The sequence below is a fragment of the Maricaulis sp. genome, from assembly GCF_048269565.1.
Lineage (GTDB): Bacteria > Pseudomonadota > Alphaproteobacteria > Caulobacterales > Maricaulaceae > Maricaulis.
On sequence record NZ_JBLXIK010000007.1, the window covers coordinates 1 to 112558 of the forward strand.

105 protein-coding genes, 1 tRNA gene, 1 other RNA gene and 1 pseudogene (1 of these 108 cut by a window edge) are annotated in these 112558 nt (G+C 63.8%); 60 read left to right on the forward strand and 48 right to left on the reverse strand.

The features are described 5' to 3' along the window. Positions 1-126: 126 nt before the first annotated feature. On the reverse strand, positions 127-1014 hold the full coding sequence (locus tag ACN0YL_RS12290; protein ID WP_417490914.1) for a LysR family transcriptional regulator: 888 nt from the start codon (positions 1012-1014) through the stop codon (positions 127-129). A 121-nt stretch (positions 1015-1135) separates the two neighbouring features. Here ACN0YL_RS12290 and ACN0YL_RS12295 point away from each other — a divergent pair, with 121 nt between their 5' ends. Beyond that, complete coding sequence (locus ACN0YL_RS12295; protein ID WP_417498182.1) at positions 1136-1783, forward strand: class I SAM-dependent methyltransferase; 648 nt, start codon at positions 1136-1138, stop codon at positions 1781-1783. Between the two features lie 75 nt (positions 1784-1858). On the opposite strand, the gene ACN0YL_RS12300 is transcribed toward ACN0YL_RS12295, so the two are convergent. Continuing rightward, the gene (locus tag ACN0YL_RS12300) at positions 1859-2494 is read right to left on the reverse strand and encodes a peroxiredoxin (RefSeq protein ID WP_417498183.1); all 636 of its coding nucleotides are present in this window, start codon (positions 2492-2494) and stop codon (positions 1859-1861) included. Between the two features lie 123 nt (positions 2495-2617). On the opposite strand from ACN0YL_RS12300, the gene ACN0YL_RS12305 reads away from it, so the two are divergent. Together ACN0YL_RS12305 and ACN0YL_RS12310 are read left to right on the forward strand one after the other, a co-directional pair. Then, positions 2618-2749, forward strand: coding sequence for a hypothetical protein (locus ACN0YL_RS12305; RefSeq protein WP_417498184.1), 132 nt, complete (start codon positions 2618-2620; stop codon positions 2747-2749). Between the two features lie 72 nt (positions 2750-2821). Further along, on the forward strand, positions 2822-4738 hold the full coding sequence (locus ACN0YL_RS12310) for an ABC transporter transmembrane domain-containing protein (protein ID WP_417498185.1): 1917 nt from the start codon (positions 2822-2824) through the stop codon (positions 4736-4738). Here ACN0YL_RS12310 and ACN0YL_RS12315 read toward each other — a convergent pair. The 6 genes from ACN0YL_RS12315 to ACN0YL_RS12340 are packed head-to-tail and all read right to left on the reverse strand — an operon-like array spanning position 4735 to position 12293. Beyond that, the gene (locus tag ACN0YL_RS12315) at positions 4735-6405 is read right to left on the reverse strand and encodes a formate--tetrahydrofolate ligase (RefSeq protein WP_417498186.1); all 1671 of its coding nucleotides are present in this window, start codon (positions 6403-6405) and stop codon (positions 4735-4737) included. The genes ACN0YL_RS12310 and ACN0YL_RS12315 overlap by 4 nt on opposite strands. A 22-nt stretch (positions 6406-6427) precedes the next feature. Next, the gene (locus tag ACN0YL_RS12320; RefSeq protein ID WP_417498187.1) at positions 6428-6643 is read right to left on the reverse strand and encodes a formate dehydrogenase subunit delta; all 216 of its coding nucleotides are present in this window, start codon (positions 6641-6643) and stop codon (positions 6428-6430) included. After that, positions 6640-7434, reverse strand: coding sequence for a formate dehydrogenase accessory sulfurtransferase FdhD (fdhD, locus tag ACN0YL_RS12325; protein ID WP_417498188.1), 795 nt, complete (start codon positions 7432-7434; stop codon positions 6640-6642). The genes ACN0YL_RS12320 and fdhD overlap by 4 nt, the downstream gene beginning before the upstream one ends. A 9-nt stretch (positions 7435-7443) precedes the next feature. Further along, positions 7444-10281, reverse strand: a complete 2838-nt coding sequence (fdhF, locus tag ACN0YL_RS12330; RefSeq protein WP_417498189.1) for a formate dehydrogenase subunit alpha — start codon at positions 10279-10281, stop codon at positions 7444-7446. A gap of 4 nt (positions 10282-10285) precedes the next feature. Continuing rightward, positions 10286-11851, reverse strand: a complete 1566-nt coding sequence (locus ACN0YL_RS12335; protein WP_417498190.1) for a formate dehydrogenase beta subunit — start codon at positions 11849-11851, stop codon at positions 10286-10288. Continuing rightward, positions 11844-12293, reverse strand: a complete 450-nt coding sequence (locus tag ACN0YL_RS12340) for an NAD(P)H-dependent oxidoreductase subunit E (protein WP_417498191.1) — start codon at positions 12291-12293, stop codon at positions 11844-11846. Before ACN0YL_RS12340 ends, ACN0YL_RS12335 begins: the two co-directional genes overlap by 8 nt. A gap of 575 nt (positions 12294-12868) precedes the next feature. On the opposite strand from ACN0YL_RS12340, the gene ACN0YL_RS12345 reads away from it, so the two are divergent. Next, a complete protein-coding gene (locus tag ACN0YL_RS12345; protein ID WP_417498192.1) occupies positions 12869-13513 on the forward strand; it encodes a helix-turn-helix domain-containing protein in 645 nt (214 codons plus the stop codon). Positions 13514-13591: 78 nt separating this feature from the next. Here the strand turns inward: ACN0YL_RS12345 and ACN0YL_RS12350 are convergent, their stop codons facing one another. Further along, positions 13592-15292 (reverse strand): M28 family metallopeptidase, encoded by a 1701-nt coding sequence (locus ACN0YL_RS12350; protein WP_417498193.1) that lies wholly within the window; start codon positions 15290-15292, stop codon positions 13592-13594. Positions 15293-15488: 196 nt separating this feature from the next. On the opposite strand from ACN0YL_RS12350, the gene ACN0YL_RS12355 reads away from it, so the two are divergent. Then, positions 15489-17207, forward strand: coding sequence for a spinster family MFS transporter (locus ACN0YL_RS12355; RefSeq protein WP_417498194.1), 1719 nt, complete (start codon positions 15489-15491; stop codon positions 17205-17207). Next, positions 17207-18076, forward strand: coding sequence for an alpha/beta fold hydrolase (locus tag ACN0YL_RS12360; RefSeq protein WP_417490927.1), 870 nt, complete (start codon positions 17207-17209; stop codon positions 18074-18076). The genes ACN0YL_RS12355 and ACN0YL_RS12360 overlap by 1 nt, the downstream gene beginning before the upstream one ends. On the opposite strand, the gene ACN0YL_RS12365 is transcribed toward ACN0YL_RS12360, so the two are convergent. Together ACN0YL_RS12365 and kdsB are read right to left on the reverse strand one after the other, a co-directional pair. Next, positions 18073-18699 (reverse strand): histidine phosphatase family protein, encoded by a 627-nt coding sequence (locus ACN0YL_RS12365; protein WP_417498195.1) that lies wholly within the window; start codon positions 18697-18699, stop codon positions 18073-18075. The two genes, ACN0YL_RS12360 and ACN0YL_RS12365, sit on opposite strands and share 4 nt — an antisense overlap. Continuing rightward, the gene (kdsB, locus tag ACN0YL_RS12370; protein ID WP_417498196.1) at positions 18696-19478 is read right to left on the reverse strand and encodes a 3-deoxy-manno-octulosonate cytidylyltransferase; all 783 of its coding nucleotides are present in this window, start codon (positions 19476-19478) and stop codon (positions 18696-18698) included. The genes ACN0YL_RS12365 and kdsB overlap by 4 nt, the downstream gene beginning before the upstream one ends. Before the next feature lie 170 nt (positions 19479-19648). On the opposite strand from kdsB, the gene ACN0YL_RS12375 reads away from it, so the two are divergent. The 5 genes from ACN0YL_RS12375 (at position 19649) to argC (ending at position 24321) form a co-directional block, all read left to right on the forward strand. Continuing rightward, positions 19649-20005 (forward strand): hypothetical protein, encoded by a 357-nt coding sequence (locus tag ACN0YL_RS12375; protein WP_417490930.1) that lies wholly within the window; start codon positions 19649-19651, stop codon positions 20003-20005. 154 nt (positions 20006-20159) lie between these two features. Continuing rightward, complete coding sequence (locus tag ACN0YL_RS12380; RefSeq protein ID WP_417490931.1) at positions 20160-20489, forward strand: hypothetical protein; 330 nt, start codon at positions 20160-20162, stop codon at positions 20487-20489. A 570-nt stretch (positions 20490-21059) separates the two neighbouring features. Continuing rightward, complete coding sequence (locus ACN0YL_RS12385) at positions 21060-22070, forward strand: N-acetylornithine carbamoyltransferase (protein ID WP_417490932.1); 1011 nt, start codon at positions 21060-21062, stop codon at positions 22068-22070. Further along, the gene (locus ACN0YL_RS12390) at positions 22067-23395 is read left to right on the forward strand and encodes an acetylglutamate kinase (RefSeq protein ID WP_417498197.1); all 1329 of its coding nucleotides are present in this window, start codon (positions 22067-22069) and stop codon (positions 23393-23395) included. The genes ACN0YL_RS12385 and ACN0YL_RS12390 overlap by 4 nt, the downstream gene beginning before the upstream one ends. Further along, positions 23392-24321 (forward strand): N-acetyl-gamma-glutamyl-phosphate reductase, encoded by a 930-nt coding sequence (gene argC / locus ACN0YL_RS12395; protein ID WP_417498198.1) that lies wholly within the window; start codon positions 23392-23394, stop codon positions 24319-24321. Before ACN0YL_RS12390 ends, argC begins: the two co-directional genes overlap by 4 nt. A gap of 15 nt (positions 24322-24336) precedes the next feature. On the opposite strand, the gene ACN0YL_RS12400 is transcribed toward argC, so the two are convergent. Further along, on the reverse strand, positions 24337-25887 hold the full coding sequence (locus ACN0YL_RS12400) for an ArnT family glycosyltransferase (protein WP_417498199.1): 1551 nt from the start codon (positions 25885-25887) through the stop codon (positions 24337-24339). 334 nt (positions 25888-26221) lie between these two features. On the opposite strand from ACN0YL_RS12400, the gene ACN0YL_RS12405 reads away from it, so the two are divergent. From ACN0YL_RS12405 to aguB, 3 genes are all read left to right on the forward strand, one after another. Beyond that, positions 26222-29416 carry a TonB-dependent receptor gene (locus ACN0YL_RS12405; protein ID WP_417498200.1) on the forward strand — a complete coding sequence of 1065 codons (3195 nt, stop codon included), beginning with the start codon at positions 26222-26224 and terminating at the stop codon, positions 29414-29416. Between the two features lie 140 nt (positions 29417-29556). After that, positions 29557-30573 carry an agmatine deiminase family protein gene (locus ACN0YL_RS12410; protein ID WP_417498201.1) on the forward strand — a complete coding sequence of 339 codons (1017 nt, stop codon included), beginning with the start codon at positions 29557-29559 and terminating at the stop codon, positions 30571-30573. Positions 30574-30577: 4 nt separating this feature from the next. Next, positions 30578-31441, forward strand: coding sequence for an N-carbamoylputrescine amidase (gene aguB, locus ACN0YL_RS12415; RefSeq protein WP_417490938.1), 864 nt, complete (start codon positions 30578-30580; stop codon positions 31439-31441). On the opposite strand, the gene ACN0YL_RS12420 is transcribed toward aguB, so the two are convergent. The 3 genes from ACN0YL_RS12420 to ACN0YL_RS12430 all read right to left on the reverse strand — a co-directional run bounded on the left by ACN0YL_RS12420 (position 31402) and on the right by ACN0YL_RS12430 (position 32970). Beyond that, a complete protein-coding gene (locus tag ACN0YL_RS12420; protein ID WP_417490939.1) occupies positions 31402-31626 on the reverse strand; it encodes a hypothetical protein in 225 nt (74 codons plus the stop codon). The two genes, aguB and ACN0YL_RS12420, sit on opposite strands and share 40 nt — an antisense overlap. A gap of 84 nt (positions 31627-31710) precedes the next feature. Then, the gene (locus tag ACN0YL_RS12425; protein WP_417468477.1) at positions 31711-32352 is read right to left on the reverse strand and encodes a MarC family protein; all 642 of its coding nucleotides are present in this window, start codon (positions 32350-32352) and stop codon (positions 31711-31713) included. A 165-nt stretch (positions 32353-32517) separates the two neighbouring features. Then, positions 32518-32970: a hypothetical protein gene (locus tag ACN0YL_RS12430; RefSeq protein ID WP_417498202.1), complete on the reverse strand. Its 453-nt coding sequence runs from the start codon at positions 32968-32970 to the stop codon at positions 32518-32520. Positions 32971-34260: 1290 nt separating this feature from the next. Between ACN0YL_RS12430 and ACN0YL_RS12435 the strand changes: the two genes are divergently transcribed. After that, positions 34261-35355, forward strand: a complete 1095-nt coding sequence (locus ACN0YL_RS12435) for an ImmA/IrrE family metallo-endopeptidase (RefSeq protein WP_417498203.1) — start codon at positions 34261-34263, stop codon at positions 35353-35355. On the opposite strand, the gene ACN0YL_RS12440 is transcribed toward ACN0YL_RS12435, so the two are convergent. From ACN0YL_RS12440 to ACN0YL_RS12455, 4 genes are all read right to left on the reverse strand, one after another. Then, entirely contained in the window at positions 35352-36278 is a 927-nt protein-coding gene (locus ACN0YL_RS12440; protein ID WP_417498204.1) for a hypothetical protein, read from the reverse strand. The genes ACN0YL_RS12435 and ACN0YL_RS12440 overlap by 4 nt on opposite strands. After that, the gene (locus ACN0YL_RS12445; RefSeq protein WP_417498205.1) at positions 36268-37299 is read right to left on the reverse strand and encodes a thymidylate synthase; all 1032 of its coding nucleotides are present in this window, start codon (positions 37297-37299) and stop codon (positions 36268-36270) included. The genes ACN0YL_RS12440 and ACN0YL_RS12445 overlap by 11 nt, the downstream gene beginning before the upstream one ends. Before the next feature lie 286 nt (positions 37300-37585). Continuing rightward, positions 37586-38632, reverse strand: coding sequence for a 1,9-bis(guanidino)-5-aza-nonane synthase (locus ACN0YL_RS12450; RefSeq protein ID WP_417498206.1), 1047 nt, complete (start codon positions 38630-38632; stop codon positions 37586-37588). Then, on the reverse strand, positions 38629-39867 hold the full coding sequence (locus ACN0YL_RS12455; RefSeq protein WP_417498207.1) for a type III PLP-dependent enzyme: 1239 nt from the start codon (positions 39865-39867) through the stop codon (positions 38629-38631). Before ACN0YL_RS12455 ends, ACN0YL_RS12450 begins: the two co-directional genes overlap by 4 nt. A 984-nt stretch (positions 39868-40851) precedes the next feature. On the opposite strand from ACN0YL_RS12455, the gene ACN0YL_RS12460 reads away from it, so the two are divergent. Continuing rightward, positions 40852-41589 (forward strand): FRG domain-containing protein, encoded by a 738-nt coding sequence (locus tag ACN0YL_RS12460; protein WP_417498208.1) that lies wholly within the window; start codon positions 40852-40854, stop codon positions 41587-41589. A 311-nt stretch (positions 41590-41900) separates the two neighbouring features. Here the strand turns inward: ACN0YL_RS12460 and ACN0YL_RS12465 are convergent, their stop codons facing one another. Continuing rightward, positions 41901-42851 carry a toll/interleukin-1 receptor domain-containing protein gene (locus tag ACN0YL_RS12465; protein WP_417498209.1) on the reverse strand — a complete coding sequence of 317 codons (951 nt, stop codon included), beginning with the start codon at positions 42849-42851 and terminating at the stop codon, positions 41901-41903. Positions 42852-43337: 486 nt separating this feature from the next. Then, positions 43338-43817 (reverse strand): prepilin peptidase, encoded by a 480-nt coding sequence (locus ACN0YL_RS12470; RefSeq protein WP_417498210.1) that lies wholly within the window; start codon positions 43815-43817, stop codon positions 43338-43340. Between the two features lie 72 nt (positions 43818-43889). Between ACN0YL_RS12470 and phnC the strand changes: the two genes are divergently transcribed. From phnC to ACN0YL_RS12495, 5 genes and pseudogenes are all read left to right on the forward strand, one after another. Continuing rightward, positions 43890-44687, forward strand: a complete 798-nt coding sequence (gene phnC, locus ACN0YL_RS12475) for a phosphonate ABC transporter ATP-binding protein (protein ID WP_417498211.1) — start codon at positions 43890-43892, stop codon at positions 44685-44687. 20 nt (positions 44688-44707) lie between these two features. Then, positions 44708-45568, forward strand: a pseudogene (phnD, locus tag ACN0YL_RS12480) (phosphate/phosphite/phosphonate ABC transporter substrate-binding protein); the annotation flags it as partial. A gap of 315 nt (positions 45569-45883) precedes the next feature. Further along, the gene (gene phnE / locus ACN0YL_RS12485) at positions 45884-46690 is read left to right on the forward strand and encodes a phosphonate ABC transporter, permease protein PhnE (RefSeq protein WP_417498263.1); all 807 of its coding nucleotides are present in this window, start codon (positions 45884-45886) and stop codon (positions 46688-46690) included. A gap of 253 nt (positions 46691-46943) precedes the next feature. Next, the gene (locus tag ACN0YL_RS12490) at positions 46944-48146 is read left to right on the forward strand and encodes an OprO/OprP family phosphate-selective porin (RefSeq protein ID WP_417498212.1); all 1203 of its coding nucleotides are present in this window, start codon (positions 46944-46946) and stop codon (positions 48144-48146) included. A gap of 61 nt (positions 48147-48207) precedes the next feature. Further along, the gene (locus tag ACN0YL_RS12495) at positions 48208-49263 is read left to right on the forward strand and encodes a substrate-binding domain-containing protein (protein WP_417498213.1); all 1056 of its coding nucleotides are present in this window, start codon (positions 48208-48210) and stop codon (positions 49261-49263) included. Between the two features lie 121 nt (positions 49264-49384). On the opposite strand, the gene ACN0YL_RS12500 is transcribed toward ACN0YL_RS12495, so the two are convergent. Then, positions 49385-50452, reverse strand: a complete 1068-nt coding sequence (locus tag ACN0YL_RS12500) for a glycosyltransferase family 4 protein (protein ID WP_417491109.1) — start codon at positions 50450-50452, stop codon at positions 49385-49387. Between the two features lie 548 nt (positions 50453-51000). Here ACN0YL_RS12500 and putA point away from each other — a divergent pair. The 5 genes from putA (at position 51001) to ACN0YL_RS12525 (ending at position 59392) form a co-directional block, all read left to right on the forward strand. After that, positions 51001-54138: a bifunctional proline dehydrogenase/L-glutamate gamma-semialdehyde dehydrogenase PutA gene (putA, locus tag ACN0YL_RS12505; RefSeq protein WP_417498264.1), complete on the forward strand. Its 3138-nt coding sequence runs from the start codon at positions 51001-51003 to the stop codon at positions 54136-54138. A 285-nt stretch (positions 54139-54423) separates the two neighbouring features. Further along, positions 54424-56319 carry a ribonucleoside-diphosphate reductase subunit alpha gene (locus tag ACN0YL_RS12510; RefSeq protein ID WP_417498265.1) on the forward strand — a complete coding sequence of 632 codons (1896 nt, stop codon included), beginning with the start codon at positions 54424-54426 and terminating at the stop codon, positions 56317-56319. Positions 56320-56547: 228 nt separating this feature from the next. Beyond that, positions 56548-57366, forward strand: coding sequence for a lipid A-modifier LpxR family protein (locus ACN0YL_RS12515; protein ID WP_417498214.1), 819 nt, complete (start codon positions 56548-56550; stop codon positions 57364-57366). 124 nt (positions 57367-57490) lie between these two features. Then, positions 57491-58522, forward strand: a complete 1032-nt coding sequence (locus ACN0YL_RS12520) for a ribonucleotide-diphosphate reductase subunit beta (protein WP_417498215.1) — start codon at positions 57491-57493, stop codon at positions 58520-58522. A gap of 531 nt (positions 58523-59053) precedes the next feature. Then, positions 59054-59392, forward strand: coding sequence for a GIY-YIG nuclease family protein (locus ACN0YL_RS12525; RefSeq protein WP_417498216.1), 339 nt, complete (start codon positions 59054-59056; stop codon positions 59390-59392). A gap of 222 nt (positions 59393-59614) precedes the next feature. Here the strand turns inward: ACN0YL_RS12525 and ACN0YL_RS12530 are convergent, their stop codons facing one another. Continuing rightward, positions 59615-62191, reverse strand: a complete 2577-nt coding sequence (locus ACN0YL_RS12530) for a bifunctional aspartate kinase/diaminopimelate decarboxylase (RefSeq protein ID WP_417498217.1) — start codon at positions 62189-62191, stop codon at positions 59615-59617. Positions 62192-62347: 156 nt separating this feature from the next. Between ACN0YL_RS12530 and ACN0YL_RS12535 the strand changes: the two genes are divergently transcribed. From ACN0YL_RS12535 to ACN0YL_RS12550, 4 genes are all read left to right on the forward strand, one after another. Next, the gene (locus ACN0YL_RS12535) at positions 62348-63811 is read left to right on the forward strand and encodes an AMP nucleosidase (protein ID WP_417498218.1); all 1464 of its coding nucleotides are present in this window, start codon (positions 62348-62350) and stop codon (positions 63809-63811) included. 68 nt (positions 63812-63879) lie between these two features. After that, positions 63880-64650: a tyrosine-protein phosphatase gene (locus tag ACN0YL_RS12540; RefSeq protein WP_417498219.1), complete on the forward strand. Its 771-nt coding sequence runs from the start codon at positions 63880-63882 to the stop codon at positions 64648-64650. After that, a complete protein-coding gene (locus ACN0YL_RS12545) occupies positions 64647-65957 on the forward strand; it encodes an anthranilate synthase component I family protein (RefSeq protein ID WP_417498220.1) in 1311 nt (436 codons plus the stop codon). The genes ACN0YL_RS12540 and ACN0YL_RS12545 overlap by 4 nt, the downstream gene beginning before the upstream one ends. Next, positions 65954-66751 carry an aminotransferase class IV gene (locus ACN0YL_RS12550; protein WP_417490959.1) on the forward strand — a complete coding sequence of 266 codons (798 nt, stop codon included), beginning with the start codon at positions 65954-65956 and terminating at the stop codon, positions 66749-66751. The genes ACN0YL_RS12545 and ACN0YL_RS12550 overlap by 4 nt, the downstream gene beginning before the upstream one ends. Here ACN0YL_RS12550 and ACN0YL_RS12555 read toward each other — a convergent pair. From ACN0YL_RS12555 to ACN0YL_RS12565, 3 genes are read right to left on the reverse strand one after another with little or no spacing between them, the layout of a single operon-like run. Beyond that, positions 66748-67287: a TadE/TadG family type IV pilus assembly protein gene (locus ACN0YL_RS12555; RefSeq protein ID WP_417468525.1), complete on the reverse strand. Its 540-nt coding sequence runs from the start codon at positions 67285-67287 to the stop codon at positions 66748-66750. The two genes, ACN0YL_RS12550 and ACN0YL_RS12555, sit on opposite strands and share 4 nt — an antisense overlap. Further along, the gene (locus tag ACN0YL_RS12560; protein WP_417490960.1) at positions 67280-67849 is read right to left on the reverse strand and encodes a TadE/TadG family type IV pilus assembly protein; all 570 of its coding nucleotides are present in this window, start codon (positions 67847-67849) and stop codon (positions 67280-67282) included. Before ACN0YL_RS12560 ends, ACN0YL_RS12555 begins: the two co-directional genes overlap by 8 nt. Positions 67850-67889: 40 nt before the next feature. Next, positions 67890-68318 carry a pilus assembly protein N-terminal domain-containing protein gene (locus ACN0YL_RS12565; RefSeq protein ID WP_417490961.1) on the reverse strand — a complete coding sequence of 143 codons (429 nt, stop codon included), beginning with the start codon at positions 68316-68318 and terminating at the stop codon, positions 67890-67892. 296 nt (positions 68319-68614) lie between these two features. On the opposite strand from ACN0YL_RS12565, the gene ACN0YL_RS12570 reads away from it, so the two are divergent. From ACN0YL_RS12570 to ACN0YL_RS12615, 10 genes are all read left to right on the forward strand, one after another. Next, positions 68615-68773 carry a Flp family type IVb pilin gene (locus tag ACN0YL_RS12570; protein WP_075188689.1) on the forward strand — a complete coding sequence of 53 codons (159 nt, stop codon included), beginning with the start codon at positions 68615-68617 and terminating at the stop codon, positions 68771-68773. A gap of 157 nt (positions 68774-68930) precedes the next feature. Then, a complete protein-coding gene (locus ACN0YL_RS12575) occupies positions 68931-69428 on the forward strand; it encodes an A24 family peptidase (protein WP_417498221.1) in 498 nt (165 codons plus the stop codon). Between the two features lie 116 nt (positions 69429-69544). After that, positions 69545-70378, forward strand: coding sequence for a Flp pilus assembly protein CpaB (gene cpaB / locus ACN0YL_RS12580; RefSeq protein WP_417498222.1), 834 nt, complete (start codon positions 69545-69547; stop codon positions 70376-70378). 11 nt (positions 70379-70389) lie between these two features. Continuing rightward, a complete protein-coding gene (locus ACN0YL_RS12585) occupies positions 70390-71964 on the forward strand; it encodes a type II and III secretion system protein family protein (RefSeq protein ID WP_417490964.1) in 1575 nt (524 codons plus the stop codon). Between the two features lie 14 nt (positions 71965-71978). Then, positions 71979-72647, forward strand: coding sequence for a CpaD family pilus assembly protein (locus tag ACN0YL_RS12590; RefSeq protein ID WP_417490965.1), 669 nt, complete (start codon positions 71979-71981; stop codon positions 72645-72647). 22 nt (positions 72648-72669) lie between these two features. Then, a complete protein-coding gene (locus tag ACN0YL_RS12595) occupies positions 72670-74223 on the forward strand; it encodes an AAA family ATPase (RefSeq protein ID WP_417498223.1) in 1554 nt (517 codons plus the stop codon). Between the two features lie 6 nt (positions 74224-74229). After that, complete coding sequence (locus ACN0YL_RS12600; RefSeq protein WP_417490967.1) at positions 74230-75708, forward strand: CpaF family protein; 1479 nt, start codon at positions 74230-74232, stop codon at positions 75706-75708. A gap of 2 nt (positions 75709-75710) precedes the next feature. Further along, complete coding sequence (locus ACN0YL_RS12605; protein ID WP_417490968.1) at positions 75711-76703, forward strand: type II secretion system F family protein; 993 nt, start codon at positions 75711-75713, stop codon at positions 76701-76703. Between the two features lie 10 nt (positions 76704-76713). After that, positions 76714-77712: a type II secretion system F family protein gene (locus ACN0YL_RS12610; protein WP_417490969.1), complete on the forward strand. Its 999-nt coding sequence runs from the start codon at positions 76714-76716 to the stop codon at positions 77710-77712. 62 nt (positions 77713-77774) lie between these two features. Then, complete coding sequence (locus tag ACN0YL_RS12615; RefSeq protein ID WP_417490970.1) at positions 77775-78269, forward strand: hypothetical protein; 495 nt, start codon at positions 77775-77777, stop codon at positions 78267-78269. 34 nt (positions 78270-78303) lie between these two features. On the opposite strand, the gene ACN0YL_RS12620 is transcribed toward ACN0YL_RS12615, so the two are convergent. After that, the gene (locus tag ACN0YL_RS12620) at positions 78304-79125 is read right to left on the reverse strand and encodes a tetratricopeptide repeat protein (RefSeq protein ID WP_417498224.1); all 822 of its coding nucleotides are present in this window, start codon (positions 79123-79125) and stop codon (positions 78304-78306) included. Positions 79126-79217: 92 nt separating this feature from the next. Here ACN0YL_RS12620 and ACN0YL_RS12625 point away from each other — a divergent pair, with 92 nt between their 5' ends. From ACN0YL_RS12625 to ACN0YL_RS12635, 3 genes are read left to right on the forward strand one after another with little or no spacing between them, the layout of a single operon-like run. After that, positions 79218-80576 (forward strand): leucyl aminopeptidase family protein, encoded by a 1359-nt coding sequence (locus ACN0YL_RS12625; RefSeq protein WP_417498225.1) that lies wholly within the window; start codon positions 79218-79220, stop codon positions 80574-80576. 49 nt (positions 80577-80625) lie between these two features. After that, the gene (locus tag ACN0YL_RS12630) at positions 80626-81012 is read left to right on the forward strand and encodes a MarR family transcriptional regulator (RefSeq protein ID WP_417498226.1); all 387 of its coding nucleotides are present in this window, start codon (positions 80626-80628) and stop codon (positions 81010-81012) included. After that, positions 80952-81803: a C40 family peptidase gene (locus ACN0YL_RS12635; RefSeq protein WP_417498227.1), complete on the forward strand. Its 852-nt coding sequence runs from the start codon at positions 80952-80954 to the stop codon at positions 81801-81803. Before ACN0YL_RS12630 ends, ACN0YL_RS12635 begins: the two co-directional genes overlap by 61 nt. A gap of 78 nt (positions 81804-81881) precedes the next feature. Here the strand turns inward: ACN0YL_RS12635 and ACN0YL_RS12640 are convergent, their stop codons facing one another. Then, positions 81882-82619, reverse strand: a complete 738-nt coding sequence (locus ACN0YL_RS12640; RefSeq protein WP_417490974.1) for a c-type cytochrome — start codon at positions 82617-82619, stop codon at positions 81882-81884. Between the two features lie 347 nt (positions 82620-82966). Here ACN0YL_RS12640 and ACN0YL_RS12645 point away from each other — a divergent pair, with 347 nt between their 5' ends. After that, positions 82967-83488, forward strand: a complete 522-nt coding sequence (locus ACN0YL_RS12645; protein WP_417490975.1) for a porin family protein — start codon at positions 82967-82969, stop codon at positions 83486-83488. An 86-nt stretch (positions 83489-83574) separates the two neighbouring features. On the opposite strand, the gene nudC is transcribed toward ACN0YL_RS12645, so the two are convergent. Continuing rightward, a complete protein-coding gene (nudC, locus tag ACN0YL_RS12650; RefSeq protein WP_417498228.1) occupies positions 83575-84498 on the reverse strand; it encodes an NAD(+) diphosphatase in 924 nt (307 codons plus the stop codon). Between the two features lie 78 nt (positions 84499-84576). After that, positions 84577-85932: an MBL fold metallo-hydrolase RNA specificity domain-containing protein gene (locus tag ACN0YL_RS12655; protein ID WP_417498266.1), complete on the reverse strand. Its 1356-nt coding sequence runs from the start codon at positions 85930-85932 to the stop codon at positions 84577-84579. Positions 85933-86086: 154 nt separating this feature from the next. On the opposite strand from ACN0YL_RS12655, the gene ACN0YL_RS12660 reads away from it, so the two are divergent. The 6 genes from ACN0YL_RS12660 (at position 86087) to ACN0YL_RS12685 (ending at position 90116) form a co-directional block, all read left to right on the forward strand. Beyond that, complete coding sequence (locus ACN0YL_RS12660) at positions 86087-86311, forward strand: hypothetical protein (protein WP_417498229.1); 225 nt, start codon at positions 86087-86089, stop codon at positions 86309-86311. A gap of 44 nt (positions 86312-86355) precedes the next feature. Continuing rightward, positions 86356-86453: signal recognition particle sRNA small type (ffs, locus tag ACN0YL_RS12665), an RNA gene on the forward strand. A gap of 117 nt (positions 86454-86570) precedes the next feature. After that, a complete protein-coding gene (locus ACN0YL_RS12670) occupies positions 86571-88343 on the forward strand; it encodes a DNA polymerase III subunit gamma/tau (protein ID WP_417490978.1) in 1773 nt (590 codons plus the stop codon). Next, entirely contained in the window at positions 88340-88663 is a 324-nt protein-coding gene (locus ACN0YL_RS12675) for a YbaB/EbfC family nucleoid-associated protein (protein ID WP_417468553.1), read from the forward strand. Before ACN0YL_RS12670 ends, ACN0YL_RS12675 begins: the two co-directional genes overlap by 4 nt. A gap of 19 nt (positions 88664-88682) precedes the next feature. After that, positions 88683-89288 (forward strand): recombination mediator RecR, encoded by a 606-nt coding sequence (gene recR, locus ACN0YL_RS12680; protein ID WP_417468554.1) that lies wholly within the window; start codon positions 88683-88685, stop codon positions 89286-89288. Between the two features lie 105 nt (positions 89289-89393). Beyond that, on the forward strand, positions 89394-90116 hold the full coding sequence (locus tag ACN0YL_RS12685; RefSeq protein WP_417498230.1) for a queuosine precursor transporter: 723 nt from the start codon (positions 89394-89396) through the stop codon (positions 90114-90116). Here ACN0YL_RS12685 and ACN0YL_RS12690 read toward each other — a convergent pair. Continuing rightward, positions 90113-91231: a GNAT family N-acetyltransferase gene (locus ACN0YL_RS12690; protein WP_417490980.1), complete on the reverse strand. Its 1119-nt coding sequence runs from the start codon at positions 91229-91231 to the stop codon at positions 90113-90115. The two genes, ACN0YL_RS12685 and ACN0YL_RS12690, sit on opposite strands and share 4 nt — an antisense overlap. A 136-nt stretch (positions 91232-91367) precedes the next feature. On the opposite strand from ACN0YL_RS12690, the gene ACN0YL_RS12695 reads away from it, so the two are divergent. Both ACN0YL_RS12695 and def read left to right on the forward strand, forming a co-directional pair. Beyond that, entirely contained in the window at positions 91368-92777 is a 1410-nt protein-coding gene (locus tag ACN0YL_RS12695; protein WP_417490981.1) for a DNA recombination protein RmuC, read from the forward strand. Between the two features lie 47 nt (positions 92778-92824). Further along, positions 92825-93352: a peptide deformylase gene (gene def, locus ACN0YL_RS12700; protein WP_417490982.1), complete on the forward strand. Its 528-nt coding sequence runs from the start codon at positions 92825-92827 to the stop codon at positions 93350-93352. A 41-nt stretch (positions 93353-93393) separates the two neighbouring features. On the opposite strand, the gene ACN0YL_RS12705 is transcribed toward def, so the two are convergent. The 3 genes from ACN0YL_RS12705 to ACN0YL_RS12715 form a co-directional block, all read right to left on the reverse strand. Next, the gene (locus tag ACN0YL_RS12705; RefSeq protein ID WP_417490983.1) at positions 93394-93873 is read right to left on the reverse strand and encodes a hypothetical protein; all 480 of its coding nucleotides are present in this window, start codon (positions 93871-93873) and stop codon (positions 93394-93396) included. A gap of 283 nt (positions 93874-94156) precedes the next feature. Further along, entirely contained in the window at positions 94157-94612 is a 456-nt protein-coding gene (locus ACN0YL_RS12710) for a DUF488 family protein (RefSeq protein WP_417498231.1), read from the reverse strand. 177 nt (positions 94613-94789) lie between these two features. Next, the gene (locus ACN0YL_RS12715; protein ID WP_417490985.1) at positions 94790-95638 is read right to left on the reverse strand and encodes a pirin family protein; all 849 of its coding nucleotides are present in this window, start codon (positions 95636-95638) and stop codon (positions 94790-94792) included. Between the two features lie 167 nt (positions 95639-95805). Between ACN0YL_RS12715 and ACN0YL_RS12720 the strand changes: the two genes are divergently transcribed. Beyond that, a complete protein-coding gene (locus ACN0YL_RS12720) occupies positions 95806-96387 on the forward strand; it encodes a hypothetical protein (protein ID WP_417491115.1) in 582 nt (193 codons plus the stop codon). A 46-nt stretch (positions 96388-96433) separates the two neighbouring features. Here ACN0YL_RS12720 and ACN0YL_RS12725 read toward each other — a convergent pair whose 3' ends face one another. Next, on the reverse strand, positions 96434-96799 hold the full coding sequence (locus ACN0YL_RS12725; protein WP_417498232.1) for a Kazal-type serine protease inhibitor domain-containing protein: 366 nt from the start codon (positions 96797-96799) through the stop codon (positions 96434-96436). A gap of 86 nt (positions 96800-96885) precedes the next feature. Here ACN0YL_RS12725 and fmt point away from each other — a divergent pair, with 86 nt between their 5' ends. Together fmt and truA are read left to right on the forward strand one after the other, a co-directional pair. Further along, entirely contained in the window at positions 96886-97818 is a 933-nt protein-coding gene (gene fmt, locus ACN0YL_RS12730; RefSeq protein ID WP_417498233.1) for a methionyl-tRNA formyltransferase, read from the forward strand. Beyond that, positions 97818-98561, forward strand: a complete 744-nt coding sequence (truA, locus tag ACN0YL_RS12735; protein WP_417498234.1) for a tRNA pseudouridine(38-40) synthase TruA — start codon at positions 97818-97820, stop codon at positions 98559-98561. The genes fmt and truA overlap by 1 nt, the downstream gene beginning before the upstream one ends. A 9-nt stretch (positions 98562-98570) precedes the next feature. Here truA and ACN0YL_RS12740 read toward each other — a convergent pair whose 3' ends face one another. Next, positions 98571-99155, reverse strand: coding sequence for a hypothetical protein (locus ACN0YL_RS12740; RefSeq protein ID WP_417498235.1), 585 nt, complete (start codon positions 99153-99155; stop codon positions 98571-98573). After that, entirely contained in the window at positions 99152-100318 is a 1167-nt protein-coding gene (gene dapE / locus ACN0YL_RS12745) for a succinyl-diaminopimelate desuccinylase (protein ID WP_417498236.1), read from the reverse strand. The genes ACN0YL_RS12740 and dapE overlap by 4 nt, the downstream gene beginning before the upstream one ends. 50 nt (positions 100319-100368) lie before the next feature. Between dapE and ACN0YL_RS12750 the strand changes: the two genes are divergently transcribed. Further along, positions 100369-100839, forward strand: a complete 471-nt coding sequence (locus ACN0YL_RS12750) for a cupin domain-containing protein (RefSeq protein WP_417498237.1) — start codon at positions 100369-100371, stop codon at positions 100837-100839. Between the two features lie 3 nt (positions 100840-100842). Here ACN0YL_RS12750 and ACN0YL_RS12755 read toward each other — a convergent pair whose 3' ends face one another. Then, a complete protein-coding gene (locus tag ACN0YL_RS12755) occupies positions 100843-101184 on the reverse strand; it encodes an aspartate decarboxylase (protein ID WP_417468565.1) in 342 nt (113 codons plus the stop codon). A 126-nt stretch (positions 101185-101310) separates the two neighbouring features. On the opposite strand from ACN0YL_RS12755, the gene ACN0YL_RS12760 reads away from it, so the two are divergent. Continuing rightward, the gene (locus ACN0YL_RS12760; RefSeq protein WP_417498238.1) at positions 101311-102555 is read left to right on the forward strand and encodes an NAD(P)/FAD-dependent oxidoreductase; all 1245 of its coding nucleotides are present in this window, start codon (positions 101311-101313) and stop codon (positions 102553-102555) included. Between the two features lie 168 nt (positions 102556-102723). On the opposite strand, the gene dapD is transcribed toward ACN0YL_RS12760, so the two are convergent. The 7 genes from dapD to rpmH all read right to left on the reverse strand — a co-directional run bounded on the left by dapD (position 102724) and on the right by rpmH (position 108219). Then, positions 102724-103548, reverse strand: a complete 825-nt coding sequence (gene dapD / locus ACN0YL_RS12765; RefSeq protein WP_417498239.1) for a 2,3,4,5-tetrahydropyridine-2,6-dicarboxylate N-succinyltransferase — start codon at positions 103546-103548, stop codon at positions 102724-102726. Beyond that, a complete protein-coding gene (locus ACN0YL_RS12770) occupies positions 103541-104254 on the reverse strand; it encodes a pyrimidine 5'-nucleotidase (protein ID WP_417498240.1) in 714 nt (237 codons plus the stop codon). The genes dapD and ACN0YL_RS12770 overlap by 8 nt, the downstream gene beginning before the upstream one ends. Continuing rightward, the gene (locus ACN0YL_RS12775; protein ID WP_417490996.1) at positions 104244-105239 is read right to left on the reverse strand and encodes a DUF1036 domain-containing protein; all 996 of its coding nucleotides are present in this window, start codon (positions 105237-105239) and stop codon (positions 104244-104246) included. The genes ACN0YL_RS12770 and ACN0YL_RS12775 overlap by 11 nt, the downstream gene beginning before the upstream one ends. Before the next feature lie 13 nt (positions 105240-105252). Next, the gene (gene yihA / locus ACN0YL_RS12780) at positions 105253-105831 is read right to left on the reverse strand and encodes a ribosome biogenesis GTP-binding protein YihA/YsxC (RefSeq protein ID WP_417468570.1); all 579 of its coding nucleotides are present in this window, start codon (positions 105829-105831) and stop codon (positions 105253-105255) included. Positions 105832-105896: 65 nt separating this feature from the next. Further along, positions 105897-107687, reverse strand: coding sequence for a membrane protein insertase YidC (yidC, locus tag ACN0YL_RS12785; protein WP_417498241.1), 1791 nt, complete (start codon positions 107685-107687; stop codon positions 105897-105899). Positions 107688-107701: 14 nt separating this feature from the next. After that, entirely contained in the window at positions 107702-108079 is a 378-nt protein-coding gene (gene rnpA / locus ACN0YL_RS12790; RefSeq protein WP_417498242.1) for a ribonuclease P protein component, read from the reverse strand. Between the two features lie 5 nt (positions 108080-108084). Continuing rightward, complete coding sequence (gene rpmH / locus ACN0YL_RS12795; protein ID WP_417468573.1) at positions 108085-108219, reverse strand: 50S ribosomal protein L34; 135 nt, start codon at positions 108217-108219, stop codon at positions 108085-108087. 131 nt (positions 108220-108350) lie between these two features. On the opposite strand from rpmH, the gene ACN0YL_RS12800 reads away from it, so the two are divergent. Both ACN0YL_RS12800 and ACN0YL_RS12805 read left to right on the forward strand, forming a co-directional pair. Continuing rightward, positions 108351-109106, forward strand: coding sequence for a TVP38/TMEM64 family protein (locus tag ACN0YL_RS12800; RefSeq protein ID WP_417498243.1), 756 nt, complete (start codon positions 108351-108353; stop codon positions 109104-109106). 19 nt (positions 109107-109125) lie between these two features. Next, positions 109126-110589, forward strand: coding sequence for an ATP-binding protein (locus ACN0YL_RS12805; protein ID WP_417498244.1), 1464 nt, complete (start codon positions 109126-109128; stop codon positions 110587-110589). Here ACN0YL_RS12805 and ACN0YL_RS12810 read toward each other — a convergent pair. From ACN0YL_RS12810 to ACN0YL_RS12820, 3 genes are all read right to left on the reverse strand, one after another. Beyond that, entirely contained in the window at positions 110586-111188 is a 603-nt protein-coding gene (locus ACN0YL_RS12810; protein ID WP_417498245.1) for a demethoxyubiquinone hydroxylase family protein, read from the reverse strand. The two genes, ACN0YL_RS12805 and ACN0YL_RS12810, sit on opposite strands and share 4 nt — an antisense overlap. After that, a complete protein-coding gene (locus tag ACN0YL_RS12815; protein WP_417498246.1) occupies positions 111185-111706 on the reverse strand; it encodes a disulfide bond formation protein B in 522 nt (173 codons plus the stop codon). Before ACN0YL_RS12815 ends, ACN0YL_RS12810 begins: the two co-directional genes overlap by 4 nt. A 67-nt stretch (positions 111707-111773) precedes the next feature. Next, complete coding sequence (locus ACN0YL_RS12820) at positions 111774-112391, reverse strand: exopolysaccharide biosynthesis protein (RefSeq protein WP_417498247.1); 618 nt, start codon at positions 112389-112391, stop codon at positions 111774-111776. A 125-nt stretch (positions 112392-112516) separates the two neighbouring features. Between ACN0YL_RS12820 and ACN0YL_RS12825 the strand changes: the two genes are divergently transcribed. Next, positions 112517-112558, forward strand: a tRNA-Leu gene (locus ACN0YL_RS12825) (it continues 43 nt past the right edge of the window).

The following is a 112558-nucleotide window of genomic DNA, read 5'->3' on the forward strand; positions in this document are numbered from 1 at the left end:
CGGGACGTTTCGAATGTCTCACTTATCTATTGCGCTAAACGGCATTCGCCGCGTCCCGCACACCTCCCAATCCGGGGAGGCAACACCATCCCTCCAGCGGCACGCCGCGTGGAGATTTTGGTATTGCTAGCGCCCCAATTCCTCGGCCAGGAGGTCGAAGACCAGGCGGATACGGCGGCTGGTGTGAAGCTCGCGGTGGGTGACGAGCCAGACGGGGACCTCGATCACCGGCAGGCCGGGCAGGACACGCTCGAGGCCCGGATTGAGGGCGGCGAATTCCTCGGTCAGGACGCCGATACCCAGTCCGTTGCGGATCAGTTCGGCCATCACCGGACCGCTGGCGGTGTGGAGCTTGAAATTCCGCTCCGTGAGGGGCAGGCCGATCGCCTGCAGGGCGGCGAGGAAGCGCTCATCGCGGTCAAAGCCGATAAACTCATGGCGGGCGAGGTCGGCGGCGGTTTTCGGGCGGCCATGGCGGTCGAGGAAGTCCTGGCTGGCATAGAGACAGGCGCGGGTCTGGCACAGCAGCTTGCCGATCAGCTCGCCCTGTTCCGGGCGGGCATGGCGGATCGAGATATCGGCCTCGCGCCGGGTCAGGTCGCGGACATCATTGGAGGCGATGATGTCGAGCTCGATCTCCGGCGCCAGCTGCCGCAGCTTGACCAGGACCGGTGGCAGGACATGCATCGCCATGGAATCGGTGGCGGTGAGGGTGACGCGGCCGGCGATCTGCGAGGACTGGCCGGAGGCCGCCAGCGACAGGCGCGTCGCGGCCTCGGCCATGGCGCGGACCGGTTCCAGCAGCGCCATGCCGGTTTCGGTCAGGACCATGCCGCGACGGCCGCGCTCGAACAGGGTGATGCCGAGTTCGGCCTCGAGCGCCGAGATCTGGCGGCTCAGGGTTGGCTGGGTCTGGCCGAGCGCGCGGGCGGCGGCCGAAAACGAACCCTCCTCGACGGTGGCGAGAAAGGCGCGGATATGGTTCCAGTCAAAGGCAATGGCCGGCCAGTTCATCGATTTGTGTATATCAGCTGTCGAATATTCGGCAATGTCCCATTGGTTTGCGCATGGGTAGACAGGGGCAACCGGAAATCATGCCGCCACTAACGGGCGGCCTGTCGAGGATGTGAAAACGATGAGTCAGGATACAGACCAGCAGCGCAAGGATCGCCTGTTCTGGGACCGCACGGCGGAGAAATACGCGAGCGACCCGATCGCCGACGAGGCCGCCTATCAGCGCAAGCTGGAGATCACGCGGCGCTATTTCACGCCCGAAAGCGAGGTGCTGGAATTCGGCTGCGGCACCGGATCGACCGCGATCCTGCATGCCCCCTTTGTGAGGCATATCCAGGCCACGGACCTGTCGGGCGAGATGTTGAGGATTGGCCGCGAACGCGCCGCCGAGGCCAAGGTGGAGAACATCACGTTCGAACAGGCCGGTTTCGACGATATCGAGGCCGCTCCGGAAAGCTATGACGCCGTGCTCGGCCTGAGCATTTTGCACCTGCTCGAGGACCGCGATGCGGCGATTGCGCGGGTGCATGAACTGGTCAGGCCGGGCGGGGTGTTTGTCTCCAGCACCGCCTGCCTGGGCGACAAGATGTGGTTCTTTTCACTGATCGCGCCGATCGGGCGCCTCTTCGGCCTGCTTCCCACGGTGCGTGTCTTCACCGCGAAGCAATTGGCGCGCAGCCTGCGCCAGGCCGGTTTCGAGATCGAGGAGGAATGGCGACCGGAAAAGAGCATTGCCGTCTTCATCGTCGCCCGCAAACCCGCGGCCTGACCGGTGTCTGTTGGCCAGGCCCGGGCCGGGCACCGGGGCGAAAGCGCATGGCCCTCGCCCCGGCAAGACCGGTTATCAGCCCTTGGGCACGTCGGTCAGGCGCAGATAGGAGCGCACTTCTTTCCAGCCCTGCGGGAAGAGGTCCTTGGCGGCCTCATTGGAGATCGAGGGCGGAATGATGACCTGATCGCCCGGGGTCCAGTCGGCCGGGGTGGCGATCTTGTACTTGTCGCCGGTCTGCAGCGCGTCGATGACCCGCAGGATCTCGTCGAAATTGCGTCCGACGCTCATTGGATAAGTCATCATCAGGCGGATTTTCTTGGCCGGGTCGATGATGAAGACCGAGCGCACGGCAGCCGTGGTGCTCTCGCCGGGATGGATCATGTCATAGGCCTGGGCGACCTTGTGATCGGCATCGGCGACGATCGGGAATTGCAGGTCGGTGTTCTGGGTGTCGTTGACGTCGTCAATCCATTTGACGTGTTCGGCGACGGTATCGGTCGACAGGCCGAGCGGCTTGGTGTTGCGCTTGGCGAACTCGGCGGACAGCTGCGAGGTGCGGCCCATTTCCGTGGTGCAGACCGGGGTGAAATCGGCCGGGTGGCTGAAGAAGAAGACCCAGCTGTCGCCGGCCCATTCGTGCAGGCTGATATCGCCCTTGGTGGTGGCAATGGTGAAGTCGGGGGCGGTATCGCCAATCCTGAGTGACATGTCAGTCTCCTGTCTGGCGCCAGAGGCCTGGCGGCGGGTGAATTTGATGTGGCCGCGGCGGGTGCCTCGACCGATACACCACAAATAGGCCTCGCAACCGGGCATTTCAAATTGATCCTCGCGATGAAACCCATCAACCCTTTCAATGACAGGCCGGCATCCCTTCTGGTGATGTCAGTCGAGACTGGCTTGCAGGACGGATTCTGCTGCATTTTGACGCGCGCCGGCCTGGCCGGTCTGCGCCTGCCGCCGTGATGCGCCGCATCGCCCGGTGCAACCGCGCCCCGAACGTCCTATATGGACACCCCAACCCTGCCGCATTCCCAAATGACCCGGAGGCCCGCCTTGGCCGAGACCACGCAAACCGCCGAACATCGCGCCGATACCGATCGCGGTTCCGCCTTCGCCTCCGAGCTCGAGCGCGACGCGGCGCACCGGGAAAAGGCCCGCAGTGCCAAGCCGCTGCGCCGGCTCCTGCCCTATGTGCTCGCCTATCCCGGCCTGCTCGCCGCCTTCACCCTGTTTCTCGTCCTCGCCTCCAGCCTGACCCTGATCCTGCCCGGCGCCTTTCGCATGGTGGTCGATTGCGGTTTTGGTGGTGCCTCGGATTCGGCCCTGTGCGGTGCCGTCTCGATCGGTGAGGGCCTGTCGGCCTATTTCCTCGCCGGCATCGCGGTTGCGGCCCTGCTGGGTCTGGCCAGTGCGATGCGTTTCTACTTCATCAGCCGGCTGGGTGAGCGCGTCGTTGCCGATCTGCGCCGAGATGTGTTCGACCACCTGCTGTCGCTCAGCCCGACCTTCTATGCCAGCACTCGCACCGGCGAGGTGCTCTCGCGCCTGACCACCGACACGACCCTGATCCAGACCGTGGTCGGCTCCTCGGTCTCCGTCGCGCTGCGCACCGTGGCGACTACGACCGGGGCGCTGATCCTGATGGTTGTCGTCAACTGGCAGCTGGCCCTGATGGTGCTCGCCCTCGGCCCGGTCATCCTCGGGCCGATCATGCTGTTCGGCCGCCGGGTGCAGCGCCTGTCGCGCTCCAGCCAGGACAATCTCGCCGACGCCTCGGCCCGCGCCAGCGAGAGCCTGCAGGCGATCGAGACCGTCCAGGCCTTCACCCGCGAGCCGGAGGAACGCTCCCGCTTTGCCGACGCCGTCGAGACCACCTTCAAGGTCTCGCTTGCCCGCATCGAGGTCCGTGCCTGGATGACGGCGATCATCTTCACGGTGATCCTGTCGGGGCTGATCGCGGTGTTGTGGTTCGGCGCCATCCAGGTCCAGGCGGGCAGCATCACGCCCGGCGCGATGACGCAATTCGTCATGTATGCCTTCGTCGCGGTGTCCGGGGTTGGCATGCTGACCGAGACCTATACCGAGGTGATGCGCGCCGCCGGGGCCACCGAGCGCCTGATGGAACTGCTCGCCGCCAAGCCCGATATCGATGTCCCGGACGCGCCGGAGCATTTCGCGCTGCCGGTGCGCGGCGAGATCGGTTTCGAGGACGTCTCCTTCGCCTATCCCACGCGTCCCGACGCGCTGGCGCTGGAGGGGATCAGCCTGAAGGTCGAGCCGGGCCAGACCGTGGCCCTGGTCGGCCCGTCCGGTGCCGGCAAGAGCACCATGTTCCAGCTTTTGCTGCGGCTCTATGATCCCGCCTCGGGCCGGCTGACCATTGATGGCGTCGATATCAGCCATCTTGATCCGACCGAGCTGCGCAATGCGATGTCGATCGTGCAGCAGAATGCGCCGCTGTTTGGCGGCACCGTCGCCGACAATATCCGCTTCGGTCGCTCCGATGCCTCGCTGGACGATGTGATCGAGGCCGCCAGGGCCGCCAATGCCGATGAATTCATCACCGCCCTGCCGGATGGCTATCAGACCCAGCTCGGCGAGAATGCCCGCACCCTGTCGGGCGGTCAGCGCCAGCGGCTGGCGATTGCCCGGGCAATCCTGCGCGATGCGCCAATCCTGCTGCTCGACGAAGCTACCAGCGCGCTCGACTCCGAGAGCGAGGCGGTGATCCAGACGGCGTTCGAGACCCTGTCGCGCAACCGCACCACGCTGGTTATCGCCCACAGGCTGGCGACGGTGCGCAAGGCCGATTTCATCGTCGTGCTCGAGGGCGGGCGCATTGTCGACCAGGGCACGCACACCGAATTGCTCGCCCGCGGCGGGCTGTATGCACGCTATATCGAGCTGCAGTTCACCGCCCCGGACGAGGATGAGGTCAGCGCTTCCGCCTAGAACAGACCGACGACATGGCCGCTATCGTCGAGCCCGATGCTCTCCGCTGAGGGCACACGCGGCAGCCCGGGCATGGTCATGATCTGACCGCAGATCGCGACAATGAAACCGGCGCCCGCCGCGAGGCGGACTTCGCGGAGTTCCAGCGTGTGGCCATCGGGCGCACCGCGTCGCGTCGGGTCGGTGGTGAAGCTGTACTGGGTCTTGGCCATGCAGACCGGCAAATGCCCGAACCCGGCCGCTTCCCAGGCGCTGAGCTGGTCGCGCACGGTCTTGTCGACCGTGACCCCGTCAGCGCGGTAGATGTCGCGGGCAATCGTCTCGATTTTATCGAGCAAGGGCAGCGCGTCGCGGTAGAGCGGTTTGAAGCTGGCGCTGCCATCGGCGATCAGCTTGACGACCTTGGCCGCGAGCTCTTCGGCACCGGCCCCGCCCTCGGCCCAGTGGCGGCAGACAATGGCCTTGCGGCCGAGCCGGGCGACATAGGCCTTGACCGCATCGGTTTCGGCTTCGGTGTCGGCGGTGAAGTGATTGATCGCAACCACCGTCGGCACGCCGAACTTGGCGAGGTTTTCCAGGTGCCGGCCCAGATTGGCGCAGCCCTCCTGGACCGCTGCGACATTCTCCGCGCCGAGATCCTCTTTTGCGACGCCGCCATTCATCTTCAGCGCCCGGATTGTCGCCACGAGCACGACAGCTTTCGGCATCAGACCGGCCTTGCGGCATTTGATGTCGAAGAATTTCTCGGCCCCGAGATCGGCCCCGAAACCGGCCTCGGTGACGACATAATCGGCCAGTTTCAGCGCCGACTTCGTTGCGATGACGGAGTTGCAGCCATGGGCGATATTGGCGAAAGGGCCGCCATGGATGAAGGCCGGATTGTTCTCCAGCGTCTGCACCAGATTGGGCTGCATCGCGGTCTTCAAGAGCACGGTCATGGCGCCATCGGCCTTGATGTCGCGGCAGGTGATGGCGCTCTTGTCGCGGCGATAGGCGACGATGATATCGCCAAGCCGGCGTTGCAGGTCGTCCAGGTCGGTCGCCAGGCACAGGATCGCCATCACTTCGGAGGCGACGGTGATGTCGAAACCGCTTTCGCCGGGAAAGCCGTTGCTGACACCGCCGAGCGAGGTGGTGATCTGGCGCAGGGCGCGATCATTCATGTCGACCACGCGGCGCCAGACGATGCGGCGCTGGTCGATCTCCAGCGCATTGCCCCAATAGATGTGATTGTCGATCATCGCCGAGAGCAGATTGTGCGCCGAGGTGATGGCGTGGAAATCGCCGGTGAAATGGAGATTGATATCCTCCATCGGCACCACTTGCGCATGACCGCCGCCCGCCGCGCCGCCCTTCATCCCGAAACAGGGGCCGAGCGAGGGTTCGCGGATGCAGATCGCGGCCTTCTTGCCAATCCGGTTGAGGGCATCGCCGAGCCCGACCGTGGTCGTGGTCTTGCCTTCACCGGCCGGGGTCGGATTGATCGCCGTCACCAGGATGAGATGACCATCGGGCCTGTCTTCTAGGCTTTTCAGGAAGGGCGCGGTCAGCTTGGCCTTGTCATCGCCGAACCGGGCAATGGCATTGGCGGGAATGTCGAGTTTCGCCGCGACATCGTCGATCGGCAAAAGCGTGGCGGCACGGGCAATCTCGATGTCGGTTTTCATGCAGGATCCGATCGGGTTGAAATCAGGACAGGGTCTTCAGCCGCTCGATGGCGGCAAGGATAACGGCGGGCAGCGGTGTATCGGGGGCCTCGGACAGCGCGATCAGCCGCTCCCGCATGCGCGGATCCCAGAACTTTCGCAGATGGGTGGCGATGCCTTCAATCCGTTCTGCCTCGGTATAGGGGGCATGGAAATCGGCGATCTGGCTGGCCATCCGGACCAGGGTTTGATCATTCATGGCCCAGGCTCCGGCGCGAAGGAAACAATGATGCCTTGCGGCCCCGCCGCGGCGATCGGAAGGCCCAGCTGACGCGCCAGATCAAGGGCGCGGCCGGTCGGGGCCGACTGGGTGGCGAGCAGGGCGGCGCGCATCCGGGCTGCCTTGAAGACAAGCTCGAAACTGCAGCGGCTGCTCATGACGACAAAGCCGGCATCATCGCGCTCGCCCCGTCGCAGCCGCGCTCCGGCCAGCTTGTCGAGGGCGTTGTGGCGGCCGACATCCTCGCGCACCAGCTCGATACGGCCGTCGCTGTCGCACCAGGCGGCGGCGTGGACGCTACGGGTTTCGCGATTGAGGGTCTGATGCTGCGGCAGGGCTTTGAGCGCGGCCCGGGCCGCGGCCGGCGTGATGGCGAGGCCGGGGGCGAGGTCGGCGGGCGCATTTTGCAGTTCGGCCAGGCTTTCGATGCCGCACAGACCACAGCCGGTGCGGCCGTCGAGCGAGCGCCGGCGCACCCGGTCGGAGCGCAGCAGCTCGGGCGCAAGACGGATATCGGCGGTGATGCCCTCGGGCCAGTGGCGGACATCGACCCTGTCGATATCGCCGCCACCGGCGATGGCGCCCTCGGTCAGGGCGAGGCCGATGGCGAGATCCTCGACATCGGCCGGCGTCGCCATCATCACCGTCCAGGCTGTGCCATTGAAACCGATCTCGACCGGCACTTCCTCGGCAATGCCCCAGTGCTGCGGGGCTTCGCCGGGCGGGTAGGCGGCTGTGCGCCGGCTGACGGGGACGGAGACCTTCACCACGCGGCGATCCTATTCCGCAGCCGGCTGGATACGCACCGCCCGGTCGGCCCGGCGGGCGCGTTCGGCCTGCCAGTCGGATGGCATGTTGGACGGCGAGACCTGCACCGCCGTCACCTTGTATTCCGGACAGCTGGTGGCCCAGTCCGAGAGCTCGGTGGTGACGACATTGGCACCGGTCTCGGGGTGATGGAAGGTCGTGTAGACGATGCCGGGCGGGACGCGATCGGTGATGGTGGCGCGCACTGTGATGGCGCCCTTGCGGCTCGACAGCGAAACCATGTCGCCATCGGAAACGCCGCGCATTTCCGCGTCGGCAGGGTGGATTTCCAGCAGGTCCTCGTCATGCCAGCGGGAATTGGCGGTGCGCCGTGTCTGGGCGCCGACATTGTACTGGGTGAGGATGCGGCCCGTCGTCAGCAGCAGCGGGAAATGCCGGTTGGAGCGTTCCTCGGTCGGTATGTATTGCGTCATCATGAAGCGGCCCTTGCCGCGTACGAAACCGCCGACATGCATCACCGGCGTGCCGTCCGGCGCCGCCTCATTGCAGGGCCATTGCAGCGAGGGGCCATTGTCGAGGCGCTCGAAACTGACACCGGCGAAGGTGGGTGTCAGGGCCGCGATCTCGTCCATGATTGCGGCGGCATTGTCGTAATGCATGTCAAAGCCCATCGCGGTGGAAAGCCGGCACACCGTCTCCCATTCCGACAGGCCCTGTTTTTCCGGCATGGCCGGGCGGACGCGATTGATGCGGCGCTCGGCATTGATGAAGGTGCCGTCCTTTTCGAGGAAGGAGGTGCCGGGCAGGAAGACATGGGCGAAGGCTGCCGTCTCGTTGACGAAGAGGTCCTGCACGATGACGCAATCCATCGCCCTGAGCGCGGCGAGCACATGATGGCTGTCCGGATCGGACTGGGCGATATCCTCGCCCTGGACATAGAGGCCGCGGAATGTGCCATCGAGGGCGGCGGAGAACATGTTGGGTATGCGCAGGCCTGGTTCGGCCAGCAATTCGCGGCCCCAGGCCTGTTCAAACGCGCCTCGGACGACATCGTCGGCGACATGGCGATAGCCGGGGAATTCATGCGGGAAGGAGCCCATATCGCATGAGCCCTGGACATTGTTCTGGCCGCGCAGCGGATTGATGCCGACACCGTTCTTGCCGAGATTGCCGGTCGCCATCGCCAGATTGGCCATGCCCATCACCATGGACGAGCCTTGCGAATGCTCGGTGACGCCAAGCCCGTAATAGATCGCGCTATTGCCGCCGGTGGCGTAGAGCCGGGCTGCTTCGCGCAGTGCCTGGGCCGGCACGCCGCTGACCGCCTCGACCGCTTCGGGTGAATTGCTCGCATCGCGGATGAAATCGGCCCAGCGCCTGAAGCTGTCATCCTCGCAGCGTTCGGCGACGAAAGCCTCATCGAGGAGGCCCTCGGTGACGATGACATGGGCGAGGGCGTTGATGACGGCGACATTGGTGCCGGGGCGCAGCTGGAGATGATGCGCGGCAGCGACATGCGGCGAGCGCACCAGGTCGATGCGGCGCGGATCGATCACGATCAGTTTCGCGCCGGCGCGCAGACGCTGCTTCATCCGCGCGGCAAACACCGGATGCGCATCGGTCGGATTGGCGCCGATCACCAGGATGACATCGGCCTGCTCGACCGACTTGAAATCCTGGGTGCCGGCCGAGGTCCCGAGCGTGACGCTGAGCCCGTAGCCGGTCGGAGAGTGACAGACCCGCGCACAGGTATCGACATTGTTGTTGCCGAAGGCGGCGCGGACCATTTTCTGGACGACATAGACTTCTTCATTGGTGCAGCGCGAGGAGGTGATGCCGCCAATGGCGCCGCTGCCATGGTCTTTCTGGATCTGCTTCAGGCGGGCGGCGGCGAACTCGATCGCCTCGTCCCAGCTGCATTCGCGCCAGGGGTCGGTGATCGCGTCGCGCACCATCGGCGAGAGCCGGCGTTCACTATGGGTGGCATAGCCCCAGGCGAAGCGGCCCTTGACGCAGGAATGGCCCTCATTGGCGCCGCCATCGCTGTCGGGTGTCATGCGCACGACCTCATCGCCTTGCAGCTCGGCGATGAAGGAACAGCCGACGCCGCAATAGGCGCAGGTGGTTTTCACTTCGCGCCGCGGCTGGCCGTGCTCAACGACGGTCTTCTCCATCAGTGTCGCGGTCGGGCAGGCCTGGACACAGGCACCGCATGAGACGCATTCGCTGTCGAAGAAGCGCTCGCCGAGACTGGCGGTGACCTTGGAGTTGAAGCCGCGGCCCTCGATCGTCAGGGCCAGCGTGCCCTGGACTTCATCGCACGCCCTGACACAGCGCGAACAGACAATGCATTTCGAACCGTCAAACTGGAAATAGGGATTGGAGGCGTCGACGCCTTCCTTGAGATGGTTCTCGCCATCGAAGCCGTAGCGCACTTCGCGCAGACCAACCTCGCCGGCCGTGTCCTGCAGCTCGCAATCGCCATTGGCCGAACAGGTCAGGCAATCGAGCGGATGGTCGGAGATATAGAGTTCCATCATGCCGCGGCGCAGGGCTTCCAGACGCGGCGACTGGGTGGTGACTTTCAGGCCCTCGGCGACCGGCGTGGTGCACGAAGCCGGTGTGCCCTTGCGGCCCTCGATCTCCACCAGACACATGCGGCAGGAGCCGAAGGGCTCAAGGCTGTCGGTGGCGCAAAGCTTGGGGATGCGCGCCTCGGTCAGCGCGGCGGCGCGCATGATCGAGGTGCCGGCGGGAACCTGCACACGCCGGCCGTCGATCTCGAGCCTGACGTCTGGCTCGCCGGTCCGGGCCGGGGTTCCGAAATCTGATGCTTTGCGGCTACCCATGGCGCTATCCTACCACCGTTTCATCGGCCTGTAGCGGTTCGCCCTCGAAGTCCTCGCGGAAATAGCGCAGGGCGCTCAGCACCGGCATCGGCGTCAGCCCGCCCATGGCGCACAGCGAGCCATCGGTCAGCAGGGTGCAGAGCTCCTCGACCAGGGCGAGATTGGCCTCGACATTCTCGCCGCGCCGCACCTTGGCCAGGGTTTCGGCGCCGCGAACCGAGCCGATGCGGCAGGGCGTGCACTTGCCGCAGCTTTCCTCGGCGCAGAACTCCATCGCGAACTCGGCCTGGCGTGCCATGTCGACCGTATCGTCAAACACGACAATGCCGCCATGACCGAGCATGGCGCCGGCGGCAGCGAAGGCTTCATAATCCAGTGGCAGATCGAGCATCGAGGCCGGCAGATAGGCCCCGAGCGGTCCGCCGACTTGCACTGCGCGCACGGGCCGATCCGACAGCGTGCCGCCGCCATGTGTCTCGATCAGTTCGCGCAGGGAGAGCCCGAACGGCGCCTCGAACAGGCCGCCATGTTTGATATTGCCGGCGAGCTGAAACGCCTGGGTGCCGCGCGAACGCTCGCGTCCCAGCGCCTGATAGGCCTTCGCGCCACGGGCGAGGATCTCGGGCACGCTGGCCAGGGTGAGGACATTGTTGACGATGGTCGGCTGGCCGAACAGGCCGGAGATCGCCGGGATGGGCGGTTTGACCCGCACCTGGCCGCGCTTGCCCTCCAGGCTTTCGAGCATCGCGCTCTCTTCGCCGCAGACATAGGAGCCGGCACCGCGGCGCAAGGTCAGGTGGAAGCTTCTGCCGGAGTCGAGAATATCATCGCCGAGCCAGCCGCGCGCCTGCCAGGCGGCGATGGCGGCACGCATTGTCGCGATGGCGTCGGGATATTCCGAGCGCAGATAGATGAAGCCCTGCGTCGCGCCGACCGCGAGGCCGGCGATGATCATGCCTTCGATCAACAGGCCGGGATCGCCTTCCATCAGCATGCGGTCAGCAAAGGTGCCGCTATCGCCCTCGTCGGCATTGCAGCAGATGTATTTCTGGTCCGCGACAGCCCCGGCGGCGGTCTTCCACTTGATGCCGGCCGGGAAGCCGGCGCCGCCACGGCCGCGCAGGCCTGAGGCGGTGACGGTTTCGATGATGCCGGCGGGGGTCTGGTCCAGCGCCGCGCGCAGACCGGCGAGGCCGCCCTCGCGCTCGAAGGCATCCAAATCGAGCGGGTCGATCACACCGCAGCGGCGATAGAGCAGCCGTGTCTGGGCCTGCATCCAGTCCAGCGCCTCGATCGCGCCGAGGGCCAGCGGGTGGGTGTCGGCGAAATCCTGCCCGAACAGGCGCTCGACATCGGCTGCATCGACGGGCCCAAAGCCATGGCGGACGCCATCGCGCTCGATCTCCAGCAGCGGTTCAAGCCACAGCATGCCGCGCGATCCGGTACGAACCAGTGTCAGGTCCCGGCCATGCTGGCGGGCCGCGGCCTGCAGGCGTTCGGCGACCTGATCGGCACCCACCGATCGGGCCGCAGCATCGCGGGGCAGGAAGAGGGTGAGCGGCTCAGTCATCGCGGTGGACCCCGGCGCAGACAGTAGCGATCCGCCCGGCTGTTGCGCGACCGATCAGTTGGTCGCCGGCCAGCGCGGCAGGACCAAGGGCGCAATTGCCGAGGCAATAGACGGCATCATGAGCGATGCCGGCCGCGTCCAGCTCGGCGGCGAGCCGGTCGGCGCCGAGTGACTGACAGGCCTCTGCCCGGCACAGACGGACCCGGTGCGGATCGCGCGGCGCGGTGGAGAAATCGGCATAGAAGCTGCGCACCCCCTGGATCTCGGCGCGGGAGAGATTGAGGCTTGTCGCGACAATCCGGGCGGCGGCGTCGCTGATGCAGTGCTGTGCAGTCTGGATGTCGTGCAGGATCTCGATCAAGGCATCGGCGCGGTGATCATGCGCGGCGCAGATCCGTTCCACTGTTTCGCGATCACTCGTTCCGCTATCGGTTTGCGACAAGCCAGTCTCCACAATTGGGCCCCGACCATGGCCGGAGCGGTCGGGTGGTTTTGCGAATACTCGGTCTCCCGGCCTGCACGGCCGGCGGGCGTCCGGTCAATCCGGGAACGGACCTTGCCGGGACCATACTGACTCGGCGGCGCCCGGTACAGACCGGCCGTGAGGTTGTGCCGGTGTGCTTCATCTGCTTTCTGTTGCAGAGGGACATTCGGTTCGTCCGGGCAACTGAATGATGCAGGGTAACTGTGCTGAAACGTTTGAGCAATTCCGCTTCCGCGGCCGCTCGGCCCGGGTTTGATGCCGGGGAATCGGGCTCGCATTCCGCCGATTTTGCGCCGGTCATCCGACGGGATTCTTTGACGACGCAAGAGAAACCGTTGAAAGTAGAGATGGTGCTATTGCGTTCGGTCGAGGGTGGCCCTTTCGGGGCGCAATATCATGATGGCAGCTGGCGGTGACAGCCGCGGTGGCCGGTGTCGATACGCGTGAGACCGTTTGATTTCGCCCGGGTTTTAAAACAGCGTGGAACCGGGCCGGTACAGACCACAGCAGGCAGGAAGCCCTAGGGGGGCCATTTGGTACAGGACATCAATTTCACCGCAGGTTCGAGCAAGGTGAACTGGCCCTCGATCATCCGGAACTTCCGGATGTCGAAGCGTCTGAAACAGGCCGCACTCGCTGCCGATCTCGGCGTGACGCAAGCCATGATTTCGCGCTGGGAGAATGGCGAGTCCGATCCGCCGGACCGCGTGAAGCGGCGCATGGCAGAGCTGGTGCAGGATGCTTTCGTGGTTGCACCCGCACCGACCTGGATCGACCTGGTTACGCTCAATCCCGGAATTGAATTTGTCACCGACTCATCGGGCGTGCTGAAGGCGATTTCCGCCGGTGCGCTGGATGCATTCGGTCTCGCCCGGGAAGCCGTGGAAGGCCGGCCGATCGAGCGCTTCCTCGGCGGTGATTTTGCCCGGACCATGGAGGCCTTGCGCAGCAAGGGGATGTTCCGGAGCGATCTGGTCTTTGCCCAGAGCCTCGGCAGCGTCGAGATCAAGAGCGATGCCACCCCCCGGATGGTGCTGTGTGACTTCATCCACTGGCCCCGGCTCTCCGAGGTGCGCGCCGTGTTCTGCGTCCATTCCGGCGCGGTGGTTGACCAGCAGAAATATGACAGCCGCCTCGAGGATCGTGGCCAGAAGATCGTCACCCGCAAGACCTTCTGATCTGACCGCCGCGACCGGACAGAAAAAAAGGGCGGCCCAGCGAGGCCGCCCTTTCTCGTTCATGCCGCGCAGCGAGCCCTATTCGGGACGCTGTGCATCGCGCAGGCCGCGGAACTCATTGCCCTCATACCAGTTTGGCCAGGCCTCCGAATTCGCCAGGCGGGCACCGACATTATAGAGCAGTGTCACGCTCTCGGTCATGCCGTCCATATTCCAGTCGGCGGAATACTCGTCTGACGGGGCGTGGTAGCGGTTCTCATTATAGTCCTGCCCCGCAGCCTCGCCAGCCTCGGTGCCGCCCTCGCGCAGGTCACTGCCGGCATCGGCATAGAGCATTGGCACGCCGTGCTTGGCGATCGAGATATGGTCGGAGCGGTAGAAATACCCGGCTTCCGGGTGAGGGTCGGGTGCGAGATAGCGATCCTGCAGCGCTGCTTCCTCGGCCAGAACATCTTCGAGTTCCGACGCACCGAAGCCGACCACAACAACGTCGCGCGAGCGCGGATTGGGCATGATGGCGTCGATATTGATGCCGCCGACCGTCTGGGCGAAGGGCGCGATCGGGTTCTCGCCATAATAGGCCGAGCCGAGCAGGCCGGATTCTTCGGCCGTCACGGCGATGATCATCACCGAGCGCTCTGGCGGGTTGGCGACAAAGGCCTCGCCGATTTCAAGAATGGCGGCCGTGCCGGAGGCATTGTCGACCGCGCCATTATAGATTCCGTCTTCGCCGTCCGGCACATCGCGGGTGCCCAGATGGTCCCAATGGCCGGTATAGAGCACGTATTCGTCAGGCCGCTCGCTGCCGCGCACCACGCCAACGACATTGCGGGAATCCATGGTGCTGGTTGAGGTGTGCAGCATGCCAGCCGAGCTCAGGCCGGTCATCGGCACGGCCACAAATCCGGGCTCGGCGGCACGGGCCGTCAGATCGTTGAAGTCGAGCTCCGCCAGTTCGAACAAATGCCGGGCGACGCCTTCGGTGACCCAGCTTTCGACATTGGCGAACGTGCCTTCGCCCGGCGCGCGGGCGAGATCGAGCTGCGAGCCGGACCAGGAGCCGGAGACCACGTTCCAGCCATAGGAGGCCGGCGCGGTTTGGTGGATCAGGATGACCGCGGCAGCACCCTGACGGGCAGCCTCCTCGTATTTGTAGGTCCAGCGGCCGTAATAGGTCATGGCAGCGCCATTGAAGAGGCCGCTGTCGGGATTGGCATAGCCGGGGTCGTTGACAAGCATGACGACTGTCTTGCCGGTGACATCGACGCCGGCATAGTCGTTCCAGCCATATTCCGGCGCGACGACGCCATAACCGACGAAGACCAGATCGCTGGCATCAACCGAGACTTCCGGCTGGCTGAGCTTGGTCCAGTAGACGATGTCGTCGCCCATGCCCAAGTCGAGCGGCTCGCCATTGAAGAAGACGTCGTAATCCGAACGCGAGGTATCCAGCGTGATTTCCAGCAACGAGACCGGCTGGAAATAGCTGCCCTCAAAGCCGGGCTCGAGCCCGATGCGCGCCATTTCATCGGCGATCCACTGGCTGGCAGCGATACCGCCGGGTGTGGCCGGGGCTCGGCCTTCAAAACTGTCATCGGCGAGGGTTGCGATGCGGTAGCGCAGATCGGCTTCGTTGATATCGCCTGTGGTGGCGGCCACCACAGGTTCGACAGCGGCCACAGTCGATTCCGTTGCAGCGCTCGTCGCTTCCCCGGCCGGCTGATCGCAGCCCGCGAGGGCCAGACCGCTCAATGTTGCGGCAAGAACCAGATTTCTCATCCCGATTTCCCCTTATTCGGTTGGGCTTCGATGCAAATGTGTGGCACATCCTGCACCGGAGCAAGCCCGACGCAAGCTGTAGCTTGCAGAGGTTTGAGGGAATTGGGGTTTGACCAAACATGAATGACGGTTCAGGTTTGGTCCAAGCAAGACTGCCGGCGTCAATGAATGACCGGCCCATGTCAGGGGAGAGACAATGACGGATCGTCCAACCGAGTCGAAGACGGCTCAATTGCCGAGCGCGAGCTACAGCAAATTGGTGATGCTGCTCTTGTTTCTCGTCTACGCCTTCAATTTTCTCGATCGACAGATCATCTCGATTCTCGCCATTCCCATCAAGGAAGAGCTCGGTCTGAGCGACGAACAGCTCGGCCTGCTGGGCGGCATCGCCTTCGCGCTGCTTTATTCCACCTTGGGCGTTCCGATCGCCTGGTTCGCCGACCGCTTCAACCGGACCTGGATCATGACCGGTTCGCTTCTGATCTGGAGCGGCTTTACGGCGCTGAGCGGGCTCGCAACCAATTTCATGCAGCTTTTCCTGGCCCGTGTCGGTGTCGGTATCGGTGAGGCCGGCGGTGTGGCCCCGGCCTATACGATCATTGCCGACTATCATCCGCCGGAGAAACGCGCGCGGGCTTTGGCGATTTACTCGCTCGGCATTCCGGTCGGCAGTGCCTTCGGTGTTATCGCCGGCTCGCAGATCGCGGGCGGTGGAATTTCCGATTCGCTCGACTGGCGTTCAGCCTTCATCATTGTCGGACTCGCCGGAGTGTTCCTGGCGCCTCTCTTCAAGCTCCTCGTGCGTGAACCGCGGCGCGGCCAGTTCGATGGCGTGCAGGCGACCCGCCCGACGGCGTTCGAGACCGAGGCTGCCTATCCGCCAGCCAAGGCCCGCATCCTGTCGATCGCCGGTGCTGTGCTGTTCGCGCTTCCAAGCTTGCTGGCGATCTTCAGCATCATGGTGTTCCACGCCGGCGCCTCACAATCGATCGGTCTGTTGCTGATTGCCGCGGCAGTCGGTGCGGTTTGCGGGTGGCTGGCCGGACAATGGGTGAGCCGCCGCGGCCACTGGACGGTGCTGGCGCTCGGCAGCTCGGTGCTGATGCTGATCCCCGGACTGGTCGCCTGGGGCGTGCCGGTGGCGCTGGATGGCGAAAGCTTCGGTATGGGTGCGACCGCCTGGCTGATCGGCCGCGCCGTCGCCGGTGCGCTGATCGGCGTCTTCTTCGTCTTCTTCCGCGAATTCATGAATCTGGCGCTGGAAAAGCCAAGCTTCTGGCTGATGATCATGGGCGCCTCGGCCTCCTCGATGATGGGCTATGGCGTCTTCTTCTGGCTGCCATCCTTCTTCGCCCGCAGCTTCCAGCTTTCGCTCACCGAAACCGGCTGGTTGTTCGGTGGCGTCCTGTTCTTCGCCGGCAGCCTGGGTATCTTCCTCGGCGGTGTGATGGGCGACTGGATGGGCAAGCGCAAACGCTCCGCCTTCGCGACCGTGCCGGCGATTGCCTTCCTGGTTTCGGCACCGCTGTATTGGGCGGGCATCATGTCACCCTCGGCCATGATCGCGGTCATCGTGCTCTTCGTGCCGACGGCCCTTGGTCTTGCCTGGCTCGGCCCGGTGCTGTCAGCCTTCCAGCACCTCTTCCCGCCACATCTTCGCACCAGCGGTTCCTCGGTCTTCCTGTTGATCAACAATCTGTTGGGCATTGGCGGCGGCGTCTATGTGCTCGGCCGTCTGTCGACCCTGCTAGAGCCGACCTATGGCGAGGGCTCGCTGCGGATTTCGATCCTGATCGGCTCCTGCCTCTATCTCGTCGCGGCCCTGTTCATGTTCTGGGCTGCGCGGCATCTGGCCCGCGACTGGGTCGAGCATGTTGCGCATGATGATTCGAATCGAGCAGCAGAGCCGGCCTGATGTCACAGGGATATAGCGATCATTTCTTCGCCACCGCCGACGGGCCGGAATTGCATTATCGCGATTATCCGGCGGTCGGCGAGGTCCGCGGCGTGCCGGTGCTGTGCCTGCACGGGCTGACCCGCAATGTGCGGGATTTCGAGGATCTGGCGCCACGCCTTGCGGCGCTGGGGCGGCGTGTGATCGTTGCCTCGCAGCGCGGGCGTGGCCGGTCCGACCTGGACCCTCAGCCCGAACGCTACCAGCCGCTGACCTATGCGCTCGACATGATCGGCCTGCTCGACGCCCTGGCCATCGAACGCGCCGTGTTTGTCGGCACCTCGATGGGCGGGCTGATGATGATGATCATGGCCGGACAGCAACCGCACCGGTTCGCAGCCGCCGTGTTCAATGATATCGGCCCGGAAATCGCCAGTGTCGGGCTGGACCGGATCAAGGCCAATGTCTCGAGCCGCGACCCTGTCACCGGCTGGGAGGCTGCTGCCGCACGGTCGCGCGAGGCCAACCTCGCCGCCTTTCCCGAGCGGGCCGATGACCAGGCCTTCTGGCTGGATTTTGCCCACAAGACCTGGGTCGAGACCGGGGACGGGCAGATCGCCCTCGCCTATGACGGGGCGATTGTCGACCAGATCGACAGCAGCGCCGTTCCGCCGGATCTGTGGCCCTTCTGGGCACCGTTCAAGACGATCCCGACCCTTCTGGTCCGAGGCGGTATCAGCGATCTGCTGGCGCCGGAAACGGTGGCGGAAATGAAGCGGCTGAAGCCTGACCTCGAATTCGTCGAAGTCCCCGATGTCGGCCACGCGCCCTTCATGACCGAGCCGGAAGCCTGGGCCGCGATCGAGCGCTTCGTGCAGCAGGCAGACTAGCCAAACACCGTCTTCAGCCTGTCCGCTTCCGGCGTTTCGTTCCAGAACAGGCGCTGGCCGGCTTCGAGATCAACTGCACAGATATTGCCGGTCTTGACCTTGGCGTCGTGATCGGCGCCGCCGAGCACGCCGTGCATATAGCGCAGCACGCCATTGGAGGTGATGACCAGCGCGAAGCGGCGGCTCTGTGCCGCGTCCTGCATCACGGCGAGCGCATTGGCGCGCAGCGTCGCTTCGTCAGGCGTCCAGTCGACGCCTTCGGGGCGGCGATGCTCTTCATTCCAGGTGCGGTGCGCGTCGGCGCCGAATTCGGCGATGATCTCGTCGCAGGACTTGCCGCCCCAGGAGCCGTAATCAATCTCGCGCAGGCGTTCATCGATCTCGATCTTGCCGTGAAAGCCCGACAGCACCGCCACCAGTTCCGCCGCGCGGCGGGTGCGCTGCAGCGGGCCGGTGATGATACGCTCCGGGGTCAGCTGCGCCTCGCGCAGGGCATTGCCGAGTGCGGCGGCCTGTTCCTCGCCCCTGGGGACGAGCGGCAGGTCTTCCTTCGCGCCGACCCAGACGACCTTATCGCCGGGGCCGAATGTATTGCCGTGACGGGCAAGCAGGACCCGGCTCATGGCACCAGCTCGCCTTCGCGGGCGATGATGCCCTCGACCACGGGCACATCCTCGGGCGCATCGACTGACCAGGCGGAACGGCCGCGATAATCGGTCGGCACGATGCGGATCGGGATACCGTTTTCCAGGGCGCGCAATTGTTCCAGGCTTTCGGCCTTTTCCAGCGGCGAAGGTTCGAGCGCGACGATGCGTTCCAGCGTGTCGCGGCGATAGCCATACAGGCCGATATGCTGCCAGGTCGGGGTGCCGGCCTCGGGGTGGCGCTGAAACGGGATGACGCCCTTGGAGAAGTACAGCGCATCCATCGCCCGGTTGAAGACGACCGTGGTGCCGCCGACAATCCCCTTGGCCTTCATCTCGCGCATGCGGGTGGCGGTGTCCTCCGGCATTTTCACAGCCGGGGTGGCCATGGCGAGGCCGGAATCGGCGCGCATGGCAGTGGCGACGTCACCGATCACCCAGGGCGGGATCAGGGCGGCATCGCCCTGGACATTGATGATGATTTCGTCGTCACTGCCAAGCCGTTTGACGGCGTCGAGGGCGCGCTCGGTGCCGTTGCGGCAGGCCGGATCGGTCATCACGGCCTCGCCGCCAAACCCGCGCACGGCAGCGACAATGCGCTCGTCATCGGTTGCGACCACGACGCGATCAACGCCCGGCGCCGCGCTGGCCGAGCGCCAGACGCGTTCGATCATCATGCGTCCGGCAATCTTTTCGAGCGGCTTGCCCGGAAAGCGGCCGGAGGCGTAGCGGGCAGGAATGATGGCGATGACGGACATGGGGCAACCCTTTCAGTTCGGATTGCTTGTTTCACAGGCCCCGTCTGATTTCCAGTCCTTCTGCCGGACCCGCGCGGATGGCGGCAATATTGTCTCTGGCGCCCGTCCGTGCGATCCTCAGATGATGGGCCGTCACACCTTTGCGGACAAAGCTGCCCGGAGCCTATGCCATGCTGGAGACAAGCCGACTTGCCGCCTTGGCTGCAGCCTTGCTGCTCAGCCCCGCCGCCGAGGGCCAGGCTGCGAGTGATCAAGTGCTGTCGCCCGCCGAGGCCGCTTCAGACCAGGCCGCCGAGCTCTTGTATCTGGAGACGCTGCGCCAGGCTGCCAATGCGCCGCGCCTTGATCCTGAGTCCGATAGCGAAGACACGATCATCGTCGAGGCGCAGGGCCCGGGGGCAGTGGTGTGTAGCTGGCGAGCCCGTAATGGCAGCAATTTTCGCGAACGCCGTTGCAAGTCACGCTTTCAGGCCGAGCGGGAACGGCAACAGGCTGTCTACACCCTGAGACGGATCCGCGGCTTCTAGGCCTGTCCTCAGCCAGCGCCCGGGATGCCGGTGTTGAAGGCCGGGCCTCGGATCCTGGATTGCATTTTTCGGCCCTGCACGACATAATCCAGACGCTCCCTAACCGCATCTTCTATGCATTGCGGCTGGATTGAGAGCGTCGAGGGAGAAAGGCATGAAACGATTTGTAGTCGCAGGCCTTGCCGCTGCCGGCCTGGCCTTTACCGCGGGCGCAGCGAGCGCCCAGGACCAGACCGACCCGGCGGCCGCCCCGGCCGACATCGCGATGAGCCAGAACGAGCCGGCCGTCGCCGAATCCGAGCCTGTCGAGACCCAGGTCGCCGAGGAAGCCGAAGAAGAAGTCGTCTGCCATTGGCGCCGCCAGACGGGCAGCAATTTCCGCGAACGGATTTGCATGACGCGGCGGCAGACAGAGCAGGCCGAGGAGGCTGCGGAGCGGTCGCTCCGACGGATGCGCCGGGGTCAGGCCTTTTCGCCGAACTAGACCGGACTTTGGCCGGTCGCTCCGGTCTTTGATCAAGAATTCAGGCACCGGAGGCAATTCCACCGATCGGCGCGGACGGGCTGTGCCATGGGTGCCAGGCGTTCCTGCACCTCCGGTGGCGCAGGCCAAACCTGCCCAAGTCCGGTCATGACTGAGGTGGGGCCTCGGGCCGCGGGAATCCCTTGTTAGACTGCCAGTGTTGGACGAGCGGCGCAGTGGCCATTCGTTTCAAATCGCGTCTCGGAGGGCCGTATGCTGAAACTGGTCACCACGCTCATGCTTGCTGTCTGCTTGCGCGACCACCGCCAAAACAACCGCGACTGACGGGCAGGAATCGGACGATTCAAGCCAGCGCATGGTGCGGCGTTGCGAGACCGTGAGCGATATGGGCTCGAACCGGCCACGCCGCGTTTGCGAGATGGTTCCTGCCGGCAGCTGAGATCTTCGGGGCGGAGCTACGCGAATTGGCGTGAATTCGCCAACCGTGTAGTGATATATGGACATCAAAGGCACCCGGTCTTATGGCCGGGTGTCTGTCTTTTTCCGCCAGTTTGAGATTTCGAGACTTCCATGCGCCATTTTCTATCGACCGCCGACTGGACCCGCCCCGAACTTCAGGGGCTGCTTGATCGCGCTGCCGCGTTCAAGTCCGGTACGGTCAGCCGTGCGCTTGAAGGCAAGTCGATCGCCCTGCTGTTCTTCAACCCGTCGCTGCGCACGCGGACATCCTTCGATATCGGCGCCACGAAAATGGGAGGCCACGCCATCGTGCTCGACGCCAAGGGCGCGACCTGGCCGCTGGAATTCGCCGATGGTGCTGTAATGGACGGCACCGCAGAGGAGCATGTGCGCGAGGCGGCGCGGGTGTTGTCGAGCTATGTCGACCTGATCGCGATTCGCTGTTTCCCCGAGTTCAAGGACTGGGCGGCCGAGCGCGAGGATCCGATGATCTCCGCCTTCGCGAAGCACTCCACCGTGCCTGTGATCAATATGGAAACCATCGTCCATCCCTGCCAGGAACTGGCGATGATGCTGGCACTGCAGGAGCGGATCGGCGCGGTGCAGGACAAGACCTTCCTTTTGACCTGGGTGCCGCACCCCAAACCGCTCAACACCGCCGTTGCCAATTCGGCCCTGCTGATGGCGGCCAAGTTCGGCATGAATGTACGCCTGTTGGTGCCCGATGAGCGCTATCGCCTTGATGAGCGCTATATGGGCGCGGCCGAACGCTTCACCGCCGAGGGCGGCGGCTCTGTCACCATGACGACCGATGTCGAGGTCGCCTATGCCGGCGCCGATGCCGTCTATGCCAAGAGCTGGGGCGCGCTGCCCTTTTATGGCCATTGGGACGACGAAGCGCCCTTCCGCGCCAAGGGCAAGGATTTCATGATCACGCCGGAAAAGATGGCGCTGACCAATAATGCCACCGTCAGCCACTGCCTGCCGATGCGCCGCAATGTGAAGATCGCCGATGCCGTCGTCGACAGCCCCGCCTTTCTCGGCATCGAGGAGGCGGCCAACCGCCTGCCGGTGCAGCAGGCCGTGATGGAAGCGCTCGCCAGCCAGGGAGCGGTCAAGTGACGTCGCAGCTCCCGGGCGTCCGCCCGACCATTGTCCGGCTGCTGTCGCATATGCGCGACGGCAAGGAGATCCGCGAATACCTGCAACGCTTTTCCGGTGTCGATCAGGAACGCTTTGCCGTCATCAAGGTTGGTGGCGCGGTGATCCAGGAGGACCTCGAGGGCCTGTCGACGGCATTGGCCTTCCTGCAATCGGTCGGCCTGTCACCGGTCGTGGTGCATGGCGGCGGTCCACAGCTGGATGCGGCGCTGTCTGAAGCGGGTATCGGGACCGAGCGTATCAATGGGCTGCGGGTCACCCGCGAGAACGCCATTCCGATCATTCGCGACACGCTGACCCAGGCCAATCTGCAGCTGGTCGACGCCATCCGCGAAGCGGGCGGGCGTGCCGCCGCGGTGCCGCGCGGTGTGTTCGAGGCCGAACTGATCGATGAGGACCAGCTCGGCCGCGTCGGCGAGCCGACAAAGATCCATCTCGAACTGGTCGCCGCTGCGGCCCGCGCCGGGCAGGCCGCCATCCTTGGCTGCCTCGGCGAGACGAGTGATGGCCGCCTGGTCAATATCAATGCCGACAGCGCCGTGCGGGCGCTGGTGCACGCGCTGCAGCCTTACAAGGTCGTCTTCCTGACCGGCACGGGCGGTCTGCTCGACGAATGGGGTGATGTCCTCTCCTCGATCAATCTGGCGACCGACTATGCCGACCTGATCCAGGCCGACTGGGTCAATGGCGGCATGCGGTTGAAGCTGGAAGAGATCAAGCGCCTGCTCGATGATCTGCCGCTGTCGAGCTCGGTCTCGATCACCAGCCCGGCGGAACTGGCGCGCGAGCTCTTCACCCACGCCGGCGCCGGCACACTGATCCGGCGCGGCGAGACCATTCTCGCCACCGGTTCCAAGGCCGATCTCGATCTCGAACGTCTCGATGCGCTGGTGACCAAGGCCTTTGGCCGCCGGCCGGTTGCCGGCTATTGGGACGCGCTTGAACTTGACCAGGCGTTCGTCACCGACAGCTATCGCGCCGCGGCGATCACAACCCGGCTGGATGACTGGGTCTATCTCGACAAATTTGCCGTGCTCGATGATGCGCGCGGTGAGGGCTTGGGCCGCACAGTCTGGAACCGGCTGGTCGAGTATGCGCCGCGGCTGATCTGGCGCTCGCGGACCTCCAATCCGGTCAATGGCTTCTATTTTGACGAATGCGACGGCGCGATCCGGCGCGAGGAATGGACCGTGTTCTGGCGCGGCGAGGATATCCGCCCGGCCGATATTGACGGCGTCGTCACCCGCATTTTTGGCCTGACGCCAACCCTGGAGCCGCTGTCATGACGCGGACGGTCGGTCTGGTCGGTGCGCGCGGCCATACCGGGCGCGAATTGCTGCGCCTGATCGCGGCGCGCAGCGATCTCGATCTCGCCTTTGCCAGCTCGCGTGAACTGGCGGGGCAGCCGGTCAATGAGCTGGCACCGGAAATCGCGCCGGGACTGATGTTCGAGGCGCTGCCAGCTGACGCTGTGGCCGCACGCCAGGTCGATGCCGTCATTCTCGCGCTGCCCAATGGCGCCTCGGCCCCGTTTGTCGCCGCCATCAATGCGGTCAGCCCGCAAACCGTGATCGTCGACCTGTCGGCAGACTATCGCTTCGACGAGAGCTGGACCTATGGCCTGCCAGAGATTTATGGCCGCGAGGCCCTGCGCCGCACGACGCGGATCGCCAATCCGGGATGTTATGCGACCGCGGGGCAGTTGGCGATCGCGCCCTTGCGTGACCGGCTGGCGTCCGATCCGCATGTCTTTGGTGTCTCCGGCTATTCCGGCGCCGGGACCACGCCCTCGCGCAAGAATGATCCCGATGCCCTGCACGACAATCTCATGCCCTATGCCCTGACCGGGCATTTGCACGAACAGGAAATGGCGCGTCATCTCGGCTGTGAGGTCCGCTTCACACCGCATGTCGCCGCCTTCTTCCGCGGTATTCTCGCCACGGTGCACATCGCCCTGGACGCGCCGGTGACGCATCAGGCGCTGATCGCGCTCTATGAGGATGCCTATCGCGGCGAGCCGCTGGTGCGGGTGACGACCGACATGCCGGAAATTCGCGACGGTGCCGGCGATCCCGGCGCAGTGATTGGCGGATTTGGCCTCAGCACTGACGGCTGCCATGTCGTCGTGGTGTGCGCCCTCGACAATCTGCTCAAGGGCGCAGCGGTGCAGGCGCTGCAGAATCTGTGTCTGGCCCTGGATCTGCCTGAGTAGACGCTAGCGGGATAACTAGCCGGTCTGTTCGTCTTCGCCGCTATCGAGCCAGCGCGCCTCATAGGCATCATCGCGTTCGACGCGATGATAGCCCTGCGCCCGCCACAGCGTGAATTCACGCGTCTTGTCGCCATCGAGCGCGATGGAGAGGCTGCCGGCGGGCTCGAACAGATCGAAGTCCTCGCGCATCTTCTCCACTTCAAGCGGCCGGTGCGAGACAATCAGGACCGGCGCGGCATAGCCGTCAGCGAGCGGCCATTCCTGTTCGGCATGATTGACCGGTCCGGCATAGCGCAACCACATCTGCAGCGGCCGGTCGCCAGTGCTGCCATAGCGCTGCATCTGGTGGAAGATATTGCGATCGTCAAACACGATGGCGCTGTAATCGCCGGCCAGGCCGGCCTCGCTGATCGCGGCGGTGGTCTGGTCCCAGGCGCGGATGCGCTTGGTGCTGTTTTCCAGCCCGAAGCTCTCCACCAGGGACGGGTTGACCACCACAATGGAGATGAACAGGCCCAGCGCGGTGTGAAAGGCGATGGAGCCGTACAGCACGCCGCGGCGCCAGGCCGGTCCGCGCAGCAGGAAGGCCGCCACCAGCAATGCCGAGGCGACATAGGCGACGGCGGCCCAGTTGGCATGGGCGCGACTGATGAAGGCCTCGACACAGACCGTCAGCAGGATCGGCAGGATGAAGGCGGCCAGCAGGCGTGAAACCGCCGGGGCCTGGCGGAAATGCCAGACGATCCCGCCCAGCACGACCACCAGAACCGGGAACAGGGCGGGGCCGAAAATGCCCAGCTGGCCAGCCAGGAATTCGAGCAATTCACCGGGATGACCCAGCTCGCCGCCCCAGTTGGCATTGGCGGCTGTATGGCTGACCGTCGCAAAGTCATGGGCCGCATTCCACAGGATATTGGGGGTCAGCAGCGCCAGGGCGATCAGCAGGGCGAGGGCGCCGCGAAGATTGAGCAGGGCGGTGCGTGTCGGCGCATCGACCACCAGCGCAATGCCGAGGCCGAGCCCGAAATAGATCATCGCGTACTTGGACAGGAAGCCGAGCCCGATCGCCAGGCCGAGCCCGGCCGCGCTGGCCCAGCCACCGCCGCTGCGCAGGCGGACCAGGGCGTAAAGCGCACCCGACCAGGCGCACATGACCGGCACGTCGGTCGAGATCACGGCGCCGGAGATCCACATCGACGGGATCGTCAGATAGATCAGCGCCGCCCAGAATCCGGTGCGCGCATCCCAGAGCTGCCGGCCGCTGAGGAAGAGGAAGCTGGCGGTGATGGTGTGCAAGAGCGGCGAGGCGAGCCGGACGCTGAAATCGCTGTCGCCGAACAGGGTCGTCATCAGGTGGATCAGCCAGGCGATCATCGGCGGCTTGGAGAAATAGCCCCAGTCGAGCTGTCGCGACCAGACCCAGTATTGGGATTCGTCGGCATAAAGCTCGATCGGGTTCAGGGCGAGCGCCACGATGCGCGCGAATCCGATGCCGAGAATCAGCGCTGCCGCCGCCGTCTCCCAGGACCACGCCGAATGCGTGCGGTCAGTTTTCTCTACAACCATGGCGGGTTTCTCGGCCTCAAAAAAGTGTAGCATTTTCGCCGCAGGCTATGCCCTTTCCACTTCGGCCCGTAAAGGGGGCTGTGGACAAGGATTGGGGGCGCGACGGCACTCCGCCCCCCGTATCTTGAGTAATTGCTGCACTGCACACACATATCTTGCGCTCTTTCGCGAATTCCCGACGCATCGGAGCCCGCCGGCCTCTCCGGCACTGTCGCAAAACCTTCGCGTAGCTGTCTTGGATTCTTCGAACGCCCGGCGTACGAGGCGCTTGCTTCGTTGGGGGACCCAGTCCCCTGTCCGGTCGATCCTAGGGGGACACCTCCAAATGACATTCATGAAAAAGCTTTCGCTTAGCGCGGCGACTATCGCCCTGCTGGCTGCCGCGCCTGCCGCGGTTTATGCGCAGGAAACTTCTTCCTCGCTGCGTGGTTCTGTGACCGATGGCGCCGGAAACGCGCTGTCCGGTGCCAACGTCACCATCCTGCACACGCCAAGCGGCTCGGTCTCGAGAACCTCGACTGGCGCCAATGGCGGCTTCTCGTCCGCAGGTCTGCGCGTCGGTGGTCCTTACAATGTGACCGTCACCGCCGACGGCTTCCAGCCACGCCGCGTTGAAGGCGTCTTCCTCGCCCTCGGCGAGAGCATGTCGCTCAACCTCGAAATGACTGCAGCTTCCGGCTCCAGCGACATCGTCGTTGTCACCGCCTCTGCCATCCAGACGATGAACACCGCCGTCGGTCCGAACTCGACCTTCAGCCTTGCTGATCTTCAGGAAACGCCTGCAATCAATCGCGCACTCGCCGATGTCGTCCGCCAAGACCCACGCGTCTATATCGATGAATCGTTCAACGACTCGATCCAGTGCGCCGGTGCCAACCCTCGCTACAACAGCCTGACGGTTGATGGCCTCGGCCTCAATGACGGTTTCGGTCTGAACTCGAACGGTTACCCGACCCAGCGCATGCCATTCTCCTACGACGCGATCGAACAGGTCTCCGTCGAGCTGGCTCCGTTTGACGTCGAATACGGTGGCTTCACCGCCTGTAACATCAATGCCGTCACCAAATCCGGCACCAATGAATTCCACGGCGGCGTCTTCTACGACTACACCGCCGATGGCCTTCAGGGTCACTCGCTGGAAGGTTCGAACTTCACCATTCCGGAATACGACCAGAAGCGTTACGGCGTCACCTTCGGTGGCCCGATCATCCAGGACCGTCTGTTCTTCTTCGCCGCTTATGAGCGCTTTGAAGGCATCGACATTTTCGACCGTGGTCCAGATGGCTCCGGCGCCCCGACCGAAGTCGCTGGCTTCACCCAGGCCGATTACGACGAAATCCTCGACATCGCCCAGAACGTCTATGGTTACAATCCAGGCGGCGTCCCGGGCAATGCTCCTGTCATCGACGAAAGCATCCTCGTTCGCGTCGACTGGAACATCAATGACGACCATCGTTTCGCCCTGACCTACAACCAGTCGGAAGGTGCCAACCGCACCGAGTCTGACGGCGACAACAATGAGTTCGAATACGAGAACCACCTCTATAACCGTGGTTCCGACCTGACCGCCTACACCGCCCAGCTGTTCTCCAACTGGACGGACAACTTCTCCACCGAGCTGCGTGCGTCCTACCAGGAAGTCGATTTCACCCAGGCGTCGATCAACGGCACCGACTTCGGTGAAGTCCAGATCCGCGTCGGCGGCAACACCGTCTATCTCGGTGCCGATGACTCGCGTCAGTCGAACGCCCTGAACTACTCGACCACGACCCTGAAGGGTGTTGGTCACTACCAGTGGAACGACCACTACTTCACCTTCGGCGCCGAGCGTCTGAACTACGACATCTTCAACCTCTTCGTTCAGCACACAGAGGGCGAGTGGCGTTTCAACAACATCACTGATTTCCGCAATGGCGATGTTGCCCGCATCTATTACGGCAATGCCCGTGGCACCAATAATCCTGCCGATGCCGGTGCAACCTTCACCTACGACATCAATACGGTCTACGCGCAGGACGAATGGTCCGGCCCGAACGGTCTGACCCTGATCGCCGGTCTGCGTTACGACTGGTACACCACCGATGATGTGCCGAACGAAAACGCCAACTTCATCGCCCGGAACGGCTATTCCAATGCCGACTCCCTCGATGGTCGCGGCCTCGTTCAGCCACGCTTCGCCTTCACCTGGGATGCCCGCAGCGACCTGACGGTTCGCGGTGGCTTCGGTCTCTACTCCGGTGGCAACCCGAACGTCTGGGTTTCCAACAACTTCTCGAATGACGGCCTGACCGCCATTCAGCTGACCGATTACGGTCCGCAAAACCTGCTCACCGGTACGGAAACCTATGTCGAAGACGAAGGCGGCCTTGGCCGCCCGATCTACGGCGTTCCGCAGAGCATGTATGACAGCGTCGCCAGCGGTGCTGCCAACTCCAGCGTCAATGCCATCGACCCGGATTTCGAAATTCCGGCCGAATGGAAAGCGGCCCTGGGCTTCACCTATGATGGCGCCCTGCCATTCCTCGGTGAAGGCTATACGGTCATGGGTGACCTGCTGTACTCGCAAAGCCGCGACGCAGCCGGCATCGTTGATGCGACGCTCGAGCAGGTTGATACGGCACCGGACGGTCGCCCGATCTATCGCTCGATCGACCGCAGCGACCCGGATTGTGTGGTTCCGACCGCAGCCGCTTGTTCCAACCGGATCTTCAACCAGGACTTCATCCTGACCAACTTCGATGGTGGCGAATCCCTCGTCCTGTCGCTGGCCGTCAGCCGTGAATATGATGACCTGGGCCTGAGCTGGACGGCAGCCTATGCCTACACCCAGTCGGAAGATGCCAACCCGATGACCTCTTCGGTGGCCTTCTCCAACTATGCCGGCGTTGCTGTCTCGGATCCGAACAATCCAACCGCCGCGACGTCCAACTACGAGATCCCGCACCGCTTTACCGGTCGTGTCTCTTGGGAGCATGACTTCTTCGACGATCTGACCACCCGGGCGACCCTGTTCGGCCAGGTCAGCCAGTCGCGTGGTTACTCCTTCGCGTTCGACAATGATGATGGCGACATGTTCGGTGACATCATTGACCGTCGTCACCTGCTCTACGTGCCGACTGATGCCAGCGATCCGCGGGTCCGGTTTGCGCCTGGCTTCGATACGGCAGCCTTCTTTGCCTATACCGACGCTCAGGGCCTGGCCCGTGGTGCGATCGACGAGCGCAACTCGCATGAGGGTTCCTGGTGGACCAAGATGGATCTGCGCCTCGAGCAGGAATTCCCTGCCTTCGCGCCGGGTCATCGCGCCGCCGGTTACCTCGTGATCGAAAATCTCGGCAACTTCATCAATGATGAATGGGGCATCCTGACCCAGGCCAGCTATCCGCAAATCCGCAGCATCGTTGATGCGGAATACGATGCCGGCACGAACCAGTATGTCTTCGAGAGCTTCAACCCGCTGACTGCCGAATCCCGCGTCTCCAGCGCGTCGACCTGGCAGGTTCTGTTCGGTGTGAAGTACGACTTCTAAGCACTGGCATAGCATGCGAATACCAAGTGGAAGGGCGGCCCTCGGGTCGCCCTTCTTTTTTGCGCGGGAGCCTTGCTTTTTTGCGCTCGCCACCTGGTCAAACGCGTGATAGAGGCGCGCTTCATGTTAGAGGCGCCCTGATGAGCAACCCCACCATTTCCCACGAATCGCAGATCCCCGATCAGGTCGTCACATGCTGGCCGGCCGAGGCCAGCATCTGGCTTGAAAACCTTGCCCCCGCCCGGGTCGAGTTTGCCGCCTTTCTGACGGCTCTGACCGAGCCCGCACCCGGTGGCCAACCCTTGCCGCTGACGGTGCTCGTCTCGAATGACGAAACCGAAGCCTCGGCCCGCGCGGCCATGGGCGACAGGGCCGTCCTGGTGCGCCAGAATTACGGCGATGTCTGGACCCGCGACACCGCCCCGGTCTTCCTGCGCCGTGATGGCGAGCTGGTGGCGGCGCGCTTTCCCTTCAATGGCTGGGGCGGCAAGTTCCAGATTCCCGGTGACCAGACCGTCGGCACCGCGATTGCCCGCATGGTCGGTGCCCGCATCATCGACGTCGCGATGATCGCCGAAGGCGGCGCGCTCGAATTCGATGGCGAAGGCACGGTGATCACCACCCGCGATGTCCTGCTCAACAAGAACCGCAATGGCGATCTGACCGAAGCCGTTGTCGATGAGCGCCTCAAGGCCGCGCTCGGCGTGGAGACGGTATTGTGGCTCGACAAGGGGCTGGTCGGCGATCACACCGATGGCCATGTCGACAATATCGCCCGCTTCGTGCGTCCTGGCGAAGTCGTGTGCATGGCGCCCTGGGGCGAGGATGACCCGCAGGCGCAAATGCTCGAGACGATCGCGGCCGAACTCGCCGCGATGACCGATGCGCGTGGCCGCAAGCTGAAGGTCCACCGCATTCCCTCGCCCGGCCGCGTCGTCAGCAAGGCCGGCGATGTGCTGCCGGCGAGCTATATGAACTGGGTGATCGGGCCGCGGAATCTCGTCGTCCCGACCTATGGCACGTCCAGCGAAGCCGCCGCGCTCGATGCACTGCGGGCCTTGTTTACGGGCCATGAGGTTGTCGGCTGCCGCTCGAGCGCTATTCTGAGCGGCGGCGGTGCCTTCCATTGCGTCACGACCCACATTCCCAAGGCCTGAGCCCATGAGCAATACAATCACCATCGCCGGACTGCAGACCGGGTTCGGCGACGACATGGCCGGCAATATCAAACGCGTCTCGGCGATGATCCGGCAGGCTGCGGCTGATGGCGCCCAGGTCGTGCTGCCGCCTGAACTCTTCCAGGGGCCGTATTTCTGCAAGACCCAGAACGAGGCCAATTTCGCCCGTGCTTACCCGGCGATGGAGCATCCCTGTGTCATCGCCATGAGCGAACTGGCGGCCGAGCTGGGTGTCGTCATCCCGGTCTCGATCTATGAGCGCGACGGCCAGGCCTATTACAACTCACTGGTGATGATCGATGCCGATGGCCGCAGCCTGGGCGTCTATCGCAAGAGCCATATTCCTGACGGTCCCGGCTATCAGGAGAAGTATTATTTCCGCCCGGGCAATACCGGTTTCAAGGTCTGGGACACGCGTTTCGGCCGCATCGGTGTCGGCATCTGCTGGGACCAGTGGTTCCCCGAAGCCGCCCGCGCCATGGCGCTGCTGGGGGCGGAAGTGCTGATGTATCCGACCGCGATCGGCTCGGAGCCGCATGATGACAGCCTCGACACCTCGGCGCGCTGGCAGCGGGCGATGCAGGGCCATGCGGTGGCGAATGTGATGCCGGTGCTGGCCGCCAACCGGATCGGCAATGAGGATGGCCAGGTCTTCTATGGCTCCTCCTTCGTCTGTGATCATAGCGGCGAGAAGGTCTCCGAGCTCTCCAAGAGCGAGGAAGGCATTGTCTCCGGCACATTCGATCGCGACTTCCTGCGAACGCACCGCGCCGCCTGGGGCGTGTTCCGTGACCGGCGTCCGGATCTTTACGAGCCGTTCTTCAAACCGCTGTCGAGCAAGTCCTGAATCTGCGACTGCGCGCGTGATTGCGACGGGATGACAATCGCGAAGGCGATTGCGATCGCGATGGCCGGCCAGCCGAAGGCTATGGCCTGATCGGTCTGTCCTTGCGCGAAACTATAGGCGGCGGCGGTCAGCCCGATTGCGGTCAGCAGGGCTGCGGCGACTGTCATGGCGAGACGAAACCCCATCCAATTCTCCATCACCTGCGGGTCTCTTTGACGGACCCTTGGGCGATGAGACTGGCAGGTTTTGCCTAATTTTTCGTTGCCCGATCAGCCGGCCATGAAGGCACCGTGGATGCCGTCGAAGATGAACTGGGTCGCCAAGGCGGCCAGGATAACGCCGAGAATCCGCGTCACCATCGCCGCCATCGAGGCCCCGACGAATTTCATCACCGGTCCGATCACCAGAAAAACCAGCAAACAGATCAACAGGTTGATTCCGACGCCGGCGAAGACGACGGCCTGGTGCGCCAGGGTGGGGGCTTCGGACATGAACAGCATGATCGTCGCGATCGCGCCGGGCCCGGCCAGCATCGGGATCGCCATCGGGAAGACGGAAATATCGTCCCAGATCTCCGGATGGGTCTCGTGTTCCTCGGTCAGCTTTTCCGCCCGTTCCTCGCGGCGTTCGGTGCGTTTCTCGAAGATCATTTCCAGCGCCATCAGGAAGAGCAGCACGCCGCCGGCGGTGCGAAAGGCGTCGAGGCTGATATGCATCGCATCGAGCAGGAGCCGTCCGCCCAGCGCGAAGGCGAGCAGGACACCGGTGGCAATGATGATCGACTTGTACGCCATCGCGCGCTGGTGCGCCTTGGGCGAGCCATCGGTCAGCGCGAAGAAGATCGGCGCCACGCCGGGCGGATCGATGGCGACGAAGAAGGTGACGAGGGCGGAGAGAAAGAGTTCGGTCATGACGGTGATTCCTGTTCTGGCCCCCGCTTAGCGGCGCAGGGGCCGGGCGTCACGGTTTTTCTTGTGCATGGGTGTGCAGGTTGGTCATGCAGAAACGCGGGGCTCGCTCCGGCCCGCCCTGTGCCCCCTCCCGCTCCCCCACGTCACTGTGCCCCGGTCTCCGCCTCAACCGGGTTCTTCCCAGCCCTCCGGCATGGTCTCGCCGGCCAGCTCCCAGCTCTCGGCCCAGCGCGGTTCGGGCAGGGGCTGGCCGGCGGCGCGGGCGGCGCGCAGGGCGGCGGCGTCGTCCTCGATCTGCCGGTTGATTTCAATCCCCTCCAGCCCGAGCCCGGCCGCTGCGTATGCGGCAGCCCGGGCCCGGCGCCGGGCCATCTCGCTATCCGCGTCCAGTTTCAGGCGTTCGCGCGACAGCGCCATTTCGGCCCGCGTCTGGGCGAAGAAATCGCGGGCAAGGCCCAGCAATTGCCGCGCCGCGCGGCCATCGCCCTCGCGCATCGCCCCGGCTGCCGCGGCGAGGGCGATATGGCCGGTCTGCCCCGGGTCGGGCGGTGCGTTGTCAGGGCGGTGGTTTGTGCGGTGGTGGATGGTGCGATGTGTGGGTTGCGAGCGACGGCTCATGGTGTGTCTCCTTGTCTGTGTGGCGCTGGCCGGCAGGCCGATAAGCGCCACGGTGTCGCCACCTGGCGGGATGAGGAGTGCGGGGTGCCGGCCGGGGCCGGTCGGGATAGTCTATGTGAGTGGCACCGGAGGCACCCCGCACACGGAGATTTGCTCGGACGCCTTGCGGCCCCCGTCTCGAAACCGGAGTGGAGTAAACGGTCGAGCTTTGTGCCGCCTTCCTCTCCAGTGGCCACGCCGGGGTTCGTGCTGCGGTCAACCAGCCAACCCGGACGAGCTCCGTACTCCCTGTGCCCCCGGATAACCGGTCCGGGCCTCGAGTGGCTCAGGGACGGGCAGAGTGTGCGCGCGGTAGCGGGGGGCGGGGATAAGTTTTTTGTTGGCCGAGGGCGCACGCTTCTTCCCCGCAAGCGGGGAAGTGGCCGCGGCGGAGCCGGGGCCGATGGGGCGGCGAAGCCGAAAACATCAGTCGCGCGCGACACTTGCGGCGCTTGTCGCGCCGCCCCTCCGTCTCGCCGCTGACGCGGCGATCCACCTCCCCATAAAGGGGGAGGAAAGCGTGGCGCCTGGCTGCGAGGGCGGGGATAAGCGGGTAAAAAAAAACGGCGCACCGCGCGCCCGCCAACCCATTCACCCCTTGCCGAGATGACGCCGTATCCGGGTTTTCAGGTCAAGGGCGCCAAAGGCGCCGCTGCGCGGTTCCACCCTTGACCTGAAAACCCGGATACGGCCTGCTGGGTGGTGTGGGGTGAAGCGCGAGATGAATCCGGTAGTCCGAGAGTTTGCGCCCTGCCCAAAATCGGTTCATTAGTCATAGGAGTGCATGAACATGCCTGGGTTGGCTTCGAGGCCCGACATTGTTCTTGGATCGGTTGGCCAAAGCGTTGGCTCACAGGACTGAAGCATAAAGTCTGATGAGTACGTGCGGGGCGATAGTACTCTGGCTTTGTCGTTCATGTGTTTGGGCGGCGATTCGGCGGAACGGAGGTTTTTTGATAATCTCTTACAATTCAGGGACATTGCAGGAGATTTGCTTTATCAGCGCCACAGCCGAAAATCGTCTAGGGGACGCGGCGGCCAAATCTTTGCAGGCCCGGCACGCGGACCTGCTTGCAGCGAAAAATGTATTTGATCTGCCGGTTGGGAAGATCTTCTTCGACGGTGCTCAGTGCACGCTCGCCCTTGGTGATCTCCTGTCAATTAATATGGTGCCTAACTACCCCGCGGTAGGGGAGGGGGCAGACTACGACTGGGCTACCGTGGGGAGAGTGAAAATTATGGGGATCAATGGTGTCGAATAACACATCAACATCGCAATCAGCGCCCAATTGGGTCTCGCCTCCGGGGCATACGATTGTAAGCATTCTTGAGGAGCGCGAACTCACGGTTGAGGACTTTGCTCGGGAGATCGGCCGCACTGCAGCTGCGGCGCAGAAGATCGTAGACGGCGTCCAAGCGATTGATGTCGATCTCGCTCAGCGGCTTGCCGACACGCTTGGTGCTTCACCAAGTTTCTGGATTGCACGGGAGCACGACTATCGTGGAAGCATCGCTGCGCCAGAAGGATTGAAAATATCCAATTTACAGGACTTCGTCTCCCGATTGCCAATGCGGGATATGCAAAGGTTTGGCTGGGTCGCAACTGCGCGTTCGAATGAAGAAAAAATAGCTGAAACTTTGGCGTTCTTCGGTGTTTCTTCGTTGGCGCAGTGGCAGGGGCGATATGAAGGGGCGTTCGAAACTGCGGCTTATCGCAAGTCTGCTGCGCATTCATCCTGTCCAGCTGCTACAACAGCGTGGCTACGACAAGGAGAAATCGAGACGGCAGACGACCCTGTGGCGGTCTGGTCAAGCAAAATCCTGAGCGACCAATTGCCCAAGCTGCGGCGACTTACGTGGCAAAAGCGCCCGTTGGTCTTTCTCCCGAAATTGAAGGCCTTGCTAGCAGAAGCGGGCGTGAAAATCGCGGTCGTTAGAGCGCCAAAAGGATGTTCGGCAAGCGGGGCTGTAAGAGTGCTCGAAGGGGGCGTTCCACATATTCAAATGAGCTTCCGATACCTATCGGATGACCATTTTTGGTTCACGCTATTTCATGAGATAGGGCATTTGCTGCTCCATTACTCATCGATGCCCATATTGGAATTGAACGAGTCGCAAATCAATTCGATTGAAAACGAGGCCAATGAATTTGCATCGTCGACGATAGTGCCGCTAGAGCATCGAGAAGAAATGCTGAATTTGGGGGGATCCCGCTTTCCTATCGTCGACTTTGCGAAAAAAATTGGAATTGCTCCTGGGCTTGTCGTTGGGCAGCTCCAGCATCTTGGCATCATTCGCTACAATCAGATGCAGCATCTAAAGCGTCGATTCCGTTGGTCAGATTAGCCGCGGAAATATTTGTATACGGTTGGGCTTTTTTGCCAGTTGCATAAAGAGTCCTCGATGACTTGTGGGCTAACACGAAGGTGTTCGGCCAGCGCGGTACAAGCCCTGTCTAGGTAAGCTAGAGTCAGGTGATTGCCGAACAGCAGCCTCGCACCATCGGAAGGGCCGGTTGAACCTTGAATGTATGCCCGGTCCGGGAGGATTGGCGCAATCATCAGATTCGATAGGTTGCACAAGAAGTCGAACTTACCGAGCCTCCCCATTTTGGCGACGGAATCCAAGTCTTTATACAGATACGCGTATACGTCCGTAGGATTCTGCCCCACGGTTTGCTGTGCAGTCCATACTAAGTTCGTATGCGATCCATATTGCGCGATCCATTCAATATATGTTTTGCAGGCGTGCCCTGTGCCTCTCGGCCCAGGTTTCAAAGTTTCGAATTTTCGATGATTGCCAAATCGTCGAGACCGACCGGCACTAGTGATGTGCGGGTATATGCCCGCGATCCATTGTTCTATTGCGTTTGGGTTCGGGCTCGCATTTGCCCAATCCCATATTCCACCTTGTCCGAAGCGCCCATAGAAATCTTCTGTCAGGTTCCAGCCATCGTCCTTGTGCTTGCCAAAGTGGGTTGCCAAGTAAATCAGCCAAAAGGCATCGTCTGATCGCCCTGCCTTGTGCAAGACTGCAGCCCCACCATATGGGTCAAAGGCGCCGGAATAGGGGGTGTGGAGACGCGGTGATTTCGAGCGAACATAAAGTGCGTTTAGAAATTGGATGCGTCGAACGCTATCTACCAGCTGTAATATGAAGACAGTGCGGCGCTCTCCGTCTTGGATTCCGACGAGAGAGTGCGCATCGGTGTCAAATGTAATGAGATTTTCTGTAATTTTGTCAAACAGCTCTTGGTTCTTAATTCTCATTAGCGTCTCCATCGCTCAAATCAAATTCAGTTTGGATAAATGGCATATATTCATCGTTCTTAACGAGAGTGGGTCGACGCAAGAAGAAGTTAGAGTAAAATTGATCGGAAATAGATGCAAAATTAGCCTCGAGGTGATCTGTGCCGCGCCTATATTTTGTATCTGCGTACCGGAGCAATACGAGTGCTAGATCCCGCCAGTAGGAAGGCAATTTAATTTGATTGGAATCTTCTAGATCGCCTACTCGAATTTGTCGCTCTACATCAAGAAACCTCGCAAGGTTTTCGCACTGGCAGCCTGATGGCATCTTTGGCATAGCAAAGGTTGGGTTTTGATATCCTTCATCCAAGTACTTTGATGCTCCCTCAAGATCGTGTTCGTATAGGTGCAAACTGGTGGCGAAATGGTGATATTCGCCGACACCTACACCCAGTGATCGAGCAACAAATTCTTGGATCATTGTGAAGCAGAACACATCGTGCGGAAAGCCAAGGTACGCGTCGTTTGACCGCATCATGGCGATGAGGTGAATGCGCTCACGCCGCCGGATAAACTGGAGTGCAGTGGTGCAAGGCGCTTCTTTCCTTCCAGGCCCAAAGTCGTCTGGCCCAAGAATTGAAATTACAGCCCGTCGCGTATCGGGCCTTTCTGTTAGCCGGCGTATCACTCGATCGATTTGATTGGTCGTGTGGCCGAACTGGCCACTTCCGACCAAGCGAGGTCCATACGCGTCCTCAATTGGCCCGACCGCCCCTTTGGGCGGATAGTGAGGAATATAGAAGCGCACAAACTCCAAATCTGCGCATCCGCTCATATACCAGCAAAACTCGGCTAGAGCGGAGATCAAGCGACCGCGGGTCGCCGTAGCGCTTATTCGTGCTCGGGGATTTTTTAGAACGACGGTCTGGGCAAGTAGATCGAATCCTTTGCCTTTGCCGGCTTCGAACGTGTCCGTGCTTGTTCTAAGCTTCGCATATAGCTTTCGCAGTATACCATCGAGGTACTGATCTTCGATTGTCATTCGTCTATATAGTCATAGGGTTACGCAACCTCCAAGGGTTTTCCGAGGCTCCTGCACGGAGACATCAGCTTGCCCGTGGCGCCGGTGGCATTGCGTTGCGGAAGCGCGATGGAGGTTTTTGATATTTGACCCAGGTACGGTGGGTAACCGGCGACCCGCGATCACGAACTCGGATCGGGCAATTCGGGAAGAGCCTTCGGATGGCGTTAGAACGTCGCGTGACACCCAAAAAAAAAGCCCCAGCGTTTCCGCCAGGGCTCTTCGTTTCATTCAATCCTGAGACCGATCAGTCCTCAAACATATCCGCCCACCGACGCCGCGGCCGCTTCTCCCAGTCCCGCGTATGATAAACCGACGACACCATCACCGGCGCCACGGTGGTCGCTTCGGCAAACACCATCTGTTCCAGGGCGACATCGACCTTGCCCCAGGAGCAGGCTTCCTTGAGGGTTGAGGAGGAGCAGGCGCCGTCGCGGACGTCGGCGACGGTGATCTGGACGGCGTAGGCGTGCATGGGGCTGTCGACGCCGAGGATTTCGGCGCAGACGACGGTGTCCTGGGCGAAATTCTTCGGGACGCCGCCGCCGACCATGAACAGTCCGGTGGAGCCGGCCGCGATCTTGACTTCGGTCAGCTCGCGGAAATCGGCGACGCTGTCGATCGAGAGGTAAGGCTGTTTCGCCTTCATGCGCTCGACCTGGTGCTTGACCAGGCCAAAGCCGGCGGAGCAGTCGGAGAAGGCCGGGCAGAAGATCGGCACGCCGTGCTCATAGCATTCCTGGACGAGGGAGCCTTGTTTCTTGGCATTGCCGTCGGCGAGCCATTTGCCCATCGCCTTGATATAGGAGCGCGAGGAGCGCGGGCCGGGCTCGAGCAGATTGGCGATCTCGAGCGTGGCGGCGTCGCAGGCCTGCAGCTCTTCCTCATCGATATAGGTATCGTAGATGCGGTCGATATAGAGCTCGCGCAGGATGCGGTCGTCGGGGATTTCCTTCGCCTGGTAATGCTTGAAGCCCATGGCCTCGAAGAAATCCATGTCGACGATGGCGGCGCCGGTCGAGACGATGGCGTCGACCATGTTGTTGCGCACCATATCGCGCCAGACATGCATGCACCCGCCGGCCGAGGTCGAGCCGGCCAGCGTCAGGATGACGGTGCAATCGGGATCCGCGACGGCCGCCTGCAGGATGCGGGCGGCGCGTGCGGCATCGCGCGAGGTGAAGGACATCTTCTCCCAGGCATCGACCATGGGCCGACCATCGAAAGCCGTAATGTCGATATGCTCGACAGGCGAGGACAGGAGTTCCGCTTTACGGTTCGATTGATCAGTCATGCACGTCTCCGCAATTTCGGACGGCGGCGGCGGGCCCGGGCCAGATTGATGACCGTCGAGTCCTCGCCGGTCGCCCGGTCTGGTTGTTGATCGAACATGGAGGGCCAGGGGGCGTCCGCCACCATCGCCAGTTCCGTGCTGCCGAAGCCATTGAAGTTGGACGCAATCGCGGTCCCATAGGCGCCGAGCATGCCGATCTCGATAATATCACCCTCGGCGGTGTCGGCCGGGAGCTCGAAGGGTCCTTGCATGGCATCGAGCGAATCGCAAGTCGGACCGAAGAAGCGGAACATCGCCGTTTCGGCCGTGGACGGGCCATTTGCGCGGTGATGGCGCACCGGGAAAGGCCATTTGGAATGCGCCGCATCGAACAGACGGCCATAGGCGCCGTCATTGAGATAGAGCGCATCGCCCTTCACCAGTTCGACCCGCACCAGCACCGATTCCGCTTCCGAGACGAGGGCCCGGCCGGGCTCGCACCACAGGTCAGCGTTTTCCAGCACCATCATCTCTTCGAAGGCGTCCTCGATGGCGCGGACATATTCCATCAATGGCGGCGGGGTGAGGCCGGGATAGATCGAGGGGAAACCGCCACCGACATCGACGATGTCGACGGTGACGCCCGCCTGGGCGATCAGGCGCGAGGCCTCCATCATCGCCGAGCGATAGGCGGAGGGCAGCATGCACTGGCTGCCGACATGGAAGCTCACACCCAGCTCATGGGCATGGGCGCGGGCGCTGCGGATCAGCTCCGCGGCGTCAAAGGCCGGCACGCCGAACTTGCCGGCGAGCGAGAACACCGCGCCCTCATTCGACACGGCCAGGCGCACGATCAGGGTGAGATCGTCGGCGTGGTTGGTTTCCTCGAGGATCTTGACCAGTTCCGCTTCGGTATCGAGCGCGAAGATGCGCACACCGAATTCGTAATAGGCGCGGCGGATCGACTCGCGGCTCTTGACCGGATGCAGAAAGGCCTTCTTCGCGTCCGGACAGCGCTGCGAAATCAGCTCGATTTCGGGAATCGAGGCGACGTCGAAAAAGCGCGTACCGGCCGCATACAGGCCGTCGATAATCCATGGGCTGGGATTTGCCTTGACGGCATAGAGCACTTCACCCGGAAAATTTTCCTGAAACCAATGGCTCGCTCGGGCCAGACGATCCGGACGTGCACAGACGACCGGCTTTTCTAGGTGCCGTAAGCGGACCAGGTCCAGGGGAGTATGGTACGTGTGCAATTCACGTGACCCCCTGTTCGTTGTTTACCCAATCCGGCATCGTCACCTCCGCCGGGAAAAACGCGAGTAGGGCCTATTGCCGGACGTGTAAAGAAAAAAATATCAGGCGCTACTGCAGGAGGCTTGCCGGGGCAGGGCTGGAGCGGGGGGCTCAAGGGGGCGAAAAATCAGCGTTCAGGCGCTTGCCGGGGGCGGGCGGCGATCACGGCCATCCCCCGATTATTCCGGCGGCCGCCCCTGCGCACCGCGCGACGGTCAGGATTTCGCGACTCTGCCATCCTGCCACCCTGTCACGTGACGTGCCGAGCCCTGTGTGGCCAGGCTATCGGCGCGATGAGGGACTGTCATCGCATGGCAGAGACTGCCACGCCCGGGCGCATTCCGGCTGCGGTTTTCTGCCGGGCTCAACGATGTCAAAGAGCGAAACTCGCCCGATTATAGGGCCGCGGCGACGGGGGCGGACAAGTGGCGGGGCAGACCGGTGCGTGTCCGGCTCTATTTGTTGTTAAATATACGCCCCTTGTCATCCTTGACGGATGCCCCCGGCTTGATCGGGGGCGCAGATCAGGGACCCAGAACCGCCATCGCGACCCCATCTGGACTGGCCCGCCCGCGCAAGCACCTTCCGTCGGGCGTCTGGGTCCCTGACCTGCGCCCGGACCGCTTCGCGTCCGGGCATCCGCCTGCCCTCGCGAAAGCGAGGGTCAGGGATGACAAAAAAGTTGTGGTTTTACTGTTGGTTGAGGTGGCCTGAGCGGCCAGAGCCACCCGGCGCAGGCCGGAGCGGGGTTTGAGATTCAAGCGGCCTTGCGGATGCTTGGCTCGGGGAAATGGGTGCCTGTCACCGTTTTTTTAGGCTGTCACCGTTTTTTTAGGCGATTGATCGGGCGCGAAACTCGCGCTCCCGTCGCCGTCATGACAAACAATGCTGGAATTGTTGCGGGATTAGGTTGTAATGCCTGCGAGCAATTTAGTGAGGTTTAGTTGGGATCTCGAGTTGAGACAATTTACAATTTTGAGGACTTTCATCAAGTAATTGATGGAATTAGCGGGAACTTCGAATGGATTTTTCGTGGGCAAGCGAACGTTGAATGGAACCTCATCTCTCGCGCCGGCAGATCGGGGCATGTCCGGAACAATGAAAGGTCATTGTTTCAGGCATGGAAGCGGCGCGCCGCGGAATTTGTGAGCAATTCGAGCCTGAATGAATGGGATTGGCTCGCAATTGCTCAGCATCACGGTTTCCCAACTCGGCTGCTTGATTGGACAACCAACCCGTTGGTTGCTGCCTTTTTTGCGCTGCGGGATCGTGTTGGAGACGATAGTGTCGCGGTTTATGCGCTTCGCACATCTCGAGTTTTCGATCCCGACACGACAGCAAATCCCCTCTATATAAAAGGCTTGGGGCGATTTCGCCCCAGTGCATTCTCTCCGCGTATCTCAAGGCAAAATTCCGTATTCACAATTCATTCGCCCGTCGCCGAACCGTTGGAGGACCAGCTCAGAGACGATGATGAACTCGTCAAAATAGTGATCGATGAAATGTTTGCCGATGAGTTTATTGAGGCGCTTGATCGGTATGGTGTGAACGATAGCACCATTTTCCCCGACCTCGATGGGCTGTCCAGATACCTTAGCTGGATTGCAGAAGTGGCAGACTCCCGAGGTGAAGCGGTCGAGTGGATGTTGTCCGTCCTTGGAGGGTCAAACAAATCTCGCTGAGCTGCGGCAGCTGTGTCTCAACATAGGACGCGCACGAGGCAGCTATCTGTCGCTAGCTTTTTCGGTGCTCAGCAGCTCTGGTGTGAAGCGGGGGGGGGCTGGACAGAATTTTTTTTGGGGGAGGCCACACGCCAACACGCAACCCAAGTTCGCGCTATTCCCAGCCCTGTCGAATGTCGGTGCGTTTGCACTTTGGGCAGTGAATGCTGACTAGCTGACGGTCTTGGCGTCGTGCCTCTTCCCGCTCATCTTCGGTGGCGGCCCGGTGATCGAATCGATGGCCGCAGTTGTTGCATCTAAATTTGCGGACTTCAGGCATTTGAAACTCCTGCTTGTTCGAGCAATTGGCTCCATAGCATTTCAGCGGCCTGCTTGCCGGTTACCCGATCATGCTCTCGGCCACCAAATGCGAACATTTGAGGTGATAGGAACAATTCAAATTCATCGTGATTTACTCGGAAGCCACCGTTTGATGAGTTGTCTCCCGAGTGGGCTGATGTCGAGTAATCAATGTCGCCAAAGTGACCCGCATCATGACGTCTTATGAGAATGTAACCTTCACCGCGCTTGATAAGGCTATTCACCAAATGGACGGAGAAACGATCGTTCGATTTTTCATCAATTCTGGCGCGGATGCCCTCGATTGAATTGATTTCTTCTACAGCACTGATAAAATATGCTCGAATGTGATCAAATGATTTTTGTGCAAAATCCCGTTTATCAATCGGGTCAAATGTTCGTTTTATGCGATATCTTCTCGAACCAATTTGTTGGGCAATAAAATTGTTAGAGTTAGATCGACTTGCTGCATTGCCTCGGCTCTGCTTCTTTGGTGCTTCTACAATTTTGCGAATTGCTTGAGTTATGCTCAGAAATGCGCTTTCGCGATTGGTCCAATCACTAACGGGGACGCCATCTGTCGGTGTGGCCAGAAGATGACCAAGTGGGGATGCCTTCCATTCGCAAGGTTGAAGGATGATTGGAACTATTCGCATTAGCCCATCATCTTGCCTTTTTAGGGCTGCCTTCATTTCGACGTCAAAGCAGTAGCCAGAAGCCAAGAAGTCGGCGCTAATCATCGCCAAGAACAATTCCGATTGATTTAGGCTGCTGCTGATCGCGGAGCCGAGTCGCGAACCGGCTAGGATTTTTCTGTCATGCCAGCCGGAGAGTAGCCCGTCTCGCTCCAACATGGACAGATGTGTTCGGAGCCGGTCGACGTCTTGTTCGTCAGAGTGGGAATATGAAATGAAAGCTTGCATGCCCACGCTTTACAAGGATTCGGCTTCGCGGGTGTAGAAGATTGTCTTTGAAGGGCTGATGGTGCTCACGGTCCCTGATTGTTGCGGGCCTGCGCTCTGGATGGGCCGTCGCAGACGCCTCGGTGATCGGACGTCACCCACACCCCACCTTAAATCCCATGCCGAGACTCCGCCTCAGGGGACAGGCGCGGTCAAGGGCGCCGCAGGCGCCGCTTCGCGGTTTCACCCTTGACCGCGCCTGTCCCCTGAGGCCCTTTGGCTGGCAAGGGGTTTATGGCTTGGCCTCGCCCGGGCGGGCGGCTTTCTGACTCAACGCTTTCCTTCCCGGTTTACCGGGGAGGGGGACCGCCCGTAGCGCGGCGGTGTCGGGGCGCCACGGCGTCTCACCGCAGCCTGCGGCTGCGGCCCCTTCGGCCCCTGCTTCGCTAAAGCTACGCAGGACCCACTTCCCCGCCGGGGGCGGGGAAGAAGGCGTCGATGATGGCTTCAAATCCCCGGCAACAACCCCGGCCCATAAGCCCGCCAGACCCAGCACAGGGCAATCCCGAGCGCCAGCCAGGGGCCGAAGGGGAGCGGCTGGTTCGGGTCCGGTGCGCGCTGCCGGATCAGGGCCAGCAGCCCGACATAGAGCAGGGCGCTGACGCTGCCGGCGAGCAGGATCATCGGCAATAGCCAGGGGCCGCACCAGGCGCCGCCGGCGGCGAGGAGTTTGGCGTCGCCGCGGCCGAGTCCGTCGCGGCCGCGCAGGCGCTTATAGGCCAGTTCCAGCGCCACCAGCGCGCCATAGCCGATGGCGGCGCCGGCGATCGCTGCCCATGGTGCAGAAAAAATCAGTCCGTTTACTGCGATCCCCGCGAGGATGAGCGGCAGGGTGAAAATGTCCGGAAGCCTTTGAGTCCGTGCGTCTATCAGGCTCAGCGCCGCCAGGGTGAAAAACAGAATGAGCGTTGCGGCATGAGTCAACATCATCTTCCTCTTGTCACAAATGTGTCATGCCCTTACGCCACAAAGCCGTGACCAAGCAGGGGGACGCCCAACATGACAGACGCCGCTCTGGCGCTCCACGCCGAAAATGCCAAAATGACATTCGGCGACACCAAAGCGCTCGATGATGTCAGCCTGTCCGTCGGGCGTGGCGAAATGGTTGGCCTGATCGGGCCGTCGGGATCGGGCAAGTCGACCTTGCTGCGCGTCGCCGCGGCCCTGCAGGTCGCCGATGCCGATTCGGGACCGGTCTCGGTGCTCGGCCATCGCATGCAATCGAAGGGCAAGGTCAGCTCCGGCGTCCGTGAGCACCGCGCCCATCTCGGTTTCATCTTCCAGCAATTCAACCTGGTCGGCCGTCTGTCGCTGTTTGGCAATGTGCTGATCGGCGCCCTCGGCCGTATCCCGGCCTGGCGCGGCGCGCTGGGCATTTTCCCGATGGAAGACAAGCAAAAGGCGATGGATGCGCTCGAGCGTGTCGGCATTGCCGGCTTCGCGGCGCGGCGCGCCTCCAACCTGTCCGGCGGCCAGCAGCAGCGCGGCGCCATCGCCCGCGCCCTGGTGCAGGGCGCCGAGGTCTTGTTCGCCGACGAGCCGATCGCCTCGCTTGACCCGGTCTCGGCCCGCACGGTGATGGAATTGCTGCGCGAGCTGAACCGCAAGGACAATCTCACCGTCATCGTCACGCTGCACCAGGTCGATTATGCGCGCCAGTTCTGCGACCGGATCGTGGCGCTCAACAAGGGCCGTATCGTCTATGACGGACCGAGCCAGGACCTGACCCAGGAAAAGCTGATCGAGATCTACGGCCCTGAATACGAGCAGGCCTTCTACGGGGGAGACGAGGCATGAGCGGCTGGTTGAACAAGAGCATGCGTGCGCTGGTCGCCGGCCTTGGCCTGATGTTGGCGGCGTGTACGCCGTCGAGTGCGCCGGATGCCGGCAGTGCCGCCGATTCCGGTGACACGACCTCCCGCGGCACTTTGAATTTCGGCATTATCGCGACGGAATCCTCGTCCAATCTGCAGACAAACTGGGAGCCCTTCATCGAGGCGATGTCGGAATGGACGGGCTATGATATCCAGCCCTTCTATGCCTCCGACTATGCCGGCATGATCCAGGGCATGCGCTATGGCAGCGTGCAATTCGCCTGGTTCTCCAATTTCTCCGGCCTGCAGGCCGTGCGCCTGGCGGACGGCGAGGTCTTCGCCAAGGCCAGCTATCCCGATGGCAGCGAGGGCTATAATTCGGTCCTGATCGTGCCGGTCGACAGCCCGATCCGCTCGCTCGACGATATCCTGACCTGCGACCGTTCGCTCGATTTCGGCATGGGCGATCCCAATTCGACCTCCGGCTATCTGGTGCCCTCGGCCTTTATCTTCGCGCCGCGCAATATCGATCCGGCCGAGTGTTTCAACTCGGTGCGCAATGCCAATCACGAGGCCAATGCCGTCGCGGTGGCCAATGGCCTGATCGATGTCGGCACCAATAACACCACCAATATGACGCTGCTGCAGCGCACCCGCCCGGAAATCGCGGCGCGGCTGCGGGTGATCTGGACCTCGCCGCCGATCGGGACCGATCCGATCATCTGGCGCACCGATCTCGAGGAGGATGCCAAGCTGCGGCTGCAGGCCTTCTTCATGAATTACGGCCGCCGCGGGACACCGGAAGAGATTGCCGAGGCGCGCTCCGTGCTCGAGCCGCTGTATTTCGGCCTGTTCCAGCCGGCCTCGAATACGCATCTCGATCCGATCGTGCAGCTGGAGATCGTGCGCGACCTGATCCTGGTCCGTAATAATGCCGATCTGAGCGAGGAGGAGCGCGCCCTGCGCGTCGCCGAACTCGAAGCCCGGCTGGCCGATGTGGAAGCGGGAAATTCCGACCTGGTCAGCCTGTCCAGCGCCACCGGTCACGAAGGCAATGGCGGTGACGCCGAGATGGTTGCGCCCACCAACTGGACCATTATCGGTGGACTGGTGCTGCTGGCCGGCCTGCTGCTGGGCGGTCTGTTATGGGCCGGGGCGCCACGCGGGCCGGGTCCGAAGCTGCCGCTGACGGAGCGGCTCGCCAATGCGGTGATCGCCGCCGGGGTGATTATCATCCTGGTCTGGAGCTTCGATGCGGCCGATATGGATCGCAGCTATCTCCTGGTGGAAAATTTCGGCGATATGCAGGAATTCCTGGCCGGCTTCTTCCCCAATGATATCGCCAGCGCCGCCTCGCGCAGCGCCTACTGGACCGATCTGCGCACCGGCATTTCCGAAGCGGTGCCGCAGATGATCATCACCGTCCAGATCGCCATCTGGGGCACGTTCATCGCCGTCATCGCGGCGATCCCCTTCGGCCTGCTCAGCGCCCGCAATGTCGCGCCGGGCTGGGTCGTGCAGCCGGTACGCCGCCTGATGGACGTGTTCCGCTCGATCAATGAGCTGATCATCGCGCTGATCTTCATCGCCGCCGTCGGACTGGGTCCGCTTGCCGGGGTGATGGCGCTCGCCGTCCATACCACCGGCGTGCTCGCCAAGCTGTTCTCCGAAGCCGTCGAGTCGATCGATCACGGTCCGGTCGAGGGCGTGCGCGCCACCGGTGCGCGGCCGCTGCACGAGGTGATCTGGGGCGTGATCCCGCAGGTCGCACCGCTGTGGACCTCCTTCGGTCTCTACCGCTTCGAATCGAATGCGCGTTCAGCGACCGTGCTGGGCCTGATCGGTGCCGGCGGTATCGGCCAGATCCTGTTCGAGGCCGTCCGTGCCTTCGATTACCAGCGCACCGCGGCGATCGTGATCGTCATCATCCTCGCCGTCAGCGCGATCGATATGATGTCCCAGCTATTGCGCAAGCGTCTGCTCTGACCGCACCGGCAGTCCTGCCCGGCAAGAGGCCCGCAACGTGATCGCGTTGCGGGCCTTTTTCGTTGCGTCGCCACTGAAACAAACATGTCATCCAGGCGTCGCAAAAGTGTCATCAGTTCGGAATATCGCCAATTCGAGAATTATCGAAGTCGAGAAATAACATTCACCGAACAGTCGCCGGTTTGTCACATTGGGACTGTATCGCCTCACCATCGGTTCTGATGGTGAGGACATTATCAGGATTGAGCGAGCGATGACTAAACGCCTTTTTGCGAGCACTGTATTGGCTGCACTGGTTTCTTCGACGGCCCTCGGGTCAGCGCAAGCGCAGGACGCGGCGGGCTGGGATTTCGACGGCGTGCCGGCCTGGAGCGATCCGCAGGGCGGTGACAGCTTCACCTTTCGCGGCCGTATCTATCTCGACGCCGCCAATATCGATTTCGAACAGGCCGGCGTCACCACCCGCTATGACGACAGCGAGATCCGCACCGCGCGCCTGGGCGTCACCGGCCGGTTGCACAATGTCAATTATGTCGCCGAGTTCGACCTGATCGACGAGGCCGTTGTCGCCAATGACGTCTATCTCACATTTCATGGCGAGGGCTTTGACGTCCTGCTCGGCCATATGAAGACGCCCAACTCGCTCGAGGAGCAGACCTCCTCGCGCTATATCAGCTTCATGGAGCGCGGCGCCGCCACCGACCTGTTCGGGCTCGACCGCCGTGTCGGCGTGGCGCTGGCGCATCATGGCGAGGCCTACACCGTCAAGGCGGGCATTTATGGCGGCCGCCCCGGTGACCTCTCCGACAGCCTTGAGCTTGATGACAGCTCGGCTGTGGCGGCGCGGGTCACCTATCTGCCGGTGCACAGCGATACGCTGCTGGTGCATCTCGGCGCCTCGCTGCGGCAGATGGATTACGGCAATGCCGGCACCCGTGTCGGCGTGCGGCCGAATGCGCATCTGACCGATCGCATCGTCAGCGCCGATTTCCGTTCCGGCAGCGTGCTGGGCGAGGCCGGCAGCTCGACCCTGATCGGTCTCGAGGCCGCCCTGGTGGCCGGCCCCTTCCACGCCCATGGCGAGTACATGACGATGAGCCTCGACGGCCCGGCCTCCAGCCCGCGTTTCAACAGCGCCTTCGTCAATCTCGGCTATTTCCTGACCGGCGAAAGCCGGAGCTACAGCACATCGAGCGGCACTTTCAGCCGCACCCGACCGGCGACGCCGCTCTCCGAAGGCGGCTTTGGCGCCCTCGAGCTGGCGGCGCGCTATGACTATTCCGACCTGAACGAGGTTTCGGCCGGCGAATTGACGACATGGACGCTGGGCATGAACTGGTATGTCGAGGATCATTTCCGCGTCATGGCCAATTATGTCAGCGGCGAACTGAGCGTGCCGGGCGCGGCGGCAACGGATGTGTCCGGGCCGCAAATCCGTGTGCAGTGGGACTTCTAGACATCACCGGTTCAGGTTGGATCCTGCACCATCTTCTCTGAGTGAAAAGGGAAACAGACGCATGAAACTTTCCACCCCCATCGCGGCCATCGCCGCCATCCTGGCGCTCGGCGCCGGGGCGCAGGCCCAGCAACGCGACCAGATTCGCATTGTCGGTTCCTCGACGGTTTTCCCGTTCTCGACCGCCGTTGCCGAATCCTTCGGCGCCAAGACGCGTTTTTCGACGCCGGTTGTCGAATCGACCGGTTCGGGCGGCGGTTTTCGCCTGTTCTGCGCCGGTGTCGGCCTTGACCAGCCGGACATCACCAACTCCTCGCGCCGCATGCACGCCTCCGAATACGCGCGCTGCCAGAATAATGGCGTGCGCGAGATCACCGAGGTGCGGATCGGTTTTGACGGCATCGTGCTCGGCGCCGCCGACCACGGCAATCCGCCGATGGAAATCACCCTGACCCAGCTCTGGCTCGCCCTGGCGGCCGAAGTGCCGGCCGACGAGAGCTGTTCCAGCTTTGTCGCCAATCCCTACAGCCGCTGGTCGGATATCGATCCGTCGCTGCCGGGCCAGCGCATCGAGGTCTTCGGACCGCCGCCAACGTCAGGCACACGTGATGCCTTCGTCGAACTGGCAATGCAGGGCGGCGCCGAGGGCATCGCCTGCATGGCCGAGCTGAAGGACAGCGATGGCGATCGCTTCGAGGGCATTGCCAGCCGTATCCGCGAGGATGGCAGCTGGGTTGATGCCGGCGAGAATGACAACGCCATCGTCCAGACCCTGACCAATACGCCCGACGCCTTCGGCGTGTTCGGTTTCTCCTTCCTTGACCAGAATTCGGATCGTCTGCATGGCGCCATCGTCAATGGCATGACGCCTGAATTCGAGGACATCGCCGATGGCACCTACCCGATCTCGCGCTCGCTCTACTTCTATGTGAAGAACCAGCACGCCGATCTCGTGCCGGGCCTGGCCGAGTATGTCGCCGAATTCACCTCCGACGATGCCTGGGGCGAATATGGCTATCTCACCGATCGTGGCCTGATCCCGCTGCCCGATGGCGAGCGTGAAGCGATGGGTGAAGCGGCCCGTTCGCTGACCGCCATGACCCAGGCGCCGGAATAAGCGCTTTCGCGGACTGAAACGGAAAACGCCGCCCCGAGGGGCGGCGTTTTTTGTATCTGTGAACTCTTGGTGGTCGCATTTTCGAACCGCAAAACCGGTTCCCACTTTTGCTGAAAATGCTTCAGTCCTCGACCCGCCGGCGGCGCAGGCGTTGCCAGAAGCGGCGCCGTTCCGGCTTGGGCTGGGGTTTGAGATTGATGATGAAATCGATCGCGCATTGGTGCCAGGAATGCTTCTCGGCATGGGCGCGCGGTGCGGCGCGGTCGATCTCGAGGCAGTCGAGACAGGCCTGGCGCAGATCCTCATTGATGAAACCGCCGCCGGAACCGGGAATGATGTCCTTGGGGCCGTGGGCCGGGAAGGCCGCGACCGGTGTGCCGCAGGCCATGGCTTCCAGATTGACGAGGCCGAAAGTGTCGGTCCAGCTCGGGAAGACGAAGACATCGGCATCGGCGAAATAGCGCGCCAGCTCATCGCCGAATTTCGATCCGGGAAAGACGGTGTCGGGATATTTCTCGGCCAGCATTTCCTTTTGCGGGCCATCGCCGACGACGACCTTGGTGCCCGGCAGGTCGAGCTCGAGGAAGCCCTCGATATTCTTCTCGACCGCGATGCGTCCGACATTGACCCAGATCGGGCGCGCCAGCCCCTCATAGACATCCTTGCCATCGACGAGGCGCTTGTCCGGATTGAACTGCACCGTGTCGACGCCGCGCGCCCAGGGGGTGAGATTCTTGAAGCCGCGCGCGGCGAGATCGTCGCGCATGGACGGCGTGGTCACCATCATGCGGCCACCGGCATTATGGAACCAGCGCATGAAGGCATAGCCGGCCGCGACCGGGATCAGCGGGAAGCGGGCGTGGACATATTCGGGGAATTTGGTGTGGTAGCTGGTGGTGAAGGGCAGTTTCCACTTCACACAGATGGCGCGCGCTGCCATGCCGAGCGGGCCTTCCGTTGCGATATGGATCGCTTCCGGTTCGAATTCCTTGAAGCGCCGGGCGATGTCCTTGCGGGCGCCGAAGGCGAGCTGGATTTCCGGATAGGTTGGCAGCGGCATCGTCTTGTAGCCGAGCCCGGGATGGATCACTTCGACCTCATGGCCCATGGCGCGGCATTCCGCGACGGTGCGCGAGAGGGTGCGCACGACCCCGTTCATTTGCGGCTCCCAGGCGTCGGTCACCAGCATGATGCGCTGCGGGCGGTCATCACCACCATTCTCGCTGTCGTCCGTCCCGTCTGTGGTGACGGGGAGGGCCTCATCGGTGTCGTCGTGTTCGGTTTGTTCGGTCATCGCGTTTATCTGTCGGCCTTCTTGCTACGGGCGGCGCCAGGCTCTGGCAGGCACGTCCTGTCTCTGGCCCAGCATAGCGGGCAATCGCGGGCATTGAAGCGGCGAAAGCGGTTGGCCCGGGCCAGGCCGGTTCGCCGCCGCGCACCGGCAAGCCGGCACCGGGGGAATTGGGCTGGAAAAGCAGTGAGGGTCAAGGTGAAGTATCTTGCCCGGCACCGGTTTGCCGTGAAAGTTTCATCACTGCCCCGGGCAAAATCCCGCATCCCGCGCAAGTTTCCCTCCTGCCGGGCCGGCTTGCTCGAAACGGGTGATTTCGCCCGGATACCGGCGCTGGCGGGCAAACAGCTCAGTGGACTTGCCGCGCCGGAAAGCCGGCATCATTGTCCGGAATATTCCCTGACAGGCCATGCCGGCCGGTTGGCAAAGGAGAGCCCGCTGTGACTATGACGCCTCGCGACAGCATAAACTGGGACAGCCTCGATACGGCGAAATTCGCCGATGAGAACGAGGCCGTCAGCCATCTCGCTGACCGGACCGGCCTGGATGCCGAGGCCCAGGGGCGTATCCGCACCGCCGCGATCAAACTGGTCGAGCGCGCGCGCGCCTCAAGTCGCAATCGCGGTCTGATGGAGTCCTTCCTGCAGGAATTCGGCCTCTCCAACCGCGAAGGGCTGGCCCTGATGTGCCTGGCCGAGGCGCTGTTGCGCGTGCCCGACGCCGAGACCGCTGACCGCCTGATCGCCGAGAAGATTTCCGGTGGCGACTGGGGCGGCCATGCCGGCAAGTCGGAAAACTGGCTCGTCAATGCTTCGACCCTGGGCCTGATGCTGACCGGCGGCGTGGTCGAGATCGACCCGGAGGCGCGCAAGAATCCCTCGCTCTATCTGCGCAAGATGACGCAGAAGCTCGGCGAGCCGGTGATTCGCGCCGCGGTGATGCAGGCGATGCGGATCATGGGCGAGCAATTCGTGCTCGGCCGCACCATCAAGGAAGCGCTCAAGCGCGGCCGCAAGGGTGGCGCGGCGCTGTGCTCCTTTGACATGCTCGGCGAGGGCGCCCGCACGGCGGCTGACGCGGCGCGTTATCAAAAACGCTATCTCGACGCGATCGCCGTGGTCGGCGCGGCGCGAGGCACCGGACCCGTGGAACAGGTGCATGGGGTTTCGGTCAAGATTTCCGCCCTGCACCCGCGCCTGCACGCGGTCAAGCACGAGCGGGTGATGGCGGAGGTCTATCCGCTCCTGCTCGAACAGGCCCGCGCAGCCAAGGCCCATGATATCAGCCTGTGTTTCGACGCCGAGGAGAGCGACCGCCTGGTGTTGTCGCTGCAATTGTTCGACCGCCTCGCCCGCGAACCCGAGCTGGAGGGCTGGAATGGTCTCGGCCTCGCGGTGCAAGCCTATCAGAAGCGCGCGCCGATGGTGATCGAGCGCCTGATCGCGCTGGGCCGGGCGACCAATCGCCGCTTGCTCGTGCGCCTGGTCAAGGGCGCCTATTGGGATACCGAGATCAAGCTGGCGCACCAGATGGGCTGGCCGGACTTCCCGGTCTGGACCACCAAGCCGGCGACCGATCTCAACTTCCTCGGCTGCGCCCGCGCCATGCTGGCGGCGCCCGACGCGATCTATGGCCAGTTCGCGACCCATAATGCGCATTCGCTGTGTGCGGTGCGCGACCTGGCCGAACAGGCCGGGGTCGAGAGCTATGAATTCCAGCGCCTGCACGGGATGGGCGAAGCGCTCTATTCCGCCGCACACGAGGCCTATGGCGATGCGCCGGTGCGGGTCTATGCCCCGGTGGGCAGCCATGAAGACCTCTTGCCCTATCTTGTCCGCCGCCTGCTCGAGAATGGTGCCAACACCTCCTTCGTGCATTCCTTCCTCGACCCGGACGTGCCGGCCGAGGATGTCGCGCGCGGTCCCTTCGAGGTGACCGACAGGATCGCGCGTCATCCGTCTATTGCGACGCCGATGGCGCTGTATGGCGACGAGCGCCCCAATTCAGCCGGGATCGACCTGTCCCAGGCCAGCGTGCGCCAACGCCTCGACAAGGCTGTCGAGGCGCTCGATGCCGCCGGACCGATCGTCGCGGCCCCGCTGGTCGGCGGGATCGACCGGCTCGGTGGTGCGGCCCGGGCCGGACAGGAATTGCCGGTCACCAGCCCGGTCGAGCGCTCGCGCATTGTCGGCACCGTGCTCGAGGCGACGACGGAGGATGTCGATGCCGCGTTCGAACTGGCGGTGGCGGCCCAGCGGATCTGGGACGCGCGCGGCGGCGAGGCCCGCGGCGCCATCCTGCGCGCCATGGCCGATGCGCTCGAGGCCGATGCCGACCGTTTCCTGGCACTGATGGCGCGCGAGGCCGGCAAGACCCTCGCCGATGGTGTCGCCGAAGTGCGCGAGGCGGCCGATTTCTGCCGCTATTACGCCGCCCAGGCCGAACGCGAGTTTGCGGCGCCCGTGCGCCTGCCCGGACCGGCCGGCGAGACCAATCATCTCGGGCTCAAGGGGCGCGGGGTGTTTGTCTGCATCAGCCCGTGGAATTTCCCGCTGGCGATCTTCACCGGCCAGGTGGCCGCCGCGCTCGCGGCCGGCAATGCGGTGATTGCCAAACCGGCGGAACAGACGCCGCTGATCGCCTGCGAAGCGGCGCGGCTCTTCTTCCGGGCCGGACTGCCGGTCGATGTGCTGAGCATATTGCCCGGCCGCGGCGAGAGTGTCGGCGCGGCGCTGACCTATGATCCGCGCACCGCCGGCGTCGCCTTTACCGGCTCGACCGATGTTGCGCGCATGATCAACCGTTCGCTGGCGGCCCGCGACTGCGCCATCGCGCCCCTGATCGCCGAAACCGGCGGGCTCAATGCCATGTTCGTCGACACCACGGCGCTGCGCGAGCAGGTCGTCGATGATGCGGTGCTGTCGGCCTTCGGGTCGGCGGGGCAACGCTGTTCGGCCCTGCGTATCATCCTGGTGCCCGAGGATATCGCCGATGCGACGATCACCGCGATCGCCGGCGCCATGGATGAGCTCGCCATTGGTGACCCGGCCGATCCGGCCACCGATATCGGGCCGGTGATCGATGGTGAGGCGCGCGAGATCCTGTTCACGCACATGGACCGCATGGAGGCCCAGGGCGAGGTCATCCGCCATCTCGACCCGGGCGATTGGGGCGAGACCGGCTGTTATTTCGGCCCGGCCCTGGTGGAGCTGCCCTCGCTCGATCTGCTGGAACGCGAAGTGTTCGGTCCGATTCTGCACGTGATCCGGTACAAGCGGCACGAGTTGCACGACATGGCCGCCGCGCTGGCCGAGAAGGGCTATGGTCTGACGCTGGGCATTCACTCGCGGCTCGAGAGTTTCCACAGGCAAATTCAGTCGGCGGTGCCGGCGGGCAATGTCTATGTGAATCGCTCGATGACCGGGGCCGTTGTCGGGGTTCAGCCCTTCGGCGGCGAGGGCTTGTCAGGCACGGGGCCAAAGGCCGGCGGGCCGCATTATCTGCACCGTTTTGCGGGTGAGCGTTGCGTCACCGTGAATATCGCGGCGCAGGGCGGCGACCCGGAATTGCTCAACCTTTCGTAAACAGGTCTTAAGCGGCCTTAGGAATTGTTTATGACCGGTATCCGGGGGATTAACCGGGTGTGCCCGCTTGCCCCGGTCATTAATCGGTCATTAACTAAAAAAACCGCTTTCGACCGGTTTGCCCCGTTGACCGCGGGGCAAAGGTTGATCCACTATATGTTGGGTCAGCTGGAGACGGCGGCACACTATACAGGATTTTCCGGCCATTCAGGCCTGCCGGGTACGCGAATCGATTTTCGCGCACCGCAGGGAAGAATTGTCTCGGAGTTGAGGAGCATGACCATCATGACGCCACCGGATTCGGCCACCAGCCGCAAGCTAGACAGCGGCGCGGACATCGTCCGTACACCCCGTCGCGGGCAGCCGAAAAACAATACGGCAGCGCATCTTCGCGTGGTGGAATCGATCCGCATCGACCGCAGCCGCGATGCCCTGCTGACCGAGTTCGGCAAGCGCACGCTGGAAGACCGCTATCTGCTGCCGGGCGAGAGCTACCAGGACATGTTTGCCCGCGTCGCCACGGCCTATGCCGATGACGCCGAGCATGCCCAGCGCCTGTATGATTACATCTCGAATCTCTGGTTCATGCCGGCGACCCCGGTGCTCTCCAATGGCGGCGCCGATCGCGGCCTGCCGATTTCCTGTTTCCTCAATTCCGTCGGCGATTCGCTCGACGATATTGTCGGGACGTGGACGGAGAATGTCTGGCTCGCCTCCAATGGCGGCGGCATCGGCACCTATTGGGGCGATGTGCGCTCGATCGGCGAGAAGATCGGCGTCAACGGCCAGACCTCCGGCATCATTCCCTTCATCCGCGTGATGGACAGCCTGACCCTGGCGATTTCCCAGGGCTCGCTGCGCCGCGGCTCGGCCGCCGTCTATCTCGACATCCACCATCCGGAAATCGAGGAATTCCTCGAAATCCGCAAGGCATCCGGCGATTTCAATCGCAAATCGCTCAATCTCCACCACGGCCTCAACATCACCGATGCCTTCATGGAAGCGGTGCGTGACGATACCGAATTCGAGCTGCTCTCTCCAAAGAGCAAGGAGGTCGTCAAAACCGTCAATGCCCGCAAGCTGTGGCAGAAGGTGATCGAGCTGCGTCTGCAGACCGGCGAGCCCTACATCATTTTCTCCGACACGGTGAATGACAATCTGCCGGCCCACCAGCGCAAGCTCGGCCTCAAGGTGCGTCAGTCGAACCTGTGCTCGGAAATCATGTTGCCGACCGGTTTCGACCACAAGGGCAAGGACCGCACCGCCGTTTGCTGCCTGTCCTCGCTCAATGCGACGAAATACCTCGAGTGGAAGGATGATCCGACCTTCATCGAGGACATTTTCCGCTTCCTCGACAATGTGCTGCAGGACTTCATCGATCGCGCGCCGCCGGAGATGGACCGTGCCGTCTATTCGGCGATCTGCGAGCGTTCGGTCGGGCTGGGGCTGATGGGTTTTCACACCTTCCTGCAGCAGATGAATGCCCCGTTTGAATCGGCGATGGCGAAATCCTGGAACATGAAAATGTTCAAGCATATCCGCACCCATGCCGATGCGGCTTCCGTGGTGCTGGCCGAAGAGCGCGGTGCCTGCCTCGACGCCGAGGAAAATGGCGTCAAGGCGCGCTTCTCGCACAAGCTGGCGATCGCACCGACGGCTTCGATCTCGATCATCTGTGGCGGCGTCTCCGCCGGCATCGAGCCGATCCCGGCCAATGTCTATACCCACAAGACCCTGTCCGGTTCGACCACGGTCAAGAACCCGCAGCTTGAAGCCCTGCTCGAGGAAAAGGGGCTCAACGAGCCGGAAACCTGGTCCTCCATCCTGGAGCATGAAGGCTCGGTGCAGCATATCGACGCCCTCGACGAGCACGAGAAGGCGCTGTTCCGCACCGCCTTCGAGATCGACCAGCGCTGGGTGATCGAACATGCCGCTGACCGCACGCCCTTCGTGTGCCAGTCGCAATCGCTCAATGTCTTCCTGCCGGGCGACATCGATAAGTGGGATCTGCACATGCTGCACTGGACGGCGTGGGAGCGCGGCGTGAAATCGCTGTATTACTGCCGCTCCAAATCGGTGCAGCGCACCGCCTATGCCGGTTCCAGCGCCAAGTCGGACGTCGAGGCCTCGCTCGCCGCCGCCGCACCGACCGACTATGAGGAATGCCTCGCCTGCCAATAGGTCTGGCTTCGCAACAGATTGGAAAGCGCCGGTTTCCCCCCAGGGATGCCGGCGTTTTCATGCGCGGCGTGCCGTGCAACCCGTGTCGTGCGCACGAGAAAACAGCTCGCAAACATTGTATTTGACTGGACGTGGCGCCGCGAAGCCCGTTAACCTCACTCTCCTTGAGGGCGAATCCAGGTGCAGGGGCACTGTGGAATTGCTTGTATCGCTTCTGGGGAGAGTGCGATGCGACTGGGACGAACATCACAATTGCTTTGCGCGGGCGTTATTGCCCTCGCCGGGACCAGCTATGTGCTGACCGCTCCCGGTGCGGCGCGGTCCGAATGGGCCTCGACGAGCCAGATGATCCAGGGCCAGTTCGCGGTCGAGCCCGCAGTGCAGCCGCTTTCGCCCTCGGCCGCGCGCGTGGCGCTGACGGCCCTGTCGCTCAGTTCCGGCCAGGCCGACCGTGACGCCTTTGCCGCCATGACCATGGAGCCGGCGGCCCGGTTCGATATGGGATCGGCCGGCACGATCAAGATCGCCGTGCTCGACGAGAGCGCGCGTGACGCCAGTTTCGGCATTGTGCGCCCCGGGGAGGGCGAGCATTCGCCGGTGGTGGTCGACCCGTCCGCCGAACGCACGGTGGTGGCGGTCAATTACGAACGCGCCTTCGTCTCGCCCGGTGAGGGCGAACAGCTCGACGTTTCGGTGACGCCGCGCGCCGCCGTCAGTGTCGGACCGGAGGGCTCCGCTGCCGGGGCCGGTGCCGAGGTGCGGATCGGGCGCTATCTCGCCGATGATTATCCCGGCTGGTATGTGTTCGCCGGCGCTGACCGCCGGGCGCTGATGTATGATCCGGCCCAGGGCATGGATTTCAATCGCGCCGTCTACATGACCGATCGCGAAGTGATCGGCGACGCCCAGGCCGGCGTCGCGGTGCGCATTGGCGAGGTCGATCTCTCGCTGGCCTATGTCCAGCGCAATTACCGCTATGTCGTCGGCGTCGACAAATTCCGCGAGAACGAACAATTCGGCGCCGTCACCGTCAATTGGCGCTGGTAGACTCACTTTTCCCCGGCCAAACTGAGTCCGGCCCGCATCTAGCTGTAGACGTTTTGCTAACCACAGACGCAATATGTTGTGTGTCGGGTCGAAACCGATTCCCATTTGCCTGAGGTGCGCTGCGATGACCGAAACTTCCCAAGAAATCCCGGGTCTGATGACCCTGAGCCATGCCTACAAGCCCTTTCGCTATCCCTGGGCGCATGATTTCTGGAAGAAGCAGCAGCAGGTTCACTGGATGCCGGAAGAAGTTCCGCTCGGTGAGGACTGCAAGGACTGGGCGACCAAGCTCAACGACAATGAGCGCAATCTGCTGACCCAGATCTTCCGCTTCTTCACCCAGTCCGACATCGAGGTGAACGATAATTACATGGAGCGCTATGCGCGCGTCTTCAAACCGGTCGAAGTGAAGATGATGCTTTCGGCCTTCTCCAATATGGAGACGATCCATATCGCCGCCTATGCGCTCCTGCTCGAGACGATCGGCATGCCCGACAGTGAGTTCTCCGCCTTCATGGATTACAAGGCGATGGCCGATAAGCATGATTTCATGCAGAAATTCGGCGTCGACACCAATGAGGACATCCTGCGCACCGTCGCCATGTTCGGTGCCTTCACCGAGGGTCTGCAGCTGTTCGCCTCGTTCGCGATGCTGATGAATTTCCCGCGCCTCAACAAGATGAAGGGCATGGGCCAGATCGTCACCTGGTCGATCCGCGACGAGAGCCTGCACTGCGAGGGCATGATCAAGCTGTTCCACGCCTTCGCCGAGGAAACCGGCGCCCTGAGCCAGGCGGTCAAGGATGATATCGTCGAGTGCTGCCGCACCGTTGTGGCGCTGGAAGACAAGTTCATCGAGCTCGCCTTCGAAATGGGCGAGGTCGAGGGCATGACCCCGACCGATATCAAGACCTATATCCGCTATATCGCCGACTGGCGCCTCGGCCAGCTCGGCCTGCCCAAGATCTACAATATCGAGAAACACCCGCTGCCCTGGCTCAGCGAAATCCTCAACGGCGTCGAGCACGCCAATTTCTTCGAGGCCCGCGCCACGGAATATTCCAAGGGCGCCACCAAGGGCGACTGGCACGGCGATGACGGCGTCTGGGCCCTGTTCGACCAGGCCAAGTCGAAGAAGGTTGAGCCGGCGGAATAGGGGGCTGAACCACCCTTGCCTTCCCCAAAAACCCAAACCCTTGTCATCCCCGCCGGACGTCCGGCCTTGAGCCGGACGCAGAGCGGGGACCTACCCGCTATTCCAGCTGGTCTCGCGGGTAGGTCCCTGATCTGCGTCCCGCTTTCGCGGGACATCCGTCAGGGATGACAACGGGTTGTATTTTGAACCAGTGATGTCGAGGCACGCAACCATGTGTCTGGGGGCATTGCGGACGATCCGTCGGGTGTCATGCGTTTGTATGCGGGGTCATTCGTCCCTCGGGACCGTCCACAACCCGGTGAAGCCCGGCCTTCCGGCCAATTGAGGGCGGTCTGATCGTGACCGGCCCGGCGCCACCCGTCCGCCCTTTTCTGTGCACCGTCCGGGGCGGAACGTGGGGCTATTATGCGGGCGGATGCCCCGGGCGGGGATAAGTTGGCGGCGCGGCGTGGCAAGGCGTTGTATTGCTGCGGAAATTTCTATCTCCCACCGGGGATGACAGCAATTGAGCCACATGTTAAAGTTGCAAACATGTATGATGTCTATCTTCTGGCCTCACGGCGTAATGGCACGCTCTACTGCGGCGTAACCAACCGGCTTCTGGCACGGGTCTATGAGCACAAGACCAAACAGGCGCTGGGTTTCACAACGCGCTATGGTGTCGACAAGCTGGTCTGGTTTGAAAGCCATGAGCTGGTCAATAATGCGATTACGCGGGAGAACCGGATCAAACGCTGGCGCCGCGCGTGGAAAGTTGCGCTGATCGAAAAAGCCAATCCCGATTGGGATGACCTCTATTGGAAGCTGGGCGGTGTCGATCCGGCGGTGATTGTGCCTGAGACGTATCGGATGTGGGAGCGGCAGGAGTAGGGGCGTCCCTCATGTCGCATCCGCCGCACGATCTCTATCTCTAAATCATCCAATCACTTGTCATCCCCGCCGGACGTCCGGCCTTGAGCCGGACGCAGAGCGGGGACCTACCCGTGTCTCCAGCTGGAGGCACGGGTAGGTCCCTGATCTGCGTCCCGCTTTCGCGGGACATTCGTCAGGGATGACAAGGGTTTATGGATGGAACACAAGGAGTGCCCCCCCTCAGATCACAGCCTCTCCCGCCGGCTCCCTCATATTATAGCTCGAGGCCATCACCCTGCCGTAGGCGCCGCCATTGGCGATCAGGAAGACATCATCCTCGAATGTCTCCGGCAGCAGGCGCTGGGCGCCCATGCGGTCGGCGGTTTCGCAGATCGGGCCGACGATATCGGCGACCCAGGCCGGCGCATCGTCGAGCCGGGTCAGGTTGAAGATCTCGTGTCTTGCGCCGTAGAGGGCGGGGCGGATCAGGCTGTTCATGCCGGCATTGATACCGACAAAGCGCGCATCCGGGGTCTGTTTCAGCTGGGTGACGCGGGCCAGCAGCACGCCGGCCTCGGCGATGATGAAACGGCCCGGCTCGAGCCAGAACCGGTATTGCGGGAAGGCGGTGTGCAGATCGGTGAGCACGGCGCCCAAGGCCTCCATATCGATGCGGCGTGCGCCTGAGGCCTCGTCGACACCGAGACCGCCGCCGAGATCGAGAATGCGGACATCGGGCAGGGCCCGCGCCGTCTCGGCGAGGAAAACGCCAACCCGGCGCCAGTGATCGGGATCGCTGATGCCGCTGCCGGAATGGACGTGCAGGCCGATGATTTTGGCGCCGGCCTTTGCCGCCAGCTCGATACCCTCGGGCAATTCATCGGCGTGCAGGCCGAATTTGGCGTCGGGCCCGGCGGTGCGGACATGTTTGTGATGGCCTTCCGGGCGCTGGGGATTGATCCGCAGCGTGATCTCAGCGCCGGCGAATATCTCCGGCCAGTGGCGCAGCGGGTGCAGCCCGTCGAGCGTGAGGTGAACGCCGAGCTCCATCGCCTCGGCATATTCGGCGCGCGGCGCGAAATTCGGCGTGAACAGGATGCGATCCATCGGCAGGTCCGGCACGGCCGCCATGGCCGCATGCACTTCGCCGATCGAGACGCATTCAACGCCCAGCCCGGCCGCGACCGCGGTGCGGATCACGTCGGGATGGCCATTGGCCTTCATCGCATACCAGCCGCGGTCGAGATGCGGCAGCGCGGCGACGGCTTCGGCGCGCGCCTTTGCGGTTTCCAGGTCATAGACGTAGAGCGGCGCATCCACCGGGCACAGCGCCAGCAGGGCGTCGCGCCTGGTGCGCCACCAGGCGGCCGCACCGGCGGCGGCGGTGACGGCATCGCTCTGACCGATCTCGCGCCAGCTCGGGCCGAAGGTCGGGTCGAGCGGCTTGGGCTGGATCAGCTGGTCATGCAGGCGGCGGCAGAGCGGCTTGCCCTGGTCCTCGTCGACGACGACGGTGAGATTGAGATCATTCGCCGCCTGGCTGATCAGGCGCACGGGATAGTGGGCAAAGGCCTCCATCGCCGGCCCGAGCTGGGCCAGCAGGGCGCGCACGCCGCGCCCGACCATCGAGACGGCGGCGCAATGCTCGATCATCTCGACGCGGGCAATGGTTGAGAGCTCGTCCTGCAGCGCGGCCAGCACGGCCGGCGTGAGCGAGGGGTCGGCATCGAGCGAGACGGTGACGCTGGTCTGCGAGGTCGAGACCAGGTCGATCGAGACGCCATGGCGGGCAAAGGGCTCGAAGGCCTTCGCAAGAAAGCCGGCCGCATGCCACATGCCATCACTGTCGAGCGTGATCAGGCGAACGCCGAACTTCACCGAGACCGCCTTCAGACGCGGGGCGTCTTCCGACGGGGTGGCGCTGATCGTGGTGCCGTTCATCTCCGGGCGATGCGTGCACAAGACCTGCATCTCGATCCCGGCCTGGCGCACCGGCGCAATGGCGCGCGGATGCAGGACAGAGCCGCCCATCGAGGCGATCTCCTGGGCCTCGTCATAGCTCAGCGCCTTGATCTGGCGCGCCGCACCGGTCAGGCGCGGATCGGCCGAGAAGAAGCCGGGCACATCGGTCCAGATCTCCAGCCGGCGCGCCTCCAGTTTGGCGGCGAAATAGGCGGCTGAAGTGTCGGAGCCGCCGCGGCCGAGCAGGGCAGTGTCGCCATCGGGCCGCCGGGCGATGAAGCCCTGGGTGAGGACAATGTCAAAGGCCGGGCCGGCGAGGCGGTCCTGCAGCGCCGGGTCGGCCGCGTAATCGCAATCGGCGCCGAGATAGCCGTTGACGGCACCGCCACTGCGGCTGGTCAGCAGATCGCGGGCATCGAGCCAGTGGCAGGCCAGGCCCTGCCGGTTGAGCCAGGCCGCGCCGAGGCTGGTCGCCATCAGCTCGCCCTGGGCCATGATGCGGGCGCGCAGGCGCGGCGAGGCATCACCGGTCAGCGCCAGACCGGCGCGCAAACGCGCCAGCTCGGCCAGGAAGGGCGCCAGCACGCTCTCGCCATCGAGATCGAGTTCATCTGCGAGATCAAGATGTTGCGCCTTGATCGCGGCGAGCTCGTCTTCGCCCTCGCCAGCCATGGCGGCGGCGATCAGCGCTTCGAGCCGGTTGGAAATGCCGGCAATGGCGCTATGGACGACGAAGACGCGCTTGCCTTCGGTGCGCAGGGCCTCGATGCGTTTGGAAATCACGCGCCAGTCGGCCAGCGATTTGACGCTGGTGCCGCCGAATTTCAGTACGATCCAGTCTTGCGCGTTGTCCATGGTCATCTCCAACCCCCTTCAGGGTGCACGGGTCCTTACAGGCTTGGCGACTTGCGGCCAATGCCTGTTTGGACTTCCGCCTGCTTTTGCCGCGATCTGCACGCGCCGGGGAGTTTCGCGTTTACCCTTGCCGCAAAATCGTGCAAGAGACCGGCGATGATGCCTTTTAAAATCGCGAATACGCCTTCCGACGCCGTGGACCAGCTGATTGTGCTGCACCGGGCCTCCGTTGAGCGTCTCCAGACCGCCCTGAAAGCCTTCCTCGATGGCGGTCCTCCACCCACTCCCGAAGCCCGTGCCGCAGGCGCTTTCGCCTATCCGGAATTGCGCGTCACCTATATGCCCGACGGGCCGCCACCGCCGGTGAGCCGCGCCTTCGGCAAGTTCACCGATACCGGTGTCTACGCCAATACGATCACCCATCCCGAACTCTTCCGTGACTATCTGGTCGAACAGCTGACCCTGCTCGATGACGAGTATGAGATCACGATCGAGACCGGCATGTCCGCTGTCGAGATCCCCTTCTCTTACGTGCTCGACGGTGCCGATGATCTCGACATGGATGCGGCGAGCCCGGCCGAGCTGGTCAGTCATTTCCCCTATGCCGATCTGAGCAAGGTCAATGACGAGCTGCCCAACGGGCTGAGTCCGTCAGCGCCGGGCATGGTGCGGCCGCTGAGCCTGTTCGCCGCGCCGCGCGTCGATTATTCGCTGCAGCGCCTGCGCCACTATACCGGCACCCCCTATGAGGACACGCAGCAATTCATCCTCTTCACCAATTATCACCGTTATGTCGACGCCTTCTCGGCCTGGGCGATCGGGCAGTTGAAGGAGGATAATCACTATCAGTCCTTCTCCGCCGCCGGCTTTGTCGAGGTCGATGCCAATACCTCCAATGCCCATGCCCTGGTCGAGGGCGCGCCCTGGCGGCGGTTCCAGATGCCGGCCTATCACCTGAAAGCGCCGGGCGGCCGCGGCATCACCCTGGTCAATATCGGCGTCGGCCCGTCCAACGCCAAGACGATCACCGACCATCTCGCCGTGCTGCGTCCGCAGTGCTGGCTGATGATCGGCCATTGCGGCGGGCTGCGTCATTCCCAGCGGCTTGGCGATTATGTCCTGGCCCACGCCTATCTGCGCTATGATGGCGTGCTCGACGAGGATTTGCCGATCGAGGTCCCCGTGCCGCCGATTGCCGAGATCCAGATCGCGCTCGAAAGCGCCGTCGCCCAGGTCAGCGGCGACAAGGGCGAGGCCCTCAAGGCGCGCCTGCGCACCGGCACTGTCGCCACTTTCGCCGACCGGAACTGGGAATTGCGCTATGCCGCCCAGGCGCGGCGCATCAATCAGTCCCGCGCCATCGCCGTCGATATGGAATCGGCGACGATTGCCGCCAATGGCCTGCGCCTGCGCGTGCCCTATGGCACCTTGCTCTGCGTCTCTGACAAGCCCTTGCACGGCGAGTTGAAACTGCCCGGCGCCGCCAATCTCTTCTACCAGCGCTCGGTGTCCGAACACCTGGCCGCCGGTATCGAGACGGTGGAGATCCTCAAGCGCGATCGCGGCGCGGCGCTGCATTCACGCAAGCTGCGCAGTTTCGACGAGCCGCCCTTCCGCTAGGCGCTGAAGGCGCAAGATTGTGGATGGCGGGCCTTGCCGCGCTGCCCGCGATTGCGTACCTCCAAGGCATGACACGGATCCAGTCCCTCGACGGCGTTCACAATTTTCGCCATTTCCATGGCTATGAAGCCGCCGACGGCGCGCGGGTGCGTGAGGGCCTGTATCGCTCGGGGCATTTCTCGCGCTCCAGCGAGGCCGACCGGGATCTGGTGCGTGAGCTCGGCATTGCCGTGATTGCCGATCTGCGCCGCCCGCGCGAGCGTCAGGCCGAGCCCTCGGCCTGGCCCGAGGATCACGCCCTGCGCGTGATTTCCTCCGATGCCGATGATGATGGTGAGCCGCCGCACCTGAAATTCCTGCGCACCGGCGATCATTCGCTCGAAGCCGTGCGCGGCTATATGCAGAGCGCCTATCGCCGTATTCCGCGCGAAAAGGGCAATCAGTCCGTCTTCCGTGAGGGCTTCAGGGCGCTGGCTTCCGGTGAGGCTGATAGCGGTTTTCTGGTGCATTGCGCCGCCGGCAAGGACCGGACCGGGATTTTCTGCGCCCTGGTGCTCGAGGAGCTCGGCGTTGAACATGAGGCCATTGTCGAGGATTATCTGCTGACCAATGCGGCCGTCGATTTCGACACACTGGTGCCGATGGTGCGCAAGCGGCTGCAGGATGATTACGGCAAGGTGATGTCAGACGAGGTGATGCGCGCCTTCCTCGGCGTCGAGGCCGACCTGCTGCGCACGGCGCTGACCACGATCGGTGACCGCGATGTCTATCTGCGCGATGTGCTCGGTATTACCGATGCCGAACGCGCGGCCCTGCGGGAGCGCTGGCTGCAGCGATGACACCGATGCCGCAGGCCGCTGCATTGCCCCTGCTCGAGATCGTCCGGCCCTGGCGCGACCCGTTGCAGGCCTTCGCGCCGCTGGCCGGTGAGGACCGGGCGCTATTGCTGCATGATGGCCGCAATGGGCGGGCGCGGATTTTCGCGCGTCCCACACAAACCTTCGACGATGGATCGCGGGCCGGGTTTGAAGCGCTGCAGACGGATTTCCGCAGCGCCGCCGCCGGGGGCATGCTGGCGGGCCTGTTCGGCTATGACCTGGCCGGCGCTTTCGAGACGCTTCCCGCCCATGATGCGGCGCGCTGGCCGGCGCTGGCCTTCGCCCGCTATCCTGCCTGGGCCGAATTTGACGAGGCCGCCGGGACGCTGACGGTGCGCGGCCATGACGGCGCGCGCGTGGACGCGCTGGCTGAAATCCTGTGTGCGGGCGCGGCGGTGGGACCCGTTTCTGCGCCGGGCGCTGCCAGCTGGACGCCGCGCTGGTCGCAAGCGCGCTATCTCGCTGCGGCGCGCAAGGCGCGCGACTATGTCCATGCCGGCGATGTCTTCCAGGTCAATCTCTCGCAGGCCTTTGATGCCGGGCTGGGTCGCGGCGACGCGCCCTATGCCGTCTTCCAGCGGCTCTGCCAGGCCAGTCCGGCGCCGCATGCCGCCTTTTTCCGTCTCGATGCCGAGCATGTGATCCTGACCAATTCGCCGGAACGCTTCGTCTCCGTGCGCGCCGGCCGTATCGAGGCGCGTCCGATCAAGGGCACGCGCCGCCGCTCCGCTGATCCGGGGCTGGACCAGGCCCTGGCCGACGAGCTGGTCGCCAGCGCCAAGGACCGGGCGGAAAACCTGATGATTGTCGATCTGATGCGCAATGACATCTCGCGCGTCTGCACGCCCGGCTCGGTCAAGGTCCCGACGCTGTGCGGGATTGAGAGCTATGCCAATGTGCATCACCTGGTTTCGGTGGTGGAGGGCGAGCTGGCTGTCGGGCGCGATGTTTTTGACCTGGTTGCCGCCAGCTTCCCGCCCGGCTCGATCACGGGGGCGCCGAAAGTGCGGGCGATGCAGATCATCGCGGAACTCGAAGGCGAATCGCGCGGGCCCTATTGCGGCGCGCTGGGCTGGATTTCCGCGGCCGGTGATATGGACCTGAATGTCATGATCCGCACCGCTGCCCTGCGCCGCGACGGCGATGTGTGGCGGGCGACGATCCGGTCGGGCGGCGGCATTGTCGCCGATTCCGATCCGCTCGCCGAATATGAGGAAACCCTGACCAAGGCCTCGGCCCTGCGCCGGGCGGTGGAGGGACGGGCATGACGGTCTGGCTGGATGGTGAATGGCTCGGGGACGGGGCGGCGGTCTGCCCGGCGGATGATCGTGGTCTGCTGCTCGGCGACGGCCTGTTCGAGACCTTGCGCTTTTCCGGCGGGCGCTTGCTGCGCCAGGCGGCGCATGAGCAAAGATTGCGCGCCAGCTGTGCCGCGCTGGAGCTGGCCTGCCCGCTCGACCGGATCGCGCTTTCGGCGATTGTCGGCGAGATGGCGGCGCGGGCCGGATTGCGCCAGGCGGCCATTCGCCTGACACTGACCGCCGGCTCGGGCCAGCGCGGCCTCGCGCGGCCGGCCATGGGTCAGCCCTCCTGCCTGATTACCGCCGCGCCGCTGCCCGAGGCCCCGGCCTCGATCAGCCTGGCAAACGTCTCGCTACGTCGCTCGACCGGCAGTGTCGCGGCGCGGCACAAGACACTCAGCTATATCGACAATGCCATGGCGCGGCGCGAGGCAGTGCGCGCCGGTGCCGGCATGGCGCTCCTGCTCGATACTGACGGCCATCTTTCGGGCACCGACTGCGCCAATCTGTTCTGGGTGCGTGGCGGCCGGCTTTTCACGCCGGCGCTGGAATGTGCGGTATTGCCGGGCACGGTGCGGGCCGCGATCCTGGCCGGGATGGACGTCGAGCAGGGCCGGTTCACCCCGGATGCCCTGGCGGACGCGCAGAGCGTTTTTGTCACCAATGCGCTGATGGGGGCGGTCGCCGTGACCGCGATTGACGGGGCGCCGGCGGGGCGGGCGCAACCCGTCCCCGACGCCGTGCTGGCGCTGCTGGACTAACCGCGCGAGACGACGATCGACTGGCGCGGGCGCAGGTAGAAAACTTCGCTGATATCGAACTGGCTGACGCCAAGTTCGCTGAACATGGTGTGGTACTGGTAATTGACCTCGACCATGATCACCGAGCGATTGCGCTGCAGCACGCCGGCGGGCACCGGGGCGCTGCCGCCCTCGCCATAGGCCGTCATGCCGATGGCATCGCTCCATTGCACACGCACTTCGTCAGACCCGTTCATCAATACGCTGGTAATGCGCACCTGCAGCGGTCCGGTGTCGAAGGGCGAGATGATGACGCCGCCGGCGGTCATGATATCGGCCATCTCGCCATCGGTGATGACATCGTCCTGGGCGACCAGATCCGCCAGGGCGCTGGCGGCGCTGGTGATCTTGCGGTCGATTGACAGGGCAAGGCTGATCTCGACGGCGCCGAGATAGAGCAGGATCATGAAGGGCGCGATCAGCGCGAACTCGACCGCGGAAGCGCCGCGGCGATCGCCGGCCAGCCGTTTCAGACCGCGTTTGAGGGCTCTAATCATCGAAGGGCTCGTTCCGGAAGACGCTGGCGGCGGACAGCAGGCGCTGATTGCCCGACATATTGGACAGGGCACCGCCGAAATTCGGGGTCAGCAGCGACCAGCGATAGAAAACGCGCACCAGCACAATGTCGCCCGCCTCGCCCGGATCCCAGCCGAAACTGCCGGTATTGAGACTGCCATCGGCATTGACCGGGCTGGTCTGGTCGACCGTGTTGAAACCCTCGAACACCTGGACGTCGAACTCGAGCCGGTCGCAATTGCCGACGACCTCGATCCGGGTACAGATTTCATCGCGGAACTGGTTGCGGGTCATGCCGGCGGCCTGGGCCTGTCCGGTGCGGATTTCGCGTGCGGTTTCCAGCACGGCATTTTCAAGCACCGTGCTGGTGAAGAAAACGCTGGCGATCTCGATCATCGCGAACAGCAGGAAGAAGAAGGGCGCCGCGATAATGGCAAATTCCACCGCCGTCGCGCCGGACTGGTCGCGGCCGGTCCGGCACAGCAGACGGCGCAGGGACCCGATCAGGGAAGGGCCGGATATCGAAGGGGGCGGGCAGCTCATGACCGGAACTCCACAGGATGATGGCTTGGGCCGCCTGCGGTCAGGACGGATCACCGATCGCCGCTTCGGCGGTTGCGAGGCGGCCGGATTGCTGGTCGCTGAGCAGGGGTTCGCGTGCGAAATTGTCGCCGACGCGCGGGATTTCATCACAGGTCTCGGCGCAGGACAGGGTCGTGCGATCCGGGCCGCGGAACAGTGCCACCTGGCCGGCAACCGGATTGGTGACCACGACGTCGCTGGCGTAAATCACCCGGCCGATACGATCCAGCGCAATGATATTGGTGCGCCCCTGCAGCCGGCCGGTCAGGACCAGCGTGCGGCCATCATGCACCAGCGCATCGGCGATGGATGGGTTGCCAACGATCACCGTGGAGGCATCGCCGGGCAGGCGAACGACCTGGGCGTGCTCGACCGCGAGCGCCATGTCCTCGGCCAGCGCCGGTGCGCTGCAGGCGAGGGCGAAAGTCATGATGGATGCAATACGGCGAATCATGGGGGCGCTCCGTCCACACGGGTGTTCGTGTATGGGCATACTCTCGCGCGCGTCTGAATCTTTTCTAAACGCGGATGCAATTGTTCGAACGATAGAGCAGGGCGGATTATTGTCATTTTGTTTACTATAGCGAACTTTCGCTGATATATAGTTTTTGTTAAGTACGAATATTTACTGGCTGGAAATTCTTCTCGTGTTTATTGGTCAGCGTTCAGGAGGGGTCGGGACGGATCGTCTCCTGGTGGTGTGGACCTTCAACGGGAGTAACAAAAATGAAAATGATTTCTCGCTTTTTCAAAGACGAATCTGGTGCAACTGCAATCGAGTACGGCCTCATCGCCGCTCTGATTGCTGTCGTCATCATCGGCGCTGTCACGGCGCTCGGCACCGAACTTTCCGGCAATTTCGACGCGATTACCGCGGCGATCTAAACCGGAACCCAGACGATCGGGTAAAGCAGGGCCGCTCCGAAAGGAGCGGCCTTTGTTTTATGCGCTATACTCTATACTGAACAGAACACGTCTGGCGCCAACCTGCCATTAATGCTCTCGCGCTAATGTGTGCGCTTCGGCAGACCGGGGTAGACACATGTTTCTTCAAATCGCCAGCCTGGCCCTGATTGCATTGCTGGCCTATGCGGCTTTCAGCGATGCGACCCGCTTCACCATTCCCAACTGGCTCAGCCTCGCGATTGTCGTGCTGTTCCCGGTCGGTGCGCTGCTGGCCGGTTTTGGCTGGGCCGAGGCGGGCAATCACCTGCTCGCCGGCCTGCTGGCCCTGGTTTTCGGCATGGCGCTGTTCGCTCCGGGCTGGGTGGGCGGCGGCGACGCGAAACTGTTTGCAGCCACCGCCTTCTGGTTTGGCTGGCCGGGCGTGGCGGTTTTCCTGATTCACACGGTCCTGGTGGGCGGCGTTTTGGTTTTGGCGCTGATTCTCCTGCGCAAGGTCCTGCCGCTGGCCGGAATTTCGCCGTCACGGCTGGAGGGAAGCGCCCTCGCACCGGCTGCTCCGGTGCCCTATGGCATCGCGATTGCCGGCGGGGCGTACTGGAGTTTGCCGGCCACGGTCTTCGCAATCCAGTTTTGAACCTGCAGGAAATTCGCAGGATTGAGCGCAATGTAAGCAGAGAATTAACGCGGCTTTGAGGAATTGGACGTCTCATCAGGGTTGAATTCGTGTGCCTGAGAGGTTTGAGGCGTCCAATGAACGCGGTCCGTATCGCCATTCTTATCGCCGCAGCGGTCGCTGCGATTGCCGTGGCATTCTTTGTCAGGCAAGCGATGTCGACCCCTGAAGCCGCGCCAGCGGTGGTGGTGGAAGAGCGTCCTGCCGTCCGAATCCTCGCGGCGCGACGCGACCTCGATACCGGCGAACGAGTCGGCGCCGCCGATTTTTATTGGCAAACCTGGCCCGATGAGGCGATGAGCCCGGGCTATATCCTCGAAAATCGCGGCAAGGGCATTGAAGATTTTGCCGGTTCGGTGGTTCGCGCCCCGATCGGCCAGGGTGAACCGATCACCGGCCGCCGTCTGGTGCAGCCCGGCGATGCCGGCTTCATGGCCGCGGTGCTTTCGCCCGGCATGCGTGCCGCTGCGGTCCCGATCTCCGCCGAACGCGGTGCCGGCGGCTTTATCCTGCCCAATGACCGCGTCGATGTGATCGTTGCCTTCGAGGAAGAAACCCAGGGCCAACGCGGCATGACGCGCGCCTATGTCGCCCGTACGATCGTGGAGAATGTCCGCGTGCTCGCGATCGACCAGACCTATGGCGAGGGCGAGGAGAATGTTGTCGGTGAAACGGCGACGCTCGAACTCACCCCCGACCAGGCGCGGGCCGTCTCGCTCGCCGTCGCGCGCGGCGAGATCACGCTTGTCCTGCGCAGCCTGCTCGATAATGACGATGGACCTGTCCTGATCAGCGGCGGCGAAAGCCCGCTGGCGATGGGCGATTCCAGTTCCGACGACACCCGGCAACGCAATGTGACCCTGATCCGCTACGGTCAGTCGCAAAGCCTTGCCCTGGCAGATGATAATTGAGGTCTGAGGTGATGATCCGCTTCCTGTTCCTGTTCGCCGCACTGGCGATGACTGCGCCCGCCCTGGCGCAGGCGCCCGGCAGCGAGCGTGGCAACACCATGCAGGTCTATATCCGCGAGCCCGGCAATGGCCCGGTCTCCGAAAGCCTGCTGCTGCCGCTGAGCAAGGCGGCCGTGATCAATCTGCCTGTCGACGCGGCCGATATCATGGTCACCAATCCCGAGGTGGTGCAGGCGGTGATCCGCACCCCGCGCCGCGCCTATCTGCTCGGCATGGCGGTGGGCCAGACCAATGCCTTCTTCTTTGATGCCGACGGCCAGCTGATTCTCGATCTCGATCTGCGCGTCGAGCGCGATCTCGGCCCGCTGCAGGAATCGCTCGATCGCTTTTTGCCCAATGCCCGCGTCACGGCCGAGGCGATGAACGACCATATCGTGCTGTCGGGCTCTGTGCCGAACGCTGTCGATGCCGATACGGCGCTGAGCATCGCCCAGCGCTGGGTCGAGACTCCGGAGCAGATTCTCTCGATGGTCACCATCGAGGGCCGCGACCAGGTGATGCTGAAAGTGCGCATCGTCGAGATGCAGCGCTCCATCGTGCGTCAGCTCGGGGTTAATCTGAACGGGACCACGAATTTCGGCGAGTTCTCGCCGCCGGTCCGCGTCCAGCGCTACCAGAACATCAACGGGCTCGACGTTCCGGTCGTCGACTCCAACGGCAATAATGTCTTCGACACCATCACCGATGGTTCCTATGCCAGCTCGACCACAGTCGGCACCGATAATGGATATGGCGTCGCCGGCAGTGCGCTGGGCGGCCTCGTTCTGGGCGGGGCACTCAACAATCTGGTCGATGGCGTGTTGCAGAGCTCGATCGGTGCGACCCTGAATGCGCTCGAGCGTGTCGGCCTGGTGCGCACCCTGGCGGAACCCAATCTGACCGCGATCACCGGCGAATCGGCGAATTTCCTCGCTGGCGGCGAATTCCCCGTGCCGACCGGCCGTGACCGCGACGGCAATGTCATCATTGAATACAAGCCTTTCGGTGTCGGGCTCGGCTTCACGCCGGTTGTCCTCTCGGAAGGCCGCATCAGCATGCGCATCTCAACCGAGGTGTCCGAGCTTTCCTCCGATGGTTCGCTGGTGTTGAGCCAGACAGTGACCACCGACGCCGCCGGCAACCAGGTGGTGATCGACGGCATGACGATCCCGGGCCTGACGGTCAATCGCACCGAAACCACGGTCGAACTGCCCTCGGGCGGCAGCCTGGTACTCGCCGGCCTGATCCGTGAGGAGACCCGCCAGAATCTCGACCAGGTGCCCGGTATCGGCAATGTGCCGATCCTCGGTTCGCTGTTCCGCTCGCGGGACTTCCTCAACCAGGAAACCGAGCTGGTCATCCTGGTGACGCCTTATCTGGTTGACCCGACCAATCCGGCCGCCCTGGCAACGCCGGCGGACGGGTATCAGAATGCCAACGAGCTCGATGCCCTGCTCTTTGGCCGCATCAACCGGATCTATTCCGTGCCCGGCGCCGATACCGGCGAGCGGCGCTGGAGTGGTCCCGTTGGCTTCCTGTTCGATTAGTGGAGTATCCGATCGTGTCGAAACTCAGCGCTAAATGCCTTCTGGCCGCCCTTCTGGGCTCGATGACGCTGGCTGCCTGCTCGACGACGCCGGTCGGGCTTGATCTGCCGCAGGCGACCGCCGTCGCCGAGACCTTCCGCGCCGACATGCCGGTCGATCCGCGTGATAACGGCCTGACCTGGGCCCAGCAGGACATGCTTCGCGCCATCGCGACCGAATACAAGGTGCGCGGCCACGGCCCGCTGGTGATCAGCTATCCGCAGGGCGGCGACAATGAAGACGCAGCCATCGGCGCGATCGCCGAGGCCCGGACCTATCTCTATGAACAGGGGCTCGACTGGCGCCAGATCGCCGGTGGCGCCTATGACGCGCGCTCGCAGGGCAATGCGGCGGTGATTTTCAGCTTCACCCGCTATCGCGCCGTGGCGCCGGACTGCCCGCAGGGCTGGGAGGACCAGCGCTTCGATTTTGACAATCACCACTCGGCGCGTTTCGGCTGCTCGCTGGCCACCAATCTGGCCGCGATGATCAGCGACCCGCGCGATCTTGTGGCGCCGCGCAATATGGGTCCGTCCGATGCCGGACGCCGTCAGACGGTGCTCGATCATTACCGGGCCGGGGAATCCACCACCAGTGAGCGCAGCGACCATGAAAGTGGCGCTGTCAGCACGGTCGGCAATTAGTTGAGGGGCGGAAGGAGCGATCATGGCTGACGCAAAACATGCCCTGAACAGGGACCCGATTCTGGACGGAGACGATCCGTTTCTCGATGCTTCCGACATCGAACGCCTGATGCTGGGCGAGGCTGCGCCGGCGGCGCCTGCCGCTCCGGCCGCACGCCAGGCCGCGCCTGAAGCCGAGCGCGGCAGCCGGCGTTTCGGCGCCGGCTCACAGCCCGGCCATGACGAATTCACGGACAGCTATCAGTCAGAGGCCCCCGCTGCGGTACCGCAGACCCAGGATGCGCTCGAGGCCGAGTTCGCCGACCTGCAGGACGAGTTCATCGCATCGCAGGCCGCAATCCCGGCCGGTGAGGCCCTGATCGGCGAGATCGATCGTGATATTGCCGATCAACCGGTGCCGCGGATCACGATTGCCGCCTTCTGCGAACGTCCCGAGACCGGAGCGCTGGTCCACAATGCCGCGGGCGACCGGCGCTTGGCCAAGGCGCATGTCGGCGTCGAGCTCGGCGGGCTGCCCGCAGCGATCGAACGTTATCATGACGCCACCACGCCCAATCTGCTGATTGTGGAATCGGGAATGCGTGGCCAGGGCCTGTTCGAACAGCTCGAGGAGCTGGCGAGCGTCTGTGACCCGGAAACCAAGGTCATCATCATCGGCGCCGCCAATGATATTGCCCTCTATCGCGAGCTGATGAAGCGCGGGGTGAGCGAGTATCTCGTGCCACCGATGACGCCGCTGCATCTGATCCGCTCGATTTCCGACCTGTTCCTCGATCCCGAGCAGCCCTTTGCCGGCAAGAGTATTGCCTTCATCGGCGCCAAGGGCGGTGTCGGCTCCTCGACGGTGGCCCATAATTGCGCCTGGTCGCTGTCGGAAGGGCTGCAGACCGATGCGGTGCTCGTCGATCTCGATCTCTCCTTCGGCACGGCCGGGCTCGATTTCAACCAGGATCCGGCCCAGACGCTGGGCGATGCCCTCAACGAACCGGACCGGCTCGATGATGCGCTGCTCGACCGGCTTCTGGTGCGTTGTACCGAGCGGCTGAGTCTGTTTTCGGCGCCGGCGACGCTGGACCGCGATTGGGAGTTCTCGCCGAGTGAATATGAAATGGTGCTGGAAAAGGTTCGCCGCCAGGCGCCTTTCGTCGCGCTTGATCTGCCGCATTTGTGGATGCCCTGGGTGCGTGAGACCCTGCTCTCGGCCGACCAGGTGGTCGTGACGGTAACGCCGGATCTGGCGTCCTTGCGCAATGCCAAGAACCTGTTCGACCTGATCGCCGGCGCCCGTCCCAACGATGAGTTGCCGAAAGTTGTGGTCAATATGGCCGGCATGCCGAAACGCCCGGAAATTCCGGTCAAGGATTTCGCCGATGCGCTGGGAACCCAGCCCGCCCTGGTCTTGCCCTTCGAGCCGCAATTGTTCGGCAAGGCCGCCAATAACGGTCAGATGATCCACGAGCTCGACCCGAAATCGAAGGCTGCGGACGGCTTTGCCCACCTCGCCGGTCTCGTGACCGGGCGCGCGGCCGCACCGCTGCGCAAGCGGTCCATCGTCTCGAAACTGTTCGGAGGCTAGCGCGTCATGTTCGGCAAACGGGCCGGCGGCCCCAAACCTGCGCAGCCCCCGGCGGGCGCGGCCCCGAAACGGGCCGAACCCCGCGCTGCGCCTGTCGCCAGCTCTGCCACGCGCAAGGAGGCCGCTCCGGCCCCGAAACCCGCTCCCAAAGCGGCCGCCAAACCCGCGGCCCGCACGGCCCGCGCACCGGTTGAAATCGCCGGCGGCCGCTCTGAAGAATATTATGCGATCAAGACCACGATCTTCAACGCGCTGATCGACACCATCGATCTGGGGCAGTTGTCGCGCCTGGACCAGGAGACGGCGGCGGAGGAAATCCGCGATATCGTCACCGAGATCATCTCGATCAAGAATGTTGCGATGTCGATCGCCGAGCAGGAACAACTGCTCCAGGACATCTGTAATGACGTGCTCGGCTATGGCCCGCTCGAGCCCCTGCTGGCGCGCGACGACATCTCCGACATCATGGTCAATGGCGCCGATGCCGTCTTCATCGAAGTCAATGGCAAGGTCGAGAAGACGAATATCCGCTTCCGCGACAATGCCCAGCTGATGAATATCTGCCAGCGCATCGTCAGCCAGGTCGGACGCCGCGTCGATGAGAGCTCGCCGATCTGTGATGCGCGTCTTGCCGATGGCTCCCGCGTCAACGTCATCGCGCCGCCACTGGCGCTTGATGGGCCGACACTGACGATCCGGAAGTTCAAGAAAGACAAGCTGACCATGCCGGATCTGGTCAATTACGGCTCGATCACGCCCGAGGGCGCCAAGGTGCTCGCCGTCATCGGTGCCAGCCGTTGTAACGTGCTGATCTCCGGCGGTACCGGTTCCGGTAAAACGACCCTGCTCAATTGCATGACCGGTTTCATCGAGCTCGATGAGCGCGTCGTGACCTGCGAAGACGCCGCCGAGCTGCAGCTGCAACAGCCGCATGTGGTGCGTCTGGAAACGCGGCCGCCCAATCTGGAAGGCAGCGGCGAGGTCACCATGCGTGATCTGGTCAAGAACTGTCTGCGTATGCGCCCTGAACGCATCATCGTCGGCGAGGTCCGCGGCCCGGAGAGCTTCGATCTGCTGCAGGCGATGAATACCGGCCATGACGGCTCGATGGGCACGCTGCACGCCAACTCGCCGCGTGAGGCCATGGCGCGGATTGAATCGATGATCACCATGGGTGGCTACAACCTGCCGGCCCGCACGATCCGCGAGATGATCGTCGGCTCGATCGACGTCATCGTCCAGGCAGCGCGACTGCGCGACGGCTCGCGCAAGATCACCCACATCACCGAAGTGGTCGGCATGGAAGGCGATGTCATCGTCACGCAGGACCTCTTCCTGTACGAGATCCAGGGCGAGGATGATGATGGCCGCATCTCCGGCCGCCATGTCTCGACCGGTATTGCGCGTCCGAAATTCTGGGATCGCGCCCGCTACTTCGGCCTCGATCGCGAACTCGCTGAAGCTCTCGACGCGTCGGAGGCCTGAGCATGAGTCCCGATTTCGCCTTCATCCTGGCCGCCGCAGCCGCCTTCTTCGCCGTTGGCGGTGTCGGCTGGGTGACGCTGGGTGCGATGGGCGATGCCCAGTCAAAAAAGCGCCTCGACCGGGCGGTCGGTGGACGCACGACGCGCGGCAAGCGTCAGGGCGCGACCCTCGACAGCGCTGCCCAGCGCAAGCGCCAGGTCCAGGATTCGCTCAAGGACATGGAGCAGCGCCAGAAGGATATCCGCAAGAAGGCGATCACGCTGAAGGCGCGTATCCAGCAGGCCGGGATGGATTTCACCCCGACCGTGTTCTGGATCGCATCGGCCTGCATGGGCGTGACCGGCCTGCTGATTGCGCTGGTCACCGGGCAGAGCCTGCTCGTCTCGGCCGGGATCGCCATGGTGTCCGGGCTGGGCCTGCCGCGCTGGACGCTGGGTCTGCTGCGCGGACGCCGCCAGGGCAAGTTCACCGGCGAATTCGCCAATTCGATCGACATCATCGTGCGCGGCGTCAAATCCGGCCTGCCGCTGAACGAGTGCCTCAACATCATCGCCCGCGAATCGCCCGAGCCGATCGCGTCGGAGTTCCAGCTGCTGACCGAGGGCCTGCGCGTCGGCCAATCGCTTGAGGACGCGCTCGAGAAGATGTGCGAGCGCATGCCGCTGCCCGAGTTGAACTTCTTCCGCACCGTCCTGATCATCCAGCAGAAGACCGGCGGCAATCTCGCCGAGACCCTGGGCAATCTGTCCGGCGTGTTGCGGGCGCGCCGCATGATGCGCGAGAAGATCGATGCCCTCTCCGGCGAAGCCAAGGCCTCGGCCTTTATCATCGGCTCACTGCCACCGGGCGTGCTGGCCATCGTCTATGCCACGACGCCGGACTATATGAGCCAGATGTTCGTGCACCCGACCGGGCAGCTGATGCTGCTGGGCGGTGCCACCTGGATGGCGATCGGGATTTTCGTCATGCGCGGCATGATCAATTTCAAGATGTGAGGCGATGGACATGTTCGGCATCAGCTTCAACGACATCCGCGATTTTCTGACCGACCCCGAAATGCTTGTCATGGCGGTCTCGGCGATCCTCGTCTTCGCCACCATCGTCACCCTGGCCGGGCCGATGATGGGCGGCGACAATCTCGACAAGCGCGTCAAGTCGGTGCGCAATCGCCGCGAGGAGCTTCGCCGCCGCAATCGCGAACAGCTTGAAGTCAATGCGCGGGGCAAGGGCGGCAATTCGATCCGCAGCGTTGAGGCCAGGGGCATCATGCGCAAGGTCGTCGACTCGCTCAATCTGCAGAAGGCCTTCGAGGATCCGGCGCTGCAGATGAAGCTGCAACAGGCGGGTTTTCGCGGCAACCGGCCGGCGGTCACCTTTTATTTCTTCCGCCTGACCATGCCCTTCATCCTGCTGGCCGGGGCGCTTTTCTATGTCTTCATGATCAATGATTTCGGCCTGCCGACGATCACCCGGGTCTGTTTCTCGCTCGGCTTTGGCCTGCTCGGCTATTACGCGCCGAATGTCTATCTCTCCAATGCTGCCGCCAATCGCCAGCAATCGATCATGGGCTCCTTTCCCGACGGGCTGGACCTATTGCTGATCTGCGTCGAGGCGGGGATGTCGATCGAGGCGGCCTTCCACAAGGTCGCATCCGAAATCGGCAGCCAGTCGCTTGAACTGGCGGAGGAATTGTCGCTGACCACGGCGGAGCTGGCCTACCTGCCGGACCGCCGTATCGCCTATGAGAATCTCGCCAAGCGCACCAATCACCCCGGCGTCAAGGCGGTGTGTACCTCCTTGATCCAGGCCGAGCGTTACGGCACGCCGCTGGGGCAGGCCCTGCGGGTGATGGCGAAGGAAAATCGCGACATGCGGCTGGCCAATGCCGAGAAAAAAGCGGCCGCCCTGCCTGCCAAATTGACAGTGCCGATGATTGTGTTCTTCCTGCCCGTGCTGTTCGTGGTTATCCTCGGACCCGCCATCATTCGCTTCAATAGCATGTGACGGAAACGGTTTGGCGCGCTATTTGAATAGCGAGGCCCATGTTGGACAGGTGGACACAACCGATGTTTTCGGGGCGCAAATCGGCGGACAAGCTCCGTGAACAGATCGAGGCAGCGGATCAGGCCGTGGCTGCAGCCATGGCCGCGATCGCTGACGATGATGTTGCGCGTGCCCGCAAGGAATTGTCTGCGGCCCCCAAGACGCATTTCGCTGACATGGGCTGGAAGGTTGATCTCGCCACGGCGATGATCGAGCTCAAATCGGGACGTCACAGACAGGGAATCCAGAAGCTGATCAATGTCTGTTCGCGGCTCGATGACACGTCGATGGGCCGCGACGACAAGAATTACCTGCGCCTCTACGCGCTCTATCGCGCCAGCGAAGCCTCCAAGGGCGGTAAGGCTCCGACGGAGATGCGGGTCCTGGTCGAGGATTTCCGCTTCGACCACACCATGGTGACGCCTTTGCTGCGCAAGGACTTCCCGCTCAAGAAAATGGACGACGCCGACATCGCGCCGCCACCACCGCCGCCGCCGGTGCCGGTGACGGAACACTGATTCAATTAGCTACACGCGGCCGGGCTGCCGCGCCTCAGTCGCCGCGCAGGGAATCATAGCTGCGGCGCGAGGTCAGCATGGCGCGGACATAGGCCATATTCGCCTGCGCCATCGCCGGCGTGACATCATAGCGTGCCACTTCTTCAGCTTCATTGAATCGGCCCTGCAGCGCGATGACCAGCGCCAGATTCTGGCGCACGGCCGCTTCGGCTCCGGGCCGGATCATGGCTTCGCGCAGCATGCGTTCGGCGGTCTCCGCCTCTCCGGACAGGGCGTAGGACAGTGCCAGATTGGACATCACGGATGGTTCACTCGGGGACAGGGCGAGGGCCTGGCGGAAATATTCGCGCGCCCGCTCCGATTGCCCACCCTGTTCATGGGCAATGCCGAGGGTGTTGAGGATGCGCCAGTTGGTCGGGTCGGCCTGGGCGGCGCGCTGCAGCGATTCCGTTGCGCGCGTGCCGCGCCCCGTCGAGGTCAGGGCGGTGCCATAGGCGAGCAGCAATTGCGGACTGTCCGGGTGCAGGGCGAGGGCTTGTTGCGCGATCTCAATCGCGCGCTGCGGATTGCCGAGCTGGCGCAGGGCATTGGACAATTCATAGGCCGCTTCCAAGTCAGACGGGTTGAGCTCGTGCGCTTCGGCCCAGAAGGTCGCCTGGGTCAGCATGTCCTGGCTGCGGATGGCCGTGCGTTCCTGTGAGGTTGCCGGTACGATGCTGCGTGAGTCCAGCTCGACGGCGAGGGCCTGTTCATCGGCGGTGCGCGCGGTGGTGGCGCAGCCGGTCACGGCCAGGGCGGCGAGGGGGAGGAGCAGGCTTGAAATGCGCATGATCGGACCATTCACTGTGAGGCTCACTTGAATCTGCGCCTGCCCGGTCAAGAATGCGTTAATACAAAAGGGCTGCGCCGGTCCGGGCGCGCCGTGATCCCACAGGGAAGGTTTATCGCATGAACGCCTTATTCTCGTCGTCCGCCACCGCCCGGACCGTCCGCCTGGTCACCCAGTCCCGGTGCGACGAGGTGATCGCCCAGCTGCCGGCCGCCGAACGCCCGCTTGCGGCCGGGTTTGCCGCCAAGCCGGGCCAGATCGTGCTGCTGCCTTCGGACAGTATCTGCGGGGCCCTGTTCGGGGTCGGCTCCGGGGAGGACGCCTTCGCGCTCGGCGCCGCGGCCTTTGGCCTGCCGGCCGGGGACTGGCAGATCGAGGACATGCCCGACAGCCTTGATCCCGACCAGGTCTCGCTGGCCTGGGCGCTGGGCAGTTATCGCTTCACCCTGTTCAAGGCGGCCGAACGCGAGCCGGCCCGCCTGGTGCCGCCGGCCGGTGCCGACGCCACCGAAATCAATGCGATTGCCTCGGCGGTGATGCTGGCGCGCGACCTGATCAATTCGCCGGCCGACATCATGGGGCCGGAGGGGCTGGAGGCGGCTTTCCGCAAGCTGGCCAAGGTCCATGGCGCCAAGGTGAGTGTTACCAAGGGCGATGCGTTGCTGAAGCAGAACTATCCGATGATCCACGCCGTCGGCCGTGCGGCCGGTGAGGCGCCGCGCCTGCTGGAGCTGGAATGGGGCGATGCGGCGCACCCACGCCTGTCGCTGGTCGGCAAGGGCGTGTGTTTCGACAGCGGCGGTCTCGATCTCAAGCCTGCAGCCGGCATGCGCTTCATGAAGAAGGATATGGGCGGGGCTGCCAATGCGATGGCGCTGGCGCAGCTGGTGATGGCGGCGAAATTGCCGGTACGGCTGCACCTGCTCGTCCCGGCGGTGGAGAATGCGGTGGGCGCCGATGCCTTCCGGCCCGGCGATATCCTGGTCTCGCGCAAGGGGATCAGTGTCGAGGTCGACAATACCGACGCCGAGGGACGCCTGGTGCTCGCCGATGCCCTGGCGCGGGCCGTCGAGGACAAGCCCGCACTCCTGCTCGATTTCGCGACCTTGACCGGGGCGGCCCGTGTCGCCCTGGGGCCGGAAGTCATGCCCTTCTACACCGGCGATGATGCGATGGCGGCCGAGATCTTTACGGCCGGCAATGCGGTCGGTGACCCGGTCTGGCGCATGCCGCTCTGGGATGGTTATGAGCGCGAGATCGAGGGCGATATCTCCGACATCGTCAACAGTGCCGCCATGCCGCTGGCCGGATCGATCACGGCGGCTCTGTTCCTGCGCCGTTTCGTCGGCACCACGCCCTGGGTGCATTTCGACATTTTCGGCTGGAATCTGAAGGATCGTCCCGGCCGGCCCAAGGGCGGCGAGATGCAGGGCGCACGCGCCGTTTACCAAATGCTCAAACAGCGCTTCCTAGACTGACAGCCGAACAGACTTTCGGTGTCGGGGTTGCAGCATGGCGTCACAGGCGATGACTTCGCTTGAAATGATGAGACGGGTGTCGGCCGACGCCGTGCGCGGCGCTGCGGCCGACTTGACGGCACGGCAATTCGCCTTGCTGCTGGCCGTATTCATGCGCCCCGGACCGCATGCCGTGCGCGAACTGGCGCGGGCGCTGGACCTGCCCAAACCGGCGGTGACGCGCGGGCTGGATGTGCTTGAACGTCTCGGCTTCATCCGGCGCAAGCGCGATCTGGCTGACCGGCGCGATGTCTCGATTCACCGCACTGTCAAAGGCGCCGTCTTTCTGTACGATTATGGCGAAACCGTCGCCCACCGCGCCGAGGAGACCTCTACGTGTCCACCCTGGATCCCCGCCTCACGCCCGCCCGCCCCGATCTCGCTGCAGCCCATCTGAAAGGGCAGGTCGAGGCGGAGCGCTTTGTCGAACCGGTTGACCGCCAGGCGATTGCCGCCTCGGTTGCGATCCGCCGCACCCCGGACCCGCAGGGCGCCGTGGATGACCAGTTGCTGGCCGGCGATGTCTTTGCGCTGCTCGAGGAGAAGGATGGCTGGGGCTGGGGCTATTCCCGCGCTGACGGCTTTGTCGGCTGGGTCGAGCTGCTCGCCCTGAGCGAGGCGGTCGAGGCGGTCGATCATCGCGTCACCGCGCTGCGCACCTATGCTTTCAGCGAGGCCGATCTCAAATCCGAGCCCAATCTCCTGCTCAGCCTGAACTGCACATTCCGCGCCGGCCGTCGCGAGGGCCGCTTTGTCGAGGCGGTCGGGCTGGGTTGGGTGTTCACCGGTCATTGTGGTCCGCTCGATGAGCGGGCGGATGATTTCGTGGCGGTGGCCGAGTCCTTTCTTGGCGCGCCCTATCTGTGGGGCGGCAAGGAGAGCCTCGGGCTGGATTGCTCGGGCCTGGTGCAGATGGCATTGCTGGCAACGGGCCAGGCTGTGCCGCGCGACAGCGATCAGCAGGAGGCCCGTCTCGGTGCGATCTGGACCGATGTCACGGCCGATCCGGAGCGCCGGCGCGGCGATGTCGTGTTCTGGCCGGGCCATGTCGGGATCATGACCGATAGCGAGCATCTGCTGCATGCCAACGGGCACTGGATGGAGGTGACGCTGGAGCCCTTCGAGCGCGCCGAAGCGCGCATCCGCGAGGGACATGCGCCGGTGCGGCATATCTTCCGGCCCGCTTGAGGCCGGCTCCCTGGCAGGCAGAAAAAAGCCTCCGGAACGTGGGTTCCGGAGGCCTTTTCTGATTGGAGGCGGGTGGGGCTAGTGGCCCGTATCTTCCGCAGGCTGGTCTTCGGGAGCCGCCATGTCGCCGTCCGGCATGTCGACCGGCTCGACGGCATCGACCATGTCCGTGACGGCAGCGTCTGCTTGCGTTGCAGCGTCATCCATCGCGGTTTCGATCGCTTCGGCATCCATCGCCTCGCCAGGGGCAGGCAAAGGATCCGGCAGCGCCATCGGCGAGTCGGACAGGCTGCGCAGATAGGCGATGAGATCCATGCGCTGTTCTTCATTGCGCAGACCGGCAAAGGTCATGTTGGTGCCGGGCGCGTAGCCGGCCGGACGCTCAAGGAAGGCATCGAGCTCTTCATAGCCCCAGCTGCCACCCAGTTCGTTCAGGGCGCCGGAATAGCTGAAGCCCGCGGCCGAGGCGACTGCGCGTCCGACAACGCCCCACAGGTGCGGGCCGGTGCCATCGGCGCCGCCATTTTCGAATGTGTGACAGGCCTGGCAACGGCGGGCGATGCGCTCGCCGGCACCGGCGTCAGCGGCGGCCAGAAGCAGACCGTAATCGGTCGGGCCTTCGACGACAGCTTCCCCGGCGGATGCGGGACCGCCTTCGAGCGCGGCCCAGTCCACCGGATAGATGGTGTTCTCGACAGTCAGCTCTTCGGGCGCATGCGATTTTACCAGCATGTGGCCGAGTTCAGTGATGACCAGGATGATCAGAATGCCGCCGATAACGACGCCAGCAATCTTGTTGAAGAAGAGATCGCCCATCGACGCCCCCGTTACGATTTAGCCGAAAGTTGGAGCCGTGTTTGGCATGCGCCGCGCTTGCAGGCAACAGCCTAGAGCGTTCTTGTGCATGCGGTATGGCGACGCAAGGGGCCGCTGCCGCGACGCTGTTGCCGATATCGGGGCGTCCCTTGCGTCCGGCGTCATCACCGCCCACTTCCATAACGCGCGCAGACCGTCTTTCCCCGCCCGTCGCGCGGCGCGCTGTATTTGCCACGGTAGCGCCACATTTGGTGCCTTGAAAGCGCCCGAATGCGGGCCGAAATCACCAGCCTCGATGGCACGCATATCGCGTGTATTACTAATATGTAACCTGAGGTTAATTTCCCATGATGCGTTCCATTATCGCTGCTTCCCTCTCGGCGCTCGCGCTCGGCTCTGTCGCGCACGCCCAGGACACAAGCTACACCCTCGGCGCCGGCTATGAGCGCTTCAGCGGTGACGGCGTTGATCTCGATTCGGTGGTCTTTCGTGGCCGCTATGACTTCAACCAGTATTTCGGTGTCGAAGGCCAGGCCAATATCGGTATTGGCGACGACAGCGTGACCGTGCTCGGCACGCCTGTTGATGTCAGCCTCGACTACGCTGTTGGCGTCTTCGGCGTCGTCCGTGCCTTCAGCAATGAAAACGGCAATGTCTTCCTGCGCGCCGGCTACACCGACTCCCAGGTCGATGCGAGCGTTCCTGGCTATACCGTCAGCGCCGACTCGGACGCCTGGGCTTACGGCGTGGGTGGCGAGTATCTGTTCGACGGCCGTAATGGCGTCCGCTTCGACTACACCAAGTTCGACTATGATGGCGGCGATGCCGACGTCTTCGGCGTCAGCTATGTCCGTCGTTTCGGCGGCTAATCACGCCGGTGAGACCACAGGTGAGGGCCGTGCGCACCAGCGCGCGGCCCTTTTCTTTTGCGCCGGTTCCAGTCTGCCGGCGGGTCTCAGATTTCGCCGTCGGCCCATAATTCGATCAGACGCCGGGCGATCGCGACGGAAGGTGGCACTGTCGCCTCGGGATGGTGGCCCTCGAGCATGGCGCGGACCTCTTCGCGCGAAAACCAGCGCGCATCCTCCAGCTCATTCTCGTCGACCGTGACCGTGGCATGGGTGACCGGTGCGACCAGCCCCATCATCAGCGAGGAGGGGAAGGGCCAGGGCTGGGTCATGACATAGCGGATGGCGGCAATGTCGGCGATGACGCCGGATTCTTCCTGCAGCTCGCGGGCGCAGGCCTCTTCGATGGTCTCCGCCGGCTCCACAAAGCCGGCCAGCGCTGACCACATGCCCGGTGGCCAGCTTGCCTGCCGTCCGAGCAGGCAGTTCTCGCTATCAATCGCGAGCATGATCACTACCGGATCGACGCGCGGGAAATGCTCGGCCTCGCAGCCGCCGCAGACCCGTTTGGCACCACCAGACACGACCTCGGTCGCCTGGCCGCAATTGGCGCAGAAGCCGTGGCGGTCATGCCAGGCGAACAACGCCTTGGCGTGGGCGAAGATCGCGGCTTCGCTCTGGCTCAGCGCCATCGCCGCCTGACGGGCATCCATGAAGGCGATCGCGGCCTCGGCAGGCGGTTCCTGGGCCAGTTCGGTGGCAAATACCGGATCGCCGCGCAATTCACCGAGGTAGAGCTGCATCAGCGCCGGGCCGTAGAGCCGCTCGCACTCGTCAAGCTTGAGCCAGGCCAGCCCGCTGCCTTCCGCGATCCCCGGCAGGCCGCGAAACAGCACCATCGTCCAGGCATTCTCGCGATCCGCCTGGGCGGCGAGCTCGGCGGCATCCCGGCGCAGGCGCTCGCCGCGATCGAGCGGTGAGCCGGCGAAGACGAGCGGTGGGCGGTTGATCAGGACGGAACGGTCACTCATGGCAATATCCGGTTGGGGCAGCGACGTGCCGCGCAGGCTTACAGCGGTTGAACCGGCGCTTCAACGGGGCGCCGGGAGCTAGAGGTCGAAGCGATCGAGATGGCCGGGAATCTCGCAGGACCAGCCCAGCTCGCGCTCGATCCGGCTGCGCAGCGCCCGCGACGAGGCCGGCTCGCCATGGACGAGGAAGGTCTTGCGCGGCGGTGACTTGAAGCCGCCGAGCCATTGCATCAGCTCATTGGCATCGGCATGGGCCGACAGCATCGAGATTTCCTCGACCTCGGCCCGGATGGGGACGTGCTGGCCATGGATGCGGATATCGTCAGCGCCGGCGAGAATAGTCGCGCCGGGCGTGCCCGGTGCCTGGAAGCCGGAGATCACGATCGTGTTGCGCGCATCCGGGGCGTAGGATTTGAGGTGATGCAGGATGCGCCCGCCCGTCGCCATGCCGCTGGCGGAGATGATGACCTTGGGCATTTTGTCGATGGTCAGGGCCTTGGAATCCTCGGTCTGGCGCACGTAATTGACCATGTCGCCGATCTCGCCGGCCTCGCTGGCGGTGATCCGGTGATCGCCGAAATGGTGGCGCAGGATGGCGCTGGCATTGATCGCCATCGGGCTGTCGAGATAGACGGGCACGGACCCGATCCGCCCGGCCTTTTTCATCTTCCACAGATAATAGGTCAGCAACTGCGCCCGACCGACGGCGAAGGAGGGAATGACCACCGTGCCGCCGCGCGCCGTGGTGCGCTCGACAATGTCGGCCAGCAGCTCGCCGGGATCGCCCTGTTCGTGCAGCCGGTCGCCATAGGTGGTTTCCAGCAGCAGGTAATCGGCCTGTTCGATCGGCTCGGGATCGAACAGGACGGGGTCATCATAGCGGCCGAGATCGCCGGAAAAGGCGATGGTGCGGCCATGCCATTTCACCTCGACGGTGGCGGCGCCGAGAATATGACCGGCGCGGCGCAGCTTCAGGCGCGCGCCATGGCCCAGATCGGTATCGGTGTTGAACTCGACCTCGCGGAAACGCTCCATCGCGGCTTCCGCCTCGTCCTCGGTATAGAGCGGCAACGCCGGCTCATGGCGCGAGAATTTCTTGCGGTTGGCGTATTCCGCGTCGCGTTCCTGCAGATAGCCGCTATCGGGCAGAAGGATGCCGCACAGGTCGATCGTCGGCGGCGAACACAGGATTTCGCCGGCATAGCCGTCGCGGATCAGGCGCGGCACATAGCCGGAATGGTCCATATGGGCGTGCGAGAGCACGACTGAATCAATCGAGTGGGGGGCAACCGGGAAAGGCTCCCAATTGCGGGTGCGGATATTGCGCCGGCCCTGGAACATGCCGCAATCGAGCAGGATGCGCTTGCCATCGGCTTCGAGCAAATGGCGCGAGCCGGTCACCGTCCCGGCGGCGCCCATGCAGGTCAGGCTCATATCGGTCAAGGCAGATCTCCGATGCGCGGCGGGGTGGCAGGCTGTGCCGGTCAGGCAAGCCTATCAAGATGTTGCGACCTGTCGAATATTTCATCGCAGGCGCGCTTGATTTTGCGAACGATTCGCAATTACACTGCGCGGCAGGAGGATGCCGATGATGAAATACAGCCAGGATCACTGCGCGGAAATCCGGACCGGAGAGGCCGATCTGGCCGTACGGGACTGGCTCGAGACCCAGGCCCGGGTCACCAGCTATTGGCGCGATTTACTGGTCTCTTCGGGCGGCGATGACGCGCTGATTGCCGTGCTCGACGACCATGCCCTGTTTCTCGATGCGGCCGCGCGCATGGGCGAGGGCAGTTTTCACCGCCAACAGTGAAGGCACGACTTGCACCGCGACGCCCGGCTTGCGATATAGACCGTGGAAGATCGGCGGTGGACGCGCGCCTCGCCAACCCGGTCAGGTCCGGAAGGAAGCAGCCGTAACGAGTTTCGCACGGGTCGCTGTCCGGTCTTCCACGCGCATCTGGCTTCCACGCGCATCAGGCGCGTTTGGCCGCCGCGCAGCCCGATTCTCGGGTCTTTGATTTTCAGGTTATCGATTCTCAGGCCCCCGAACCTCAGCCAAGCGAGCCGATATGGACGATACGCCGCTGCCATCCGACGAGACAGGCGCAGCGGAGGCGCTGATGCCGGGGCTCGATCTGCCCCAGGCCGGCCCCGTCCCCGGCTACCAGGTATTGGCGCGCAAATACCGTCCCGACACTTTTGAAGACCTGATCGGCCAGGCAGCCATGGTGCGCACGCTGACCAATGCCTTCGCCGCCGGCCGCATCGCTCATGCCTACATGCTCACGGGCGTACGCGGGATCGGCAAGACGACGACGGCGCGCCTGATCGCGCGGGCGCTGAATTTCCGCAATGCGGAGATCAACCAGCCCTCGATGAAGCTCGATGTCCGCGGCGAGCATTGCGACGCCATCGCCCGCTCGGCCCATGTCGATGTGATGGAGATGGATGCCGCCTCGCGCACCGGTGTCGGCGATATCCGCGAGATCCTCGAGGGCGTGCGCTACGCCCCGGTATCGGCGCGCTACAAGGTCTACATCATCGATGAGGTCCACATGCTCTCGACCTCCGCCTTCAACGCCTTGTTGAAGACGCTGGAGGAACCGCCCGAGCACGCCAAATTCATTTTCGCCACCACCGAGATCCGCAAGGTGCCGGTGACGGTGCTGTCGCGCTGCCAGCGTTTCGATCTCAAGCGGATCGACCGCGACGTGCTCACCGACCATCTCGAGCGCATTTGCGGCCTCGAATCAGCCTCGGTCGAACGCGACGGCCTGTCGCTGATCTCCCGCGCGGCCGAAGGTTCGGTGCGCGATGCCTTGTCGCTGCTCGACCAGGCCATCGTCCAGGGCGCCGAGGCCGACGGGCCCGTTTCCGCGACCCAGATCCGCGACATGCTTGGTCTGGCCGACCGGGCCCGCGTTCTCGACCTGCTCGAACACGCGCTCGGGGCGCGGACCAGCGATGCGCTGAGCGAACTGACCTCACTCTATGATGCCGGCGGTGACCCCGTCGTCATCACCCGCGATCTGCTCGACTATGTTCATGCGATTTCGCGCGTGAAGGCGGTCGGGTCCGGGGCTGATCTCGGAGAGGCGGCCGATACGGTGCAGCGCCTCGCGGCGATTGCCGAAAGCCAGAGCCTGGCCCAGCTGACCCGTTTGTGGAAATTGCTGCTGACCGGGCTGGAGGATGTCCGCAAGGCGCCTGACCCGCTTGCCGCTGCCGAGATGACGCTGCTGCGTCTGGTCGCCGCCTCGATGCTGCCGCCGCCGGAAGACGCGGCCCGCCTGCTCGCCAGCCAGCCACCGGCTGCGCCGGACAGGGAGGCGCCGGGAAAGCCTGAGCCGGCCGCTGCGCCGGCCAGTTCCGGTGCCGTGATGCCGGCGGTCCCTGTCGCGGAAGCCGCCGCCGAGCCGCTGGCCATGGCACAGGGGCCGGCCAGTTTCGAAGAGCTGATCGCCATGCTGCAGGAACGGCGCGATATCATCCTCCAGCTTGATGTCGAGCGCTGTGTGCGCCCGGTCTCGTTCAAGCCGGGTGCGATGACCTATCAGCCGGCCGAGGACGCGCCGTCCGATCTGGCGCAACGCCTGTCGAAGCGCCTGCAGGAATGGACCGAGACGCGCTGGATGATCCTCGCCGATGCCAATGCCAAGGGCGGCGAGACCTGGTCGGAACGGCGCCAGCGCGGCAAGCAGGAAAGAATGGCGGCGGTGCGCAGTGATCCGGCGGTGGAAGAGGCGATGCGGCTCTTCCCGGGCGCCGAGATCGTGCGTGTCATCGAAGCCGCCCGACCCGACGACACTGATGACACCAGCCAAGCGGAGAATCGCGCATGACCGATTTGATGGGATTGATGAAGCAGGCGCAGGCCATGCAGCAGAAAATGACCGAGGCGCAGGAAAAACTCGCCGCCAGCCAGGTGATCGGCGAGGCCGGTGCCGGCCTGGTGACGATGACGCTGAGCGGCAAGGGCGAGATGCGGGCGCTGTCGATCGACCCCTCCCTGCTCGACCCGACCGAAGGCGAGGTTATCGAGGATCTGGTGATGGCCGCCCATAATGATGCCAAGCGCAAGATGGATGCGCTGCAGCAGGAGGTGATGAAAGAGGCCGCTGGCGGTCTGCAATTGCCCCCCGGCATGTCCATGCCCGGCTGAGCCGACTGGAGCTGACCTGATGCGCACCGCCTCTGCCGGACCCGAAATCGAACGCCTGATGGCCCTGCTGGCCAAACTGCCCGGCCTGGGGCCGCGCTCGGCACGGCGGGCGGCGCTGCACCTGCTCGGCAAGCGTGACAGCCTGATGCGCCCGCTGGCCGAAGCGCTCGGCGATGCCGCCGACAAGATCGGCGCCTGCAGCGAATGCGGCAATCTCGATGTCACCGACCCCTGCGCTGTCTGTGCCTCGCCGGGCCGGCAACCGGCAGCAATCTGTGTCGTCGAGACGGTTGGCGATCTGTGGGCGCTGGAGCGGGCCGGGGCCTTCAAGGGGCGTTATCATGTTCTGGGCGGCGTGCTCTCGGCCCTCGACGGTGTCCGCCCCGAGGATCTCAACATCGCCAAGCTGATCGAACGCGCGGCGCGCGACGAGATTTCCGAGATCGTTCTGGCCCTCAACGCCACGGTCGACGGCCAGACGACGGCGCATTATCTCGCCGACAAGCTGCAGCCCACGGGTGTGTCCGTCACCTCGCTGGCGCGCGGTGTGCCGGTGGGCGGCGAGCTCGACTATCTCGATGACGGCACGCTCGCTGCGGCCTTCCGCAGCCGGGCGGCAGTCTAGGCACGGCCGGCGGCGAAAAAACTCAATGGCCAGCCCTGCCCAAATATTCTAGCCTGCCCCAGGTGTCGGCCATACCCGCCGAGGTTGATCTGGAGTGCGCGCGAAATGGGCAGGGAGTTGCAGCGGGACCTTCACGATGCCGACCGCCTGACACGCAAGACTGCAACGTTGATCTTTTGCGTCGGCCTGTTCATGGTCTCGCTGGTGCTCGCCGCGATGACGTCGGTGAAGATCCAGCAATTCCATTTTGGCAGCCTCTCCGTGCTGGTGCCGGCCGGCACGATCGCCTTCGGGCTGACCTATCTGGCCACCGACGTGATCAGCGAAGTCTGGGGGCGCACCTACGCGCTCTGTGTCGTCTTGATCGGCCTGCTGCTGCGCATCCTGGTGATCGTGCTGATCCTCTACGCGCTCTATGCCGAGGAGGTGTTCGGTTTCATTTCGGTGGCTGGCGGCTGGACGGCCGAGCGGCAGGAGGCCTTTGTCTCGATCATGTCGAGCGGCAATCGGCTCAATTTTGCCGGCATGGTGGCCTTTGGCGTCAGCGCAGTCACCGATGTCATGATCTTCCATTTTTTCCAGCGGCGCGATGCGGGCAAGAACCGGCTCTGGTTCCGCAACAATATCTCGACCATGGTGTCGCAGGCGCTCAACAGCGTCATCTTCATCACCGCAGGATTCGCCGGTGCCATGCCGCCGGAGCTGATCGGCAGCCTGATCCTGGGTCAGATCATCATCAAGATCCTGGTCGCGGCCCTGGATACGCCCGCTGTCTACCTGATCCGCAATTTCGCCGAGGGGCGCCGCCTGTTCGACTTTCGCGGCTAGAGCGACAGCGCCCGTGCCATGCTGGCCAGGCGCGGTGGCAGGCCGGATTCGAAGGCCGAGGCCTGGGCCCAGCGCCGGCGCAGGCGCACCGGAATCTCGGCAATGCGTTCCGGCATGACCCGGGCCGCCGCTTCGGCCAGCTCCCAGCTGCGAATGCCCAGTGCGGCCAGTCCGGTGGACAGGACCCGGCCCTGATAGAGCGGCACTTCATGGCTGCGATAGTATTTCTTGTATTGGGCATCGCCGCCGCCGAGATCGACACGGGTGATGTTGCGGCTGCCGAGCTGTCTGAACAGGCCCTGCATCAGCAACAGGCCGGGTGAGTATTTCGCCAGTTCCGGGTCATAGGCCGGAAACCAGGAGTGATAGACACCGCCAGCGGCGAGGCCGAACTCGACGGCGGCGAGCCGGTCGCCGAACCAGAGTGCGGCGGTCAGGCCGCCAAACTCGCTGCCTTCATGGGCGCGCAGATCGGCCAACACAGCCTGGACCCAGTCAATCCCGAATACGTCGAGCTTGCCGGTGTCGCGGTATTGCGCCTGTTTCCAGTTGCGCAGGGCTTCGAACAGACGCCCGTCCGGATCGCCGAGCTCAACGCGGACCGGTCCGTGATCGCGCCCGGCATTTCGCTGCAGCCGCGCTGTCTTGCGGAAGTGTGAGGGGAATTCAGCCTGCTGGGCAGCGAAATAGGCGTCAGCGCCGGCAGCCAGATCGACAATGGCCGAGGCGTCGCGACAGCGCACCGCCGGATCATTATCAAGGCCGGGCCCGACCCAATTGTCGAACACCAGTGCCGAACTGCGGCTGGCGGCGAGCACGGCCTTTGGCGCGTGCTGCCGGCCGGGCGCGGCGATAATGCCCTGGTAGTCGCTCATCGGTGCGCCGATCGGGCGGACGACGCCCTCACGGGCGGCATGATGCGGGAAGAAGCCGGTGATCTCACCCTGGTCCTCGAACACGGCGATGCGGACATCGTTCCGCACGCGCGCAACGCAGCGGGTGAACTCGAACCGCAGATAGGGGCTCGTCAGCTGGCCGCCGGGCGCAGCCCAGGCGTTCCATTGCGAGACCATCCTGTCGTCGATGTCCCCGATCGAGACGATTTTTACGTCCATTCAACTACCCCGATGATGCCCCGGCTGGTGTGACGCAAGTTGCGGGCCGCAATGAACTCTCCTATTGGCAGGCGACAGCTTTTGTCCGGGCCGGTGTGCTAGGCTTGAGCTCGCCAATCAGATTCGGATGATTTCCATGGATACCGCCACACTTCTCCCGCTTGCCGGCCTCGCGGCCCTCGCCCTGATCGCGATTGTGATTGCGATCGTTGAATTTCGCGCCCACGCCCGGGTCCGGCGCGAGCGTGACACGGCTGCCGCGACCCTGGCCGAGGAGCGGGGGATGCGGGCCAGCGCCGAGCTGGCGCTGGCGCGTGCAGAGGAGCGGGCGAGTCAACTGGCCGAGCTTGGCGAGAAACTGGCGGCCCAGACGGCTGCGCGCGAAGCCGCCGAGCAGAGCGTTGCCGCGATGCAGGCGCAGATCCGAGAACGCGAACGCGCCGTCGCCGAGGAGCGCGCCTCATTGTCGAAGATGGGCGAGGAAATCCGCGTCAAATTCACCGCGCTCGCCGGTGAAGTGCTCGATCAGAGCCAGAAGAAATTTCTCGAGCGTGCCGGCGAAACCTTCAAGGTCAGCCAGGAAAAGACCGAGGGCGGCGTCAAATCCGTCGTCGAGCCGGTCCAGAAGGGGCTGGAGGAATTCCGTGCACAGCTGGCGATCATCGAGAAGGAGCGTCACGCTCACAAGGGTGAACTCGACAATCAGATCAAGCAATTGTCCGAAGGTCTCTCGGTCCAGCACAAGGAAACCTCCAAACTGGTCAACGCGCTGCAGCGCTCCTCGACGACGCGCGGGCAATGGGGCGAGCGCACCGTCGAAAATATCCTCGAACTGGCCGGTTTGAGCGCCAATATCGATTATGAGGCCCAGCACCAGACCCGCGACAGCGACGGCAATGCGATGCGCCCGGATTTCGTGGTTCGCCTTCCCGGCGGGGGCCGTTTCGTGGTCGATTCCAAGGTCGCGCTGACCGGATATCTCGATGCGGTTGAAGCCGAGGATGACACGGCGCGCAAAAGCGCCCTGCAGCGCCATGCGGCCCAGGTTCGCACGCATGTGAAGCAATTGTCCAAGAAGGAATACGCCAATGCCGTCGATGGCGCGATAGACTTCGTGGCGCTCTTCATTCCCGGTGAGAGCTTCTACAGCGCCGCCATGGACCAGGACCCGGCCCTGTTCGATGACGCTATCGCCAAGGGCATCATTATCGTCACGCCGGCGACCCTGCTCGCCCTCGCCAAGGCTGTCTCCTTCGGCTGGCGCCAGCAGGCGCTGGAAGCCAATGCCGAGAAGATCGCGGCGCTGGGGGCGGAACTCTATTCGCGCCTCAGCACGTTCTCGGAATATCTCGGCCGCGTCGGTTCGGGCCTGAAATCGGCGACCTCGAACTATAACAAGGCCGTCGCCTCGCTGGAGACGCGGGTTCTGGTTTCTGCCCGGCGCATGTCGGAGATGAACGGGTCGACCCAGACCAAGACGATTGATGCGCCCGACCAGGTCGACGAAGCGCCGCGGGCCCTCGCATCTCCCGATGCGGCGGACTGAAGTGTCCGTTTCTTGATTCCGCGCACCGCTCGCCCTATCTAGGGGCCATGGCTGTCAGAGAAATCATCACCGTCCCCGATCCGCGCCTGAAACTGGTCTCCCAACCCGTCGAGCGGGTGGATGAGGAATTGCGCGATCTGATGGATGACATGCTGCAAAGCATGTACGCCGCCGACGGGATCGGCCTTGCCGCGATCCAGGTCGGCGTGCCCAAGCGCGTCATCGTGATGGATCTGGCCAAGGCCGACGAGGCGCCGCAACCGCGCTATTTCGTCAATCCGGTGTTGTCCGACCCGTCCGACAATCTGCAGCCCTATGAAGAGGGCTGCCTGTCGGTGCCGACCGTGTTCGACGAGGTCGAGCGCCCGGACCGGGTCCGCATCCAGTATCTCGATTATGACGGCAAGCCCTGTGACGAGATCGCCGAGGGCATGTTTGCGGTCTGTATCCAGCACGAGATGGACCATCTCGAGGGTATTCTCTTCATCGACTATCTCTCGCGCCTGAAACGCCAGCGCGCCGTCCAGCGCGTCAAGAAGCTGGACAAGGACAAGACCCGCGACGACGCGGCCTGATCTCCTTTCCCCTAGGTGGTGCGCTGTAGTGATCGGCTGCATCATTCATGGGCGAAGAGATCATTCTGACTGGGGTTGTCTAACCTGATGATGCCGATCAGCAACCATGTCTGTTGATGCAGGGCATGGGTTCCAACGGCAAAAACGACACCTTTACGACGATAGTCGCATTCATATTTGTTTTTTAGCCATTGAAGTGCTGCGTCTTCGGATTTGAGTTCTCGCCGGCGATTGAAGAACGTGGCGGATGTTTCCCAATCCTCGCAGGAGTTTTGATGTGTCACCCCATGGGCGTCCACCCACTTGACGCGGAATACATATGGGCAGGGCTCCAGCGGGCGCACTGACCGGTGGAGCAAACTTTCCTGATTAGCTAAGGCGTTGTGTTTGTTTTGTTCCTCAGCTAGAGCGCTCTCGGACTTCTTTCTCCAACCGAATGAAAATGTTGTCGGCCTTACGAGGGCGAGGGACTCTCCCCGCGCCACTGCTTCGCCGACACTAGCTCGGACGATGGAGTTCAAAAAGTGTGTTTCATTTTTGGGTGAGGTACGCCCTAGGACTTCGATTGAATCTGGATCGACACGTTGGGTTTCCTTGCGCCCATCATGGCCGGGGTCCGTGTAGCGATAGCGAATCCGATCCCATCTGCGAAACTTTTGAGGATCTGCGAGAACTCTATACGGAACGGGGTGTTGGCGGACCCATTCCCCCTGCTTGTTAATGCCAGCGCAGCAGACTGTCTCCGAGTACTTTCCGCTTGCATGCGGGATCGCTTTGACAAGGTTGAGGCATTCTCCCGCGAGACTATGCAGCCTGCTCAAAAGACCGAACTCCCAAATGTTGAGTACGGGAGCCTAACCGCTCATCGAGGATGTTGGAAATGATTTTGCGATGACAGGTTGCGGGGTCGCGCTCGTAGCAGAGCAGACAAATCGCTGCATCGTTCGCCAGTTCTACGACTTCCTCGAGCGCTTGCTGGGCTTCCGCTGAGTTGATGACCTCAGCATAAATTGCGCGGAACTTTGCCCAGTCCCCTGATCGCGCCGCTTCGCGCCCCTCTTTGGGGTCACCGAGAACTCGAAAGTGTTTATAGCCGATTCCACTGTTGGCGAGAGCCTCGGAGAGCGCGGTCTTGGAGAAGCCTTTTCGACGAGATTGAGCGCGGTCCCTGACGTCCACGATCATATCGATGTCGGCGAGCTTGAGGGTGTTGATGAAGGCCTCAAGGCTCGCTGCTTCATATCCGATAGTCGCAATCATGGCATGTCTCCCTAGCCAAGAGAGCTAGAACGCGCTGGTTAATGAAGCAATACGGTCGGCGATCACACTTCGTATCCTTTTCGTGCCATCCTTGCCCTTACGTGTAGCTTCCTGACGTCTCCTCAAGTTTCCATTGCGCCTGTCACCTACCGCACTGCGTGTAATCGACGACGCGGCCTAGAACCGCCCCGCCTGGAAATCGGCCACCGCCTGCTGCAGCTCCGCCTGCGTGTTCATCACGAAGGGGCCGTAGCGCGCGACCGGCTCATTGATCGGTTGACCGGCGGCGAGGATGAAGCTTGCGCCTTCGGTGCCGGTCGTCAGTTCCACGGCATCGCCATCGCTCAACACGGCCAGGTCGGGTGCCTTCACGGTCTCTGTGCCGGCGGAAACCTCACCCTTGTAGACTGCGATGAAGACGGTATGCCCGGCGGGAACAACCTCGTTGAAGCGGGCACCCGGCTCGAGCGTCACGTCAAGCAGGAGCGGTTTGGTCGCGATCTGTTCAACCGGGCCGGTGATGCCGCTGGCGCTGGAGCCGGCGAGGACGCGCACGCGGCCGCCTTCGCGCGTTTCGACCGGGATCTGGCCGGCCTCGAATTCCTGGTAGCGCGGCGCCGTCATCTTCTGTTTCGCGGGCAGATTGACCCAGAGCTGGAAGCCCCACATGCGGCCTTCATCCTGTTCGGGCATCTCGGAATGGACGATGCCACGCCCGGCGGTCATCCACTGGATGCCGCCCGGTCCGATCACGCCCTTGTGGCCCTTGTTGTCGCCATGGCGCATGCGGCCGTCGAGCATGATGGTGACGGTCTCGAAGCCGCGATGCGGATGGCTCGGGAAGCCGGCGATATAATCATCGCGATTGTCGGAGCGGAACTGGTCGAGCATCAGGAAAGGGTCGAGATCATTCAGTCCCTGATGGCCGAGCATGCGTGTCAGTTTGACCCCCGCGCCGTCGGAGGTCGGCATGCCGCGCGAAATCTGGCTGATCGTGCGTGCCCGGGTCTTTGTGGTCGTCGGCATGAAGTGCTCCTGCGCGCTGGCTCGAGACGAAAATAGCCCTTTGCCGGAGCCAAAACAGCGCCCGGCGCGAAAAGCATTCTTTCCCCTGTGGACAGGATCAGTTGTTGCTTGACCCGGTGGGGCGGGCGCGGGATCGTTCGCGGAACAATTTCAAGGGGATTGCCGTGATGAAACTGATCCATGCCAGCGCCGCGCTCGGCCTTATGAGCCTGGCTGCCTGCAGTGCGCCGACAGAGGCACCCGCCGATGACGACCTGCTCGCCTCGCTGTCGCAATATTGTGGCCAGGCCTTCGAGGGGGCGGTCACCAGCGACGATCCGCGCGATGCCGACTGGGCGTCGGAAGTGCTGACGATCCATTTCCGTGAATGCAGCGATGACGAGGTCCGCATCCCGCTGCATGTCGGCGAGAATCGCTCGCGCACCTGGATCATCAGCCGTCAGGGCGACGGGCTGCGCCTGCAGCATGATCACCGCCATGAAGACGGCAGCGAGGACGCGGTGACCATGTATGGCGGTTCCACCACCACGCCGCCGGCCGATGGCCGCGCCGAATTCCCCGCCGACCAGTTCTCGAAAGACCTGTTCGAGCGCGAGGGGCTCGCCGTCTCGGTGACCAATGTCTGGACGCTTGCGCTGACCGATACCGCGCTGACCTATGCGCTCGATCGTCCGGAGCGCCATTTCGAAGTCAGCTTCGATATGACCCGTCCGGTCGAGGTGCCACCGGCACCCTGGGGCGCCGAGTAGTCAGACGGGAGCCTGTCCCGCCCGGGCAGGCTCCGTCGTCTGACGATCAGCTGCCGTCCGCTGCGCAGGCGCCATCATGTGTCGCGCTGACGCCAGCGGCGGCCGCGGTGCAGGCATTGCCATAGGTCTGGCCATCGCAGCCACAGACGGGGCGATATTCGCGCGTGCAGGCCTGTGGCCGGGGCGTGCAGATGCCGGTCTGGTCCGCGGCGCCGCATTGCGCGCTTGGCTCATAGCGGCAATAGGCGCCCGCGTCGGCGCAGCCGGTGCCCATCATGCCGCCGCACATGCCGCCGATTTCCGACATCGGGCGCGAATCGGCAGGCTGCCCGTCCGGGACACTCGCCGCGCAGGCGCCCAGCGCCAAGAGTCCGGAAACGAGGGTGATGAGTATGCCGGGGGTTCGTGCCATGGTGTCGCTCCTGCTTGGTGGTCAGACTGTATCACCGTTATGACGGCGGGGAGACCGCAATTGAAACCACAGGACCTGACCCCGGCATGAACCTCCGCCTCGCCTTCATGGGAACACCCGATTTCGCCGTCCGCTCGCTTGCCGAGATCGCCGCCGCTGGCCACGAGATCGTGCGCGTCTACACCCAGCCACCGCGCAAGCGCGGCCGCGGCCAGTCGGAGCAGAAAACGCCGGTGCACCAGCTGGCCGAAGTGTTGGGCATTCCGGTCTCCACTCCTCACAGCTTCAAGGATGAGGCGGTGCTCGAGGAATTCGAGGCGCTCGACCTTGATGCCGCCATTGTCGTCGCCTACGGGCAAATCCTGCCACAGCGCGCGCTCGATGCAGCGCGCTTGGGCTGTCTCAACCTGCACGGATCCTTGCTGCCGCGCTGGCGCGGCGCGGCACCGATCCAGCGCGCCATCATGGCCGGTGATCGCGAGACCGGCGTCCAGATCCAGCAGATGGAAGCCGGGCTCGATACCGGCCCGATCCTGCTGTCGGAAACCGTCGCCATCAGCGAGACCGACACCGCGGCCAGCCTGCATGACAAGCTGATGGATGTCGGCGCCCTGATGTGGCCGCGCGCCCTGGCGGCGCTTGAACGCGGGTCCTTGCAGGCGGTGCCGCAATCGGATGAGGGCGTCACCTACGCCAGAAAGATCACGCCGGAAGAGGCGCGCATCGACTGGTCGCGCCCCGCCGCCGAACTGTCGCCGCATATTCGCGGGCTTTCGCCTTTTCCGGGCGCCTGGTTCGAGCTGGCGACCGAGAAGGGGCCTGTGCGGGTCAAGGTTTTGCTGGCGACGGCCGAGGCGGGCGAGGGCAAGCCGGGCACGGCGCTCGATGATGAGCTGTTGATCGCTTGCGGCTCCGGCGCCCTGCGGCTGATGCGGCTGCAGCGTGAGGGCAAGGGCGCGATGAAGGCGGAGGACTTCCTGCGCGGCACATCGGTGCCGGCCGGAACGGTGCTGGGCTGATGCCGCGCTACAAGCTCACCCTGGAATATGACGGCACGCTGTTTTACGGCTGGCAATGGCAGGATCACGGGCCCTCCGTGCAGGGCTCGCTGCAGCGCGCCGCGCAGGCGCTCAATGGCGCTCCGGTGATCGTCCAGGGCGCCGGGCGCACCGATAGCGGTGTGCACGCGCTGGGGCAGGTGGCGCATCTCGACCTCGACAAGGACCTGCGCTGTGACCGGGTGCGCGATGCGCTCAACCACCATCTCCGCCCCGATCCGATCGCCGTGCTCGAGGCCGAAAAAGTCACCGAGGACTTTCATGCCCGTTTCTCGGCCACCAAGCGGCATTATCTCTATCGCCTGATCGACCGCCGCGCCCCGCTGACCCTCGACAAGGGCCAGATCTGGCGCGTGCCGCAAGCTCTCGACAGCGATGCCATGCATGCCGCCGCGCAGATGCTGGTCGGCAGCCATGATTTTTCCACCTTCCGCGACGCGCAATGCCAGTCGGAAAGCCCGGTCAAGACGCTCGACGAGATCCGCGTCTCGCGCATTGGCGAGGAGGTGCAGCTGACCTGCTCGGCGCGCTCCTTCCTGCACCGCCAGGTACGCTCCTTTGTCGGATCGCTGGTCGAGGTCGGGGTCGGCAAATGGTCGCTGCGCGATTTCAAGGCGGCGCTTGACGCCGCCGACCGGAGGCGCTGCGGTCCGGTGGCGCCGTCCGACGGGCTCTATCTGGTGGCGGTGGATTATCCGGACTGAGACGCGTGTCTACAGCGCGTCCGGGATGGCGGGCGTCATCGCCAGCGAGATCAGGATCACCATGATTTTCGCCGCCAGGATCGGTATTGCGGCCGCAGCCGCCGAGGTGATGGTCGGGGCGCCCAGCGCAATATAGGCGATGCGCCAGTGCACCAGGATGCGCAGATAGCCATACAGGCCGACGAGGATGCCGAGCAGCTGCAGATTGATCAGCCCGGCGAGGAAGAGTGTCCAGATGCCCGCCTGCACGGCGAACAGCAGGATCGAGCTCCAATTGTGCAGCACCACCCAGGCAGCCCAGCGCCCGCGCAGGCCGAGAATGCTGACGGCGAGCGAGGCTGCGAGCGGGAAAATCACCCAGGACAGCGAATAGACCAGGAAGTCTTCCAGCCCGTAGCCGCGCTCGCCGCCGGAGCCGTGCCAGGCGCTCAGCAGGATCAGCGCCACCAGCGGCAGGGCGAAGATCGCGGCCGAAAACGAGTGCCAGAGCCCGCCCATCGAGGTGTCGAAATTCTCTTCCCAGCCATCCTTGAAGGTCAGGATGCGCCAGCAACCCTGCACCGCAAGCCAGGCCTCCGCGACCAGCCTGATCATGCCGGGGTGTCCGTGAAATAGGCTGACAGGATGCGGGTATAGATGCGGGTCAGCGTTTCCAGGTCGGCCAGAGGCACGCATTCATCGATCTTGTGCATGCTGGCACCGACCAGGCCGAATTCGGCGACGGGGCCATATTTGTGGATGAAGCGGGCATCGCTGGTGCCGCCGCCGGTGGTGAGCGCGGCGCGGCGGCCGGTCTCGGCCTCGATGGCGTCCTGCAGCAAGGTCGTGAATGCACCGGCCGGGGTCAGGAAGGCCTCGCCGGTGACATGGATATCGCACACCACTTCGCCATCAAACGTCAGCGCCACCAGCGCCGCCTCGTCCTCGATCCAGCGGCTCAGCTCATCGCCGGTATGGGCGATATTGAAGCGGATATTGAAGCGCGCCTCGGCCTGGCCGGGAATGACATTGGTGGTCGGATTGCCGACATCAATACTGGTGACTTCCAGATTGGAGGGCTGGAAATTCTCGGCGCCGTCATCGAGCAGGCGTGCGGTGAGGCGGCCGAGCAGGGTGAGCAGGGGCGGGATCGGGTTTTCCGCGCGTTCCGGATAGGCGACATGGCCCTGACGGCCGGTGATTGTGATCTGGCAATTGAGACTGCCGCGCCGGCCCGACTTGATCGTCTCGCCCATCGCGTTGGGATTGCTCGGCTCGCCGACCAGGCAGTGATCGAAGCGCTCGCCCTCGGCGGCGAGCTGTTCCAGCGCCGCCTTGGTGCCATGGATCGCCATGCCCTCTTCATCGCCGGTGATCAGGAAAGCGATTGAGCCGGCTGGCTCGCCCTGCTCGCCAAGCAAGCGCTGCACTGAAGCGACCATGGCGGCGATCGCGCCCTTCATGTCGGCCGCGCCGCGACCCCACAACATGCCGTCGATGGCCTCGGCAGCGAAGGGTGGGTGGGTCCATTTGGCGTCACCGCCGGCGGGCACGACATCGGTATGGCCGGCGAACATGAAACAGGGCGAGGCGGTGCCGCGGCGGGCATAGAGATTGTCGATCTCGCCGAAGGGCAGACGCCGGCAGGCAAAGCCGAGGCTTTCCAGTGCCTGTTGCAAGACATCCAGCGCGCCGGCATCGGCCGGTGTCACCGAGGGGCAACGGATCAGGCGCTGGGCCAGCGCGAGCGGATTGGAAAGATCGGGATCAGTGTTCATAATCGAAACATAGCCGGTTCGCCCGGCCGCGCCAGAACAAGGATGCAGCCATGAGCAAGTTTGCCATCGAGGATGTCGCCGAGATTTCCAGATGCGGTTATCCCGCGCCGATGGATGAGCCCTGCCGAGGACGCCATACCCGCCGTCTTGGCGATGTGGCCGGCCTGACCCAGTTCGGCGTCAACCAGGTGCGGCTGGAGCCCGGCGCCTGGTCATCGCAGCGCCACTGGCACACGCATGAGGATGAATTCGTCCAGGTCATTTCCGGCGAAGTCACGCTGGTGATGGATGGCGGCGAGACAGTGATGCGACCCGGCGATTGCGCCGGCTTCCGTGCCGGCGTCGAGGACGGTCATCACCTCGTCAATCGCTCCGACAGCGATTGCGTCTTCCTCGCCATCGGCACCCGCATCGACGCCGATGGCGCCGAATACCCCGATATCGACATGAGGGCGCTGCCGGAACGCTATGACCGTCCGGGCACGGGCACTTTCGTCCACAAGGATGGGACACCCTATTGAGCCCTAGTGCGAGCGCCCGTGCGTCTCGCGATAGCGTTCCATCGAGATCGAAATCTTGAAGGTCTCGCGGTATTTGGGCGAGCCGACGGGGCGCGGCGGGTGCTGGGCCGTGAGGGCGAGGATGCGTTCCAGCGTGTCATGGGCGGCACCGCTCTGGCCGGCGCCGATATAGGCGTGCAGCTCGACCAGCGCGTCGGACAGCGGATCGCCGCCGCGGATGATGAAATAGGGCTCATTGGCATCGAGCCGCTTGAGGACATCGAATTCCGACGGGTTGTTGGCGGAGCCGTAGGGCGCGGCCGGATCGGCAGCATCCGGATTGGTCTTGGCTTTCACATCGCTCACGGCATTTTCCTTCATGGTTCTTGTCTGGCGCGTATTGCATCAGATTCGAGGCCGGCGTGACAGGGGCTGATCAGCGCACTGGGCGGGTTTCTGGCTGTTGTCCCGGGAAAAGACTAGAAGACCGCCATGACCGAACAATCTCCCAAACAAATCGCCATCATCGGTGGCGGACCCGCCGGCCTGATCGCCGCCGAACGCCTCAGCGCCCATGGCCATGGCGTCACCGTCTATGAGCGCATGCCGACCCTGGGCCGCAAATTCCTGATGGCCGGACGCGGCGGGCTCAACCTGACCCATAGCGATGATCGCGACGCCTTCATGGCGCGCTATCGCGAGGCCTCCGGCTGGATGTCCTCCTGGCTGGAAGTCTTCACCCCGGCCGATCTGTGTGCCTGGGCCGAGAGCCTCGACCAGGCGACTTTCGTCGGCACCAGCGGCCGCGTCTTCCCGCAGGCGATGAAAGCCTCGCCGCTGCTGCGCGCCTGGATCGCCCGGCTGGAAGGGCAGGGCGTGCAGTTCCGGATGCGTCATCAATGGACCGGTTGGGGCCAGAACGGCGAATTGCTGTTCAACACGCCCGATGGCGATGTGGTCATCGACAAGCCGGATGCTGTCCTGCTGGCGCTTGGCGGCGCCAGCTGGCCCAAGCTGGGTTCCGATGGCGGCTGGGCCGAGTTGTTGCGCTCGCGCGGTGTCGAAGTCGAGGATCTCGCTGCCGCCAATTGCGGGGCGCAAATCGCCTGGAGCGAGATCATGAAATCGCGCTTCGCCGGCCAGCCGCTGAAGACGATCGCGATCAGCCTCAATGGCGAGACCGTGCGCGGCGAGGCGATGATCTCGGAATACGGCCTGGAAGGCGGCGCGGTCTATGCGCTCTCCACCCCGATCCGCAAGGCATTGGCGACCGGCTATCCGGTCACGGCGACGATTGATCTGCGTCCCAATCACAGGATTGCCGAGGTCACGGAGCGCATCGCCTCGGCGAAGAAAGGCCAGTCGCTGGCCAACACGCTGCGCAAGGCCGGCCTGTCACCGCAGGCGATCGGCCTGCTGCGCGAGAGCGGTAATCTGCCCACCGAACCGGCCGATCTCGCCCGCCGCATCAAGGCAACGCCGGTCACCATCACCGCCCAGACGGGTCTGGACCGCGCGATTTCCTCGGCCGGCGGCATTGCCCGCGACGGCCTCGATATCGGCCTGATGATCAAGGCCCTGCCCGGCGTCTTCGTCGCCGGCGAGATGATTGACTGGGAAGCGCCGACCGGCGGCTATCTGCTGCAGGCCTGTTTCTCGACCGGGGTTGCGGCCGCACGCGGGATCGAGGTCTGGATGGAGCTGCAGACGCAGCCGGAAGAAAGCGATGCCGAATAATCGACCCTAAAGCCAGCCCACCGCTTTCTTCCCCGCTTGCGGGGAAGTGGCCGCGCAGCGGCCGATGGGGCGGCGAAGCCGAAACCCCGCGCTGCCGCGCGGCCCCTCCACCGCTTCGCGGTCCCCCTCCCCGGTAAACCGGGGAGGAAAGCGTTTGGCCAGGCGAAACTACCGCAACAGCTCATTAATCGAGGTTTTCGAGCGCGTCTGGGCATCGACGCGTTTGACGATCACGGCGCAGGCCAGGGACGGTCCGCCCTTGGGGTCGGGCAGGGTGCCGGGGACCACGACGGAGTAAGCCGGGATCTCGCCGCGGGTGATTTCGCCGGTAGCGCGATCGACGATCTTGGTCGACTGGCCGAGATAGACGCCCATCGAGATCACCGCGCCGGTGCGCACGATGACGCCCTCGGCGACTTCCGAGCGCGCGCCGATGAAGACGTCGTCCTCGATGATCACCGGTCCGGCCTGCAAGGGTTCCAGCACGCCGCCAATGCCGACGCCGCCGGAGATATGCACCCGCTTGCCGATCTGGGCGCAGGAGCCGACGGTCGACCAGGTATCGACCATCGTGCCTTCATCGACATAGGCGCCGAGATTGACATAGGAGGGCATCAACACCACGCCCGGCGCGATATGGGCGCCCCGGCGCACGGCGCAGGGGGGTACGGCGCGGAAACCGGCGGCCTTGAATTCGGCTTCGCCCCAGCCTTCAAATTTCGACGGCACCTTGTCCCACCAGCGCGCCCCGGCAACGCCGCCCTCGATCAATCCCATCGGATTGAGACGGAAGCCCAGCAGCACGGCCTTCTTGAGCCATTGATTGACGGTCCAGTCGCCATTGCCGGAGCGCTCCGCAACGCGGGCCTTGCCGCTGTCGAGCAAGTCGATCGCCGCCTCGACGGCCTCGCGGATCTCGCCGCCGGTTTCGGTCGAGACCGAGTCGCGATCATCCCAGGCGGCTTCGATCAGGGTCTTGAGCTGGTCAGTCATGGGTCGGCTCCGCTGTCGTGGATGTCCGCATCTCGCCGAGGAAGGTCGTCAGGCAATCGGCGGCGAAATGGATATGGTCGGGATCTTCGCCGGCGCGGCTGTGATCTTCGGTTCGCAGGCCTTCCTTCGCGCGGATCAGCACGGTTGTGAACCCCATTTCGTGGGCGGTCTTCAGGTTGCGCACGGAATCCTCGAACAGCACCGAGCGCGGCACCGGCAGGGCGAAGCGGGCGGCGAAACGGTCAAAGCCCTCGCGGTGCGGCTTGGGCGTGAAACCGGCGGCCTCGACGTCGAAAATGTCGTCGAACAAATGGTCGATGCCCAGATGCGCCAGCACATTCTCGGCATGTTTCAACGAGCCATTGGTGTAGACTAGCCGCTTGCCGGGCAGGGCGGAGAGATGCCGGATCAGTTCGGGATTGGCCGGGATGACGCTGTGATCGATATCGTGCACGAAATCGAGGTATTCGCGGATATCGAGCGGATGATTGGCCATCAGCCCGTGCAGGGTTGTGCCGTAATCACGCCAGTAGGTTTTCTGCAGCAGCCGCGCCTCGTCATGCGGCAGGTCGAGCAGGCGCGCGACATATTCCGTCATACGGGCGCTGACCTGGGCCATCACCGGCGCATCGGAGGGGTAGAGCGTGTCGTCGAGATCGAACACCCAGTGATCGATATGGGTCAGGTCGGGGCGGTCAGCGGTCACGTCTGGGGCCTGCAAAATCGGATTCCTCGATCGTGATCCGGACACCGCCATCGACGGGCTCGGAGATGCGGCGGAAATTCGCCGTGGCATAGCCGCGCTCGGTGCAGCCCGTACGTTCCTCGGCGAGGAAGCGGGCCGGGGCGATACAGAAGGCGTCCGTGCCGCCATTCAGCGGCCGGCGCGTCGCGGCATTGATCCGCTCGGCATAGAAATAGGTGTTGGTCGTCTCGAGCCGGGCCGCCAGCAGGCGGGCGCATTCGCCGGCGTGCAGGCGCCACCAGCCGCGCGACTGCCAGATCTCGCCGGAGCGATAGCCGATCGCGGTGGCGATATCGCCGTCGGACTCATTGCAGATCGTCAGGCCGCTCTGGGCATTGCGGGTCATGGCGCGCGATTCCAGCGCATCGATCAGCGCCGTGTTGGCCGGCCGCGTGCTCAGCTCGGCATCGGCCATGAAACGGGTGACGGCGCGATCGGTGCCGCGACCGTCATAGCCGTCGACAGCCGTGATCGGATAGCCTGCCGATTGCAACAGACGCTGGATGCCGGCGACTTCGGCATGTGTGCCGAAATTGTCCGGCCCCACCAGCACCGTCCGGTCGCGCTGATCGCCTTCCCGGACAATGAAATCGCGCGAGGCGAGGCCGAGGGCGGCGCAGCGTGTGTTGGCGATGACCTCGAAATCGGCCTCATCGACGCACAGGGCCGTGGTGCCGCGCCATTCGCGCACGCCGCCGAGATAGGCATCGCTGGTCTTGGCGTAGAAATACAGCGGTTGATCATCGGCCAGTTCGACATTGCCGGCCACTTCGCTGCACTCGCCGGGCCGCATCCGCATCCAGCCCTGGATCGCGACACCGCCGGCGACCGGCCAGCCCGTCGCGACATGGACGATGTAGCTGGTCTGGTTGCAGACATCATAGGCGCGCGCCGGAGCGGTAGCGCAAAGCGAGAGGCCGAGGAGGATCAGAAGGCGCATCAACATGAGGCTTGGCTCCCTAACCGGCACCGCCCGGCAACAGCGCGGCGATTTCGGCGCGCAGGTCATCGAGGCCCTGGCGTTTGCTGCTCGAGGTCGCCACCACGCGCGGGAAGGCGGCGGGGCGCTTGCGGATCGCCTCGAGCGATTCCTCGATGGTCCGCGCGACTTGCGGTGGCTTGATCTTGTCACACTTGGTCAGCACGAGTTGATAGCTCACCGCGGCCTCGTCAAACACATCCATGATCGCCTGGTCGACGGGCTTGAGGCCGTGGCGGCTGTCGATCAGCAGGTAGACGCGCTTGAGATTGACGCGGCCGCGCAGGAAGGCGCGGGTCAGCCGGGTCCATTTGTCGACCACATCCTTGGGCGCCTTGGCAAAGCCATAGCCCGGCAGATCGACCAGGCGCAGCTTGCTGCCCTCGAGATTGAAGAAATTGAGCTCGCGCGTCCGGCCCGGCTCGCCCGAGGCGCGCGCCAGCCCGACCTGGTTGGTCAGCCCGTTGATCAGCGACGACTTGCCGACATTGGAACGGCCGGCAAAGGCGACTTCGGTCCGATCCGGCGGCGGCAGGTGGTCGAGATCAACCGCCCCCATCAGAAATTTGCACGGGCGCGCAAACAGGAGCCGCCCGGCTGCCAGATCAGCTTCCCGGGACGCGGTCAGTTCCCGCCTCCCCTCATGCGGTCGCGGATATGGGCGATCAGCTTGTCGAGCTGGGTCTCATTCCCGTGACGGCGCATGATGACATATTGCTGGGCTACCGAGAGCGCATTGTTCCACGCCCAGTAAATCACCAGGCCGGAGGCAAAGCCCGCCAGCATGATGGTGAAGACGAAGGGCAGGAAGGCGAAGATCTTCGCCTGCATCGGATCGGGCGGCGGCGGGTTGAGGGCCTGCTGCGCGGCCATGGTCAGACCCATCAGGATTGGCCAGATACCGATCGCCAGCACGCCGCCGAGAATCGGCCAGCTGGACGGGTCGAAGGGCAGGAGACCGAACAGGTTCCACATATTGGTCGGATCGGGTGCCGCCAGATCGCGGATCCAGCCGAAGAAGGGCGCGTGGCGCATCTCGATGGCGTTGAACAGGGTCTGGTAAAGCGCAAAGAAAATCGGTATCTGCGGCAGGATCGGCAGGCAACCGGCCAGCGGATTGATCTTCTCCTTGCGGTAGAGATCCATCATCGCCTGTTGCTGTTTCTGCTGGTCGGCCGCGTAGCGTTCCTTGATCTCGGCGATCTTCGGCTGCACCGTTTTCATCTTCGCCATCGAGGCAAAGGCGCGGTTGGCGAGCGGGAACATCACAATCTTGACCATCAGCGTCAGGGCGAGGATGGCGAGGCCGACATTGCCGGTCAGGTTTTCCAGATGGTGCAGCAGCCAGACGAAGGGCCGCGCCAGGAACCAGAGCCAGCCCCAGTTGATCGCCATGTCGAGCTTCTGGATGCCCTGGTCATTCTGGGCCGCCTGCAGCACATCGAGTTCCTTCGCACCGGCGAAGATATGCGAGGTCGAGCTCAAAGAGGCGCCGGCGGGCAGGATTTGCGCGGTTTCGACATAGCTCGATTCAAAGGCCGTGATGCCGGCGCGTTCGATGGTGCGGAAACGGGCGGTGAAATTGCGGCTCTGGTCGGGAATGGCGGCGGCCATCCAGTAGCGCATGGTGATGCCGGCCCAGCCGCCCACGCCGCTGGCTTCGTCTTCCTCGCCATCTTCGAGCTTGGAGAATTTGCGCTGGATCAGGCGGCCATCGACCACGGCGAGCGCGCCCTCGAACACGGCCATATTATTGGTCAGGTCGGTCGGCATGCCTTCATCGCGAACCAGGCCGTAGCGCTGCAGCTCGACATCACCGCCTGTGGTGTTGGTGACGGTGTCGGAAATGGTGAAGAGGTAATTTTCGTCAATGCTGATCGTGCGCTCGAAATGGAGGCCGGAGGCGCTGTCATAGCCGATCACGATCGGGGTCTCTTCGGTCAGGACATTGCCCGACAGCAGGGTCCATTCCGTGCTGCCACCGGGCAGGTCGGCAAAGCCCGGGGTCGGTGACTGCCAGCCATCGCGGACGTAGAAGACATCGCCGCTGCCGATCGGGTTGAGCAGGGAGACCAGCTCGCTGCCGCCGACCTCGACCGTGTGGCGACGCAGGCGCAGATCATCGAAACGGGCGCCGGTCAGCGAGATCGAACCTTCAACACTTGGTGCATTGATCTCGACGCGCTGGGCCGTGGCGAGTGCTTCAGGCCGGTCGAGTGCGGAGACAGTCGGTGCCGAGGTCAGGGCTGCCGGGAGATCGGGATCAATACCCTGCTCGACCAGGGCAGCCTGTTCGGCCTCGATCGCGGCGCGCTGGCGCTCCTGCGCCGGGCCGGTAATCAGGAACTGGTAACCGAGCATGATGACCAGCATCAGCCCCAGCGCGATAAAGAGATTGCGTTGTTCTCCGCCCATGACAGTCAGGCCTCTCAGGCTCGTTGTTTCGCGTTGCCCGGGGCCTCGTCGGACGCGAGGCTCACCAATGCACTTTCGACATCTTGCAGCAAACGCGGCCAGGCCCGATCGGCGGTAGTCGCGCGTGCAATGAATACATAGTCAAAGCCGGGCCGTCCGTGGAGGGGCAGTAGCAGCCGCGCCGCTTCGCGCAGGCGCCGCTTGACCCGGTTGCGCACAACCGCATTCCCGACTTTCTTGGTGGCGGTAAAGCCTGCGCCCAAACGCAAAGCGCCGTCCCGCTGGCGTGCCTGAACAACGACACCCGACCGGACGGCTTTTTTACCCTGTGCGCAGTGCAGGAACTCACGCCGCTTTTTCAGCCGGTCAATGGCTGGCGGCGTGGTGTCCATGGTCGTTAAGCGGAAAGCCGCTTGCGGCCCTTGGCACGGCGACGTGCCAGAATTTGACGGCCAGCTTTCGTCGCCATACGCGCACGGAAGCCGTGCCGGCGTGAGCGGACGAGCTGGGACGGTTGAAAAGTGCGTTTCACGGTCGCGCTCCATCGGCGATCAATTCAAGAGCGGCGCTAATACGCATATGTAGGGCGGGCGTCAAGCGCGCCGGCGGCTATTCGCATGACAACAGGGTGCCGAAAATGCAGCGGCGGTGTAGGAATGAGCGATGAAAGATCCGGCATTGACCAATTCACCGACCGCAGGAGGGCGGGTCCGGCTGCGCCTCGCGGCGGGGCTGGTGCTGGCGTCGGCCATGCTGCTGGCGCTCTGGCTGGGCGCCTCGCCGCAGGCGCTGGTCGATCTGGCGCAAGGGAATGCAAATGCCGGCTGGATCGGCGACAATCTCCTGCTGGCCAGCCTCGCCTATGCCGCGTTTTATATGCTCGCCGTTACGGTCTCCCTGCCGGGGGCGCTCTGGTTCAGCATCGGCGCCGGGTTTCTGCTCGGAAGCGGTGCCGCAATTCCCGTCTCGCTGGCGGGAATCACCTTCGGCGCGGCCAATGCCTGGCTGATCCTGCGTTTTCTCGCCGGGCCCGGCCTGCGCCAGCGCACCAAGGACCGGATTGCGCGTTTTGCCGATGGCTTTCATCGCAATGAGTTTGCCTATGTCATCCTGTTGCGGGTGCTGCCGCTGCCGTTTTTTCTCGTCAATCTGGCTGCGGCGCTGCTGGGGCATCGCTTCGTGGCGTTTTTTGCCGGCACGCTGATCGGCTCGCTGCCCTCTGTTGTCCTCTACGCCAATCTCGGGGCGGGGCTGGGTGAGCTGGTCGAGGCGGGCGTGCAGCCGGGTCTGGCGGATCTGACGCGACCGTCTTTCCTGGTCGCCGTGGCCATGGTGGTGCTGATGGGAGCCGTCGCGATCGGTCACCGGCTGCGGGTCCGGGCGCGGGCCCGTGATGCCTTGTCGCGGTCGGAGCCCTAGGATATGGGGCGAAGCATTCATGCCTGAGACATCCCCGCCTCCTGCCGCGCCGACCGGTGCGCTGCCCCGAATGCTCCGCGCGATCGCTGCGGTCTGCCGCGGCATGATCGAAAGCCTGCCGGGGCAATTGCTGATGCTGACCGTCGGCTTCATCGCGATCGGTGTTGTGCTGGTCTATTTCCCGGCCTCGGCCGGCTATCGTCTGCAATGGATGATGGATCGGGCCGAGGCAGCGCACCTGGCGGCGCTGGCGGCCGATGTTGCTCCCGGAGGGGCGTTGGGTGAGGACGAGGTCTGGGCCTTGCTGGCCGGCGCTGACGCTGTCGCAGTCTCGCGGGTGCGCGGCGGCATGAATGAGCTGGTGCTTTATGCCGGCCCGATCGACGGTGAACTGACCGAAAGCGATGTTCGCACCACGGGCTGGATCGGGCATGTACGCGACACGATCGAGGCCATGACCGCGGCCCCCGGGCGCTTCCTGCGGATCCGCGCGACACCGATGGGCCGGCCCGACGAGCTGATCGACGTCATCGTGCCCGAAGCGCCGCTGAAAGAGGCCCTGGCGGTGTTTTCCCGCCGCTATCTGGTCTATTCGGCGCTGATTGCCCTGGCCGTTGGCACCATCATCTATCTGGCCCTGTTCTACATGTTCGTCCGGCCGATGCGGCGGCTGGCGACGGCGATGATCCGTTTTCGCGGCGCGCCGAACGACCCGTCGCTGACGATCCGGCCGGGCGGTGCCCGCAATGAGATCGGCCAGGCGGAAACCGAGCTGGCGCAGATGCAGACGGAAATCCGTCAGGCGCTGCTGCAGCGTGAGCGGCTGGCGGCGCTCGGCGAGGCGGTCGCCACCATCAATCATGATCTGCGTAATGTCCTCGCCAGCGCCCAGCTGGTCTCTGACCGGCTCGCCATGGACAGTGACGACCGGGTGCGCGGCATGGGGGAGCGGCTGGTGCGGGCGGTCGATCGCGGCGTGCGCCTGTGTGAGGCGACGCTGGAATTCGGTCGCGCCGAGGAAAGCCCGCCCGTGCGCCGCAGCGTCGTTCTGACCGAACTGATCGAGGAGGCCGCGCGTGATGCCCTGCTGGTCGAGGGCGAGGCGAGGGTCGACTGGCGCAACCGGGTCGAGCCGGAGCATCGGCTCAATGCCGACCCCGATCACGGGCACCGCATATTCCTCAACCTGTTCCGCAACGCCATCCAGGCGATGTCGGTCAATGCATCCGCAGCGGCGGTGCTGGAGGTCGTGGTGGTGTCGGAGCCGGGTTTCTGCCGCATCGAGGTCAGCGATTCCGGTCCGGGCGTGCCGCCAAGGGCCAGGGACAATCTCTTCCGTCCCTTCGCCGGCTCGACCAAGCGCGGCGGCACCGGTCTCGGCCTGTCCATCGCGCGCGATCTGGCGCGGGCGCATGGCGGTGATGTCGAACTGGTCTCGACCGGGCCTGAAGGCACCGTGTTCGCGGTGCGGTTTCCGGTCTAGATTTTTTCGCTGACCTTGATTGCCAGGCGGCAGCCGGCCTGGATCAGGCCGGACAGGAGCGGATAGCCCGGCGCGTCTTTGGCGCCTTCCTCGATCGCGAGGTCGCGATGCGCCAATTCCTCGGTGCGGAACTGGTCGAACCTGTCGGCAAGCTCATCCTCACCCATGGCACGCAGCTCGGTGATCTGGCCGGCATAGTGCTGTTCGATCACGCTCTCGACGGCCTCGGTACAGGCATGCGCTGCCTTGTCGCCCATCAGTGCGGTGACGGCGCCGAGGGCGTGACCGGCCATGTTCCAGACCGGGCCCAGCGCCGTCGGGCGCGCCCGGTGCTTGACCAGCAGCGCGTCGAAGGCCTCGAGATGCGCCTGCTCGTCGGCTTCCATTTCCTCGAGCTGGCGGGCGATGCGGGCCTTCTGCGGCAGCTTGCCGTAAATCGCCCTCTGGCCGCCATAGATCGCGACGGCGCCGTATTCACCGGCATGATCAACGCGCAGCATCTGTTCGATCCGGTGCGGATCGCGACGCTTGCCGGGCAGGGGAATGCCTGGCTGGGGTATGATTTCGGTGACAGTCTTTCGGGCGGGCGTTTCGGTCATGATGTCTTCAGCCCCCGCAAGCCGACCCAGCCGGCGACCGCGGCCATGACGACGGAGATCGCGGCATTATAGCCCGCCATCGAAATCCCCAGCATGCGCCAGGCGGCCTCGTCGCACAGCACGACCGGGCGCTCGCCATTGAGTGCGGCCATGATGTCGCTGGCGCTGATGCTGGCGCCGCCCGATGCCGTGCAGCTGGCCGGGCCGTCCCACCAGTCATTCTCGATGCCGGCATGCCAGAAGGCGAAGCCGGCTGAATACAGCAGCAGCGCCGCCATCAGGAACAGGATCCACGGCGTGAAGCGGGCGAAGTCCGGCTTGAGCATGAGCGCAAGGCCGCTGGCAAAGCCGAGCGCGATCACCGCCATGTGGATGTGGCGCTGGTCGTAGCAGAGCGCGCAAGGGTCATAGTGGCCGATATATTGAAAGCCCCAGGCGCCAAACATGATCAGCAGCGAACCGCCTGCGATCAGCAGCGGCCAGCGTGTAAGCGGGAAACGGGACAGGACTGGGTTCATTGCCGGCATGATGATCGACCTTGGTTACGCTCGCACCGTGACCAATGCGCACACGGGAAGACGGGGCTCAGAAGACAGATTGCAGGAAGGTCTTGATCACATCAATGACCGTATGTCCGAAGACCAGCAGCAGGGCGATCCAGACCAGGCCGAGGATCAGCCCGCCAATCACCAGCAGCCCGTCACGGGTCAACAGGCCCAGCGCTGCGATGGCGAGCGCGATGCCCGGTGTTGTATTGGTCGCCGGCAGCGGGATCAGGATGCTGGTGCAGAAAACCGCGAAGATCGCGCCGATCATGCGTTCTGCCGTCGGCCCCGACAGGGCAGTCAGGCGAGGCCGCGCCAGCGCCTCGAGCCAGCCGAACCATTTGCGGCCGCCCTGCGCCATGCGCACCAGGCCGCGCTTGTCGAGCCGGCTCGCCTTGAAGCGCGCCGGCAGCCAGGGTTCGCCCCGGCCCATCACCATCTGTACCGACAATGCCATCATCGGCAGGGCCATCACCTGCGGCACGCCATAGAGGAAGGGGATGGAGACGGGCAGGGCCATCGCAAACAGGATGATGCCGAAAGCGCGCTCGCCGAGGGCATCGACGAAGTCGCCAAGGCTCATCCCGTCTTCACCGGCATCATCGGCAATCTGTTCAAGCGCACCAATCAGCCCGCGCGAGGCAGCAGTCTCGGTCATCGCCGACCCCCAAGCAAAAATCGCCCGCGAACCTAGCTGCACAAGGCAGGGGCGTCGAGCGCATTGGGCCGTTGACAGCGGGCGCGCGGATCGTCAGCTTGCGCTTCCTGCATTTCCCACGGTTTGCCCCTGTGGCGGAACTGGTAGACGCGACGGATTCAAAATCC

Coding starts and splice junctions, on each gene's coding strand:
- ACN0YL_RS12290 (WP_417490914.1), bottom strand. CDS start 1,014: ATGAACTGGCCGGCCATTGCCTTTGACTGGAACCATATCCGCGCCTTT.
- ACN0YL_RS12295 (WP_417498182.1), top strand. CDS start 1,136: ATGAGTCAGGATACAGACCAGCAGCGCAAGGATCGCCTGTTCTGGGAC.
- ACN0YL_RS12300 (WP_417498183.1), bottom strand. CDS start 2,494: ATGTCACTCAGGATTGGCGATACCGCCCCCGACTTCACCATTGCCACC.
- ACN0YL_RS12305 (WP_417498184.1), top strand. CDS start 2,618: ATGAAACCCATCAACCCTTTCAATGACAGGCCGGCATCCCTTCTGGTG.
- ACN0YL_RS12310 (WP_417498185.1), top strand. CDS start 2,822: ATGACCCGGAGGCCCGCCTTGGCCGAGACCACGCAAACCGCCGAACAT.
- ACN0YL_RS12315 (WP_417498186.1), bottom strand. CDS start 6,405: ATGAAAACCGACATCGAGATTGCCCGTGCCGCCACGCTTTTGCCGATC.
- ACN0YL_RS12320 (WP_417498187.1), bottom strand. CDS start 6,643: ATGAATGATCAAACCCTGGTCCGGATGGCCAGCCAGATCGCCGATTTC.
- fdhF (WP_417498189.1), bottom strand. CDS start 10,281: ATGGGTAGCCGCAAAGCATCAGATTTCGGAACCCCGGCCCGGACCGGC.
- ACN0YL_RS12335 (WP_417498190.1), bottom strand. CDS start 11,851: ATGACTGAGCCGCTCACCCTCTTCCTGCCCCGCGATGCTGCGGCCCGA.
- ACN0YL_RS12350 (WP_417498193.1), bottom strand. CDS start 15,292: ATGAGAAATCTGGTTCTTGCCGCAACATTGAGCGGTCTGGCCCTCGCG.
- ACN0YL_RS12355 (WP_417498194.1), top strand. CDS start 15,489: ATGACGGATCGTCCAACCGAGTCGAAGACGGCTCAATTGCCGAGCGCG.
- ACN0YL_RS12360 (WP_417490927.1), top strand. CDS start 17,207: ATGTCACAGGGATATAGCGATCATTTCTTCGCCACCGCCGACGGGCCG.
- ACN0YL_RS12365 (WP_417498195.1), bottom strand. CDS start 18,699: ATGAGCCGGGTCCTGCTTGCCCGTCACGGCAATACATTCGGCCCCGGC.
- kdsB (WP_417498196.1), bottom strand. CDS start 19,478: ATGTCCGTCATCGCCATCATTCCTGCCCGCTACGCCTCCGGCCGCTTT.
- ACN0YL_RS12375 (WP_417490930.1), top strand. CDS start 19,649: ATGCTGGAGACAAGCCGACTTGCCGCCTTGGCTGCAGCCTTGCTGCTC.
- ACN0YL_RS12380 (WP_417490931.1), top strand. CDS start 20,160: ATGAAACGATTTGTAGTCGCAGGCCTTGCCGCTGCCGGCCTGGCCTTT.
- ACN0YL_RS12385 (WP_417490932.1), top strand. CDS start 21,060: ATGCGCCATTTTCTATCGACCGCCGACTGGACCCGCCCCGAACTTCAG.
- argC (WP_417498198.1), top strand. CDS start 23,392: ATGACGCGGACGGTCGGTCTGGTCGGTGCGCGCGGCCATACCGGGCGC.
- ACN0YL_RS12400 (WP_417498199.1), bottom strand. CDS start 25,887: ATGGTTGTAGAGAAAACTGACCGCACGCATTCGGCGTGGTCCTGGGAG.
- ACN0YL_RS12405 (WP_417498200.1), top strand. CDS start 26,222: ATGAAAAAGCTTTCGCTTAGCGCGGCGACTATCGCCCTGCTGGCTGCC.
- ACN0YL_RS12410 (WP_417498201.1), top strand. CDS start 29,557: ATGAGCAACCCCACCATTTCCCACGAATCGCAGATCCCCGATCAGGTC.
- aguB (WP_417490938.1), top strand. CDS start 30,578: ATGAGCAATACAATCACCATCGCCGGACTGCAGACCGGGTTCGGCGAC.
- ACN0YL_RS12420 (WP_417490939.1), bottom strand. CDS start 31,626: ATGGGGTTTCGTCTCGCCATGACAGTCGCCGCAGCCCTGCTGACCGCA.
- ACN0YL_RS12425 (WP_417468477.1), bottom strand. CDS start 32,352: ATGACCGAACTCTTTCTCTCCGCCCTCGTCACCTTCTTCGTCGCCATC.
- ACN0YL_RS12430 (WP_417498202.1), bottom strand. CDS start 32,970: ATGAGCCGTCGCTCGCAACCCACACATCGCACCATCCACCACCGCACA.
- ACN0YL_RS12440 (WP_417498204.1), bottom strand. CDS start 36,278: ATGAGAATTAAGAACCAAGAGCTGTTTGACAAAATTACAGAAAATCTC.
- ACN0YL_RS12445 (WP_417498205.1), bottom strand. CDS start 37,299: ATGACAATCGAAGATCAGTACCTCGATGGTATACTGCGAAAGCTATAT.
- ACN0YL_RS12450 (WP_417498206.1), bottom strand. CDS start 38,632: ATGACTGATCAATCGAACCGTAAAGCGGAACTCCTGTCCTCGCCTGTC.
- ACN0YL_RS12465 (WP_417498209.1), bottom strand. CDS start 42,851: ATGCAAGCTTTCATTTCATATTCCCACTCTGACGAACAAGACGTCGAC.
- ACN0YL_RS12470 (WP_417498210.1), bottom strand. CDS start 43,817: ATGTTGACTCATGCCGCAACGCTCATTCTGTTTTTCACCCTGGCGGCG.
- phnC (WP_417498211.1), top strand. CDS start 43,890: ATGACAGACGCCGCTCTGGCGCTCCACGCCGAAAATGCCAAAATGACA.
- ACN0YL_RS12490 (WP_417498212.1), top strand. CDS start 46,944: ATGACTAAACGCCTTTTTGCGAGCACTGTATTGGCTGCACTGGTTTCT.
- ACN0YL_RS12495 (WP_417498213.1), top strand. CDS start 48,208: ATGAAACTTTCCACCCCCATCGCGGCCATCGCCGCCATCCTGGCGCTC.
- ACN0YL_RS12500 (WP_417491109.1), bottom strand. CDS start 50,452: ATGCTGGTGACCGACGCCTGGGAGCCGCAAATGAACGGGGTCGTGCGC.
- putA (WP_417498264.1), top strand. CDS start 51,001: ATGACGCCTCGCGACAGCATAAACTGGGACAGCCTCGATACGGCGAAA.
- ACN0YL_RS12510 (WP_417498265.1), top strand. CDS start 54,424: ATGACGCCACCGGATTCGGCCACCAGCCGCAAGCTAGACAGCGGCGCG.
- ACN0YL_RS12515 (WP_417498214.1), top strand. CDS start 56,548: ATGCGACTGGGACGAACATCACAATTGCTTTGCGCGGGCGTTATTGCC.
- ACN0YL_RS12520 (WP_417498215.1), top strand. CDS start 57,491: ATGACCGAAACTTCCCAAGAAATCCCGGGTCTGATGACCCTGAGCCAT.
- ACN0YL_RS12525 (WP_417498216.1), top strand. CDS start 59,054: ATGTATGATGTCTATCTTCTGGCCTCACGGCGTAATGGCACGCTCTAC.
- ACN0YL_RS12530 (WP_417498217.1), bottom strand. CDS start 62,191: ATGGACAACGCGCAAGACTGGATCGTACTGAAATTCGGCGGCACCAGC.
- ACN0YL_RS12535 (WP_417498218.1), top strand. CDS start 62,348: ATGATGCCTTTTAAAATCGCGAATACGCCTTCCGACGCCGTGGACCAG.
- ACN0YL_RS12540 (WP_417498219.1), top strand. CDS start 63,880: ATGACACGGATCCAGTCCCTCGACGGCGTTCACAATTTTCGCCATTTC.
- ACN0YL_RS12545 (WP_417498220.1), top strand. CDS start 64,647: ATGACACCGATGCCGCAGGCCGCTGCATTGCCCCTGCTCGAGATCGTC.
- ACN0YL_RS12550 (WP_417490959.1), top strand. CDS start 65,954: ATGACGGTCTGGCTGGATGGTGAATGGCTCGGGGACGGGGCGGCGGTC.
- ACN0YL_RS12555 (WP_417468525.1), bottom strand. CDS start 67,287: ATGATTAGAGCCCTCAAACGCGGTCTGAAACGGCTGGCCGGCGATCGC.
- ACN0YL_RS12560 (WP_417490960.1), bottom strand. CDS start 67,849: ATGAGCTGCCCGCCCCCTTCGATATCCGGCCCTTCCCTGATCGGGTCC.
- ACN0YL_RS12565 (WP_417490961.1), bottom strand. CDS start 68,318: ATGACTTTCGCCCTCGCCTGCAGCGCACCGGCGCTGGCCGAGGACATG.
- ACN0YL_RS12570 (WP_075188689.1), top strand. CDS start 68,615: ATGAAAATGATTTCTCGCTTTTTCAAAGACGAATCTGGTGCAACTGCA.
- ACN0YL_RS12575 (WP_417498221.1), top strand. CDS start 68,931: ATGTTTCTTCAAATCGCCAGCCTGGCCCTGATTGCATTGCTGGCCTAT.
- cpaB (WP_417498222.1), top strand. CDS start 69,545: ATGAACGCGGTCCGTATCGCCATTCTTATCGCCGCAGCGGTCGCTGCG.
- ACN0YL_RS12585 (WP_417490964.1), top strand. CDS start 70,390: ATGATCCGCTTCCTGTTCCTGTTCGCCGCACTGGCGATGACTGCGCCC.
- ACN0YL_RS12595 (WP_417498223.1), top strand. CDS start 72,670: ATGGCTGACGCAAAACATGCCCTGAACAGGGACCCGATTCTGGACGGA.
- ACN0YL_RS12600 (WP_417490967.1), top strand. CDS start 74,230: ATGTTCGGCAAACGGGCCGGCGGCCCCAAACCTGCGCAGCCCCCGGCG.
- ACN0YL_RS12605 (WP_417490968.1), top strand. CDS start 75,711: ATGAGTCCCGATTTCGCCTTCATCCTGGCCGCCGCAGCCGCCTTCTTC.
- ACN0YL_RS12610 (WP_417490969.1), top strand. CDS start 76,714: ATGTTCGGCATCAGCTTCAACGACATCCGCGATTTTCTGACCGACCCC.
- ACN0YL_RS12615 (WP_417490970.1), top strand. CDS start 77,775: ATGTTTTCGGGGCGCAAATCGGCGGACAAGCTCCGTGAACAGATCGAG.
- ACN0YL_RS12625 (WP_417498225.1), top strand. CDS start 79,218: ATGAACGCCTTATTCTCGTCGTCCGCCACCGCCCGGACCGTCCGCCTG.
- ACN0YL_RS12630 (WP_417498226.1), top strand. CDS start 80,626: ATGACTTCGCTTGAAATGATGAGACGGGTGTCGGCCGACGCCGTGCGC.
- ACN0YL_RS12640 (WP_417490974.1), bottom strand. CDS start 82,619: ATGGGCGATCTCTTCTTCAACAAGATTGCTGGCGTCGTTATCGGCGGC.
- ACN0YL_RS12645 (WP_417490975.1), top strand. CDS start 82,967: ATGATGCGTTCCATTATCGCTGCTTCCCTCTCGGCGCTCGCGCTCGGC.
- nudC (WP_417498228.1), bottom strand. CDS start 84,498: ATGAGTGACCGTTCCGTCCTGATCAACCGCCCACCGCTCGTCTTCGCC.
- ACN0YL_RS12655 (WP_417498266.1), bottom strand. CDS start 85,932: ATGAGCCTGACCTGCATGGGCGCCGCCGGGACGGTGACCGGCTCGCGC.
- ACN0YL_RS12660 (WP_417498229.1), top strand. CDS start 86,087: ATGATGAAATACAGCCAGGATCACTGCGCGGAAATCCGGACCGGAGAG.
- ACN0YL_RS12670 (WP_417490978.1), top strand. CDS start 86,571: ATGGACGATACGCCGCTGCCATCCGACGAGACAGGCGCAGCGGAGGCG.
- ACN0YL_RS12675 (WP_417468553.1), top strand. CDS start 88,340: ATGACCGATTTGATGGGATTGATGAAGCAGGCGCAGGCCATGCAGCAG.
- recR (WP_417468554.1), top strand. CDS start 88,683: ATGCGCACCGCCTCTGCCGGACCCGAAATCGAACGCCTGATGGCCCTG.
- ACN0YL_RS12685 (WP_417498230.1), top strand. CDS start 89,394: ATGGGCAGGGAGTTGCAGCGGGACCTTCACGATGCCGACCGCCTGACA.
- ACN0YL_RS12690 (WP_417490980.1), bottom strand. CDS start 91,231: ATGGACGTAAAAATCGTCTCGATCGGGGACATCGACGACAGGATGGTC.
- ACN0YL_RS12695 (WP_417490981.1), top strand. CDS start 91,368: ATGGATACCGCCACACTTCTCCCGCTTGCCGGCCTCGCGGCCCTCGCC.
- def (WP_417490982.1), top strand. CDS start 92,825: ATGGCTGTCAGAGAAATCATCACCGTCCCCGATCCGCGCCTGAAACTG.
- ACN0YL_RS12710 (WP_417498231.1), bottom strand. CDS start 94,612: ATGATTGCGACTATCGGATATGAAGCAGCGAGCCTTGAGGCCTTCATC.
- ACN0YL_RS12715 (WP_417490985.1), bottom strand. CDS start 95,638: ATGCCGACGACCACAAAGACCCGGGCACGCACGATCAGCCAGATTTCG.
- ACN0YL_RS12720 (WP_417491115.1), top strand. CDS start 95,806: ATGAAACTGATCCATGCCAGCGCCGCGCTCGGCCTTATGAGCCTGGCT.
- ACN0YL_RS12725 (WP_417498232.1), bottom strand. CDS start 96,799: ATGGCACGAACCCCCGGCATACTCATCACCCTCGTTTCCGGACTCTTG.
- fmt (WP_417498233.1), top strand. CDS start 96,886: ATGAACCTCCGCCTCGCCTTCATGGGAACACCCGATTTCGCCGTCCGC.
- truA (WP_417498234.1), top strand. CDS start 97,818: ATGCCGCGCTACAAGCTCACCCTGGAATATGACGGCACGCTGTTTTAC.
- ACN0YL_RS12740 (WP_417498235.1), bottom strand. CDS start 99,155: ATGATCAGGCTGGTCGCGGAGGCCTGGCTTGCGGTGCAGGGTTGCTGG.
- dapE (WP_417498236.1), bottom strand. CDS start 100,318: ATGAACACTGATCCCGATCTTTCCAATCCGCTCGCGCTGGCCCAGCGC.
- ACN0YL_RS12750 (WP_417498237.1), top strand. CDS start 100,369: ATGAGCAAGTTTGCCATCGAGGATGTCGCCGAGATTTCCAGATGCGGT.
- ACN0YL_RS12760 (WP_417498238.1), top strand. CDS start 101,311: ATGACCGAACAATCTCCCAAACAAATCGCCATCATCGGTGGCGGACCC.
- dapD (WP_417498239.1), bottom strand. CDS start 103,548: ATGACTGACCAGCTCAAGACCCTGATCGAAGCCGCCTGGGATGATCGC.
- ACN0YL_RS12775 (WP_417490996.1), bottom strand. CDS start 105,239: ATGTTGATGCGCCTTCTGATCCTCCTCGGCCTCTCGCTTTGCGCTACC.
- yihA (WP_417468570.1), bottom strand. CDS start 105,831: ATGGGGGCGGTTGATCTCGACCACCTGCCGCCGCCGGATCGGACCGAA.
- yidC (WP_417498241.1), bottom strand. CDS start 107,687: ATGGGCGGAGAACAACGCAATCTCTTTATCGCGCTGGGGCTGATGCTG.
- rnpA (WP_417498242.1), bottom strand. CDS start 108,079: ATGGACACCACGCCGCCAGCCATTGACCGGCTGAAAAAGCGGCGTGAG.
- ACN0YL_RS12800 (WP_417498243.1), top strand. CDS start 108,351: ATGAAAGATCCGGCATTGACCAATTCACCGACCGCAGGAGGGCGGGTC.
- ACN0YL_RS12805 (WP_417498244.1), top strand. CDS start 109,126: ATGCCTGAGACATCCCCGCCTCCTGCCGCGCCGACCGGTGCGCTGCCC.
- ACN0YL_RS12810 (WP_417498245.1), bottom strand. CDS start 111,188: ATGACCGAAACGCCCGCCCGAAAGACTGTCACCGAAATCATACCCCAG.
- ACN0YL_RS12815 (WP_417498246.1), bottom strand. CDS start 111,706: ATGAACCCAGTCCTGTCCCGTTTCCCGCTTACACGCTGGCCGCTGCTG.
- ACN0YL_RS12820 (WP_417498247.1), bottom strand. CDS start 112,391: ATGACCGAGACTGCTGCCTCGCGCGGGCTGATTGGTGCGCTTGAACAG.